Origin of the sequence: Mycobacterium sp. 852002-10029_SCH5224772, assembly GCF_001667315.1 — a bacterium.
In the GTDB taxonomy this organism is placed as follows: Bacteria; Actinomycetota; Actinomycetes; order Mycobacteriales; family Mycobacteriaceae; genus Mycobacterium.
Genome location: NZ_LZHT01000009.1, coordinates 113572 through 225075, shown reverse-complemented (window position 1 = coordinate 225075; position 111504 = coordinate 113572). Strand labels below are relative to the sequence as shown.

General features: G+C 66.7%; 115 protein-coding genes, 1 tRNA gene, 1 other RNA gene and 1 pseudogene (2 of these 118 cut by a window edge). 47 read left to right on the top strand and 71 right to left on the bottom strand.

The genetic code is table 11. The features are described 5' to 3' along the window. Positions 1-366 carry the 3' portion of a UdgX family uracil-DNA binding protein gene (locus A5775_RS02980; protein ID WP_067247170.1) on the top strand. 294 nt of this gene lie to the left of the window's left edge, so the window shows 366 of its 660 coding nt (coding positions 295-660); the start codon falls outside the window, past its left edge; its stop codon occupies positions 364-366. Positions 367-382: 16 nt separating this feature from the next. Here the strand turns inward: A5775_RS02980 and A5775_RS02975 are convergent, their stop codons facing one another. The 3 genes from A5775_RS02975 to A5775_RS02965 form a co-directional block, all read right to left on the bottom strand. Next, positions 383-2176 (bottom strand): thiamine pyrophosphate-requiring protein, encoded by a 1794-nt coding sequence (locus A5775_RS02975; RefSeq protein WP_067247168.1) that lies wholly within the window; start codon positions 2174-2176, stop codon positions 383-385. Positions 2177-2444: 268 nt separating this feature from the next. Then, positions 2445-3497, bottom strand: a complete 1053-nt coding sequence (locus A5775_RS02970) for a DNA topoisomerase IB (protein ID WP_067247165.1) — start codon at positions 3495-3497, stop codon at positions 2445-2447. 151 nt (positions 3498-3648) lie between these two features. After that, the gene (locus tag A5775_RS02965) at positions 3649-4047 is read right to left on the bottom strand and encodes a heme-binding protein (RefSeq protein ID WP_067247162.1); all 399 of its coding nucleotides are present in this window, start codon (positions 4045-4047) and stop codon (positions 3649-3651) included. Positions 4048-4265: 218 nt separating this feature from the next. Here A5775_RS02965 and A5775_RS26015 point away from each other — a divergent pair, with 218 nt between their 5' ends. Next, positions 4266-4391, top strand: a complete 126-nt coding sequence (locus A5775_RS26015; protein ID WP_255362094.1) for a hypothetical protein — start codon at positions 4266-4268, stop codon at positions 4389-4391. 8 nt (positions 4392-4399) lie between these two features. On the opposite strand, the gene A5775_RS02960 is transcribed toward A5775_RS26015, so the two are convergent. After that, complete coding sequence (locus A5775_RS02960) at positions 4400-5206, bottom strand: SDR family oxidoreductase (RefSeq protein WP_067247160.1); 807 nt, start codon at positions 5204-5206, stop codon at positions 4400-4402. 228 nt (positions 5207-5434) lie between these two features. On the opposite strand from A5775_RS02960, the gene A5775_RS02955 reads away from it, so the two are divergent. Further along, on the top strand, positions 5435-5671 hold the full coding sequence (locus A5775_RS02955; RefSeq protein ID WP_008259513.1) for a hypothetical protein: 237 nt from the start codon (positions 5435-5437) through the stop codon (positions 5669-5671). Positions 5672-5795: 124 nt separating this feature from the next. Here A5775_RS02955 and A5775_RS02950 read toward each other — a convergent pair whose 3' ends face one another. The 3 genes from A5775_RS02950 to A5775_RS02940 all read right to left on the bottom strand — a co-directional run bounded on the left by A5775_RS02950 (position 5796) and on the right by A5775_RS02940 (position 8380). After that, positions 5796-6560 carry an endonuclease/exonuclease/phosphatase family protein gene (locus A5775_RS02950; protein WP_067247157.1) on the bottom strand — a complete coding sequence of 255 codons (765 nt, stop codon included), beginning with the start codon at positions 6558-6560 and terminating at the stop codon, positions 5796-5798. Between the two features lie 84 nt (positions 6561-6644). Next, the gene (locus tag A5775_RS02945) at positions 6645-7430 is read right to left on the bottom strand and encodes a PIG-L deacetylase family protein (RefSeq protein WP_067247155.1); all 786 of its coding nucleotides are present in this window, start codon (positions 7428-7430) and stop codon (positions 6645-6647) included. Beyond that, positions 7427-8380 carry an acyl-CoA dehydrogenase family protein gene (locus tag A5775_RS02940; RefSeq protein WP_067247152.1) on the bottom strand — a complete coding sequence of 318 codons (954 nt, stop codon included), beginning with the start codon at positions 8378-8380 and terminating at the stop codon, positions 7427-7429. Before A5775_RS02940 ends, A5775_RS02945 begins: the two co-directional genes overlap by 4 nt. 179 nt (positions 8381-8559) lie before the next feature. Between A5775_RS02940 and A5775_RS02935 the strand changes: the two genes are divergently transcribed. Next, on the top strand, positions 8560-9138 hold the full coding sequence (locus tag A5775_RS02935) for a nucleotidyltransferase family protein (RefSeq protein ID WP_067247143.1): 579 nt from the start codon (positions 8560-8562) through the stop codon (positions 9136-9138). On the opposite strand, the gene A5775_RS02930 is transcribed toward A5775_RS02935, so the two are convergent. Next, positions 9132-9389 carry a hypothetical protein gene (locus A5775_RS02930; protein ID WP_008259505.1) on the bottom strand — a complete coding sequence of 86 codons (258 nt, stop codon included), beginning with the start codon at positions 9387-9389 and terminating at the stop codon, positions 9132-9134. The two genes, A5775_RS02935 and A5775_RS02930, sit on opposite strands and share 7 nt — an antisense overlap. 72 nt (positions 9390-9461) lie before the next feature. Further along, complete coding sequence (locus tag A5775_RS02925; protein ID WP_067247138.1) at positions 9462-11564, bottom strand: catalase; 2103 nt, start codon at positions 11562-11564, stop codon at positions 9462-9464. 294 nt (positions 11565-11858) lie between these two features. On the opposite strand from A5775_RS02925, the gene A5775_RS02920 reads away from it, so the two are divergent. The 3 genes from A5775_RS02920 to A5775_RS02910 all read left to right on the top strand — a co-directional run bounded on the left by A5775_RS02920 (position 11859) and on the right by A5775_RS02910 (position 15070). Beyond that, positions 11859-12617 carry an STAS domain-containing protein gene (locus A5775_RS02920; protein WP_067247136.1) on the top strand — a complete coding sequence of 253 codons (759 nt, stop codon included), beginning with the start codon at positions 11859-11861 and terminating at the stop codon, positions 12615-12617. A 173-nt stretch (positions 12618-12790) separates the two neighbouring features. After that, on the top strand, positions 12791-13969 hold the full coding sequence (locus A5775_RS02915) for a glycosyltransferase (RefSeq protein ID WP_067247134.1): 1179 nt from the start codon (positions 12791-12793) through the stop codon (positions 13967-13969). Between the two features lie 42 nt (positions 13970-14011). Beyond that, complete coding sequence (locus A5775_RS02910) at positions 14012-15070, top strand: AraC family transcriptional regulator (protein WP_067247132.1); 1059 nt, start codon at positions 14012-14014, stop codon at positions 15068-15070. Between the two features lie 11 nt (positions 15071-15081). Here the strand turns inward: A5775_RS02910 and A5775_RS02905 are convergent, their stop codons facing one another. Further along, complete coding sequence (locus tag A5775_RS02905) at positions 15082-16437, bottom strand: NAD(P)/FAD-dependent oxidoreductase (RefSeq protein WP_067247128.1); 1356 nt, start codon at positions 16435-16437, stop codon at positions 15082-15084. A 120-nt stretch (positions 16438-16557) separates the two neighbouring features. On the opposite strand from A5775_RS02905, the gene A5775_RS02900 reads away from it, so the two are divergent. After that, complete coding sequence (locus A5775_RS02900) at positions 16558-17523, top strand: alpha/beta fold hydrolase (protein WP_067247124.1); 966 nt, start codon at positions 16558-16560, stop codon at positions 17521-17523. On the opposite strand, the gene A5775_RS02895 is transcribed toward A5775_RS02900, so the two are convergent. The 3 genes from A5775_RS02895 to A5775_RS02885 are packed head-to-tail and all read right to left on the bottom strand — an operon-like array spanning position 17518 to position 21190. Then, positions 17518-18864: a flavin monoamine oxidase family protein gene (locus A5775_RS02895; RefSeq protein WP_067247120.1), complete on the bottom strand. Its 1347-nt coding sequence runs from the start codon at positions 18862-18864 to the stop codon at positions 17518-17520. The two genes, A5775_RS02900 and A5775_RS02895, sit on opposite strands and share 6 nt — an antisense overlap. A 59-nt stretch (positions 18865-18923) precedes the next feature. After that, on the bottom strand, positions 18924-20039 hold the full coding sequence (locus A5775_RS02890; protein ID WP_067247116.1) for a hypothetical protein: 1116 nt from the start codon (positions 20037-20039) through the stop codon (positions 18924-18926). Then, positions 20039-21190, bottom strand: coding sequence for a phosphotransferase family protein (locus A5775_RS02885; RefSeq protein ID WP_067247113.1), 1152 nt, complete (start codon positions 21188-21190; stop codon positions 20039-20041). Before A5775_RS02885 ends, A5775_RS02890 begins: the two co-directional genes overlap by 1 nt. A 59-nt stretch (positions 21191-21249) precedes the next feature. Between A5775_RS02885 and A5775_RS02880 the strand changes: the two genes are divergently transcribed. Next, positions 21250-21852, top strand: a complete 603-nt coding sequence (locus A5775_RS02880; RefSeq protein WP_067247110.1) for a TetR/AcrR family transcriptional regulator — start codon at positions 21250-21252, stop codon at positions 21850-21852. Then, positions 21849-22721, top strand: coding sequence for an SDR family NAD(P)-dependent oxidoreductase (locus tag A5775_RS02875; protein ID WP_067247107.1), 873 nt, complete (start codon positions 21849-21851; stop codon positions 22719-22721). Before A5775_RS02880 ends, A5775_RS02875 begins: the two co-directional genes overlap by 4 nt. A 49-nt stretch (positions 22722-22770) precedes the next feature. Here the strand turns inward: A5775_RS02875 and A5775_RS02870 are convergent, their stop codons facing one another. After that, positions 22771-24156: an HNH endonuclease signature motif containing protein gene (locus A5775_RS02870; protein ID WP_067247103.1), complete on the bottom strand. Its 1386-nt coding sequence runs from the start codon at positions 24154-24156 to the stop codon at positions 22771-22773. A gap of 187 nt (positions 24157-24343) precedes the next feature. Here A5775_RS02870 and A5775_RS02865 point away from each other — a divergent pair, with 187 nt between their 5' ends. The 5 genes from A5775_RS02865 to A5775_RS02845 all read left to right on the top strand — a co-directional run bounded on the left by A5775_RS02865 (position 24344) and on the right by A5775_RS02845 (position 28491). Then, complete coding sequence (locus A5775_RS02865) at positions 24344-25288, top strand: DUF4129 domain-containing protein (protein ID WP_067247096.1); 945 nt, start codon at positions 24344-24346, stop codon at positions 25286-25288. Then, positions 25285-25767 carry a hypothetical protein gene (locus A5775_RS02860; protein ID WP_067247094.1) on the top strand — a complete coding sequence of 161 codons (483 nt, stop codon included), beginning with the start codon at positions 25285-25287 and terminating at the stop codon, positions 25765-25767. Before A5775_RS02865 ends, A5775_RS02860 begins: the two co-directional genes overlap by 4 nt. Positions 25768-25786: 19 nt before the next feature. Further along, positions 25787-26764: a MoxR family ATPase gene (locus A5775_RS02855; RefSeq protein ID WP_067247091.1), complete on the top strand. Its 978-nt coding sequence runs from the start codon at positions 25787-25789 to the stop codon at positions 26762-26764. An 88-nt stretch (positions 26765-26852) separates the two neighbouring features. Next, positions 26853-28034, top strand: coding sequence for a DUF58 domain-containing protein (locus A5775_RS02850; RefSeq protein ID WP_369827764.1), 1182 nt, complete (start codon positions 26853-26855; stop codon positions 28032-28034). After that, the gene (locus A5775_RS02845) at positions 28027-28491 is read left to right on the top strand and encodes a hypothetical protein (protein WP_067247084.1); all 465 of its coding nucleotides are present in this window, start codon (positions 28027-28029) and stop codon (positions 28489-28491) included. Before A5775_RS02850 ends, A5775_RS02845 begins: the two co-directional genes overlap by 8 nt. 27 nt (positions 28492-28518) lie before the next feature. Here the strand turns inward: A5775_RS02845 and nuoN are convergent, their stop codons facing one another. The 27 genes from nuoN to A5775_RS02710 all read right to left on the bottom strand — a co-directional run bounded on the left by nuoN (position 28519) and on the right by A5775_RS02710 (position 55698). Beyond that, on the bottom strand, positions 28519-30108 hold the full coding sequence (gene nuoN / locus A5775_RS02840; protein ID WP_067247083.1) for an NADH-quinone oxidoreductase subunit NuoN: 1590 nt from the start codon (positions 30106-30108) through the stop codon (positions 28519-28521). Continuing rightward, on the bottom strand, positions 30105-31742 hold the full coding sequence (locus A5775_RS02835; RefSeq protein WP_067247257.1) for an NADH-quinone oxidoreductase subunit M: 1638 nt from the start codon (positions 31740-31742) through the stop codon (positions 30105-30107). Before A5775_RS02835 ends, nuoN begins: the two co-directional genes overlap by 4 nt. Positions 31743-31747: 5 nt before the next feature. After that, complete coding sequence (nuoL, locus tag A5775_RS02830) at positions 31748-33634, bottom strand: NADH-quinone oxidoreductase subunit L (protein ID WP_067247080.1); 1887 nt, start codon at positions 33632-33634, stop codon at positions 31748-31750. Between the two features lie 10 nt (positions 33635-33644). Beyond that, complete coding sequence (gene nuoK, locus A5775_RS02825) at positions 33645-33944, bottom strand: NADH-quinone oxidoreductase subunit NuoK (RefSeq protein ID WP_067247076.1); 300 nt, start codon at positions 33942-33944, stop codon at positions 33645-33647. Further along, entirely contained in the window at positions 33941-34717 is a 777-nt protein-coding gene (locus A5775_RS02820) for an NADH-quinone oxidoreductase subunit J (protein ID WP_156660549.1), read from the bottom strand. The genes nuoK and A5775_RS02820 overlap by 4 nt, the downstream gene beginning before the upstream one ends. Before the next feature lie 38 nt (positions 34718-34755). Further along, positions 34756-35301 carry an NADH-quinone oxidoreductase subunit NuoI gene (nuoI, locus tag A5775_RS02815; RefSeq protein WP_067247070.1) on the bottom strand — a complete coding sequence of 182 codons (546 nt, stop codon included), beginning with the start codon at positions 35299-35301 and terminating at the stop codon, positions 34756-34758. Further along, positions 35294-36565, bottom strand: coding sequence for an NADH-quinone oxidoreductase subunit NuoH (nuoH, locus tag A5775_RS02810; protein ID WP_067247261.1), 1272 nt, complete (start codon positions 36563-36565; stop codon positions 35294-35296). Before nuoH ends, nuoI begins: the two co-directional genes overlap by 8 nt. A gap of 5 nt (positions 36566-36570) precedes the next feature. Further along, on the bottom strand, positions 36571-39000 hold the full coding sequence (locus A5775_RS02805) for an NADH-quinone oxidoreductase subunit G (protein WP_067247067.1): 2430 nt from the start codon (positions 38998-39000) through the stop codon (positions 36571-36573). 60 nt (positions 39001-39060) lie between these two features. Further along, the gene (nuoF, locus tag A5775_RS02800; protein ID WP_067247065.1) at positions 39061-40401 is read right to left on the bottom strand and encodes an NADH-quinone oxidoreductase subunit NuoF; all 1341 of its coding nucleotides are present in this window, start codon (positions 40399-40401) and stop codon (positions 39061-39063) included. Further along, a complete protein-coding gene (gene nuoE / locus A5775_RS02795) occupies positions 40398-41156 on the bottom strand; it encodes an NADH-quinone oxidoreductase subunit NuoE (protein WP_067247062.1) in 759 nt (252 codons plus the stop codon). Before nuoE ends, nuoF begins: the two co-directional genes overlap by 4 nt. Next, the gene (gene nuoD / locus A5775_RS02790) at positions 41153-42478 is read right to left on the bottom strand and encodes an NADH dehydrogenase (quinone) subunit D (protein WP_067247059.1); all 1326 of its coding nucleotides are present in this window, start codon (positions 42476-42478) and stop codon (positions 41153-41155) included. Before nuoD ends, nuoE begins: the two co-directional genes overlap by 4 nt. Further along, positions 42478-43185, bottom strand: a complete 708-nt coding sequence (locus A5775_RS02785; protein WP_067247053.1) for an NADH-quinone oxidoreductase subunit C — start codon at positions 43183-43185, stop codon at positions 42478-42480. Before A5775_RS02785 ends, nuoD begins: the two co-directional genes overlap by 1 nt. Then, complete coding sequence (locus tag A5775_RS02780; protein ID WP_067247049.1) at positions 43182-43736, bottom strand: NADH-quinone oxidoreductase subunit B family protein; 555 nt, start codon at positions 43734-43736, stop codon at positions 43182-43184. Before A5775_RS02780 ends, A5775_RS02785 begins: the two co-directional genes overlap by 4 nt. An 8-nt stretch (positions 43737-43744) precedes the next feature. After that, positions 43745-44122 carry an NADH-quinone oxidoreductase subunit A gene (locus tag A5775_RS02775; protein WP_067247253.1) on the bottom strand — a complete coding sequence of 126 codons (378 nt, stop codon included), beginning with the start codon at positions 44120-44122 and terminating at the stop codon, positions 43745-43747. Positions 44123-44430: 308 nt separating this feature from the next. Beyond that, entirely contained in the window at positions 44431-44832 is a 402-nt protein-coding gene (locus A5775_RS02770) for a hypothetical protein (protein WP_156660548.1), read from the bottom strand. Between the two features lie 64 nt (positions 44833-44896). Further along, a complete protein-coding gene (locus A5775_RS02765) occupies positions 44897-45433 on the bottom strand; it encodes a YceI family protein (RefSeq protein ID WP_197512309.1) in 537 nt (178 codons plus the stop codon). Between the two features lie 32 nt (positions 45434-45465). Next, complete coding sequence (locus A5775_RS02760; protein WP_067247037.1) at positions 45466-45879, bottom strand: nuclear transport factor 2 family protein; 414 nt, start codon at positions 45877-45879, stop codon at positions 45466-45468. A gap of 11 nt (positions 45880-45890) precedes the next feature. Beyond that, positions 45891-46229 (bottom strand): DUF6285 domain-containing protein, encoded by a 339-nt coding sequence (locus A5775_RS02755; protein WP_067247035.1) that lies wholly within the window; start codon positions 46227-46229, stop codon positions 45891-45893. Continuing rightward, a complete protein-coding gene (locus A5775_RS02750; protein ID WP_067247029.1) occupies positions 46226-47221 on the bottom strand; it encodes a phosphotransferase family protein in 996 nt (331 codons plus the stop codon). Before A5775_RS02750 ends, A5775_RS02755 begins: the two co-directional genes overlap by 4 nt. Next, positions 47221-48459, bottom strand: a complete 1239-nt coding sequence (locus tag A5775_RS02745) for an acyl-CoA dehydrogenase family protein (protein WP_067247026.1) — start codon at positions 48457-48459, stop codon at positions 47221-47223. The genes A5775_RS02750 and A5775_RS02745 overlap by 1 nt, the downstream gene beginning before the upstream one ends. Before the next feature lie 9 nt (positions 48460-48468). After that, a complete protein-coding gene (locus A5775_RS02740) occupies positions 48469-49113 on the bottom strand; it encodes a TetR/AcrR family transcriptional regulator (protein ID WP_067247023.1) in 645 nt (214 codons plus the stop codon). Continuing rightward, positions 49113-50027 carry a hydroxymethylglutaryl-CoA lyase gene (locus A5775_RS02735; RefSeq protein WP_067247022.1) on the bottom strand — a complete coding sequence of 305 codons (915 nt, stop codon included), beginning with the start codon at positions 50025-50027 and terminating at the stop codon, positions 49113-49115. Before A5775_RS02735 ends, A5775_RS02740 begins: the two co-directional genes overlap by 1 nt. Continuing rightward, positions 50024-51229, bottom strand: coding sequence for a CaiB/BaiF CoA-transferase family protein (locus A5775_RS02730; RefSeq protein ID WP_067247017.1), 1206 nt, complete (start codon positions 51227-51229; stop codon positions 50024-50026). The genes A5775_RS02735 and A5775_RS02730 overlap by 4 nt, the downstream gene beginning before the upstream one ends. Continuing rightward, complete coding sequence (locus A5775_RS02725) at positions 51226-52422, bottom strand: alpha/beta fold hydrolase (protein WP_067247015.1); 1197 nt, start codon at positions 52420-52422, stop codon at positions 51226-51228. Before A5775_RS02725 ends, A5775_RS02730 begins: the two co-directional genes overlap by 4 nt. Before the next feature lie 53 nt (positions 52423-52475). Continuing rightward, positions 52476-53570, bottom strand: coding sequence for a homogentisate 1,2-dioxygenase (locus A5775_RS02720; protein WP_067247013.1), 1095 nt, complete (start codon positions 53568-53570; stop codon positions 52476-52478). A gap of 102 nt (positions 53571-53672) precedes the next feature. Beyond that, positions 53673-54644 carry an NADPH:quinone oxidoreductase family protein gene (locus A5775_RS02715; RefSeq protein ID WP_067247010.1) on the bottom strand — a complete coding sequence of 324 codons (972 nt, stop codon included), beginning with the start codon at positions 54642-54644 and terminating at the stop codon, positions 53673-53675. A 55-nt stretch (positions 54645-54699) separates the two neighbouring features. Next, complete coding sequence (locus tag A5775_RS02710; protein ID WP_067247007.1) at positions 54700-55698, bottom strand: acryloyl-CoA reductase; 999 nt, start codon at positions 55696-55698, stop codon at positions 54700-54702. Between the two features lie 22 nt (positions 55699-55720). Between A5775_RS02710 and A5775_RS02705 the strand changes: the two genes are divergently transcribed. Then, a complete protein-coding gene (locus tag A5775_RS02705; RefSeq protein WP_067247004.1) occupies positions 55721-56578 on the top strand; it encodes an oxidoreductase in 858 nt (285 codons plus the stop codon). Here the strand turns inward: A5775_RS02705 and A5775_RS02700 are convergent. The 3 genes from A5775_RS02700 to hisN form a co-directional block, all read right to left on the bottom strand. Continuing rightward, positions 56571-57776: an acyl-CoA dehydrogenase family protein gene (locus A5775_RS02700; RefSeq protein ID WP_067247001.1), complete on the bottom strand. Its 1206-nt coding sequence runs from the start codon at positions 57774-57776 to the stop codon at positions 56571-56573. The two genes, A5775_RS02705 and A5775_RS02700, sit on opposite strands and share 8 nt — an antisense overlap. 59 nt (positions 57777-57835) lie before the next feature. After that, complete coding sequence (locus A5775_RS02695) at positions 57836-59233, bottom strand: acyl-CoA dehydrogenase family protein (RefSeq protein WP_067246998.1); 1398 nt, start codon at positions 59231-59233, stop codon at positions 57836-57838. Between the two features lie 80 nt (positions 59234-59313). Beyond that, entirely contained in the window at positions 59314-60099 is a 786-nt protein-coding gene (hisN, locus tag A5775_RS02690; RefSeq protein ID WP_067246994.1) for a histidinol-phosphatase, read from the bottom strand. A 33-nt stretch (positions 60100-60132) separates the two neighbouring features. Here hisN and A5775_RS02685 point away from each other — a divergent pair, with 33 nt between their 5' ends. After that, positions 60133-60480 carry a hypothetical protein gene (locus A5775_RS02685; RefSeq protein WP_067246987.1) on the top strand — a complete coding sequence of 116 codons (348 nt, stop codon included), beginning with the start codon at positions 60133-60135 and terminating at the stop codon, positions 60478-60480. Positions 60481-60508: 28 nt separating this feature from the next. Here A5775_RS02685 and A5775_RS02680 read toward each other — a convergent pair whose 3' ends face one another. The 3 genes from A5775_RS02680 to A5775_RS02670 are packed head-to-tail and all read right to left on the bottom strand — an operon-like array spanning position 60509 to position 64274. Beyond that, complete coding sequence (locus A5775_RS02680) at positions 60509-61306, bottom strand: slipin family protein (protein ID WP_067246981.1); 798 nt, start codon at positions 61304-61306, stop codon at positions 60509-60511. Next, a complete protein-coding gene (locus A5775_RS02675) occupies positions 61303-61929 on the bottom strand; it encodes a hypothetical protein (RefSeq protein ID WP_067246972.1) in 627 nt (208 codons plus the stop codon). Before A5775_RS02675 ends, A5775_RS02680 begins: the two co-directional genes overlap by 4 nt. Before the next feature lie 2 nt (positions 61930-61931). Next, positions 61932-64274 carry a nitric-oxide reductase large subunit gene (locus tag A5775_RS02670; RefSeq protein ID WP_067246970.1) on the bottom strand — a complete coding sequence of 781 codons (2343 nt, stop codon included), beginning with the start codon at positions 64272-64274 and terminating at the stop codon, positions 61932-61934. 257 nt (positions 64275-64531) lie between these two features. Between A5775_RS02670 and A5775_RS02665 the strand changes: the two genes are divergently transcribed. Beyond that, the gene (locus tag A5775_RS02665) at positions 64532-65314 is read left to right on the top strand and encodes a universal stress protein (RefSeq protein ID WP_067246966.1); all 783 of its coding nucleotides are present in this window, start codon (positions 64532-64534) and stop codon (positions 65312-65314) included. Here A5775_RS02665 and A5775_RS02660 read toward each other — a convergent pair. Next, positions 65309-65725 carry a pyridoxamine 5'-phosphate oxidase family protein gene (locus A5775_RS02660; RefSeq protein ID WP_067246963.1) on the bottom strand — a complete coding sequence of 139 codons (417 nt, stop codon included), beginning with the start codon at positions 65723-65725 and terminating at the stop codon, positions 65309-65311. The genes A5775_RS02665 and A5775_RS02660 overlap by 6 nt on opposite strands. A 72-nt stretch (positions 65726-65797) precedes the next feature. Then, entirely contained in the window at positions 65798-67174 is a 1377-nt protein-coding gene (locus A5775_RS02655; protein ID WP_067246959.1) for an FAD-dependent oxidoreductase, read from the bottom strand. Positions 67175-67344: 170 nt separating this feature from the next. Between A5775_RS02655 and prfB the strand changes: the two genes are divergently transcribed. The 9 genes from prfB to ssrA all read left to right on the top strand — a co-directional run bounded on the left by prfB (position 67345) and on the right by ssrA (position 74234). Continuing rightward, the gene (gene prfB, locus A5775_RS02650; protein ID WP_067246956.1) at positions 67345-68457 is read left to right on the top strand and encodes a peptide chain release factor 2; all 1113 of its coding nucleotides are present in this window, start codon (positions 67345-67347) and stop codon (positions 68455-68457) included. After that, positions 68447-69433: a mechanosensitive ion channel family protein gene (locus A5775_RS02645; protein ID WP_067246952.1), complete on the top strand. Its 987-nt coding sequence runs from the start codon at positions 68447-68449 to the stop codon at positions 69431-69433. Before prfB ends, A5775_RS02645 begins: the two co-directional genes overlap by 11 nt. Continuing rightward, entirely contained in the window at positions 69430-69909 is a 480-nt protein-coding gene (locus tag A5775_RS02640; protein ID WP_067246949.1) for a hypothetical protein, read from the top strand. The genes A5775_RS02645 and A5775_RS02640 overlap by 4 nt, the downstream gene beginning before the upstream one ends. A gap of 43 nt (positions 69910-69952) precedes the next feature. Then, positions 69953-70642: a cell division ATP-binding protein FtsE gene (ftsE, locus tag A5775_RS02635; protein WP_067247250.1), complete on the top strand. Its 690-nt coding sequence runs from the start codon at positions 69953-69955 to the stop codon at positions 70640-70642. After that, entirely contained in the window at positions 70643-71536 is an 894-nt protein-coding gene (ftsX, locus tag A5775_RS02630; protein ID WP_067246946.1) for a permease-like cell division protein FtsX, read from the top strand. Between the two features lie 2 nt (positions 71537-71538). Further along, entirely contained in the window at positions 71539-72048 is a 510-nt protein-coding gene (smpB, locus tag A5775_RS02625; protein ID WP_067246944.1) for an SsrA-binding protein SmpB, read from the top strand. Continuing rightward, complete coding sequence (locus A5775_RS02620; protein WP_156660542.1) at positions 72045-72887, top strand: EamA family transporter; 843 nt, start codon at positions 72045-72047, stop codon at positions 72885-72887. The genes smpB and A5775_RS02620 overlap by 4 nt, the downstream gene beginning before the upstream one ends. Positions 72888-72933: 46 nt before the next feature. Beyond that, positions 72934-73779, top strand: coding sequence for a maleylpyruvate isomerase family mycothiol-dependent enzyme (locus A5775_RS02615; RefSeq protein ID WP_067246937.1), 846 nt, complete (start codon positions 72934-72936; stop codon positions 73777-73779). An 87-nt stretch (positions 73780-73866) separates the two neighbouring features. Further along, positions 73867-74234: a transfer-messenger RNA gene (gene ssrA, locus A5775_RS02610) on the top strand. A 48-nt stretch (positions 74235-74282) separates the two neighbouring features. Here the strand turns inward: ssrA and A5775_RS26010 are convergent. Then, the gene (locus A5775_RS26010; RefSeq protein WP_067246936.1) at positions 74283-74579 is read right to left on the bottom strand and encodes an alpha/beta hydrolase fold domain-containing protein; all 297 of its coding nucleotides are present in this window, start codon (positions 74577-74579) and stop codon (positions 74283-74285) included. Next, positions 74576-74878 (bottom strand): annotated as a pseudogene (locus tag A5775_RS26005) (alpha/beta hydrolase fold domain-containing protein); the annotation flags it as partial. The gene A5775_RS26010 and the pseudogene A5775_RS26005, both read right to left, overlap by 4 nt. A gap of 540 nt (positions 74879-75418) precedes the next feature. Here A5775_RS26005 and A5775_RS02600 point away from each other — a divergent pair. Further along, entirely contained in the window at positions 75419-75865 is a 447-nt protein-coding gene (locus tag A5775_RS02600) for a hypothetical protein (RefSeq protein WP_067246934.1), read from the top strand. Between the two features lie 10 nt (positions 75866-75875). Here A5775_RS02600 and A5775_RS25260 read toward each other — a convergent pair whose 3' ends face one another. The 5 genes from A5775_RS25260 to A5775_RS02580 form a co-directional block, all read right to left on the bottom strand. Beyond that, a complete protein-coding gene (locus A5775_RS25260) occupies positions 75876-76049 on the bottom strand; it encodes a hypothetical protein (RefSeq protein ID WP_156660540.1) in 174 nt (57 codons plus the stop codon). A gap of 56 nt (positions 76050-76105) precedes the next feature. Further along, entirely contained in the window at positions 76106-76666 is a 561-nt protein-coding gene (locus A5775_RS02595; RefSeq protein WP_231995101.1) for a sigma-70 family RNA polymerase sigma factor, read from the bottom strand. Positions 76667-77777: 1111 nt separating this feature from the next. Next, positions 77778-78236: a hypothetical protein gene (locus A5775_RS02590; protein WP_067246928.1), complete on the bottom strand. Its 459-nt coding sequence runs from the start codon at positions 78234-78236 to the stop codon at positions 77778-77780. 56 nt (positions 78237-78292) lie between these two features. Then, positions 78293-78754: a DUF1942 domain-containing protein gene (locus A5775_RS02585; RefSeq protein WP_067246925.1), complete on the bottom strand. Its 462-nt coding sequence runs from the start codon at positions 78752-78754 to the stop codon at positions 78293-78295. A 139-nt stretch (positions 78755-78893) separates the two neighbouring features. After that, positions 78894-79334, bottom strand: coding sequence for a nitroreductase family deazaflavin-dependent oxidoreductase (locus A5775_RS02580; RefSeq protein WP_067246922.1), 441 nt, complete (start codon positions 79332-79334; stop codon positions 78894-78896). A 154-nt stretch (positions 79335-79488) separates the two neighbouring features. Between A5775_RS02580 and A5775_RS02575 the strand changes: the two genes are divergently transcribed. Continuing rightward, positions 79489-82653, top strand: coding sequence for a serine/threonine-protein kinase (locus tag A5775_RS02575; RefSeq protein ID WP_067246919.1), 3165 nt, complete (start codon positions 79489-79491; stop codon positions 82651-82653). A gap of 7 nt (positions 82654-82660) precedes the next feature. Here A5775_RS02575 and A5775_RS02570 read toward each other — a convergent pair whose 3' ends face one another. Together A5775_RS02570 and A5775_RS02565 are read right to left on the bottom strand one after the other, a co-directional pair. Continuing rightward, complete coding sequence (locus A5775_RS02570; protein WP_067246917.1) at positions 82661-85216, bottom strand: ATP-binding cassette domain-containing protein; 2556 nt, start codon at positions 85214-85216, stop codon at positions 82661-82663. Between the two features lie 106 nt (positions 85217-85322). Further along, complete coding sequence (locus A5775_RS02565; RefSeq protein WP_067246914.1) at positions 85323-86243, bottom strand: LysR family transcriptional regulator; 921 nt, start codon at positions 86241-86243, stop codon at positions 85323-85325. Positions 86244-86339: 96 nt separating this feature from the next. Between A5775_RS02565 and A5775_RS02560 the strand changes: the two genes are divergently transcribed. Genes A5775_RS02560 through A5775_RS02545 form a run of 4 tightly spaced genes read left to right on the top strand, consistent with a single transcriptional unit; the run spans position 86340 to position 89631 of the window. Beyond that, positions 86340-87623 (top strand): SRPBCC family protein, encoded by a 1284-nt coding sequence (locus A5775_RS02560; protein WP_067246912.1) that lies wholly within the window; start codon positions 86340-86342, stop codon positions 87621-87623. Next, positions 87620-87943, top strand: a complete 324-nt coding sequence (locus A5775_RS02555) for a hypothetical protein (protein ID WP_067246909.1) — start codon at positions 87620-87622, stop codon at positions 87941-87943. The genes A5775_RS02560 and A5775_RS02555 overlap by 4 nt, the downstream gene beginning before the upstream one ends. 3 nt (positions 87944-87946) lie before the next feature. Beyond that, on the top strand, positions 87947-88777 hold the full coding sequence (locus A5775_RS02550) for a TauD/TfdA family dioxygenase (RefSeq protein WP_067246906.1): 831 nt from the start codon (positions 87947-87949) through the stop codon (positions 88775-88777). Beyond that, positions 88774-89631, top strand: coding sequence for a TIGR03619 family F420-dependent LLM class oxidoreductase (locus A5775_RS02545; protein WP_067246904.1), 858 nt, complete (start codon positions 88774-88776; stop codon positions 89629-89631). Before A5775_RS02550 ends, A5775_RS02545 begins: the two co-directional genes overlap by 4 nt. 113 nt (positions 89632-89744) lie before the next feature. Here the strand turns inward: A5775_RS02545 and A5775_RS02540 are convergent, their stop codons facing one another. The 3 genes from A5775_RS02540 to A5775_RS02530 all read right to left on the bottom strand — a co-directional run bounded on the left by A5775_RS02540 (position 89745) and on the right by A5775_RS02530 (position 92709). Then, entirely contained in the window at positions 89745-90251 is a 507-nt protein-coding gene (locus tag A5775_RS02540) for a DUF2505 domain-containing protein (protein ID WP_067246901.1), read from the bottom strand. Between the two features lie 55 nt (positions 90252-90306). Beyond that, positions 90307-91170 carry a phytanoyl-CoA dioxygenase family protein gene (locus A5775_RS02535; RefSeq protein WP_067246898.1) on the bottom strand — a complete coding sequence of 288 codons (864 nt, stop codon included), beginning with the start codon at positions 91168-91170 and terminating at the stop codon, positions 90307-90309. Between the two features lie 81 nt (positions 91171-91251). Further along, the gene (locus A5775_RS02530; protein ID WP_067246896.1) at positions 91252-92709 is read right to left on the bottom strand and encodes a phospholipase D-like domain-containing protein; all 1458 of its coding nucleotides are present in this window, start codon (positions 92707-92709) and stop codon (positions 91252-91254) included. Between the two features lie 117 nt (positions 92710-92826). On the opposite strand from A5775_RS02530, the gene A5775_RS02525 reads away from it, so the two are divergent. Further along, complete coding sequence (locus A5775_RS02525) at positions 92827-93168, top strand: DUF732 domain-containing protein (protein WP_197512308.1); 342 nt, start codon at positions 92827-92829, stop codon at positions 93166-93168. A gap of 4 nt (positions 93169-93172) precedes the next feature. On the opposite strand, the gene A5775_RS02520 is transcribed toward A5775_RS02525, so the two are convergent. After that, positions 93173-94177 (bottom strand): oxygenase MpaB family protein, encoded by a 1005-nt coding sequence (locus A5775_RS02520; protein WP_067246890.1) that lies wholly within the window; start codon positions 94175-94177, stop codon positions 93173-93175. 99 nt (positions 94178-94276) lie between these two features. Here A5775_RS02520 and A5775_RS02515 point away from each other — a divergent pair, with 99 nt between their 5' ends. Genes A5775_RS02515 through A5775_RS02500 form a run of 4 tightly spaced genes read left to right on the top strand, consistent with a single transcriptional unit; the run spans position 94277 to position 96491 of the window. After that, the gene (locus A5775_RS02515; RefSeq protein ID WP_067246887.1) at positions 94277-94873 is read left to right on the top strand and encodes a TetR/AcrR family transcriptional regulator; all 597 of its coding nucleotides are present in this window, start codon (positions 94277-94279) and stop codon (positions 94871-94873) included. A 14-nt stretch (positions 94874-94887) separates the two neighbouring features. Beyond that, positions 94888-95160: a hypothetical protein gene (locus A5775_RS02510; protein ID WP_067246883.1), complete on the top strand. Its 273-nt coding sequence runs from the start codon at positions 94888-94890 to the stop codon at positions 95158-95160. 58 nt (positions 95161-95218) lie between these two features. Continuing rightward, positions 95219-95614, top strand: coding sequence for a DUF4267 domain-containing protein (locus tag A5775_RS02505; protein WP_067246880.1), 396 nt, complete (start codon positions 95219-95221; stop codon positions 95612-95614). Between the two features lie 49 nt (positions 95615-95663). Then, positions 95664-96491: an LLM class F420-dependent oxidoreductase gene (locus tag A5775_RS02500; RefSeq protein WP_067246877.1), complete on the top strand. Its 828-nt coding sequence runs from the start codon at positions 95664-95666 to the stop codon at positions 96489-96491. A 2-nt stretch (positions 96492-96493) separates the two neighbouring features. On the opposite strand, the gene A5775_RS02495 is transcribed toward A5775_RS02500, so the two are convergent. From A5775_RS02495 to A5775_RS02485, 3 genes are all read right to left on the bottom strand, one after another. Then, the gene (locus A5775_RS02495; protein ID WP_067246874.1) at positions 96494-97957 is read right to left on the bottom strand and encodes a YdiU family protein; all 1464 of its coding nucleotides are present in this window, start codon (positions 97955-97957) and stop codon (positions 96494-96496) included. A 47-nt stretch (positions 97958-98004) separates the two neighbouring features. Continuing rightward, on the bottom strand, positions 98005-98571 hold the full coding sequence (locus A5775_RS02490; protein WP_067246871.1) for a hemerythrin domain-containing protein: 567 nt from the start codon (positions 98569-98571) through the stop codon (positions 98005-98007). A 240-nt stretch (positions 98572-98811) separates the two neighbouring features. Beyond that, positions 98812-99084, bottom strand: a complete 273-nt coding sequence (locus A5775_RS02485) for a WGxxGxxG family protein (RefSeq protein ID WP_067246868.1) — start codon at positions 99082-99084, stop codon at positions 98812-98814. A gap of 345 nt (positions 99085-99429) precedes the next feature. Between A5775_RS02485 and A5775_RS02480 the strand changes: the two genes are divergently transcribed. Further along, complete coding sequence (locus tag A5775_RS02480) at positions 99430-100392, top strand: hypothetical protein (protein WP_067246865.1); 963 nt, start codon at positions 99430-99432, stop codon at positions 100390-100392. Positions 100393-100557: 165 nt separating this feature from the next. Further along, on the top strand, positions 100558-101478 hold the full coding sequence (locus A5775_RS02475; protein ID WP_067247246.1) for a CoA ester lyase: 921 nt from the start codon (positions 100558-100560) through the stop codon (positions 101476-101478). 3 nt (positions 101479-101481) lie between these two features. Here A5775_RS02475 and A5775_RS02470 read toward each other — a convergent pair whose 3' ends face one another. Continuing rightward, positions 101482-102756 (bottom strand): HNH endonuclease signature motif containing protein, encoded by a 1275-nt coding sequence (locus tag A5775_RS02470; RefSeq protein WP_067246861.1) that lies wholly within the window; start codon positions 102754-102756, stop codon positions 101482-101484. 53 nt (positions 102757-102809) lie between these two features. Between A5775_RS02470 and A5775_RS02465 the strand changes: the two genes are divergently transcribed. Both A5775_RS02465 and A5775_RS02460 read left to right on the top strand, forming a co-directional pair. Then, on the top strand, positions 102810-103166 hold the full coding sequence (locus A5775_RS02465) for a DUF488 domain-containing protein (protein WP_067246858.1): 357 nt from the start codon (positions 102810-102812) through the stop codon (positions 103164-103166). A 39-nt stretch (positions 103167-103205) separates the two neighbouring features. Further along, the gene (locus A5775_RS02460) at positions 103206-103823 is read left to right on the top strand and encodes a GNAT family N-acetyltransferase (protein WP_067246853.1); all 618 of its coding nucleotides are present in this window, start codon (positions 103206-103208) and stop codon (positions 103821-103823) included. Here the strand turns inward: A5775_RS02460 and crcB (A5775_RS02455) are convergent, their stop codons facing one another. Then, on the bottom strand, positions 103824-104207 hold the full coding sequence (crcB, locus tag A5775_RS02455; RefSeq protein ID WP_067246850.1) for a fluoride efflux transporter CrcB: 384 nt from the start codon (positions 104205-104207) through the stop codon (positions 103824-103826). After that, on the bottom strand, positions 104204-104602 hold the full coding sequence (gene crcB, locus A5775_RS02450; RefSeq protein ID WP_067246847.1) for a fluoride efflux transporter CrcB: 399 nt from the start codon (positions 104600-104602) through the stop codon (positions 104204-104206). Before crcB (A5775_RS02450) ends, crcB (A5775_RS02455) begins: the two co-directional genes overlap by 4 nt. A gap of 102 nt (positions 104603-104704) precedes the next feature. Here crcB (A5775_RS02450) and pgm point away from each other — a divergent pair, with 102 nt between their 5' ends. The 3 genes from pgm to A5775_RS02435 all read left to right on the top strand — a co-directional run bounded on the left by pgm (position 104705) and on the right by A5775_RS02435 (position 107735). Next, the gene (gene pgm / locus A5775_RS02445) at positions 104705-106348 is read left to right on the top strand and encodes a phosphoglucomutase (alpha-D-glucose-1,6-bisphosphate-dependent) (protein ID WP_067246844.1); all 1644 of its coding nucleotides are present in this window, start codon (positions 104705-104707) and stop codon (positions 106346-106348) included. Positions 106349-106401: 53 nt separating this feature from the next. Beyond that, the gene (locus A5775_RS02440) at positions 106402-107622 is read left to right on the top strand and encodes an MFS transporter (protein ID WP_156660546.1); all 1221 of its coding nucleotides are present in this window, start codon (positions 106402-106404) and stop codon (positions 107620-107622) included. A 40-nt stretch (positions 107623-107662) separates the two neighbouring features. Continuing rightward, a tRNA-Ala gene (locus A5775_RS02435) sits at positions 107663-107735 on the top strand. Positions 107736-107775: 40 nt separating this feature from the next. On the opposite strand, the gene A5775_RS02430 is transcribed toward A5775_RS02435, so the two are convergent. Beyond that, positions 107776-107991, bottom strand: coding sequence for a hypothetical protein (locus tag A5775_RS02430; protein ID WP_067246837.1), 216 nt, complete (start codon positions 107989-107991; stop codon positions 107776-107778). A 153-nt stretch (positions 107992-108144) separates the two neighbouring features. Between A5775_RS02430 and A5775_RS02425 the strand changes: the two genes are divergently transcribed. Further along, entirely contained in the window at positions 108145-109242 is a 1098-nt protein-coding gene (locus A5775_RS02425; RefSeq protein WP_255362091.1) for a dihydrodipicolinate reductase, read from the top strand. Between the two features lie 183 nt (positions 109243-109425). Next, positions 109426-109620 (top strand): long chain fatty acid-CoA synthetase Faa4p, encoded by a 195-nt coding sequence (locus A5775_RS02420; RefSeq protein ID WP_067246834.1) that lies wholly within the window; start codon positions 109426-109428, stop codon positions 109618-109620. A gap of 57 nt (positions 109621-109677) precedes the next feature. Here A5775_RS02420 and A5775_RS02415 read toward each other — a convergent pair whose 3' ends face one another. Then, complete coding sequence (locus A5775_RS02415; RefSeq protein ID WP_369827762.1) at positions 109678-110124, bottom strand: DUF5994 family protein; 447 nt, start codon at positions 110122-110124, stop codon at positions 109678-109680. A 220-nt stretch (positions 110125-110344) separates the two neighbouring features. Further along, positions 110345-111504, bottom strand: partial view of a fatty acyl-AMP ligase gene (locus tag A5775_RS02410; protein ID WP_067246828.1) — the 3' portion only. The gene runs 475 nt beyond the window's last position; 1160 of the gene's 1635 nt are visible here — the last part of the coding sequence; its start codon lies beyond the right edge, outside the window — the gene reads right to left on this strand; its stop codon occupies positions 110345-110347.

Sequence of the window (111504 nt, the reverse complement as noted above, 5' to 3'; positions counted from 1 at the left end):
GTCAAGCATTTCAAGTTCACCCGCAAGGGCGGCAAGCGCCGCATCCACCAAAAACCGGGCCGTACCGAGGTCGTCGCGTGCCGGCCCTGGCTGATCGCCGAGATCGAGGCCGTGGCGCCCGAGGTCATCGTGTGCCTGGGGGCAACCGCCGCACAATCATTGCTGGGCAGCACCTTTCGGGTCTCCGTGCAGCGCGGCCGCGAGCTGACGCTCCCGTCGTCCGTCGACATCGCGATGACGCCCGGGCCGATCGTGGTGGCGACCGTCCATCCGTCGTCGGTGCTGCGTGACCGCAGCGACCGGCACGACGAGGTCTACCAGTCGTTCGTCGACGACCTGCGCAGCGCGCGTTCCGCGCTGGCGTGAAGCTGACCCGGCCGGGTCAGCTCTTCTTGTGCGGCATGAACTCCTGCGCTTTGGTTTTCAGGCCGACTTTGACGAAGCCCACCCGGTCCTCGTCACCGGCCAGCACCGCCGCGGTGGCCGACTTGAACTGCTCCCAGGTGGCATGCGGCGGGATCGGCGGCATGTCGGGATCGGTGAAGACGTCCAGCACGGTGGGACGGTCGGCCGACAAGGCGTTGCGCCACGCGTCGGACAATTCGTCGGGATCCTTGATGGCCATGGCGTTCAGGCCCAGGCTGGCCGCGAACGCGGCGAAGTCGACGTCGGGAAGGTTTTGGGACTCCGCGAATTTCGGCGCGCCGGCCATCGCACGCATTTCCCAGGTAACCTGGTTGAGGTCGTTGTTGTGCAGGATCGCGATGATCAGCCGGGGGTCTTGCCACTCGCTCCAGTAGCGCTTGATCGTGATCAGCTCGGCCATACCGTTCATCTGCATGGCGCCGTCACCGGCGAACACGATGACGGGCCGGTCCGGGTGGCCGAATTTCGCGCCGATGCCGTAGGGGACCCCGGGGCCCATCGTCGCCAGCGTGCCCGACAGCGAGCCGCGCATGTTGCCGCGGAAGCGCAGGTTGCGCGCGTACCAGTTGGCCGACGAGCCGGAATCGGCTGTGACGATGGCGTTGTCGGGCAACTGCGGGGAGAGCTCGGAGAACAGCCGCATCGGGTTGATCGGATCGGCGCTGACCATCGCCTCCTTGTCCATGGTCTCCCACCAGCGCGCCACGTTCTTCTCCACGCCTTCCCGCCACGACCGATCTTCCTTGCGGCGCAGGTGCGGAATCAGGGCCCGCAGTGCGGTCTTCGCGTCGGCGACCAGGTTGACCTCGTACGGGTAGCGCATCCCGATGAATCTGCCGTCGACGTCGATCTGCACCGCCCGGCACTGGTCGAACTGCGGCAGGAACTGCGTGTAGGGGAAGCTGGATCCCACCGTGAGCAGCGTGTCGCAGCCCATCATCAGCTCGTAGCTCGGCCGCGTCCCCAGCAGCCCGATAGAGCCTGTGACCCAAGGCAATTCGTCCGACAGGACGTCCTTGCCCAACAGCGCCTTGGCCGCCCCGGCGCCAAGGAGATCGGCGACCTCGGCCAGCTCTTCGTGGGCCCCACGCGCGCCGGTACCCACCAGCATGGCGACCTTCTTGCCGGCGTTGAGGACGTCGGCCGCACGCGCGACGGCGGCGTCCTCGGGCGCGATGGCCGGGTACTCGATGCCCAGGCTGGAGGGCACCATCTTGAACGCGTGCTCAGGCGGCGAATACGGGAGTTCCTGGACGTCGCTGGGGATGATCAGCGCCGTCGGCGCCCGCTGGGTCATCGCGATGCGGATCGCGCGGTCCAGGACGTTCGGCAATTGTTCGGGGACGGTGACCATTTGGACGTAGTCGCTGGCGACGTCCTTGAACAGGCTCAGCAGGTCGACCTCCTGCTGGTAGCTCCCGCCCATGGCGCTGCGGTTGGTTTGACCGACAATCGCCACCACCGGAACGTGGTCGAGTTTGGCGTCGTAGAGGCCGTTGAGCAGGTGGATGGCGCCGGGGCCCGACGTGGCCGCGCACACCCCCAGCCGACCCGTGAATTTCGCGTAGCCGACCGCCTCGAAGGCGCTCATCTCCTCATGACGCGACTGGATGAACTTGGGCTTGTTGTCCGCCCGGCCCCATGCGGCGAGGAGGCCGTTGATGCCGTCGCCCGGAAATGCGAACACATGCTCGACGCCCCACGCCCGCAACCGCTCCAGCAGGTAGTCGGAGACCTCTTGTTTGGACATGTTTTCCCTCCTGGGCAGATGATTTTCAGTGCTGGCGGGTGGGCGTGTGTGGCTGTTGGCTGAACCACCTGCGGCCATGGCGGCCCCGGACGTGCGGGCCGCGAGACCCCGCCCTCGGCTGGCAGGGCGTGACTACGGCAGGCTGCCGCGCATGGGCGGCTTGGGCACTTCCCACAGGTGCCGGGTTACCCCTAATCGCTGTCGTTATGCGCCGTCAGCGACCAGCCAGGTGACTCACAGCCAGTTATCAGCTGGGTGCGGCAACCGTTCACGCCGTCTTGCGGAGCGACGGGGCGTTGGCGCCAGCGCCCTTGGCCATGCGCCGGATGAGCATCCGGGTGGCCTTGTCCAGAATCTCCTGGGCCGCGTCGGGCTTACGGGCGCGTTCGGCGCGGCGTGCCGCGGCGGCGATGGTCATTCCCTGCTCGTAGCCGGCGACGACACGGGGATCGACGTAGGAGCCGCGCGCCACCGCCGGCGTATTGCCCAGCTCCTCGGCCACCTCTTTCATGACGGCGGCCTCGACGCGTTTGGCGATCCGCTGCGAGACGGCGGGGTCGGCGTCGGCGAAGGCCGCCGCGGCCAGCACGGTGCCATGCCATGTTCGTAGGTCCTTGACGGTGTAGTCGTCGCCGGTCAGTTCCTTGAATCGGGCGTTGAGGTCGTCGGCACGCACATCGAGCCAACCGGAAGCGTTGCGGCACACCAGTAATCGCTCGGTGCGGTTGGGCCGGCGCATCAGCGCGCGCACCGCGCGGACTACATCGTCGTCCTCGATCTCGACTGTGCGCCGCACGCCGCTCTTGGCCGGAAAGTCGAATTCGACGGCGTCGCGCCGGACCACCACATGTTCACACAACAGCGTGGACAGCCCGTAGGACTCGTGTTCGTCGGCGTATTGCTCGCCGCCGGCGCGGAAGTAGCCGCGATCGAGCAGCCGTAGCGCGAGCGCCAACACCCGTTTGCGCGTCAAGCCTTGGCGCGCCAGATCTTTGGCGATCTCGGCGCGGCACGCGGGGAGTCGCGTCGACAGCTCCAGCACGCGGTCGAACTTCTCCTCGGCGCGTTCCTGCTGCCAGGCGCAGTGGTAGAGATACTGGCGGCGGCCGGCGGCGTCGACGCCGACGGCCTGGATGTGGCCGTTGGGATACGGCGAGATCCACACCTTCTTCCACGCCGGCGGAATGACCAGATCCTTGATGCGCTGCAGGGTTTCGGGATCGGACAGCGTCTCGCCGTCCGGCCCGTAGTAGGCGAACCCCTTCCCGCGACGTTTGCGCGCGATTCCCGGTGTGCTCAGCACGCTGCGACGCAACCGCATCTTCGGCCCTCCAGTTCCGTTCGCTGACCGCACTGATATTCGCTCAGAAGTACCCGCCGGCAAAGCCGTTCACACGGTGCGTCACGACTCAACGCGGAAACGACCCGCCACGACCCAAAAAGGACCGTGGCGGGTCGTTTCTCGGGGTGGATCAGCCGGCCATGAACTCGTGGTAGGCCGACTCCAGGTTCGGCGGCAGGGCGGTGACGTTGCACTGCCGTTCGGTGTCGCCGATCGGTGCCAGGATGCCGCGCAGATCGAAGTACTCCTGCGGGTGGTCGGTGAAGTAGCTGCGCAGGCTCGATGCAGCCTCCGGCCGCGGCTGGCCGTAGGCGGCCGTCACCACCTGGTTGGCCCCTGGGTGCGCCGCCAGATACTGCTCGGCGGATCCTTGCGCCGAGGAGACGGTGGAGTGCACACCGGCGGGGCTGCAGTCGGGTGCTGCCGCAGCCGACGGAGCGCCGACGATACCCATGGCCATCCCCCCCAGCAGGCAGCCGGCGCTGATTCCGGCCACTCGACGGCGCGCGAAAATACTGCTGATTGTCATGATGTTTGTTGTCCTTCGAAACGAAATGGTTTTCTCTCGACTGAGGCTCCCGATCCTCGAAATCCAAAGTAGCGGAAGCGAACACTGGCGATGTTCGCTGACGACGAAAATTGAGGCACGCTCGGGCCGTGACGGCCTTTCTGAGCGGCCTTTGCTAAGCGAACGGTGAAACGGCGCGCACATTGTTAAGAGAACGCACCCGTTCTTAACAAATCGTGATGTCGATCGTGACGCAATCGTTATCCGCGGTGGGCCCGAAGTTGTCTGCACGGTTGACCATCAACGACTACGCCGCGTTCGACACCGTCGGGATGATCGTCGTCAGTTGCGCGTTGCCGCTGTGACCGGGCGGTCAACTCTGGCCGGATTGTTCGCCGTCTGTTGCGTGTTGCCCGTTGGTGCTGGGCGGCGCCAACGTCTGCAACCACGTGTCGACGTCGGGACCGACGACCACCGCGTGACCGGACGCCAACAGCGCGCCGTTGGCGAGCGCGGCGACGGCGGGTCGCACGGTCCGCACCGGTCGACTATCTCCTTGTTGGACAAGCAATTTCGCTGTCAACTCGGGGAGGCGGATGGGGTGTGGGCCGGTGATGGTGCGCGGCGTGTGCGACTGTCCCAGCGCCGCCTCGACGAGTACGTCGGCCACGGTGTCCGCGGCGATCGGCTGAATCAGCCAGTCCTCGACGACCACCTCCTCGCCGTCACAGCTCACCGCATCGCAATGGGTGGCGCATTCGTACCACTGCGTGGACTTCACGATCGTGGCCGGTACCGGGCCGTCGAGCAGGATGTTCTTCGCCGTCCGTTTGGCTTCGTAGTAGGGGATGCCGTCGAGTTCGGGGTCTTCGATGCCGGCAATCGTCGGTACTACCAGGCGCTGCACTTCCTGTGTGGCACACGCACCCACGATGTTGTGCGACGCGGTGACCAGAGATTGGCCGATGTCAGACGGCTCGGGCGGCACCGGATCGGACACGTCGATCGCGACGTCGACCCCCTTAAGGGCCTCGCACAGGTCCGGCCCACTGAACAGATCGATGCCCTGTTCCCGTGAGATCTCAACCACCGCGACGTCGCGCGACCGCAACCGGGCGACGACGCGGGATCCGGCCGTACCGGTCGCCCCTATCACGGCGATGGTGGTCACCGCCCTCACCCCCCTTCGCGCCGCCCGCTAGTACTACCCGGTAAACCCCCGTTCAAACCGATGGATCGGCGGCTGATGCGCCAAGCGTGGGAGCGACCGCCGTACGCGTGATCACCCGCACATTTCCGACGCTGTCCAGGCATGACGCGGGGCGGGGCGTTTGGTGGGGGCTGCGGTGGGAACGCCCTAGATGCCATCGAGCGCAAGCTCACTCACCACCGAGAGGGAGGTCGACCCATGGGGGACCAGAAGAGCGGGCCGCAGGAAGCGGTGCAGGGCGCCGTCGAGGGCGTGAAGGGCAAGGCCAAGGAGGTCGGGGGGGCCGTGCTCGGCCGCGATGACCTCGCCGACGAGGGCCGGGCTCAGCAAGACAAGGCCGACGCCCAACGCGACGCGGGCAAGAAGGAAGCCGAAGCCGAGTCGGCGCGAGCCGGCGCGGACGCGGCCGAAGAGCGCCAGAAGAAAAACCAGTAAGCCGCTCCTCGAGGGGTCCGGTCCGATCGTCGGGCCGGGCCCCTTTCGTGCGTGGGGTTCACCAGCCGCAGTGCGGTGGATGCGCGAGGCGGACCATCGGTCGCCAGCAGCTAAACCCGCGGACTCACACCCGCTGCAGGTCCACCGCGAGCGGGCGGTGATCGGAAATCGGCATGAGGCTGGCCTCGACCGCACCGCCGCGTAGGCGGGGATCGTCGGTCAAGATGTGGTCGAGCTGACGGTTGGGGTCATCGGCGGGAAACGTTTGAGCGGCGGCCAGCGCCCGCATGCCCGACCAGCGGCCAACGGTTTTCGGCGTCATGTTCAGGTCGCCGGTCAGCAGCCGGGGGCCCGGGAAGCCGCGCAGGTCGTGAATCACTCGCAGCAGCTGGCGGCGGTTCCAGCCCGGAACGAAAGACAGGTGCGTGTTGGCCACCGTCAGCCCGCCCATCGGGGTGCGCAACTGCGCGATGACCGCCGCGCGGGGTTCCTCGTCGACGATCATCACCCGGTTGGGGCCGGGCAGGTACATCGGAAACCGCATCGGAATGCGGGGTAATCGCAACACCTGCCAACTGGCCACCGGGTATCGGGACAGCAAGGCGATGCCGTAAGCGGCGGTCCCGGGTTGTTCGCGACCGGTGGCGGCCATCCAGGTCGCCCCCGGTGTTCCCGAAATCGCCGCCACGAACCGGTGCTCCACCGCACCCATGGCCTCAGCCGCCGCGGCGGTCAGGTCGGCGCGCTCGGAGCGCGGTTGATCACAGTCGACCTCCTGCAAGCTGAGCACGTCCGGGTCGAGGAGGCGCACGCAGTCGCGAAGGCGCTGAACGTCGACGCCATCCCCGACGGTGCGGCCGTGCAAGATGTTGAAAGTCGCCACGCGCATAGGTTTTCACCTACCCACTTTCCCCGTCGTGCACTCACCGCGGCATCCCCGCCGCGGGTCAGCGCGCGGGCGGCGGGGATGGTGTCACCGAAATACCACTTCCCCCATTGCGGAACCCACCGCGAGGATCCGCTGCAGCACGAATCGCGGCACTATGGCGGTGGCTGCGCCGCCGGTGGGCTCGAGTTGGCTTCGATAGCATTGCGCGGCAAGGCGTTTGCGACCCATTGCCCAGCCGGGCGAGGGCACCGAATAGGCCCGCTCCCATGGCACCGCCGGATCGGCGAGATGCGCCCAATGCCACATCCGCACCGGATATTCCAGCAACGTCGCGCCGGTACGGGTGCACGCGGTCGAGGCCGCACGTCCCACCGCTTCGTGATCGGGGTGGCCGTCGCCCCGCCACGTCGCGGCACACCAGGTCGCCGGGCCGTCACCCTCGAGGATCTCCACCAGCTTTTCGGCCAGCGTCTCTTCGTGATCGGTCAGTTCGCCGTCGGGAAAGCCCAGCGAGACCGGGCTGGGGATATGCAAAAAGCCGGCCGCCCTGCCTAATTCGTATCTGCGGATGGTTTCCATCCGGAGCCGGCCCGAGGCCGACACGCCGGGTTGAGCGGCGCCTCCGTCGCTGACCGAGACCACCTGAACGTCGACCCCCATCGCGGCCAGTTGGGTGGTCATCGCGCCCAGACCGAGGGTCTCGTCGTCGGGATGCGGGGAAACGACGATCAACCGTCGGCACTCCGTCAGATCCAAGACCGGCAGGGGCCTCTCCTCGAAAGCGGCCAGCCACAACGGCACCGGGGTACCGTTATGGGTCAGCGGCGTGGCCGCGATCCTGGCGCAGTTGCCTGCCGGCACCGTTTTCACGGCGCCCTCATCGCCTTCTTGCCCGCCAGCCGCCCGAGTTCGGCGAGGTCTCGTTCCGCATGGCTCTGCCGGATGTAGATGCTCAGGTCGGCGACCCGTTGCGCGTGCCGTCCATCCTGGCACAGCGGTCCCGGACCCAGGGCGCGGCCCGTGCGCGTAATCGCTTCGTCGACAGCGTGTTCCACGACCGTGCGGATGCGGCGGGCCATCAGTTGCGCGGTACCGGACCGGTCGAACGGATCGGCGTCGACCTGGATCGCCGCTTCGGCCAGGATCGCATCGCTGGCGGCCAGCGCGGCATCCACGGCGCCCAGGTGTGCCAGCGAGTACGCATCGGCCGATTGGCTTGCCGCGCAGCGATATAACGGGTCGGCGACCCTGCGCGCGCCGCCGAGCCAACACGCGGCGACACCGATTGCGCCATGCCAGAGCCCCGGCCGATTCAGATAGTCTCCGGGGTCGCCCACGGCGACGGCCTGGGCGTTGGTGAACAGGACCGGCCTGGTGTCGCTTCCGGCCATCCCCGCGTTCCACCAGGTGCTGGGCAGCGCCTTGACGGCGGGGTCGGTCACGGTCACCGCGAACAGGCCCAAAGACCCGTCCGCGAGTCGCGCGGTCACCAGCGCGTGCGTGCAGAACCCCGCGCCCGAGCACCACACCTTGGTGCCGTTCAGGGTGAACGCGCCGTCGGCGTCGGTGGCCGTCAGCGCCGCGTCCGGGGCTTCGGCGGCCCACACGCCCCACAGCTGACCCGGGTCGGGAGGCTTACCACCCAACTCGTGCAGTATCGCGACCGCATCGACATGGGACTCGGCGATCCTGGCCGCCACGATGTTGTCCTCGGCCAGCCGAGCCAGCCGTTGCCAGCGTTCGGCCGTGCGTCCCGACGCGGGAAGGGGCAACTCGAGCCGCCCGGACTCGAGCCAATGCTCGACCAGGCCCGCCGTCACGCCGGATCACCCGCCGGGGACGGTGCGTGGGCCGGAATCACGACGGCCGCAACGTCATATGAGCGTGGCACCGCGGTTGACATAACCGACGATTTCCCCGTAGAGCGCAAGTTAAACGACCTCACGACCGTCCGGCGGCAGGTTGCCCGCGCCGCCGGCGGGGTATCACCTAATGCACCATGGCTCCCCTCGACGCACATGCCGACGCGACCAACTGCGCCTCGCGGCTGCGAGAGGCGCTGAAGGGCGCCGCCTCGGCGCTCAAGGAACATGGGCCGCGTTTCGCCCTGGCGGGCAGCTACGCGTTATGGGCCTACGGCGCACCGGAACCCAGCCACGACGTGGACCTCGTGGTGGCCGAAGCCGATGTGGAGACCGCGGTGGCCACCCTCGCCAACGCCGGGTTCGTCATCGAACGACCCCCGGAGGATTGGCTGTTCAAGGCCCGCACCGGCGACACCCTCGTCGACATCCTGCACCGCATCAACGGCGTACCCGTCGACGCCGACACGCTGGACCAGGCCGAACAGCTCGAAGTCCTGGCGATCGGCATGCCCGTGCTGCCGCCCACCATGGTGCTTGTCCAGCAGCTGCGCTCTCTAGGGGAGCATCACTGCGACTTCGCCAAGTTGTTGCCGGCCGTGCGCGCGGTGCGCGAACGCCTGGACTGGCAGCACATCAAGGCACAAACCGCCGAAAACGATTACGCGGTCGCCTTCGTGGTGCTGGCCGACCGGCTCGGCCTGACGCGTCAGTGATTACGCAGCTTGGCCACCAGCTTGTCTTTCGTCAGGCTCGAATAGCCTGACATGCCAAGCTCTTTGGCGCGCTTCTTCAGTTCGGGAACGGTCCAGTCCTGATAGGACCCGGACTTGCCGCCCTTGCGGCCCACCGACGACTTGCCCCGGCCGGCCGCCGCATTCGAAATCCGCGCGGCCTTCTCCTTGGAGTCACCCTTCTTGCGCAGATCCTGATACAGCTTCTCGTTCTTGATAGACGAACGCGGCATGATCCATCCTCCTGTCCACGATGAGACGCCTTTTCAGTTATGCCCGCCCCGGCGGCAGGGAAAACACCGGCGCTAGGCCGGAACCGGGTCGGTGCGCCGCTGCCAGCACCGGTGTCGGGCGAGCGCGCCGGCGAATTCCTCGACGAAGCTGTCGGGCAGCTCGTCGGCGGCGGCCGTGGTGGTGATGACGGATTGGTCGTTGAGCACGTCGGTGTCCTCGGCGAGACGGTTGGTGATACCGGCGGTGCGCAGCAGGTCGAGGCCGGCGCCGTATGCGCCGATGGGCTTGAGATGCTTATAGGCCTCGGTCACGAAATGCACCGCATAACCGTCGTTGGACAGCGTCGCGATAGACCGCGGTCCGCACGCCACCACGACCGCGTCGTAGAGCACCGACGCCATGGTCGTGAAGGATCGGTCGACGGGAAGCTCACCGCCGGATCCGCCCTCCAGCGTCCCGCCGGCCACCGGGGCCAACACCTCGACGATGGCGCCGCGCTGTCCCATCAGCTCGATAAAACGTTGTGTTCCCACCACATCGACGCCATCGGCGGCCAGCACGGCGACCTTGCGCGATTCGATGGTGTCGCCTGCGTCGGTGACTTGTGACAGCGCCGGAGAGGCAGTCACCGTGTCGACTTGCTCCTCGGGCGGCGCGGGCAGGCCCAACTTCGCGGCCACCTGGGCGGCCAGCTCCGCGTCGACCCGCGCGAGCTGCGCCACCACGGCCGAACGGATCTCGGGCACTTCGACCTTGCCGAGCTCGAAGGCGAACGCGGCGACGATGTGTTCGGCTTCCACGCGCGTCATGCTCGTCCAGAACATCCGCGCCTGGCTGTAGTGATTCTCGAACGACTCGGCGCGCTTGCGCATCGTCTGCCCGTCCAGCCGCTGAGTGTAGTGCCGGAAGACGTTCTCGTCGGCCAGCGCGGGGCAGCCGCCGCCGATGCTGTTCTTGTGGTAGCTGGACCGGCCCTGCGGGATCGTGTGCTGTCCGTAGCCGTCGTGCTGGTTGGTCCGGACCTCGGCCACCGGGCGGTTGACGGGCAGCTGGGCGAAATTGGGGCCGCCCAGCCGGATCAGCTGGGTGTCCAGGTAAGAGAAGTTGCGGAACTGCAGCAGTGGATCATTGGTGAAGTCGATGCCCGGCACCACGTTCGCCGTGTGGAACGCGACCTGCTCGGTCTCGGCGAAGAAGTTGTCCGGGTTGCGGTTCAGCACCATCTTGCCCACCGGGCGAACCGGAACCTGTTCCTCGGGAATAATTTTCGTCGCGTCGAGAAGATCGAAATCGAAGTTGAACTCGTCCTCCTCGGCCACCAGCTGGACGCCGAGTTCCCACTCCGGGTATTGGCCCGACTCGATGGCCTCCCACAGGTCGCGACGGTTGTAGTCGGGGTCTTTGCCGGCGATCTTCTGGCATTCGTCCCAGATCAATGAGTGCACGCCGAGTCGCGGCTTCCAGTGAAATTTCACGAAAGTTCCCTCGCCGCGGTCGTTCACCAGCCGGAAAGTGTGCACGCCAAAGCCCTGCATCATGCGGTAGCTGCGCGGCAACGCCCGGTCCGACATCAGCCACATGATGGTGTGCAGGGTCTCGGGCTGCAGCGACACGAAATCCCACAGGGTGTCGTGAGCGGACTGCGCCTGCGGAATCTCGTTGTGCGGCTCGGGTTTCACCGCGTGCACGAAGTCGGGGAACTTGATACCGTCCTGGATGAAGAACACCGGGAAGTTGTTGCCGACCAGGTCGTAATTGCCTTGCTCGGTGTAGAACTTGGTGGCGAAGCCGCGCACGTCGCGCACGGTGTCGGCCGAACCCCGGGACCCGGCCACCGTGGAGAACCGCACGAACACCGGCGTTTGAACACCCGGCGTCGTCAGGAATTTCGCCGCGGTGTACTGGGCCAACGAGTCGTCGTACGGTTCGAAGTAGCCGTAGGCGCCGGCGCCGCGGGCATGAACCACGCGCTCCGGGATGCGCTCGTGGTCGAAATGGGTGATCTTCTCGCGGGCATGGAAATCCTCCAGCAGCGTCGGGCCCCGCTCACCGACGCTCAGCGAATCGTCGGTGTGGTCGACGCGCACACCCTGCTGAGTCGTCAGGTACCCGGTGTCCCGACGGAACCGTGCGGACTCCAGGTCGCGCTGCTTGGGATTCTGGTCGGTGGCCATGACCTGCCTCTCTAATGCATTTGCTGTGATGGGGACTGATTTGCTGTGATGGGCCGCTCAACGGTGTGGGGTACCACCGCCGAACCATGGTGAAACCGCCCGAATGCGGGCCTGTCGATCGCTTCGAGGGATAGCCGACCATCGATGGGGGTAATCGAAAGTGGTGATTGCGGTGGCGCACGAAGACGGCAGAAATCGGGCGGCCCGGGGGAGGGCCGACACACCCGGGCCCGGTGGGCTCCAGATACCCGGCAACAGGTTCTCGAGCGCCGGCCCGCCTCGGTGCGAAGCCCGATGAATGCCCATCTTCCGGCCATCCGGATTGAGATGGAAACCCGTCAGGACATACCCATCCTGACGATGGAGGGCGTGCTCGATGGTGCTACCTATCTCACGGTTCGCGACGCCGTGATCAAGGCCGCGATCGACGAGCCGCGTGCGGTGATTGTCGATATCGACCGTCTGCACGCCTCATCCGCTTCCGCCTGGACGGTGTTCAAAAGCGCCCGATGGCATGTCAGCGTGTGGCCGGACGTCCCGATCCAGTTGGTGTGCGCGCAACAGGCGGTGCGTCGGGCGATCGCTACGGCCGGCGTCACCCGCTATCTGCCGATGCATTCGACCCGAAAGCTCGCGCTGGACGCTGTGCGCGATCAATCGTTCACAGTGCGGCGGCGGGCGCGCACCGCGCTCCCGCGATCCAGCGGCAGCATCGACCTCGCACGCGGTGTGGTCACCGATCGGCTCACCACATGGGACATCCGCGAGGTGGTCGCGGCCGCGGCGACGGTGGCGACCGTCTTCGTGGAGAACGCTCTCGACCACACCGAGAGCGCGCCGGTGTTGATTGTCGAAAGCTATCGAGACATTGTCACCGTCGCGGTCGAGGACGGCAGTCCTCATCTGCCCGGCCGGCGCGAAGATGCCGATCGCGGCGCCGATATCGTCTCCGGACTGGCCATCGTCTCCGCGGTCACCCGGGCGTGGGGCGCGGCCCCGACGCGGTCGGGCAAAACCGTATGGGCATTGGTCGGTCGGGAAAATCGGCTCTGATCCCTCGCGGGGCGACGACGTGCCGCGCAAGCGCGTTCAGCCAGCAACCTAATCCACCGGACGAAATCCACGCCACGAAAAACGAAGGTGATCTTGTTCGTTTCGCGGACGCCCGCAGGTGGTATGCCAACCGATGTTGGGCGGATGGATGACGCGCGCGGAGGGAACTGCGGTTGAAGATCGCAATCGTGAGCGGCGACGACGTGGTCGGGGAGGACCCCGAGCAGTTGGGTGCCGCGCTGGCCACCCAGGGGCATGACGCGACTGTCTGCCTGCGGCAAAGCGGCCGACGGCATGCCAAGGCGCCCGCCGGCGGCTACCGCTGCGTGTCGGTTCCCGTTGGCCCGCGTGCGGCGGCCTCCGCCGTCGACGTGTTGCCCTATGTCGGCGACTGGGCGGCCAAACTCGAGCGCGTCTGGTCGAAGGAGCAGCCCGACGTGGTGCATGCGTACGGGTGGCTGGGCGGTTTGGCCGCCCAATTGGCCGCACGGCGCCGGCGTGTCCCGGTGGTGCAGACGTTCTTGGGCCTGGCCGCGACGTCGCGCACTCATGCGGTGGCGCCGGTGCACACGAGCGAACGCGAGCGCATCGAGCCGCTGTTGGCGCGCAGCGCCGCGTGGGCGACGGGCGAGAGCAGCGCGGAGGTCGACACGCTGGCTCAGCTGCGTCGCAGCCGGGCGCGGGTATCCGCCTTGACCTGCGGCGTGGACTCCGAACGTTACACCCCGACCGGTCCGGGAATCGCCCGCAGCGAGCTGCAACGCGTTCTGTGCGTGGCATCAAATCCGTTGCAGTACAACGGTTTCGATATCGCGATCAGTGCGCTGTACCGGGTCCCCGGCGCAGAGTTGGTCATCGCGGAGACCGAGGCGGCCGACACCGCACACGACGACGCGCGAGCCCAGCTGCAATATCTCGCCAAGGAATTCGGGGTCGCCGACCGCGTCCGTTTTGCCGGCACGATCGCCGGCAACGAATTGCCGATGTGGATCCGGTCCGCGGACGTGATGGTGTGTACGCCTCGCCAACCGCCGCGTCCCACGACGGCGTTACAGGCCATGGCCAGTGGCGTAGTGGTGGTCGCAGCGACGGTGGGCGCCCTGGCCGACGTCGTCCTCGACGACATCACCGGTGTCGTGCTACCACCGGAAAATCCCGTCGGCCTTGCGGCTGCGTTGAGAAGGCTTCTCGCTCAAAGTTTTCAGTGCGAAAGCATGGGCGCGGCCGGTCGCAGCCGCGCACAGTCACGCTTCGCGTGGCAGCGGATTGCGCTCGACGCCCTGAACATTTACCAAAGCGTGGGGGAGCCAGGCCGGGCGCCGACAGGTCTATCACCGACGGCGGCCCGGTGATGCAATGACGTGGGCTTCGACGATGTTTGATCTGAGCCGGCCATGACTACGGCAACGCGCGAAACCACCAGCAAGCGCTTTCGGGTTAGCAGTTCTGCCGTCGAGCCGGCTGAGCCGTCTCAGGCCGAACACTGCGCCGAGCGACTACACCCGGTCGCGGTGGAATACAAGCAGTTTCGCGGCATCGATGCGCAGGCGGCACGCCGGCTTTTCGCCGGCGCATACCGGCCGGGCTGGCGGCTCTCCGAGCTTACCGGCCACTGCGCGGTGTCGCACCGGCGCAGGGACACCGGGTCGATGACGGTGGACGAAGTGGCAATCCAGGGGCGCGTGACGCTCGAGATCCCGGCGGCCGACACCATCGTCGTCATACAGCCGCGCGCGGGATCGTTGAGCGTCGAGGGCGGCCACGCGGCGACCGCGGACTTCCCGATTCTGGTGGCGCACGGCATGTCGTGTGTACTGCACTGTAACGGTGCGCGTTTCGATGTCGTTGTCCTCGCGGCGGAGGTGCTGCACGCGGTCGCCGCCGAATGGCACACGACGCTGGCGCAACAGACCCAGTTCCTGAAGTGGCGTCCGCGGTCACGGGCCGCCGTGCGGGCCTGGCATCGAGCGCTTGACTATGTGCTGACGACGCTGGCCTCTGCCGACACCGCCCAGCAACCGATGATCGCCGCGGGCGTGGCCAACCTGCTCGCCGGCGCACTGCTCGAGTGCTATCCGTCCAACCTGACCGAGCAGGATCCGGCCGGCGACCTCCCGCTTCCCGAAACGCTCAAGGAGGCAGTGGCTTTCATTCACCGCCACACCACCGAGGACATCGGCATCAACGATGTCGCGGCCGCCGTGCACTTGACGCCTCGGGCGGTCCAGTACCTGTTCCGCCGCCAGCTCGACACCACACCGACTGAGTACATGCGTCGTGTCCGACTCCGCCTCGCTCATCAAGAGCTGATCGCCGCGACGACAGGTACCTCGACGGTCACCGAAATCGCCCAGCGGTGGGGATTCGCGCACACCGGGCGGTTCGCCGTGTTGTACCGCCAGACCTACGGGCAAAGCCCCCACGCCACGCTGCGGCAGCAGACCCTGGCGTGACGGTCGCGCCGTCAACCACGCAGCCGGTGCAGCAGTTGGTTCGCGGCATAGCGGCCACTGGCCACGGCGCCGGTTGCGGTGCCCGGATTGTCCACGCCGACGGCCTCGCCCGCCAGGTAGAGCCGGTCGCTGATCGGCTGCTGTAGCCGGCGCCGGTCGTCGGGCCCGGAGCCGGGCGGGTGAAACGAATAGGCGCCCAACGCATATGGATCGATGCTCCAGTTCGAGGTTCGGACGTCGGTCAGCGCCACATTGTCACCGAACAGGCGGCGGGCGATCGGCAGCGCGCCGGCCAGCAGATCCGTGGGCGGGCGCGACTCCACGAACCGGCCGCGGATGCCGCCGTTGAGGGCGACCGCGATCGGGCCCGCGTCGCTTCCCAGGGTGAACCATTGTGACCACAGGCCGTTTTCGGCGCCGAGGTGTTGGTAGAAGGCGTTGTCCACCTTCCAGGTTCGTTGATCGAAGCGGAAGAAGCTTTTGGACAGGACGCCGAATCCCAGCGCCTGGATCGCCTGGACGTGCCCGCCGGAAAGCGGTGGATCAAACGTGACCGCCCCGGATTTCAGCACGCCAAGGGGGACCGTGACGATCGCGGCCGATCCCCGGAACGGTCCGCGCTTGGTTCGCACGATGACGGCGTCGTCGCGTTCCACGATCGCGGTAACCGGCGTATCAAGTTCGATCGCGAGCCCGTCGGCGAGCAATCTCGGCAGGGCGTCATAGCCGTTCGTGATCACGTCCTGGTCGCCGCCGGCGTAGTCACTCTTGTCAAAGGTGGCCGCCGACAGCTGGTCCGCGTCGGCGCCGTACTCGTTCTCGACCTCGGTGGTGAGGTAGAAGGCCAGCCGGGCGCGATCGTAGGGGGAAAGCTTCGCGGCGGTGGCGGCGGCCCTGACGGCGTCGCCCAGGCTGCCGGCGCCGCGCTGACCGCGGGCCCGCTCCACGAATGTGCGCCAGGTGGCGCTGCTGTAATCCGCCGGCCCCAGTGCGGGATCGGCCACCAGCTCGGCCCACCCGTAATAATCGGTGGCGGCCAGCTGGGCCCCCGCGCGTCGGGCCAGCTCGGTGAGCGGGTTGTCCGTCGCACCGTGGATCCACGACGCGCCCAGCTCCAGCGGCACCCCCCAGCCGCGATCGGTGCACACCCTGCCACCGATCCGGTTGCGGGCCTCGATGACGCGCACCGGACGCCCGGCGTCGGCGAGGCTGCGCGCGGCGGACAATCCGGCCAGCCCGGCCCCGACGACCAGGACCGCGGGCCGCGCGCGCTCCGGCGCGCGCTCCGGCGCGCACGCGGTCGCCAGTCCGGCGCCGACCGCGCCGGTCGCCGCCGCGAGGAACGCCCGCCGCGACCACCGAGACACGGGGCTAAGCGTCTCATAAAAATGGTTTGCCGGATTTCCCAAAACCCCACCGAATACTGGGATAAAATCCTGTGATCCTTAGCTGCGGCGACGGGGCCGTGTTCGAGGGGGGAGCGTCGCATGAGTGCTCGACGAGCGACACGCGCAGGTGAACCGTTGCCCGAGCAGCTGCCGCCGAGTGAGACGGTGCCGGTCCGCGCGGCCGACGGCACCCGGCTGCACGCGGAGGTGTTCGGGCCTCCCGGCGGTTATCCGATCGTCCTGACGCACGGCATCACCTGCGCGATCCGCGCGTGGGCCTACCAGATCGCCGACCTGGCGTGCGACTACCGGGTGATCGCGTTCGATCATCGCGGGCACGGCCGGAGCGGCGTGCCGCGGTCCAAGGATTACAGCCTCAAACACCTTGCCTCCGACCTGGATTCGGTGCTGGATGCGACGCTGGCGCCGCATGAGCGGGCGGTGGTGGTCGGCCACTCGATGGGCGGCATCACCATCGCCGCGTGGTCCCAGCGCTACCGCCACAAGGTTCCCCGGCGCGCCGACGCCGTCGCGCTGATCAACACCACGACCGGTGACCTGATCCGCAACGTGCAACTGCTCGCGGTGCCGTACGGGTTGTGGCCGGCGCGCGTGCTCGCCGGGCGGGCCCTGATCGGCGCGTTCGGCGGGTTCCCCGTACCGGGTGCGGCCCGCATCCCGAGCCGTCATGTGGTCGCGATGCTGGCGACCGGACGCGACGCCGACCCGAGCATCGCCCGGCTCGTCTACGAGCTCTTCGAGAAGACGTCACCGGTGGGGCGGGCCGGATGCGCGCGGGCGTTGCTCGCGTCGGTGGGGTCCCGGTATCTCGACCTGAGCGGGCTGACGGTGCCGACGCTGGTCATCGGCAGCGAGCGCGACCGGCTGACGCCGATCAGCCAGGCCCGCAGGATCGCGCGTGACGCGCCCAATCTGATCGGGCTGGTGGAACTGCCCGGCGGGCACTGCTCAATGCTGGAGCACCCCCGCGAGGTGAGCCGCCAGCTGCGCGCACTGGCCGAAGCGGCGACCCACAACGCGGCGACCAGCCGGATCAGCTCATAGCAGCGCGGTGATCTCGGCGGCCGCGCGCTGGCCGGACCTGATGGCCCCATCGAGGAACCCGGTCCACTCGTCAGCGGTTTCGGTGCCGGCCCAGTGAATCGGCCCGACCGGTTCGCGCAGCCACCGCCCGAATCGCGTCCACGACCCCGGCGGCACCGCCGCGGTCGGACCGCCGGGCGCGAATTCCTCTGCGCCCCAACGGTGGTCGACATAGTCGAGGGGTTTGAGGGCGTCGTCGCCGAAAAGCGTTGCGAAGCAACGTAACACCTCGCGACGCCGCTGATCGCCGGGCAGCGAGTCGAACGCGCGGGCGTCGACGAAACCCATCAGGATGCCCGGGCCGTCCGGGTGCGGGCTGACGTCGAAAGTGATGAAAACGGGGCCCTGGTCCGACAGCGTCTGCCCAGAGAATCCGTTGGTGCGCCAAAACGGCGTGGAATAGGCCGCATACGCCTTGCTGAGCCGGCCCTGGGGCCAATGCCGGGCGAGTTGCCCGTACTCGGCGGGCAGCGGGGGAGTGAACTCGATGGCGGCGCGATGGGCGGGCGGGATTGCGACGATGACGAAGCCGGCCTCGGTTTCGCCGACGTCGGTCGTGACGGTGACGCCCGCACCGTGGCGTTCGATGCGCCGCACCGGTGCGCCCAGCACCACCCGCGTGTCCAGTTCGGCGGCCGCGGCCTCGGCGATCTGTTGCGTGCCACCGGGAAAGCGGTCCTGTTGGGCGCCGTCCTCGACGTCGAGCAGCCGGTCCAGGCCGCCGGCGGCGTGCGCGTAGCGGGCGGCGTGCAGCATCGACACGTCGTCGGGTTCACACCCCCAGGTCACGCGGGCCACGATCGCCAGCAGGTCGTGCGACGAGGCGGTCGCGCGCACCGAGCGCAGCCAGCCGCCGAGCGAAAGGTCGTCGAGTTCGCGCGCCCGGCGGGCATCCCACGGGGCCTCGAGCGGGATGCCGCGGGCGATCCTGTCGAATTGCCAGCGCAGCCGACCGATGTCGAGCAGGCCGGTGAGGGAAAGCTTGGGAATGGTGCCGCGATACGCGTGCGTCCAGCCCCGCCAGTGAATCAGGTTTTTGCCCTCGTGGTGCGTCGGAGTGGTTCCGACGTCGAGTTCGGCCGCCATCGCCAATACGGCGTCTTGGGTCGGCCCGACGAAGGTGCCGCCCAGATCGGCCGGCAATCCGGCGACGCTGCCCGTCAGCGAGCGCCCGCCGACCCGGTCGCGGCCCTCGAAGACCACCACGTCATGGCCCTGCTGGGTCAGCTCGCGCGCCGCGGCGAGTCCGGCAAAGCCTGCTCCGACGACGACGACGTCGACGATCCGCGGCGGCTTTGACACGCGCTCTAGTGAACAGCATTTCTGGGCTTTGCAGGGCAAAACTGTGAAGCCCGGACCGGTTACGGCGCGACCGTCAACCAGTCTTTGAATCCCGACGGGTCGTGGCGGCCCAGCGCGCCGTGCTCGTACAGGCCCCAGCCCTCCACCGGGGGTTTGTCGCCGTCGCGGCACACCGCCCGGCCCACATGGTCGATCACGCCGAAGCCCGCGCGCGCGACGATCGCCGGGTCGGTCATGTCGTAGGTCAGCCGTTCGGCGAATTTCTCGCCCTTCCACATGCCGTGTATCCAGTCGGAGTCGCCGCCGTAGCCGCCGCCGACGTGAATGGGGACCGGGAGCTTGGACTCCACGTCGAAGTGGACGTCGGTGCCGTCGGGGGAGGTGGCCTCGATCGTCGCCGCGGTGGGGATACGGGTGCCGGAGCGGTAGTGGATCTTGACCCGCGGCCAGCCCAGCTGCTCGACGCGGCCGTCGCGCCAGATCCGGGTGCAATCGTTGAGCGAGCGGAATCCGTTGGGCTCCTCCTGGATGATCAGCACGATCGCGAACTCGTCGAACGCCATCGGCACGTACAGCCACCACATGCCCTCGAAGGGCGGGTCGGCGGGCCGGCCCGCCGGCTCGGCCTCGCCGATCGGGCGAATGCCCCACGACCGGTCGCGGCTGCCCAGCCAGGTGTTGGGGTCGACGGTGATTTCCTCGCCGTCGATGACGATGTGCCCGCTCCAGCTGCCGAGCTGTGCGAAACGCTGGGCGTTCAGGGTGACCCGGTTGCCCGAACGCAGGATGTGCGGCTGTTCTTGGACGACGTCGAACAGCCCCTTCCAGGTGAGATCCGCTGCGATGCCCTCGGTTTCGTCGAGGACCAGCCGCAGATTGTGCAGCGGCTCGACGACCTCGATCCGGTAACCGTTGACGTGCTGGTTGAGCCGGTCCTGATCGATGGCGTCGGAAACATGGACGGCGGTCTGGGTATCCCCGCGCCGGATGAGCAGGAACGCGTCCTTGACCCCGAGGTTGGGGTAGTAGCCGATGCCGCTGATCACGAAGATGTTTCCGGTGCGATCGTGGGCGTTGAAGTAGGAGCGGTCGTAGAAGTTGCGGTCCGAGGAGCCCGGCCACGCGATCGGCTGGGGGATCTGATGTACCGGGAACTCGTCGAGCGGTCCGAGCATTACTGGTCCTCTCCGATAAGACCTTCGCCGATAAGATTTCGCATCAGCCCGGCGTGGTAGAACAACGATTCGACGTCGTCGGGCTTTTCGGTTTCGCCGAAGTGCACCCGCCGCGCGCCGGTGCGCATGAACACGCACGCCCACATCACGCCCGAGTACACGTAAAACCAGTGCAGGTCGCCGATTTCGACGCCGGTCAGGCGCGCATAGGTGGCGCGCACGTCGTCCTCGCGCATCACCTCCGGCAACCCCGGCAGCGCCGCCAGTCCGGCGAGTTCTTGAAAGACCATGTGCGCGAAGATCATCCACGCCACGTCGAGCTCACGCGGACCCAGCGTCACCATCTCCCAGTCCAGCACCGCCACCGGCGCGAAGTCTTGGTACAACACGTTGCCGACCCTTGCGTCGCCCCACAGCAGCACCGGTTCGGCGGCGGCCGCTTCAGCCGGCCAATTGGCTTCCAGCCAGTCGAAGGTGCGTTCCAGCAGCGGCGATCGCCCGATGTCGGGCACCGCGAAGTCATACCAGGATCGCACCCAGTTGAAGTGCTTGCGCAGCGCGGTGTCCCCGGTTTGTCCCTCGGTGAGGAAGCCAAATGTGCTCTGCGCGTCCGGAATTGAGTGCAACTGTGCCAGCACCCCGACGGTAGCGTCCTGCAGTGCGCGTTGCCGCCCGACGGGGGCGTCGGCGAACCAGTTGCCGCCGAACGTGTAGGGCATCACATCGGGCGGCACCACGCCGTCGACGTAGTCCATCACGAAGAAGGGTGTGCCAAGGACGTCACCGGTGTTTTCCAGCCAGCGCACCCGGGGGACCGGGACGTCGGTGAGTTCGCCGACCTTGCGGATGACGTCGAATTGGTGGTCGAGGCGGTAGGTCGGGAAGACCTGCACGTCCTCGGCGGTGGGCGCCACCCGCGTCACGAGCTTTTGCTCGATCGGCTGACCGTCCTGCTGCCAGCGGGTGCTCAAGATGATGGTCTCCGACGACATGCCCGTCGAGTCCACGCCGCTTTCCACGGTCACCTCGGGTTTTGCACCGTCGGGCAGTACGGTAGAAAGCCAGCGCGACATCACCGTCGGCAAGGTGGTGACGTCGCGGCTGGAGCGCTGCAACCGGTCGACGTTGTCGACTGCCGGTTCAGTGGCCACGGGGGTGCCTCCATTCGTTGAGACTTTTTCGCGGCAATTACGATACGGTAGGTAGCGTTATGAAAGCAGACCCGTCCGGGCTTGACAAGGCCCCCGGCGCCGGCCGCCCGCGCGATCCGCGTATCGATTCGGCCATCCTATCGGCGACCGCGGAACTGCTTGTCCAAACGGGCTATTCAAATATCAGCCTGGCCGCGGTCGCCGAGCGTGCCGGCACCACCAAATCGGCGCTGTACCGGCGGTGGTCGAGCAAGGCCGAACTGGTGCACGAGGCGGCCTTCCCGGTGGCCCCGACGGCGCTGGAGGCGCCGGCCGGGGACATCGCCGCCGATATGCGGATGATGATCGAGGCCACCCGCGACGTGTTCACCACCCCGGTGGTGCGGGCCGCGCTGCCCGGGCTGGTGGCCGACATGACGGCCGATCCCGCGCTGAATACGCGGGTGATGTCGCGATTCGCGGACTTGTTCACCGCCGTGCGGGTGCGGCTGCAAGAGGCGGTTGACCGCGGTGAGGCCCATCCCGATGTGGATCCGGACCGCTTGATCGAGTTGATTGGGGGAGCGACGATGCTGCGGATGCTGCTGCGCCCGGAAGAAGAACTCGACGACGCGTGGGTGGAGCAGACCACGGCCATCGTCGTGCACGGGGTGCGGCGATGACGGGCCGGCTGGCCGGGCGCGCCGCGATCGTCACCGGCGCCAGCCGCGGCCTGGGTCGCGCGATCGCGCTGGCGCTGGCGGCCGAGGGCGCCGCTGTGGCCGTGGGCGGGCGTACCGAAGAGGTCTGGGATGACCGGTTGCCGGGAACCATCGGCGAGACGGTCGCCGACATCGAGGCGGCGGGCGGACGCGCCGTCGCGGTGCGGGCCGATCTGACCGACCGCGACGAGATCGCCCGGTTGGTGGAATCCGCGCGAGAGGCCTTGGGCCCCATCGCGATTCTGGTCAACAACGCGGCCTTCACCGCGCACGGGCGCCCGCCGGCGCCCGGCGCCGAACCGCGCACCAAGTCCGCCAAACCGCCGGGCGGCGCCGCCAAGCCCGGCTGGCCGGGGTTTGTCAGCACGCCGTTGCACGCGTATCGCCGGCATTTCGACATCGCCGTGTTCGCGGCTTACGAGCTGATGCAGATGGTGTGCCCCGACATGATCGAGGCGGGCGGTGGATCGATCATCAACATCACCTCGGTCGCGTCGCGACTGCCGGGTGATGGCCCGTACGCCGACCGCAGCGGCGGTGTGCTGCCCGGGTACGGCGGCTCCAAGGCCGCGCTCGAGCATCTGACCCAATGCGCGGCATTCGATCTCACCGACCACAACATCGCGGTCAATGCGCTGTCGCCGTCCAAGCCGATCCTCACGCCCGGGCTTTCCTACTATGCCCGCAACTTCGACGACACCGCCTCGGCGGACGAATTCGCCTGCGCAGCAGTGGAATTGGCCCTCGTCGGCCCCGGCAAGGTCACCGGACGCACGATCGGTCACCTGCAGGTCCTCGACGGCAGCTTCCGGCCCTTCGCGCTGGAGTAGACCGGCAAGCTCACCGTGGCCGGACTGATGATGACGGCCGTGCGCACCGTCAATCGCCCACGGGCGGGTCAGGGTCGCCGCGCAGGAGCTCGTCGGGATGGTGTGCGTGATTGATGCCCGCCGGTCCGGTGCCGGCGGTCCAGGCGAGTCGCCCGTTGCCGGTGACCACAGTTCGCCACTCGCCGCGGCTCACCGCGCGGTGGTCGGATCCGCAGGCGAAAAACAGCTTGTCCGCGTCGGTCCGGCCTCCGTCCGCCCATTCGGGCGCATGGTGAACTTCGCAGTGATAACCGGGTTCGAGGCAGTTCGGCCGGGTACATCCGCGATCACGCGCATAGCAGACGATCCGCTGATCCGCGGTCGCGATACGTTTCTGGCGGCCCAGATACAACGGCGGGCCGGTGTGATCGTCGAACACGGCCAAATAGTGAATTACCTTGGCCGCCATGCGAAGCAGATCCGGCATCGGTAGTCGCGAACCGCCACCGGTCAGCGCCGGTGCGGGCATCGGAATCGACGAGTCGACCGCGGCGTGCGCGGCCTGGTCGATTTCGGCCAGCGTGGTGGTGACGATCACCGTGACGGGATGACCGCGGTGCACGCCGAGATCGCCGGAGCCGATGGCGGATTCGAGGCCGAGCTTGAGGGCGTCGTGGCAGCGCTGGGCGGGTGTGCGCTCATCGCGCGCCTCGGGATCGCAATCCCCGCCGTCGGGTTGATGGCGGCCGGGCCGTACGGCCGCTTCGATGGCTTCGAAGTAGGCGCGGGTCTCGGGATCGAGCAGACCGGACAGCCGCGACATCCCGTCCGGCCCCTGTGCGCCGAGGTGCAGCCCACGGCGGCGGGCCCGGTCGACGTCGCTGAACAGGCCGTCGGGATTGAGATAGTCGGCAATCCGCCGACCCAGTTTCGTGACGAGGGCGGCGTCCAGTTTGGCCGCGTGCTGCACCAGCCTGCGTTCGGAGTCTGCCGCATCGCTGGGGGAGACGCGGGAGGGCAACATGTCCACCGCGGCACACACGGCGCGGATGTGGTCCTCGCCGACCGTGCCCGCGGAGACCGCCGCCGCCAACGCGGGGAACTCGGGTTCCAGCGGTGGGCCGGTCAGGGAGCGTCGCGGACGGATACGGGCCGCGAGTTTGAAGCGGCGCGTGATTTCGTTGGGCGTGATACGAAGCCGCGTCCACAGCATGCCGCGCGCCGAGGGCAGCGAGGCGGGGCCATCCGGCGGGTCAGCGATTTCGCCGAAGATCCGGTACATCAACCCTCGGTTGGTGCGGTCCTGTGTCTCCAGGCGTTCGGCGACCTCGACACGGAAGGCGTTGCCGACCACATCCGACGGGGTCTGACGCAGCACGTCGTGGGCCGCGTCGATCGCGTCGAGCGCGGCGCCGATCTGCTCCTGCGCCTGTGTTGCGTTCGAGAAGGGACCCACGCCACCCACGGTATCGAAAGTATGTTCGATGCAGTTCGCGTTGAGCCCAATCTGTGGATGAACTGCCGACTGTGGATAAGTCGGGGCGCCAGTCCTGGCCCTAGGCCCGCCTGACGTGCAAGTATGAGCAAAGCCAGTGCCGCAACGGCGGCAGCCAACCGGTTTGAGTGGTGTGCCAATGCCTGGTATGGACAAGCCGACAGGGCGGGTCGTGGCCCTGATCGTTCTGCTACTCGTGGTCGCGGCCGCCCTGCGCGGGTATTTGCCGGCCCAGCATCCTGCGACTCGCAGCGAGTCGGGTGGCCGGGCGGCGACGGTGTTCGTCGTGACGATCCTGTCCGCGACGCTCGCGTTGGTGGCGATCGCGGTCGTCGCGCGATTGCGGGATCCACGTGCGCCCGCGCCCTCCGCCGGTGCACTCTCCGACATGCTGGGCACCGGTAGGGGCCGACCGAGCTGGCGCGTGTTGCTGATCGGGCTCGGGGTGATCGTCGCTTGGCTACTGATCGTGATGCTGCTGGCCCGCCTCCTGCTGCCGCACGGCGTCACGCCCGCCCCCGCACCGACCGAGACCGGGGCCCCGCCGCCGTCGCAAGCAGGCCAGCCGCCACCGCAGCAGCATCAGCACCGTCCGCGCGACGGCTCGCAGAACATGCTCGGCGTCCTGCTCGCCAGCGCGGCCGCGATGTTGTTGGTGGTCGTCGCCGGAACGGTCGCCACGGCGAGGCGGCGATGGCGTCCGGCGGCGCCCGGCATCGCCGACGAGCCGATCGAATCCCCGTCGGCCGCCGCGGGGTCGGAGTCACTGGCGCGGGCGGCGCAGCGCGGACTGGCCGCGATGGCGGACCTGCGCCGCGAACCGCGTGAGGCGATCATCGCCTGCTACGCCGCGATGGAACGCGAACTCGCGCAGGTGCCCGGCGCCGTCCCCCAGGACTTCGACACCCCGTCCGAGGTGCTGGCGCGTGCGGTCGAACACCATGCCCTGCATGGCGATAACGCCGCCCAATTGGTGAACCTGTTCACCGAGGCGCGGTTCAGCCCGCACGTGATGAACGAGGGCCACCGCGACGTGGCCGTGCGCGTGCTTCGATTGGTCCTCGACGAGCTGGGGATGCGGAGTGCCGCATGAAAAGGACTACGGCCCTGGGTGTTTGCCTCATCATCGGCATCGAACTGCTGGCGCTGGCGCAGCAGGACCACCACCTCGTGTTGGCGGCCTCCGGTATCGGGCTGGCCGTGGTGCTGCTCGGCCTGCGACGCGCCCTGGGGCGGGGGCCGGAGCCCGACGCACAGCCGGACGCCGATGATCTCGGGGATTCGTTGCGCCGCTGGCTTTCCACCACCGAGGCGACGATTCGCAGGTCGGAGGCCACCCGGGCCGACTGGGATCGGCATCTGCGCCCGATGCTGGCCCGCCGCTACGAAATCGCCACCGGCCAAAAGCAAGCCAAAGACCCCGAGGCATTTCACGCAACCGGTCGGATGCTCTTCGGTGTCGAACTGTGGGAGTGGGTGAATCCCAACAACGTCATCCGCGGCGGTGATCGCCACCCGGGGCCGGGCCGGGCGGCGCTGGAAGAGATCCTGCGAAAGTTGGAGCAGGTATGACAGGGGGCGAGATCCGGACATGACGCTGCCGGTGGCAACCACGACCGCACACTGCGAGGCCATTCTCGACGAAATAGAACGCGTGGTGGTGGGGAAACGCTCCGCGCTCAAGCTGATCCTCACCGCGGTTCTTGCGCGCGGCCACATCCTCATCGAGGATCTGCCGGGCCTCGGCAAGACGCTGATCGCGAGGTCCTTTGCGGCCGCGCTGGGCCTGCAATTCACCCGGGTGCAGTTCACGCCCGATCTGCTGCCGGCGGACCTGCTCGGGTCGACGATCTACGACATGCAGTCGGGCCGCTTCGCGTTCCGGCCCGGGCCCATCTTCACCAACCTGTTGCTCGCCGACGAGATCAATCGCACACCGCCGAAAACCCAGGCGGCTTTGCTGGAGGCGATGGCCGAAGGCCAGGTCAGCATCGACGGCGAAACACACCAACTATCAAGGCCTTTCGTCGTGCTGGCCACCGACAACCCGATCGAGTACGAAGGCACGTACCCGCTGCCGGAGGCGCAGCTCGATCGGTTCGCGATCCGGCTGGAACTGCGGTATCTCACCGAACGGGACGAAACCTCCATGTTGCGCCGCCGCCTCGAACGCGGTTCCGCCGAGCCGACGGTCAATCAGGTCGTGGACTCGCACGACCTGCTGGCGATGCGGGAGTCGGTCGAGCAGGTGACCGTGCACGAAGACGTCCTGCATTACGTGGTGTCGCTGGCGAACGCGACGCGACACCATCCGCAGGTCGCGGTCGGCGCCAGCCCCCGCGCCGAACTCGATCTGGTCCAGCTCGCCCGCGCCCGGGCGCTGCTGCTCGGCCGCGATTACGTGATTCCCGAGGACGTCAAGGCGCTGGCCACCGCGGCGGTCGCGCACCGCATCACCTTGCGACCGGAGATGTGGGTGCGAAAGATCCAGGGCGCCGACGTCATCGGCGAGCTGCTGCACCGGCTGCCGGTACCGCGCACCGGGACGGGCCCCGCGGAGGCCGGGTGAGTCCGGCGTGACGCGGAGCCATGGGGTCGAGTTCGGCTGGCGTGCATCGGAGCTGACGCGGGCGATCGCCACGTGCGCCGGGTTTGCGATGGCCGCCGCCGTGATCGGCGCCCGGTGGCAGCTGATCGCGTTCGCGGCGCCGCTGCTCGGCGTCCTGTGCTCGATCAGCTGGCAGCGTCCGGTGCCGGCGATCCGCGTGCACGGCGACCCCGACGCGCAGCGATGCTTCGAGGGCGAACAGGCGCGGCTGCGGGTGTGGATCACCGGCGAAGAACAAGGGTCGTCGGCCGTGCGGCTGACGGTCCCGGACGTCGCGGGGCTGGATCTCGAGATCCCCCATACTGATTCGGACCACGGGCAAACCGTGGCGGCGACCGCGCAACGCTGGGGGCGGTATCGGATCGCGGCGCGCGTCGACGTGATGGCCCGCGGCGGGCTGCTCACCGGCACGGCGCTCGTCGACGCCGCCGAGGTCATCGTGTTTCCGCTGACGCCACCGCAGCCGACGCCCATCCCGCAGACCGAGTTGCTCGACCGGCTGGGGTCCCACCTGACCCGGCACATCGGCCCCGGCGTGGAATACGCCGACATCCGTCCCTACGTGCCCGGAGACCAACTGCGCGCGGTGAATTGGCCGGTGAGCGCGCGTCGCGGTCAGCTACATGTCACGGAGCGGTTGACCGATCGTGCGGCCGACGTGATCGTGCTGATCGACGGGTACCGGCAGCCGGCGGGTCCGGCGACCGAGGCTACCGAACGAGTCGTTCGGGGAGCGGCACAGGTGGTGCAAACCGCGTTGCGGCACGGCGATCGGGCCGGGATCGTCGCGCTCGGCGGCAGCAGTCCGCGCTGGCTCGGTGCCGACATCGGGCAGCGCCAGTTCTACCGGGTGCTCGACACCGTGCTCGGCGCCGGCGACGGATTCGAACGCACCACGGGCACGTTGGCGCCGCGGGCGGCGGTCCCGGCCGGGGCGATCGTCATCGCGTTCTCCACGTTGCTCGACACCGAATTCGCGCTCGCCCTCATCGATCTGCGCAAACGGGGACATGTGGTGCTGGCCGTCGACATTCTCGACAGTTCGCCGTTCGAAGACGAGCAGGATCCCCTGGTCGATCGGATGTGGGCGCTGCAGCGCTCCGCGATGTATCGCGACATGGCCACCATCGGTGTGGACATCGTGTCGTGGCCCGGCGACAGCGGTCTCGAGCTGTCGATGGGCGTACTGCCCGATCGTCGCCGCCGGGTGCGTGGGAGGCTTCGTGGATAGCGGTGGCACAGGCGCACTGTCGCGGGTGGGGGCGCCCGCGTTCGCGACCGGGTTCGGTGTGCTCATGGTCGGGCTGGCCGCCGCAGGCTCGCCACGATCCGCCATCGTGGCGTGGGTGGCGGCCCTGATGGCGGTGGGGGCGGGCACCGCATTCCGCCCCGCCGCAACGGTTGCCGTGCTGTTGACGATCCCGACCGTCATGCTGTCCGATCCGCCGCTGGTGTTCGTCGCCCTCTCCGGGTTGTGCGCGGCCGGCTACCTGGTGTGCCGCCACGCGGTCGGCGGCGCCGCCCCGGTGGTGCTGGGTAGCTGGCCGACAGCCGTTGCCGCCGTGGGGTTTACGTTTGCCGGGTTGGTCGCGACGTCCTTTCCGTTGCAGCTGCCGTGGTTGCCGCTGGCGGCCCCGCTGGGGGCGCTGGTGATCTACCTGTTGGCGATCCGGCCGTTCCTGGGCTGACCGCCGCGCGGCCGCATGGTGCTCGGATCAGTGCAGCAGGTGTGCGGCCTGATCGGCCAGGTCGAGCAGTGGCTGCGGGAAGATACCCAGCACCACGGTGACCGCGGCGCAGATCGCAATCGCGACCTTGCTCAGGATGCCCGGAACCACCACGTGCGGGGTGTCCTCGGTTGCCGCGGTGAAGAACATCGACACGATCACCCGCACGTAGAAGTAGGCGGCGACCCCGCTGGCGACCACACCGACGATCACCAGAGGCACGGCACCCCCCTGGGCGGCGGCCTTGAACACGGCGAGTTTACTGACGAACCCACTGGTCAGGGGGATACCGGCGAAGGCCAACAGGAACATCGAAAACATCACACCCACAATGGGTGAGCGCTGTCCGAGCCCCGCCCAGTGCGACAGTGCGGCGTCCTCGACCCCGTCGCTGTCGCGGATCAGGCCCACGATGGCGAACGCCCCCACCGTGCTGAAGCTGTAGGCCAGCAGATAGAACAACGTGGAGGAAAGCCCGGTGTGGTTGTCGGCGATGACGCCGGTGAGGATGAATCCGACGTGAGCGACCGACGAGTAGGCCAGCATCCTTTTGACGTCGGTCTGGTTCACCGCGGTGATGGTGCCCACGACCATGGTCAGGATCGAAATGGTCCACAGCATCGGGCGCCACTGATCGTGCAGCGGCGGCAGCGCGACGTAGATCACCCGAAGTAGCGCACCGAAAGCCGCGACCTTGGTGGCCGCCGCCATGAACCCGGTGATGGGGGTGGGGGCGCCCTGATACACGTCGGGAATCCACGAGTGGAACGGAACGGCGCCGACCTTGAACAGCAGACCCACCGACAGCAGCGCGACACCGACCAGCGCCAGCGAGCTGTCGCCGCGCGCGGTCAGCGCATCCCGGACGCCGGTGAGCAGCAGCGTGCCCGTCGCGCCATACAGCAGCGCCACACCGTAGAGGAAGAACGCCGACGAAAACGCGCCCAGCAGAAAGTACTTCATGGCCGCTTCCTGCGACAGCAGGCGGCGATGGCGGGCCAGGCCGCACATCAGGTACAGCGGCAACGACAGCACTTCCAGGGCGACGAACATGGTCAGCAGGTCGTTGGACGCCGGGAAGACCATCATGCCGCCGACCGACAGCATCGCCAGTGGGAACAGCTCCGTCTGCGCGGCCCCGGCCCGCTCGGCGTCCCGCTCGGCGTCGCTGTCGGGCACCGAGGATGCCTGCGGGGTAAACGAGTCCAGGCCGCCCGAGCCGCCGGCGCCGGCCCCCACCGAAACCTTGCTTTCCGTTTTGGTTTGGGTGCGTTCGGCCATGAAGATGACCGCCATCACCGCGACCAGCAGCACGGTGCCTTGCAGGTAGAGCGTCGGACGGTCGATGGCCATGGCGCCCAGCACCGCGGCCCGCCCGGAGCTGGCGATCGAGCGGCTCACGGCGATGACGGCGACGAACGCCGCGATCAAACCGCCCAGGGCAAGCGTCACTTGGCCGCTGTAGCGCATCCGCCTGGGCAGGAACGCTTCCGCGAGGACACCCACTACGGCGATGCCGAACACGATGAGGGTCGGTGACAGCAGGAAGTACTGGATGCTGGGAGTGGGGAGGGTCATCGCGGTCCTTCAGCGGTCCGGGCTGCTTCGGCCGGCCTGGAATTTGCTACCGGCACAGTCGGTTTGGGATCGTGCTGGCCGATGGTGGTCATGGTGTTCTCGACGGCGGGATTGATGATGTCGAGCACGGGCTTGGGGTAGATCCCGAGCCCGAGCAGCAGCGCGATCAGCGGTGCGACGACGATCAGTTCGCGCGCCTTGAGGTCGCCGATCTTCTCGTTGCCGCTGGCGACCGGCCCCGTCATCACGCGCTGGTAGAGCCACAACATGTAGACGGAGGACAGCACCAGCGCGGTGACGCCGAACCCGGCGGCCAGCCAATACCGGTTGAAAGTTCCCAGCAGGACCAGGAATTCGCTGATGAACGGGGCCAGGCCGGGCAGTGACAGGGTGGCCATGGCCGAGACCAGGAAGGTGCCCGCCAAGATGGGTGCCACCTTCTGTACGCCGCCGTAGTCGGCGATTGCCCGGCTGCCGTGCCGCGATATCAGGAACCCGGCGATCAGGAACACCGCCGCCGTGGACAGCCCGTGGTTGAGCATGTAGAGCGTCGACCCGCTCTGGCCCTGGCTGGTCATCACGAAGATGCCCAGGATGATGAACCCGAAGTGCGAGATCGAGGTGTAGGCGATCAGGCGCATGATGTCGGTCTGGCCGATGGCGACGACCGCCCCGTAGACCACCCCGATGACCGCCAGCACGACGATCGCCGGACGGAAATACGTTGAGGCGTCGGGGAACAGCTGCAGGCAGTAGCGCAACATGCCGAAGGTGCCGACCTTGTCCATCACCGCCATCATCAGCACCGCGGTCGCAGGGGTGGCCTCGACCGCGGCGTCGGGAAGCCAGCGGTGGAACGGCCACAGCGGGGCCTTGATCGCGAACGCGAACATGAAGCCCAAAAACAGCGCCTTGAACACTGCGGAGTCCGCGCCGTAGCGGCCGGAGGCGACGCCGGCGACGATCTCACGGAAGTCGAACGTGCCCGGCCCGTGCTGCGCGGTCACCACGTACACCCCGATCACCGCGGCCAGCATGATCAGCCCGCCGAACAGGTTGTACAGCAAGAACTTCACGGCCGCGCGCGACCTGCCGGACCCCCCGCCGAAGCCGCCGATCAGGAAGTACATCGGAATGAGCATGGCTTCGAAGAACACGTAGAACAGCAGCACGTCCAGCGCGATCACCGAGATCAGCACCATCGACTCGATGGCCAGCGTCAGGGCGATGTAGGCGTGCACACTGCGTGACGACTGCAAGCCCGGCGAAGCCGGGTGCAGCAGGTCGTCACCATCGCCGCGGGTGCGCTCGCCACCGTCGTTCCAGCCGGCCACCTGCAGCACCGGGATCAGCACCGCGGTCAGCAGCACCAGCACCACCGCGATGCCGTCCACACCCAGGGTGTACCCGGCCCCGAAAGCCGGGATCCATTCGTGCTTTTCGACGAATTGGTAAGTGTCGCCCCCGGTCTTGAACCCGAGGGTGACGACAACCGCGACCGCCAGGGTCAGGACGCCGAAGACCAGGCCGGTCCACTTGGCGAGCTGTCGCAGCCCGGGCGGCATCAGGATGATCAGCACCGCGCCTGCCAGTGGGAGAAGCCACAGCACGCTGAGCCACGGAACCGAATTCAGCGAGTTCACCACAGTTTCACCGCCAGGATCAGCGCGACCACCAGCACCGCGCCCGTCAGCATCGACAATGCGTAGTTGCGGGCGAAGCCGGTTTGCAGCCCCCGCAGCCGATTTGACGCGCGGCTCACCAGCGCCGCCAGCGCGTTGACCGAGCCGTCGACGCCCGCGTTGTCGACTTCGACAAGCGCGTGGGTCAGTTGCGCACCAGGGCGCATGAACACCTCCTCGTTGAAGGCATCGCCGTAGAAGTCCTTGCGTACGGCCGTCGTCAGGGGCGAGACCGACAGCGGAGCCACCCGGGGGATGGGGGCGGTGGCGTAAAGCCGGTAGGCCACCGCGATCCCGATGACGACGACTCCCAGGGCCAGGGCGGTGCTGACCCAGGCCGGCAACGCGTGGGTCACTTCCTCGTGTTTCCCGACGACCGGTTCGAGCCAGCGTGCGAAGGTGCCACCGACCGCCAGCAAGCCACCGGAGAACACCGAGCCGACGGCCAGCAGGATCATGGGCCACGTCATCAGGCCGGGCGCCTCGTGCGGGTGGGCGCCCGGGGCCCAGCGCTTCTTACCGAAGAAGGTCATCAGCATCACGCGCGTCATGTAGAAGGCGGTGACGCCGGCTCCCAGCAGCGCCGCCCCGCCCAGCACGTAACCGCGGATGCCCCCGGCGGCCATCGCCGCCTCGATGATGGCGTCCTTGGAGAAGTAACCCGCGAACGGCGGGACGCCGATGATCGCCAGGTATCCCAGGCCGAACGTGGCGAACGTGATCGGCAACGCCGCGCGCAGGCCGCCGTAGCGGCGCATGTCCTGCTCTTCGTCCATCGCGTGAATCACGGCGCCGGATCCCAGGAACAACCCGGCCTTGAAGAAACCATGGGTGAGCAGATGCATGATCGCGAAGGCGTAGCCGGCCGGACCCAGGCCGGCGGCCAGCACCATGTAGCCGATCTGGCTCATCGTCGATGCCGCCAGCGCCCGCTTGATGTCGTCCTTGGCGCAGCCGATGAAGGCTCCGAGCAGCAACGTGACCGCCCCCACGATGACCACGGCCAGTTGCGCGTCGGGCGACAGGTTGTACAGCGGGTTGGATCGCACGATCAGATACACCCCGGCCGTCACCATGGTGGCGGCGTGGATCAACGCGGACACCGGGGTGGGGCCCTCCATGGCGTCGCCCAGCCAGGCCTGCAGGGGCACCTGTGCGGACTTCGCGCAGGCGCCCAGCAGCAACAGCAACCCCATGGCGGTCAGCGCGCCCCGATTCGCCCCGGGTGCGCCGGCGAACACGCCCGCATAGGACAGCGTGCCGAAAGTGCTGAACATCAAGAACATTGCCAGCGCCAACCCGGCGTCACCGACCCGGTTCATCACGAAAGCCTTCTTGGCGGCCGTTGCTGCCGTCGGCTTGTGGTACCAGAACCCGATCAGCAGGTAAGACGCCAGGCCCACGCCTTCCCAGCCGAGGTAGAGCACCACGAAGTTGTCGGCGACCACGAGCAGCATCATCGCGGCGAGGAACAGGTTGAGATAGCCGAAAAACCTTCGGCGGCCCGGGTCTTCGGCCATGTAGGCCACCGAATAGATGTGGATCAGGGCCCCGACCCCAGAGATCAGCAGCGCGAAACACACCGACAACTGGTCGATCTGCATCCCCACGTCGACCTGGAGTTGGCCGACCGGGATCCAGCTGAACACCCTCTGGTGGATGACGCGGTCGTCGGCGGCGCGGCCGAGCAACTCGCTCAGCAGGCCCAGGCCCAGGCCGAATGCGGCCAGGGCGGTGGCGCAGCCCAGCCAATGCCCCCACCGGTCGGTGCGCCGCCCGCCGAACAGCAGGATCGTGGCACCCGCCAACGGCAGCGCGACCAGCAGCCAGGTGTAGTGAGTCATGTGGGCGTCTTCAGCCTTTGAGTAGATTCGCGTCGTCGACGGACGCCGATTTGCGGGCACGGAAAATGGTCATGATGATGGCCAGGCCGATGACCACTTCACAGGCGGCCACCACCATCGTGAAGAACGCGATCATCTGCCCGTCCAGGTGGCCGTGCATCCGCGCGAACGTGACGAACGCGAGGTTGACGGCGTTGAGCATCAGCTCGACGCACATGAACATCACGATGGCGTTGCGGCGCAACAACACACCGGCGGCCCCGATGGTGAACAGCAGCGCCGAAAGATACAGGTAATTACCGGGATTCACGATGCACCGCCTTTGATCGCCTCGGGGGACGGGGTCTTCTCGCCGTCGGCGCCGCGGCTCTGCAGCGTCGGCGACACCGACAGCTTCGAGTACGAGCCGTCCGGCAGCAGCGCGGCGACGTCGACGGCGTTGTGGCGGGCGTAGACACCGGGGCCGGGCAGCGGGGTGGCGTACCCGCCGGGCTGGAATCGTTCCTGGGAGAGCTCGCGTTGCGTCTTGCGGCGCTCGAAACGCTCGCGGTGCGCCAGCACCATGGCCCCGACCGCCGCGGTGATCAGCAGGGCGCTGGTGAGCTCGAACGCCCACAGGTAGCGCGAAAAGATCAGCGCCGCCAGCCCTTCCACATTGCCGGCGGCGTTCGCGGTGGTCAGCCCGGCGAAACCGCCGGTGGCCACGTTGCCGATGGTGGCGATGAGCAGGATGCCGAACCCGACACCGGCGGCCACCGCGGCGACCCGCTGACCCCGCAGCGTCTCTCGCAGCGATTCCGCGGAGTCCACGCCGATGAGCATCAGCACGAACAGGAACAGCATCATCACCGCGCCGGTGTAGACCACGACCTGGACGACGCCCAAAAACAACGCGTCCTGGATCATGTAGAACACCGCCAGGATGATCATCGTCATCGCCAGGAACATCGCCGAGTACACGGCGTTGACCGCCACGACCACCCCGAGCGCACCGATCACGGCCAGCGCGCCCAGCACCCAGAACGTCACCGCTTCGCCCGTGGAGGTTCGAACGATGGTGTCGTGGGCGAAACTGGAGGCCACATTGGAGGCCGAAGCGAAGGCGTGGCCTGCGAAACCAGTCACCGGGAGTCTCCGGTCTGCCGGGTTTCTCGCAACCCGTCCGCGGTCACGTTCCCCTGGTAGTAGTCCTTGTCGGTGGCGCCGGCGGCCCTGGGGTGCGGCGGCGCGAGCATGTCTTGCAGCAGCGGGGCCAGCAGCTGGTCCTTCTCGTAGATCAGGTCGGCGCGGTTGTCGTCGGCCATCTCGTAGTCGTTGGTCATCGTCAGCGCCCGGGTCGGGCAGGCCTCGATGCACAGGCCGCAGCCGATGCAGCGCAGATAGTTGATCTGATACACCCGGCCATAGCGCTCCCCGGGTGAATACCTGAGTTCCTCGGTGTTGTCGGCACCCTCGACGTAGATCGCGTCGGCCGGGCATGCCCAGGCACACAGTTCGCACCCGATGCATTTCTCCAGGCCGTCCGGGTAACGGTTCAGCTGATGGCGGCCGTGATAGCGCGGCATGATCGGGCCCGGCTTTTCCGGATACCCCTCAGTGACGCGCTTTTTGAACATCGATCCGAACGTCACGCCGAATCCGGCCACGGCATCCAAGAATTTAGCCACGTGCTTTCTCCTTGCTCGCCGCCTCCAGGGACTTCTGTTCCTTCGCCGGCAGCGGCGGTGTCGGGAATACCGGTGTGGAGCGTGGTAGGGCCGGGAGTTTTTTCGCCTCGCGCCGCAGCTGGCGCTCGAGCGCGCGAATGCCTGGCGCGCTGAACGGTTTTCGCAGCGACAACAGCAGCGCCGTCGCGAACACGATGCTGCAGACCACCAGTATCGGGGTCCAATGCGCGTACCCCTGGTTACGCAGCGTGCGGATCACCGCCGCGATCAGCACCCAGACCAGCGACGCCGGAATCAACAGCTTCCAACCCAGCCCCATGAACTGGTCGTAGCGCAGCCGGGGCAACGAGGCCCGCAGCCAGAAGTAGATGAACAAGAAGGTCCACATCTTGGCGGTGAACCAGAGCACCGGCCACCAACCGGTGTTGGCGCCCGCCCACATGTTCAGCGGGAACGGTGCGTGCCAGCCACCGAAGAACAAGACGGTGGCGAGCGAGGACACCGTCATCATGTTGACGTACTCGGCGAGCATGAACATCGCGAACTTCAGCGACGAATACTCGGTGTGGAATCCCGCGACCAGCTCGCCCTCGGCCTCGGGCAGATCGAATGGCGCCCGGTTGGTTTCGCCGACCATCGAGATCAGATAGATCACGAACGACGGCAGCAACAGGAACACGTACCAGAGCCGGTCCTGCGCGGCGACGATCTGTGACGTCGACATGGAGCCTGCGTAGAGGAACACCGCCGCGAACGACAGCCCCATCGCCACCTCGTAGGAGATGACCTGCGCGGTGGAGCGCACCCCGCCCAGCAGCGGGTAGGTGGATCCGGATGCCCAACCGCCCAGGACGATTCCGTACACCCCGATGGCCGACAACCCCAGAATGAACAGCACGGCGACCGGGAGGTCGGTCAGCTGCAGCGGTGTGCGGTGGCCGAACACCGACACCACGGGGCCGAACGGGATGAAAGCGAAGGCGGTGAACGCCGGGATGGTGGAGATGACCGGCGCCGCGAAATAGACGAACTTGTCGACGCCGCCCGGGGTGATGGTTTCCTTGAGCGCCAACTTGATTCCGTCGGCCAGGCTCTGCAGGACGCCCCAGGGCCCGACCCGGTTGGGGCCGGGCCGCCGCTGCATCCAGCCGAGGATCTTGCGTTCGAGGAGGATCGCGACCAGCACGTTGAGCATGAGGAACACGAAGATCGCCAGCGCCTTGCCGAGCACCAGCCACCAGGTGTCGTGCCCGAATGCGGTCAAGCCGGTCATTCGCCCACCCCGATTTCCACTGTGCTGCCCAGCGTTACGCCGAGTTGGCGGTGCACCGCCGAGGCGGATGAGTTCAGCGGGAGCCACACGACCCTGTCGGGCATGTCGGTGACGGCCAGCGGCAGGCTGATGGATCCGCGTGACGTGCTGACCGTGACCGCCTCGCCGTCGGCGGCCCCGATTTCGGCGGCCGTGTCGGCGGACAGGCGCGCCACGGATTTGCGCGCGGTCCCCGCCAGATGTGGCTCACCATCTTGCATTCGGCCGTTGTCCAGCAACATCCGCCAGCCGGCCAGCACCGCTTGTCCTTTTTCGGGCCCGTTGCCGGGGTTGGGCGGCTCCGGGGCCGCGACGTCCGGGTTGGCGGCACGCTTGCCATCCCAGTGCCGTAGTGCGGCCATTTCTTCGCGGGCTGTGTCGACGGTGGACATCCCCAGATAAACGCCCATCTCGTCGGCCAGCGCGTCGAGCACCTGGTGGTCGGATAGGCCGGCTTGCTGGGCACTGCCGTGCAACGCGGCCTCGAACGGCCGAAAGCGGCCTTCCCAGTTGACGAACACGCCGGCCTTCTGTGTCGTCGACACGACCGGGAACACCACGTCGGCCCGTTCGGTGACGGCGCTGTGCCGCATCTCCAGGCTGACGACGAAGCCGGCGCCGTCCAGGGCCGCCAGCACCGCTTCCGGATCGGCGAAGTCGTCGGGCTCGACTCCGCCCACCAGGAGTGCGTCCAGCGTGCCGTCGGTGGCGGCGGTCAGGATGCCGTCGACGTCACGCCCACTGCCGGAAGGCAATTCGGACACGTTCCATGCCTTGGCCACCTGAGCCCGGGCGGTCTCGTCGTCCACCGGTCGGCCACCGGGCAGCAAGTTGGGCAGCGCACCGGCCTCCAGCGCGCCCCGCTCACCGGCCCGCCGAGGCACCCAGGCCAGGCGAGCGCCGGTGGTATCGGCGAGCCGGGCCGCGGCGGACAACCCCCCCGGCACCGTGGCCAGACGCTCGCCGACCATGATGACCGCGCCCGGGGTGGACAGCAGGTCGCCCACCTCGCCGGTGGCCAACCCGTCCAGCGCGGACGCTTCGGCGCCGGGAACCGTCTTGATCAGCCGGCCGGACATCTTGTCCAGCGCCCGGGTCGCGAACGGCGCCACGGCGTAGACGGGCAATCCGTGCTTGCGGGCCGCCTTGCGCAGCCGCAGGAACACGATGGGCGACTCGTCCTCGGGCTCGAACCCGACCAGCACGACCACGGGGGCGGATTCCAGGTCGGCGTAGCTGACGCTAATCGGTCTGCCGGCGATACGGGCCGCCAAAAAGTCGGCCTCCTCGGCCGAACTAGGGCGGGCTCGAAAGTCGATGTCGTTGCTGTCCAAGACGATTCGTGCAAACTTGGAATAGGCGTAGGCGTCCTCCAAGGTCGCCCGGCCGCCGACCAGCGCCCCCGCGCGCCCGCGCGCGGCTTCCAGGCCCCGCGTCGCGACGGCGATCGCGTGTGGCCACGAGGCCGGTTGCAGCGAGCCGTCGGCATCGCGGACCAGCGGACTGGTGATCACGTCGGGCCGGGTGGCGTAATTGAACGCCCAGCGGCCCTTGTCGCAGTTCCACTCCTCGTTGACTTCCGGGTCGTCGCCGGCCAGCCGGCGCATCACCTTGCCGCGGCGGTGGTCGGTGCGCTGCGCGCACCCGGAGGCGCAGTGTTCACAGACGCTCGGGCTCGAGACCAGGTCGAAGGGACGCGCCCGGAACCGGTAGGCGGTACCGGTCAGCGCGCCCACCGGGCAGATCTGCACCGTGTTGCCCGAAAAGTAGGAGTTGAACGGTTCGTTGGCATAGATTCCGATCTGCTGCTGCGCACCGCGCTCCTGCACGTCGATGAAATTGTCGCCGGCTATCTGTTCCGAGAACCGGGTGCAGCGCACGCACGAGATGCACCGCTCTCGATCCAGCAGCACCTGCGACGAGATGTTGATCGGCTTGGCGAATTGCCGCTTGTTGTCGTGGAATCGGCTCTCGGGCCGGCCGTTGGACATCGCCTGGTTCTGCAGCGGGCACTCGCCGCCCTTGTCGCACATCGGGCAGTCCAGCGGATGGTTGATCAAGAGCAGTTCCATCACCATGTGCTGCGCCTTGTCGGCAACCTCCGACGTCAGTTGGGTGCGCACCACCATGTCGTCGGTGGCCACGACGGTGCACGACGTCATCGGCTTGCGTTGGCCTTCGACCTCGACCAGGCACTGTCGGCACGCGCCCACCGGGTCCAACAACGGGTGTTCGCAGAACCGCGGGATCTGGATGCCCATCAATTCGGCGGCCCGGATCACCAGAGTTCCCTTGGGAACGCTGATTTCGACATCGTCGATGGTCAGCGTGACCATGTCCGGAGGACGCACCTCGTCGTCGGTTTCGGTTTTGGCCGAACTAGTCATGAGCGCCGCTCCTCCTCATCGCTTCGCTCTGCATCGTCGCCGTCGCGGGTCATGAGCGCGTCAAGCCTTTCCATTCGCGGTCAGCATCGAGTCACGGGGATCGAACGGGCAGCCACCGCCTTCGACGTGGGCGATGTACTCGTCCCGGAAGTACCGGATCGACGACTGCACCGGCATCGCCGCGCCATCGCCCAACGCGCAGAACGACTTCCCGAACAGGACGTCGGCGATGTCGAGGAGAGTGTCCAGATCCTCTTGAGTGCCCCGGCCGGTTTCCAGCCGCTCGTAGATCGGGACCAGCCAGTAAGTGCCCTCCCGGCACGGCGTGCATTTGCCACACGACTCGTGTTTGTAGAACTCCGACCAGCGCCGGGCCGCGCGCACCACGCACGTCGTCTCGTCGAAAATCTGCAGCGCCTTGGTACCCAGCATGGAACCGGCCCCGCCGACGCCCTCGTAGTCCAGCGGCACGTCGAGGTGCTCCTCGGTGAGGATCGGTGTCGACGATCCACCCGGTGTCCAGAACTTGAGCCGATGCCCGGCCCGCACCCCGCCGGCGTATTCGAGCAACTCGCGCAACGTGATTCCCAACGGGGCCTCGTACTGGCCGGGCCGGGCGACGTGCCCGGACAGCGAATACAGCGTGAAGCCGGGCGACTTCTCGCTACCCATCGACCGGAACCAGTCGGGGCCGCGCAGCACGATCGGCGGCACGCTGGCGATCGATTCGACGTTGTTGATCACGGTGGGGCAGCCGTACAGCCCGGCCACCGCGGGGAACGGCGGGCGCAGCCGTGGCTGGCCGCGGCGGCCTTCCAGCGAATCCAGCAGGGCGGTTTCCTCGCCGCAGATGTAGGCGCCGGCGCCGGCGTGCACCACCAGATCCAGATCGAAGCCGGAGCCGTTGATGTCGCGGCCCAGGTAGCCGGCGGCGTAGGCCTCGGCCACCGCGTTGTGCAGGCGGCGCAGCACCGGCAGCACCTCGCCGCGCACATAGATGAACGCAAGGTGGGCGCGGATCGCGTACGCGGCGATGATGATGCCCTCGACGAGCGTGTGCGGTGTCGCCAGCATCAGCGGAATGTCTTTGCACGTACCGGGTTCCGACTCGTCGGCGTTGACCACCAGGTAGTGCGGTTTGGCGGCCGCGCCGGTGTCGCCCTGCGGGATGAACGACCACTTGGTGCCGGTGGAGAAGCCGGCGCCACCGCGCCCGCGCAGCCCGGAATCCTTCACCATTCCGATCACCGCGTCGGGCTCCATCGCCAGCGCCTTTTTCATCGCTTCGTACCCGCTGTGTCGGCGGTAGGTCTCCAGCGTCCAGGACTCCGGGTCGTCCCAGAAACGGCTGAGTACCGGAGTGAGCGGCGTGGCGCCCGCCGTCTCGGAAGTGGTTGTCATTGCTGGCCTTCCGGCGCGCCGGGCGCCTCCATGCCGTGTTCCTTGGCGACCTTCAGACCGGCCAGCGTGGCGGCGCCGGCGCCACCTTGTCCCTGGTCGGGGCGCTCGTCGGGCATGCCGGCCAGGATGCGCGACGTCTCCCGGAAAGCGCACAGGGGGGCACCGCGGGTGGGCGGCCGAGGCTCACCGGAACGCAGCGAGTCGACGAGTTCGCGTGCCGAGTCCGGCGTCTGGTTGTCGAAGAACTCCCAGTTCACCATCACGACCGGTGCGTAGTCGCAGGCGGCGTTGCATTCGATGTGTTGCAGGGTGACCGATCCGTCGGCGGTCGTCTCGTCGTTGCCGATGTCCAAGTGTTCTTGCAGGGCGTCGAAGATGGCGTCGCCACCCATGACGGCACACAACGTGTTGGTGCAGACGCCAACCAGGTAATCGCCGGTGGGGCCGCGGCGATACATCGTGTAGAAGCTCGCCACCGCCGACACCTCGGCCCCGGTGAGCCCCAGCTGCTCACCGCAGAACTCCAAGCCCGCCGGTGTCAGGTAGGAATCCTGCGCTTGCACCAGGTGCAGCAACGACAACAGCGCCGAGCGCTTGTCGGGGTAGCGCCCCACGATCTCCCTGGCGTCGGCCTCCAGTCGGGTCTGGACCTCGGGCGGATACGACGTGGGCGCGCCCTCGACGACGAACGCGTTGGGCTCATCGGGCGGCGGGCCGAGCCGGAGGAATACCGGCTGTCCCTGCGGGCCCGTCACCGGTCCACCCCGCCCATGACGGGGTCGATGCTGGCGACCGAGGTGATCAGGTCGGCGACCATCCCGCCTTCGCACATCGCGGCGACCGACTGCAGGTTGGTGAATGAGGGGTCTCGGAAATGCACCCGGTAGGGCCGGGTGCCGCCGTCGCTGACCATGTGCACGCCCAGTTCCCCGCGCGGCGACTCGACGGCCGTGTACACCTGGCCGGGCGGAACCCTGATGCCCTCGGTGACCAGTTTGAAGTGGTGGATCAGGGCCTCCATCGAGCCGCCCATGATCTTGGCGATGTGCTCCGGCGAGTTGCCGAGGCCGTCGGGGCCCACCTTCAAGTCGGCGGGCCAGGCGATCTTGCCGTCCTCAACCATGATCGGGCCCGGCTTGAGCTTGTCCAGACACTGCTCGACGATCTTGATCGACTCCCACATCTCGTTGATGCGAATCATGTAGCGCCCGTAAGCATCACACGTGTCTTCGGTGATTACGTCGAATTCGTAGTTTTCGTATCCGCAGTACGGTTCGCTCTTGCGCAGATCGTGGGGCAAGCCGGTGGCGCGCAGTATCGGCCCGGTGATGCCCAGCGCCATGCACCCGGTCAGATCCAGGTAGCCGACGTTTTGGGTGCGGGCCTTCCAGATGGCGTTCTCGTCGAGCAGACCGCTCATTTCGCGCAGGACTTCGCGCAGCGGGTCCAGGGCCGCCGCGACCTCGGTCTCCGCGTTGGGCGGTAAGTCCTGCGCCACGCCGCCGGGCCGGATGTAGTTGCTGTTCATCCGCAAACCGCTGATCAATTCGAACAGGTTCAGGACGATCTCGCGGCCCCGGAAACCGACGAACATCGGCGTCATGGCGCCCAGCTCCATGCCGCCGGTGGCCAGGGCGACCAGATGCGACGAGATCCGGTTGAGCTCCATCATCATCACCCGGATGACGTCGACCCGTTCCGGAATCTGATCGGTGATACCGAGCAGCTTCTCCACACCCAGGCAGTAGGCGGTCTCGTTGAAAAACGGTGCGAGGTAATCCATCCGGGTCACAAACGTGACGCCTTGGGTCCAGTAACGGTATTCGAGGTTCTTTTCGATGCCGGTGTGCAGATACCCGATTCCGCAGCGGGCGTCGGTGACCGTCTCGCCCTCGATCTCCAGGATCAGCCGCAGCACGCCGTGCGTGGACGGGTGCTGGGGCCCCATGTTGACGACGATGCGCTCGCCGGGATCGGCACTGCGGGCGGCTTCGACGACCTTGTCCCAGTCCTGGCCGCCGGCGACCACGAGTGTCTCGCCGGCGCCGTCGTGCGTCGATTCGGTGGTGGTGCTCATCAGTTGTACGCTCTCCGCTCGTCGGGCGGGGGTATTTGTGCGCCTTTGTATTCGACGGGGATCCCGCCGAGGGGGTAATCCTTGCGCTGCGGATGTCCGTGCCAGTCGTCGGGCATTTCGATGCGGGTCAGCGAGGGGTGCCCGTCGAAGATGATGCCGAAGAAGTCGTAGGTCTCACGCTCGTGCCAGTCGGTGGTCGGATAGATGCCAAACAGCGACGGGATGTGCGGATCACCGTCGGGCGCAGCCACTTCCAGCCGAACGCGGCGGTTGTGCGTGATCGACTGCAACGGATAAACCGCGTGCAATTCGCGACCCGCCTCGTTCGGGTAGTGCACCCCGCTGACACCCAGGCACATTTCGAAGCGCAGTGGTGGTTCGTCGCGCAGACGCTGGGCGACCTGCGGCAGCGCCTCACGGCGGACATACAGGGTGAGCTCGTCGCGGTCCACGACCACTTTTTCTACCGCGTCCATGAAATCGACGCCGCCCTTTTTCAGGGCCTCGGCCAGGCCGTCGACCAACTCGTCGAAATACCCGCCGTAGGGCCGCGGGCTACTGCCCGGAAGCACCACTTCGCGCACCAGCCGCCCGTAACCGGACGTGTCGCCCGAGCCCTCGACGCCGAACATGCCGCGGCGCACGTCGATGACTTCGTCGTCGGCGCGGCCGATTGCTTGTTTGGGGTCCTGGTCTGGCGAGCTCATCGCAGCAGTCCGCGCATCTCGATCGTGGGCCGGGCCGACAGCGCCGCCTGTTCGGTTTCGGCGATGGCTTCTTCCCGGTTGACGCCCAGCGGCATCTCCTGAATCTTCTCGTGCAGCTTCAGGATTGCGTGCAGCAGCATCTCCGGCCGCGGCGGGCATCCGGGCAGATAGATGTCCACCGGAACCACGTGATCCACACCCTGAACGATCGCGTAGTTGTTGAACATTCCGCCCGACGACGCGCACACGCCCATGGCCAACACCCATTTCGGCTCGGCCATCTGGTCGTAGATCTGCCGCAGCACCGGCGCCATCTTCTGGCTGACCCGCCCGGCGACGATCATCAGATCGGCCTGCCGGGGGGTGGCCGAGAAGCGCTCCATGCCGAACCGCGCGATGTCGAATCTTGGCCCGGCGGTTGCCATCATCTCGATGGCGCAGCAGGCCAACCCGAACGTCGCGGGCCACAGCGAGTTCTTGCGGACGTAGCCCGCCACCTTCTCGACCGTGGACAGCAGAATCCCGCCGGGGAGCTGTTCCTCAAGACCCACGTCTTACCTCAATCCCACGTCAGGCCGCCGCGGCGCCACACATAGGCGTAGGCCACGAAAACCGTGAGCACGAACACCACCATTTCGACCAGAGCGAACGTGCCCAGCGCGTCATAGCTGACCGCCCACGGATACAGGAACACGATTTCGATGTCGAAGACGATAAAAAGCATTGCGGTCAGGTAGTACTTCACCGGAAACCGCTGTCCTGCCGTGGCGTGCGGGCCGCTCACCGGTGTCTCGGTGGGTTCGATTCCGCACTCGTAGGCCGCCATCTTCGACTTGTTGAAACGTGACGGGCCGGCCAGGCTGGCGATCGCCACCGAGCCCACGGCAAAGGCGGCGGCGATCGCGCCGAGCACCAGGATGGGTATGTAGACGTTCAATTCGCTCCATGATCCGTACGAGCCGCCCGCAGCGGCCAGGCGGTAACCGGGCTGTTGTGACGAACTGGGCCGCAAGCCCGTCACAGTGATCTTCAACATAGCGTCGCGGCGTGCGGTGCGCTTGCCCGGGGTGGGCGTTTTGCAGTATTGGGCGGCCGCACGGGTGCTGTGCTGCGCGAACTCACGAGGTGACGCGTGCGGGACGCGCGCGGGGGGTCAACGGCGCGGGTGGACACCGACGTCGTCAGGACCGCCGGAGGCGGTGGTCGGGAGGCAATAGCCGCGGCGAGGACGCGGCTTCGCGTGGGTCAGCGAACCGGAGTTCGCAGCAAATTGAGGACCGTGCGCCCCAGCAGGATGGGGTCGATGGGATGCGGCACCGCGCCCTCGGCGCGCGACCAGGACGCCAGCCACGCATCGTCGGGCCGCCCGGTGAGCACCACCAGCGGCGGGCAGGTCTCGAGTTCGTCTTTGAGCTGTTTCGCGATTCCCATGCCGCCCGTCGGGGTGGCCTCGCCGTCCAGGATGGCCAAGTCGATGCCGCCCTCGTCCATCGTCCGCACCACCATCGGGCCGGTCGCCACCTCGACGTAGCTCAGCTCGGGCAGATCGGGGTGCAGCTGCTTGCCCAGCGCCCGCATCACCCGTTCGCGGGTGTGGGCGTTGTTGCTGTAGACGAGGATCCGCAGGGCAACGCTGGACTGGGGGATCGAGTCGGACACGGTGCAGATGCTACTGGGGTCGCCGTGGGTTTATCGGGGCGCCCGCAGAATCTCATTGCGATTCCCGCACGAAGATGGCTTCCGCCGCCGCGGTCGCCGTCGAGCTGATCATGCCGAGCTGGTTCCAACCCAGGTCGAAACGGGCTCGATCGAGCGTGGTTTCGCCGGCGATCCGGATCGAGCCGTCGTCGAGCTCGGAGATCGTGACGGGCAGCGGCAGCTCCGCGGTGATGCCCTTGACGGTGAAGTTGGCCCGGACGTCGGCGGCCCTGCCCGTCGTCGGATGCACCGCGGTGACGACCACGCTGATCTCGCCGAAGCGCTCGACGTCGAAGAAGTCCGCCGACCGCAGGTGTTTGTCGCGACGGCCGATCCCGGTGTCCAGCGAGGCGGCCCGGATGTCGACGCGCCCGAAAACCGCTCCCTTGCCGGTCAGTTGGCCATCGCCGGTGAAGTCGGTGAAGCGGCCTTTGACGTTCACCAGCCCCCACATGTTGCGGACCTTGAACGTGATGGCCGAGCGATCCGGCACCAGGTTCCACACGCCGGCCATGTCGGGATCGTGAAGCAGTGTCTCCAATGTCGTCATCGTCACCCCCATGTGTCGTGGCGAATCTAGCCTCAATCCAGCAACGGCGCGATCCCTGCGGGATCGAAATATTCCTCGATACGCTCGATCCGGCCGTCGGTGCCCACCCTGATCACGATGCAGACCCGCAGCGAGATCGATTGCCCGGCATGCCCGGTGGCGTGCAAGACGTGCTGCTGGACGAAGCCCTGAGCCGACCCGTCATCGAAGAGCTGTCGGTCCAGAATTTCATAGCGACGCTGGGTGGTCGCGCCGATGAACCACTCGATGACCCGCATCGCGCGGGCCTTGTCGTCCGTTGTGTAGGGGCCGCGGCGCGAGCCGACGCGCCACACCGCGATGTCGTCGCTCCACATCGCGTCGACCGCCGCGACATCGCTGTGTTCGATCGCCGTGAACAGGCGGTTGGCCGCGTCGACGACCGTCTCTGCGCGGGAAGCGGGCATGGCATCGGCTCCTATTCGCTGTCGTATCCGGGGTGGGCGACGGCCAGCCGGCGCCGTACCAGGGTCCGCAGGCAGGCGGTGACCTCGGCCGCCCGCCCGTCCAGCTCGCCGGCGCGGATCGCGGCGGCCAGCTGTTCCTCGTCGGCGACGCCCAGGCCGGCCAGCGCCGCGCGGGATTCGGCCTCGCTTTCGTCGAGCAGTTCGCGCTCGACGATGCGCAACGCGTTGGCGGCCACCCGGGCGTGAAAGTTGACCTGCCCGTCCGTCGCGGCCCGCACGTCGGTTTCGAGAAATTCGGCCACGGCGGCCACCAGTTCGGCTGCCAGGGGGCGGCCGTACGCGCCGATCACGGGGCCGACTCCTCGAGCAGGTTGAGCAGGTCCCACTCGGTCTCGCAGACGCGGCGCCCGATGGTGGCCAGCTCGACCGAGCGATTCTGACCGCTCAGATGCCGTTCCGCCTGGAAGCGGCAGATGACGCCCCAGCGCAGCGTGGCCAGCACCAGCCACCAGTGGAACGCCACGCGGTCGACGGTAGTCGCGCTGGCCTGCTCGTAGGCCCGCAGAAAGCTCTCGATGCTGCCGAGGCCGCCGGCGCCGAGGCTGGCCGGCGCCCCGAATCGCCAGGCCCGGATGCAGAACCACGCCAGGTCTTCGTACGCCTGGCCGACGTGCACGAGTTCCCAGTCCAGCACCGCGGCCAGGCTCGATCCGTCGATGATGAGATTGCCCATCCGAAAGTCGCCGTGCACCAACACCGCCGGCGACGGTTCGGGACGGTTTGCGGCCAGCCACCGAAAGCCCCATTCGAAGGTGGCGGTGGTGTCACCCATGTCGTCGAGTCGCTGGCGCCATTCGTCGAGTTGGTCCTCGCGGGTAAGCCCGGGGTCGTGGGGGTCGGCGCGGTGGATGGCGGCTATCGCCCGCGCGCACTGCTCTAGCAATTGGGCGCGGCTCGCGTTTCCGTCGGCGCCGTCGAGCTGGCGCTGGATGCGCCGCACGATGGTCTCGCCCTTGATCTCTTCGCAGATCAGAAACGGATTGCCCAGTGTGGCAGGCGAATCGTCGGCGATCAGAACGTGGGGGACCGGCGCGCCGGCGGCCGCGGCGGCGGCCTGTGACCGGGCCTCGAGTTCCATGCCGGCATGCACCTCGTCGGGCGGCCCGGTGCGCAGGATCAGCGCGCGGCGTTGCCCGCCGGTGACGGCCTCGAACGCCCAGGTGGTTCTGCTGGCGCCGCCGGTCAGCGCGCGCAGGTTCTCGACCGCCGTGCCGGCGCCGAGGGCCGCCGTGAGCAGCCCGGCGAGTCTGGCGGCCAGGTCGGCCGACTCGTCGCCGTCCATCACTTGTGGCCGAATTTGAACAGCCGCTGCGCCACCCGGCGAATCTGGATCTCTTCGGCGCCCTCGGTGATCCGGTAACGACGGTGGTGTCGGTAGATGTGCTCGAACGGCTCGTGCCGGCTGTAGCCGAGGCCGCCGAAGATCTGCATGGCGCGGTCGGCGGCGTCGCAGACCAGCCGGTTGGCGCGGTAATTCGCCATCGACACTTTGTCGGAAACCTCCATGTGGTGGTCACGGTCCAAATGCCAGGCGGCGTAGGCGACCAGCAGGCGCACCATCTGCGCCTCGGTCTGCAATTCGGCCAGCGGCCATTGCACGGCCTGGTTTACCGACAGAGGCTTGCCGAAAACCGTTCTGCCGCTGGCATATTCGGCGGCACGGTCGATGCAGAACTGCGCGGCGCCCAGGCTGCTGGCCGCCTGCCGAATCCTGTTCTCGTGCAGGAAGGTTTGCGCCACCTCGAGGCCGCGATCCACCTCGCCGAGCACCGCGTCGGCGGGAACCCGGACGTCGGTCAACTCGACCTCGCCGTGGTCGGTGGGCATGTTGAACGTCCACCAGTAGTAGGGAACGTTGAATCCGGGGGTATCGGTCGGCACCAGAAACGCGGTGATGCCGACGGCAGCCCCGGGCTCGCCGGAGGTGCGCGCGAAGACCAGATCGTGGGTGGCGCGGTGCACGCCGGTGTTGAATCTCTTGGAGCCGTTGATCACCCAGCTGTCACCGTCGCGTTCGGCGTGTGTTTCCAGCCAGGTGGCATCCGAGCCGTGCTTCGGCTCGGTCAGCCCGAACGCCATCGACCGCTCCCCGGTGATCAGCGCCTCCGACCACACCCGGCGTTGCTCGTCGGTGCCGAAGCGCTCCATCATGATCACCTGCGGGAAGTTCCCGACGATCGACGACTCGTTCTGCAGGTCATTGTGCAGGCCGAGTCCCTTGTGCGCCAGGTGCTCCCGGATGACGGCCATGTCGACGTTGCTACCGTCGCGGCCGCCCAGGGAGGCCGGCAGGCCGTAGCGCAGCCAGCCCGCCTTGTCGGCGCGCCTGCGCATCTCGGCGAGCAGGTCTTCCCACTCGCGGGTCGGGATGCCGTCGTTGTCCCAATCGGTGCGCGCATGCTCGCGACGCTGGTCGAAATACTGGATGTTCTCGCGTTCCAGCGGTTTGATCTCGGCCTCGATGAACTCGTCCATCTCGGCGAGCACACCCGGAAGGTGCTCGGGCAGAGTGAAATCCACGCTTTCCTCCTAAGATCCCGTAAGGCTGCCGTACAGGGTTTTCTTCCAGATCGTCGACAAGGTCGCGATGGCGTCCTCGTCGCTGATGTCCACACCCAACCCGGTGGGGCCGGATGGGCCGACAAACACGGTGGTGAAGTTCTCGAAGAGCAACGCGATGGCGGCCGCGGTGTGCTGGGGAACCAGCTCGGCGCCATAACCCTGCTCCTGTGCGCGGCGTACCGACGCCGCCACGAGATTTATGCCGAAGCGCCGGAATTCGTTCTGCACGGCGGCGAAGCGCTGCTGGGTGGCGGCCAGCTGGGCCACCGCGATCATGATGCCGATGTTCTGCTTGAACATGTTCCAGTAGCCGGTGACCACCGAGGTGAAGAAGACGTCGTCGTCGGGGGAATCCGGCAGGTGAACGCTCAACCCCGACGGTGTCACCACCTCATGCAGGAATGATTCCGCCAGCGCGGCCAGCAGGTCTTCCTTATCGGCGAAGTACCGGTAGAACACCGCCGGCGATTTTCCCGCGGCCGACGTGATGTCGGCCAACGTGGTGCCGTGAAAGCCCCGTTCGGCGAACAGCTTACGGGCGGCCTGCTCGATGGCCTGCCTGGTTTGGCGGCCTTTGGCGGTCAGCTCGCGCGTTGCCTCCGGGGCGGACATCAGTTCCCCTGCACTTGATGTCTCCGTCGGTCGCCGGCACGCAATAGGGAACTCGGCAGATCGTGGCCTACCAACGACTTCGCCACGCCGGCCGCGCCGATGGCGGCCTGTAGGTCGACGTCCACGCCGAAGCCGCTGTCGCGCAGCAGGTACACCAGATCCTCGGTGGCGATGTTGCCCGTGGCGCCTGGCGCGAACGGGCACCCGCCCAGCCCGCCGACCGACGCGTCCAGCCGGGTCACTCCGGAGGTGACCGCGGCGTAGGCGCTGGCCAGGCCGGAGCCGCGGGTGTTGTGGAAGTGACCGCCCAGCGGCATATCACCGATCACCGGACGCAGTTGTGCGATCAGCGAACTCACCCGGCCCGGGGTGGTGGTGCCGATCGTGTCCGCGATCGACAGGCGGTCGGCGCCGCGGTCGCGTGCGGCCGCGGCGATGTCGAGCACCCGCTGCGGTGGCGTGGGGCCTTCGAACGGCGAGTCCCATGCGGTGGCGATGACGACCTCGACGGAGACGTTGCTGTCATGGGCGATGGCGACGATCTCGTCGATCTGGCCGGTGGCCTCGGCGCTGGTGCGCCCGACGTTGGCCTCGCTGAAGGTGTCGTCGGCGGCCACCACGTACTCGATGGAGCGCAGCCCCGCGGCGACGGCCCGCTTGGCCCCATTGGGGCTGGCGACCAGAGCGGAGAATTCGATGTCGGGATAGTCGTGCAGATGGGCGGCGAGCTCGGCGGCGTCGGCCATCGACGGCACCTTGGTGGGGGAGACGAACGCCGTGGCCTCCACCTCGCGAACCCCGGTGGCCGCCACCGCCGCCAGTAGTTCGAGCTTGGCCGACAACGGGATTGGCGACTCGATCTGCAGGCCATCGCGCAGGGCCACTTCGCGAATCTCCACGTGCTGGGTGGTCACAGCACCTCCTCGGCGCGCAGCTTCTCGAGCTCCTCGGCGGTCTTGCCCAGCAACCCGACGTAAATGTCGTCGTTGTGTTCGCCCGGCCGCGCGGGGCCGGCGCTGCGCAGCCGGCCGGGTGTTTCCGACAGCACCGGCACGATGCCGGGCCCGAGGACGTTGCGCTGCAGCCGTTCGTCGTAGTGCTCGACCAGCATGTCGCGGGCCCGCAGCTGTGGATCGTTGACGACCTCGGCGACGGTGTTGATCGGTCCCGCGATCACCCCTGCGGCGGAAAGGGTTTCGATGATCTCGCCTGGTTGGCGTTCGGCGGCCCAGCAGCCGATGATGTTGTCGAGTTCGTCCTGGTTGCGGCCGCGCGCGACGTGCGTGGCGAACCGGTCGTCGGTGGCCAGTTCCGGGCGCCCCATGGCCTTGCACAGCCGGGCGAAGACGGTGTCCTGGTTCGCGGCGATCACCACCCACGAGCCGTCGGCGCTGCGGTAGATGTTGGACGGGGCGATGCCCTCGAGCCGGGTGCCGGACGGTCCGCGCACCACACCGCCGACGTCGTAGTCCGCAATGGTGGATTCCTGGACGGCCAAACAGGATTCGGTGAGGGCGACGTCGACCACCTGGCCACGCCCGGTGACGCTGCGGCGGTACAACGCGGCCAGCGCGCCCTGGGCGCCGAACATGCCGGCCAGGCTGTCACCGAGGGAGAGCGCCAGCCGGGGCGGCGGGCCGCCCGGGAAACCGTTGAGGTGTCGCAGTCCGCTGGCCGCTTCGGCGACCGAGGCATAGCCTGCCTTGGACGCGTCGGGCCCGGTCTGTCCGTAACCGGACACGCGAACCAGGATGATGCCCGGATTCCGTTCACTGAGCACGTCGTAGCCCAGGTTCCATTTCTCCAGGGTGCCCGGGCGGAAGTTCTCCACCACGATGTCGGATTTCTCGACGAGGTCACAGAACAGTTCGCGGCCCTGGGGGTGGCGCAGGTCGAGGGTAATGGCCCTTTTGTTGCGCGCGTGCACGGTCCAGAAGACGTGCTGCCCATCGACTTCGGCCTGTCCCCAGGTGCGCAGCGGGTCGGGGGCCTTGGGCAGTTCCACCTTGATGACGTCGGCGCCCATGTCGCCCAGCAGCCGGCCGGCGAAGGGGCCGGCGATCAGCGTGCCGAGTTCGAGGACCCGGATACCATCCAGCGGGCCAGCGGGCGTCATGCAGTCCCCGCGAAGTCGTGCCTCACCAGCCAGTCGGTGGCGATGGTGACGGCCGCCCGCAGCGCGTCGCGCTGGTCGGGGCCCGCGTAATAGTGCGTGGCGCCAGGGATTTCGTGCATCTCCTTGTCGGGATGTCCGATCGCTTGGAAGAGCCGCCGGGTGTGGCTGGGCGTGCAGGCGTCGTCGGCCAGGTTACCGATCACCAGCGCGGGGATCGCGATGTCGGGTCCGCAGGACACCGCGTCGCCGCGGGCGTCGTCATAGCTCCACTGCGACAGCCAGCCGCGCAGCGTGGAGAACCGGGCCAACCCGACGGGGCTCATGTTCACCACTTGAGGATCCCCCAGGTAGCACGTGCCCGGGGCGCGTTCGTTCGGATCGACGGCGGGATCCAGCCAGCGCGGGTCGGCCATGGTGCCGTGCACGACGAACCCGAACTCGTCATCGGGGCGCCCCGACGCTTTCAACTCGGCCAACTTGTCCTTGACCCACGCGGTGATACGGCGGTTGCGGTCGATCTGCGCCTGCCGGTACCGGACCAGGAATTCCTGGCTGTAGGGCGGCTGGTTCGGGTTGTCGGGGTTGTACAGGTCAAGCTCGGGATCGCGCTTGGTGGGGTCGGATTCGTCGAGGATCGACGCGTCCAGCCATTCGGTCAGCGTGCCGTGCCGGCTGATGTGCGCGGCCAGCAGCATGATGCCGTCGGCGGCGGGCAGATCGAGTTTGGTCAGGTCGGGGCCGTCGCCCGTCGGGCTGGACGTGATCGTCGGATTCTGGGCCTGCTGCTGGTAGAACACCGACAGCGAACCGCCGCCACTCCATCCGGCGAGCACCACCTTGGAGTAGCCCAACCGCTTCTTCGCGTCTTTGATGCACTCGCCGAGATCCTCGACCACCTTCTCCATGAGCAGCGCCGAGTCGGTGCCGCGGAAGCGGCTGTTGCAGTAGATGACGTGGTGACCGGCGCGGGCCAGGGCGCCCGTCATGGGCAGGTAGGCGCCGCCGCCGATCGGGTGCATGAACACCAGCACGGTGTCTGACGGGTTGTCCTTGGGCTTGAGTAGGTAGCTTTCCAGTACGGTGATCTCGGCCAGGCCGCCGTAGACGTCCCTGACACCGGAATTGTTCTGAAAGGCAACGAGATAGGGGATGCGGTCGTACTCGTGCTTTTTGGGCTGCACCGCTTGCGTCATCAGCGCCGCTCCTCCTCATCACTTCGTTCTGCATCGTCGCTGGAGCGGGTCATTCAGTGTTGTCCGAGGTCGTGGGCCAGCACCTCGGCCGACGGGGTCAGCCGCCGGCGGGTGTCGATCGCGATTACCTGCCAGTCGACGCGGGAGTAGTCGTCGAATTTGCGGCGCGCCCGTTCGCGGGCCTTCTCCGGCGCGCCGTGGTGAACCCCTTGCGGCGCATGCGAAATCAATCCGGGTGGCATCGGGATGCCGTAGAGGGAGCCGCCGTGGAAGAAGGCGATCTCGTCGTAGTCGACGTTGCGGTGGTACCACGGCGTGCGCTCGGTGCCCGGGATGCCCTCGGCGGGCTTGGGCAGGAAGTTCATCACGTAGACGCCGGTGGCTTGCATGAACAGGTGCACGGTCGGCGGCAGGTGGACGCTGTCGGAGGTGACCACGTTGTAGTCGGCGATGTTGAAGGTGAACGCGAAGTTGTCACCGCGCCAGCCCTCGACGTCGAGCGGATTGTGTTGGTAGAACAGCGTTGTCGGGCCGCCCTCATGGATGAGCCGGACCTCGTACTCGCCGCCGGACTCTTCGTCGTCGGCGGGGGCCGGCTCTGGGATGACGACCTGCGACGGGTCGAAGGGGAAGTGGCGGCCCAGGGGGCCGGGCGGCGGTATCCGAAACTCGTCGGTGGCCTCGATCATCAGCATCGTCGTCGCGCTATCGGGCAGTTGGCGCCATGTGCACGACTTCGGGATGTACAGCCAGTCGCCCTCCCGATAGGGCAGCGGCCCGAACTCGGTCTCGGCCACACCGCTGCCCTGGTGGACGAAGCACAGCAGATCACCGTCGACATGACGGGCATAGAACGGCATCGGCTCATGGCGCCGGCTCAACGAAATTCGGCAGTCGTCGTTGCTGAACATCAGCAGGGGCCCGCCGGTGGCGTCCGTGGCGTCACTGGGCTTGAGCTCGCTGGACAGCACGTCGAGGGGCCGCAGCGGGCCGACCGACCGGTAGGCGGTGGGATCGTTGCGCCGGTAGAGGTTGGCGGTGCGGCCGGTGAATCCGCCGCGGCCCAGCTCGTCGTCCTTGAGCCCGTCGAGGTCGGCATGCAGGCGGCGCGGAGTTCGGCCTTTCCGCAGGTGCACAAAGGATTCCATGGACGGCTCCTCCGATGGGGACCAGCTCGGCGGTTCACAAAACTGAAAGTGACATTACTTTTTGTTTTTCGCCCACGCAAGCCGGGTCCGGCGAGGCCGCGCCTAGCCCCGGACGCGCAGCACGACCTTGCCCTTGGCGGTGCGGTTCTCCAGCGAGGCGACCGCGGCCGCGGCTTCCCCCAGCGGGTAGGTCGCCGGCTCGGGCGGGGCCAGCTCCCCGGAGGTGAGCAGTCGCTCGAGCCCGGCCCACTGCTCGGCCAGCGCACCCGGATGCGTCCCCGCCCACGCGCCCCAACCCACCCCGACGACGTCAATGTTGTTGAGCAGCAATCGATTTACCTTGACAGTGGGAATTTCGCCGCCGGTGAACCCGACGACCAGAAGTCGTCCGCCGGGGGCGAGCGAACGCAGCGAATCGGTGAACCGGTCGCCGCCGACCGGGTCGACGACGATGTCGACGCCACGGCCATGGGTCAACTCCTTGACCGCGTCCTTGAACCCGTCGGCCAGCACCACGTCCGTCGCGCCCGCGGCGGTGGCGATATCGGCCTTGTCCTGCGTGCTGACGACGGCGATGGTGCGCGAGGCCCCCAGCGCGGGCGCCAGCCGCAGCGCCGAGGTCCCGATACCGCCGGCCGCGCCGTGGACCAGCACGGTCTCGCCGCGCTGCAGCCGGCCGCGCACGGTCAGCGAGAAGTACACCGTCAGGTCATTGAAGAGCAGGCCGGCGCCGGCCTCGAAGCTCACGTTGTCGGGCAGCTTGAACACCCGGTCCGGGGCCAGCACCGCGACCTCGGCCATGCCGCCGGACAGCATCGTGAGGCCGACGACCCGGTCGCCGGGACTCACGTGCGCGCCCTCGGGCGCCGAGCGGACCACGCCGGCGATCTCGGCCCCGAGCACGAACGGCAACTCCGGGCGGTACTGGTACAGCCCGCGGGTGAGCAGGGCGTCCGGGAAGGCCACCCCGGCGGCGTGCACGTCGACGACGACCCCGTCGCCCGTCGGTTCGTCGATGTCGGCCAACTCGACCGCGTCTGGACCATCGAGCCGAGTCACCCGTACCGCGCGCATCCCACCTCCGTCGTCATTGCCCTCGGATCAAGCGCTCGACCAGCCTACTGCCGGCTCAAAAGCCGCCCGCGACCCGCACTACGGCCCGGCCGGAGAACGTGCCGGCGCGCACCTGGTCGATCACCCCGACGACGTCCTTCACGTCGACGTCGCTGACCACCGAGTCCAGGTGACGCGGCCGCAACGAGTCACCCAGCCGGGCCCACAGCGCGCGCCGCGGCCCGATCGGCATCAGCACCGAGTCCATTCCCAGCAGCGCCACGCCGCGCAGGATGAACGGCAGCACCGTGGTGTGCAGGGCCGGACCGCCGGTGAGGCCGCTGGCCGCCACCGCACCGCCGTAGTCGATGGTGCTGAGCACGTCGGCGAGGGTCGCCCCGCCCACGCAGTCCACCGCGCCCGCCCAGCGCGCCTTGCCGAGCGGCCGCGGCTTGGCGTCGGGATCGGCGGGCAGGCGGCCGGTAACCTCCGCGGCGCCAAGGGCTTTCAGCCGCTCGGCGGCGTCGGCTTTGCCGGTCGAGGCGACCACCCGGTACCCGGCGGCGGCCAGCAGGTCCACGCTGACCGAGCCGACGCCGCCGGTGGCCCCGGTGACCACGATGGCGCCGGCGTCGGGCGCAATGCCCCAGTCGATCAGCGCCTGCACGCTCATCGCCGCGGTGAAGCCCGCGGTTCCGATCGCCGCGCCCTCATGGGGGCTCAATGCGCCGAGCGCCACCACCTGGTCGGCCGGCAACCGTGCGTATTCGGCGTAGCCGCCGTGGTGGCCCGTGCCGATCGCATAGCCGTGGGCCAGCACCGCGTCGCCGACGGCGAAGTCGGGGGAGGCGGACGCCACGACCTCGCCGGTCAGATCGATGCCCGGCACCACCGGATAGTCGCGCACCACGCCGCCGCCGGGAGTCATGGCCAGGGCGTCCTTGTAGTTGACGCTCGAATACTGGACCCGAATCGTCACGTCCCCGGGCGGCAGGTCGTCGGGACGAAGTGTCTCGACCGACGGGATGATCCGGTCACCATCGCGGCGCGCGACGAGCGCGTGAAACGTGTCCATGCTTCGACGCTAACCTCACCGTATGGATTCCTTTCCACTCGGTGGGTTTTCGGTCAACCGCGTCGGCTTCGGCGCCATGCAGTTGCCCGGTCCCAATGCGTTCGGCCCGCCGCGCGACCGCGACGAGGCGCTGGCCGTGCTGCGGCGCGCGGTCGAACTCGGCGTCGACCACATCGACACCGCCCAGTTCTATGGGCCTGACGTCGCCAACGAGTTGATCCGCGAGGCGCTGCACCCCTACCCGCAGAACCTGGCGCTGGTCAGCAAGGTCGGTGGGCGCCGCGACGACGACGGGGCCTGGCTGCCGGCCGGCGATCCGGCCGAACTGCGCCGCGACATCGAGACGAACCTGCGCACTCTCGCCGTCGAGCGGCTCGCCGTGGTGAACCTGCGGGTGTTCGACGGCGGGACTCCCGACCAGCTGTTCGACGACCAGCTCTCGGCGATGATCGAGGCCCGCGACGCCGGGCTGATCGGCGGAATCGGGTTGAGCAACGTCAGCTGCGAGCAGCTGGCGCATGCGTGCAAGCGCACCGAAATCGCCTGTGTGCAAAACGCATTCAATCTCATTCACCGAGATTCGGCCGCGGTGCTCGCCGAGTGCACGACGCGGGGGATTGCGTTTGTCCCCTTCTTTCCGCTGGGGGCGGCGTTCATGCGGCCCAACCCGGTGCTCGGCCATGAGCTGATCCAAGGGATCGCGCAGCGACTCGGCCGCACCCCGGCCCAGGTCGCGCTGGCCTGGACGCTCGGCGTGGCGCCCAACGTGCTGCTGATCCCTGGCACCTCGTCGCTGCGGCACCTCGAGGAGAACGTCGACGTCGCGTCGATCGAGCTGGACGACGAAGCCCGCGAGCGGCTGAACGCGCTCGCTACCTGAGCTCGGCCGAGGACAGGCCCAGCAGTCGGCGCGCGACCACCAGCTGCTGGATCTGCTGGGTGCCCTCGAAGATGTCCAGGATCTTCGAGTCGCGCGCCCACTTCTCCAACAGTGACTGTTCGGAATAGCCTGCGGTGCCCGCCAATTCGACGGACTTGAGCGTCACGTCGGTCGCCATCCGGCCGGCCTTGGCCTTGCTCATCGACGCTTCTTTGGAATTGGGGATCTTGTTGTCGGCCTGCCACGCCGCCCGCAAGGACAGCAGGTAGGCGGCCTCCCAGTCGGCTTCCATCCGCAAGAACTCCGCCGCCGCCGCGCTCTGGGCGTGCGCGGGTTGGTCGTAGGAGATCGCGACGCCGGCCTCGGTGAGGATCTTGCGGATCTCCTCCAGCGCGGCGCGGCCGACACCGACGGCCATGGCGGCGACGATGGGCCGGGTGTTGTCAAACGTCTCCATGACGCCGGAAAAGCCCTTGCCCACTTCGATTTCGGGGTTGCCGAGCAGGTTCTCCTTCGGAATGCGCGCGTTGTCGAACCGGATGGCCGCGGTGTCGGAACCCTTGATGCCCAGCTTGTGCTCGAGCCGTTCGACCGTGACCCCGGGGTGCTCGCGCGGCACGACGAACGACTTGATCGCCGGGCGGCCCTGCGACTTGTCCAGCGTCGCCCACACCACGATGTGGGTGGCGCGGGACCCGGCGGTCACGAAGATCTTCTCGCCGTTGATCACGTACTCGTCGCCGTCGAGGGTGGCCGTCGTCGCGACGGCCGCCGAGTCCGAGCCGAAGCCGGGTTCGGTGATCGCCATCGCCGCCCACACCTTGCCCAGGCGTTGCAGCTGCTCCTCGTTGGCGACCGCGGAGATGGCCGCGTTCCCCAGCCCCTGGTAGGGGACGGACAGCATCATCGCGAGGTCACCCCAGCTGGCTTCCAGCGTCTGCAGCAGGGCGGCCATGTTGGCGCCGTTGTGGTTCTTGTCCCGCTCTTCGTCCTCGCCGCCGAGCGCGTTCGCTCCGGCGAATTCGATCGACTCCGAGGCCCCTTCGAAGAGGCTGAACAGCGTGTCGAGCTCGACCGGGTACGCGTGCTCCTTGAGGTCGTACTTGCGGGCGATCGGCCGCATCAACTCAGCGGCACCCTGATGCGTCTTGGTCGTGACCGCTTGCATCTTGCGGGGCAGTTCCAGATTGATTGCCATGATTGAACTTTCAGCTCGGATTAGACAACGACTTAGATGACTTAGATGACTTAGATGACTTAGATGACGACGACGCCCTCGGCGACACCGACGGCCCGCAGGTCGCGGTACCACCGCTCGACCGGGTGCTCTTTGGTGTAGCCGTGGCCGCCGAGCAGCTGAACGCCGTCCAGGCCGATCTGCATGCCCTTGTCGGCGCCGAGCCGCTTGGCCAGCGCCGCTTCGCGGATGAACGGCAGTCCCTGTTCGGCGCGCGCCGCGCCGCGCCAGGTGATCAGCCGCAGCCCGTCCAATTCGATGGCGATGTTGGCGCACATGAAGGCCACCGCCTGGCGATGGGCGATCGGCTCGCCGAAGGCCTCGCGTTCCTTCACGTAGGGGACGACGTAGTCGAGCACGGCGTGCGACGTGCCCACCGTCAGCGCCGCCCAGCCCAGCCGGGACAGCGCGATCGCCTCGGAGTAATCCGCGTCGGTGGCTCCGTCCTCACCGAGTCGCGCGCCCAGCGGCACCGACACCCCGGAGAGTTCGACGTGGCCCAGGGCCGCCGCGCGGATCCCCATGCTGGGATCGGCTTTCACGGTGAGGCCTTTGGCCGACGACTCGACGATGAACAACGCGGGCTTGCCGTCCAGCTGGGCGCCGATGATGAAAAGCTCGGCGTCGGCGGCGGCCGGCACCAACGACTTCACCCCGTCAAGGCGGTACCCGCTGGGGGTGCGCACCGCGGTCGTCTTCAGGCGGGTGGGGTCGAAGAGCGGTTGCGGTTCGGCGATGGCCACGCAGGCTTGCGGCACGTTCTCGCCGGCGAACTCCGGCAGGTAGGTGGCCTGCTGGTCGGCGCTGCCCCAATGGGTCAGTGCGGAGGCGACGCCACCCGGGGCCAGCAGCGGCAACGCCAAGCCCATGTCGCCGTAGGCCAGCGCCTCGGCGACCAGCACGTTGGTCACGCTGGACCGGTGCGCGGCGATGCCGTCGAAATCCTCGGGGATGTTGATCGCCGTGATGCCCAGCTCGGCGGCCTTGGCGATCAGGTCGCGCGGGTAGGTCGCCGCTTCGTCGGCGTCGTGCGCCGCGGGCCGCAGCACTTCTTCGGCGAATTCGTCGAGAGTCTCGACGATCATTTTCTGCTCGTCGTCGGGCGTCAGGTCGAAATAGTCCTTGCCGCTGGACTTGAGCCGGGTCGGCCCGCTCCGCAGGTTCTGGACCCGCTTGAACTGACGAGAAGTCGTCGCGGCCGTAGAGAAGACCGTCTTCGTGCCGTAGCGCAGGGCGCGGTTGAGCGGGTCGCGCAGCCGGTACCTGTCCAGGAATTCCTGCCCGACCAGCGGGGTGATGAGCGCGATGGCGATGTCGACGCCGGTGCGTTTGTGCGGTTGCAGCCCGACCGCGGACTTGTGGTCGCGCCGTTTGACGCGGGAGCGGGAGGTGGTTTGTGGGGAACCGGAATCGGTCATTGGTCAGCGGCCTCAGGTTGTCGGGCAAGCGGATAGCCCCGATCTTACTCCGGAGTAAGATCGGAGAGAACACTTGTTAACTAATTCACAGCGAGACTGTCGAGCACCTGCCGCTGCAGCAGGCCGTTGGTGGCTACGGCGCTGCTGCGGTGCGGTCCCGCGGTGCCGTCCAGCGCCGTCAGCGCCCCGCCCGCTTCGCGCACCAAGATGTCCAGCGCGGCGAGATCCCATACCGACACTTCCGGTTCGGCGGCGATGTCGACCGCCCCTTCGGCCACCAGGCAATAGGACAGGAAGTCACCGAACGCCCGCACCCGCCACACCGCATCGGTCAGCGCGATGAAGCGGTCCCGCACGCCGAGCTGCGCCCACCCGGACAAGCTGGAGAACGACAGGCTGGCCGAATTCAGTTGCGCCACCGAGGAAACCGATATGCGACGCGCAGGCGCACCGTTGACCGCGACGAACGCGCCTTGGCCGTGCGCGGCCCACCACCGGCGCTGCAACGCCGGGGCGCTCACGGCGCCGACGACGGGGACGCCGTCGCGCAACAACGCGATCAAACTGGCCCATACCGGCACCCCGCGGACGAAGTTCTTGGTGCCGTCGATCGGGTCGATGATCCACTGGCGCCCGGTGAACGCGGTGTCACCGCCGAACTCTTCGCCGACGATGCTGTCGTCCGGTCGTTCGCGCGCGAGCACTTCCCGCAGCTCGGTTTCGACGGCGCGGTCGGCGTCGGTCACCGGCGTCAGGTCCGGTTTGGTGTCGACGCGCAGGTCCAGCGCACCGAATCGGGAGGACGTCAACGAATCTGCGCGGTCCGCCAGCATCAGCGCCAGCGCCAGATCGTCGGTGCGACTCATGACGCAGTCTTATCACGGCCCTACCATGGCGGGGTGTGGGAATTCGGACTGCTGCTCCTGCTGGTCGCCGTGCTCGCGGTATTTCTCGTTCAGCGGTTCGTTCCGCGCGGCCCCCGCGGTGAGGTGCTCAGCGGCACACTGCTGGTGACCGGGGTCAGCCCGCGACCCGACGCCACCGGCGAGCAATTCGTCACCATCGCCGGGGTGATCAACGGCCCCTCGGTCAACGAACATGCGGTGTATCAGCGCATGGCCGTCGACGTGAATCAATGGCCGACCATCGGTCAACTGTTTCCGGTGCTGTATTCGCCGAAGAATCCGGACAATTGGAGACTCGCTCCGCCGGCGCCGCCTGAGCCGCAAGAGCCACTGGCCGGCTAGGCGCACCAGCGGCCACCGCCGGTACCGGTCACCGGCGGCGGTTGAACTTGTCGACGACACCCCGCAGCATCTCCGGATTCCGCAGGAACGGCGTGATGATGTCGACCGGCAACGGGAAGACGACGGTCGAGTTCTGATCCGCGCCCAGCTCCAACAGCGTCTGCAGGTAGCGCAACTGGAGGGAGGCCGGGCTCTTCGACAGGGTCTCGGCGGCCTGGCGCAGCTCCTCCGAGGCCTGCAGCTCCCCGCGCGCGTTGATGACCTTGGCCCGGCGCTCGCGTTCGGCTTCGGCCTCGCGGGCCATCGCCCGCTGCATCGACTCGGGGATCTCGACGTCTTTGATCTCCACGACGCGGACCTGGACACCCCAGGGCTCGGTCTGCTTCTCGATGATCGTGCGCAGGTCGCTGTTGAGGTCCTCGCGGTGTGCCAGCAGCGTGTCCAGGTCCGCCCGGCCCAGCAGCGATCGCAGTGTCGTCTGGGCGATCTGCGAGGTGGCCACCGCGTAATTTTCCACCGCCAGAATCGCTTTCAAGGGATCGGTGACCTGGAACATCACGACGGCGTTGACGCGGGCCGGCACGTTGTCGCGGGTGATCACCTCCTGCGGCGGAATGGTCAGAGTGACCAGGCGTTCGTCCACACGAATCATCTTGTCCAGCAGCGGAATAAGAATCTTCAACCCGGGCCCGTACAACGGGCGCACATGCCCCATCCGGAACACGACTCCGCGTTCGTACTCGCGTAGCACCGCCAGCGACCACGTCGCGAGCACCGCGAGCACGACGATCCCGGCGGCGACGAGGCCGATCACAAGGGCGGTCATGTCGTGTTGTTCTCCTTGGGCTTCCAGCCGCCCCAGCGCGTGGAATACCGGTCGATCGCCGCGGCCGCCTGGTCCTCGATCGCGGTGCGGTGCGGCAGATGCTCGGGGGCGTTGGAGGGAGTGTTCCACAAGTGGCGGACGAGTGGCAGTCCGAGCAGGCCGACGACCAGCACGGTCGCCGTCAAGACCAGCGCGTCCGCGGCCGAGTGGTTGGCGATCAATGTGGCCAGCGGCAAGACGATCCCCAATGCGGCCACGCAGCAGGCGATCCCGCGGTGAAACCGGCCGGCGTCCGAATGCGGCCACGGGTCGACCTCGCGGCTTATCTCGCGACCGTGCTCGGACGTGGTGCAGTCGGATTTCACGGGGCAGCTGTTGCACACCACTGGCAATCCGCGATACCGCATGACCCGATGTTTCGGATCGAATGACGTCGGCCACAGCCAATGGTCCTGCGGGCAAATCCACGCGTCATGGTCGGGCCGGTAGGTGAATTGTCCTGTGCGCCAGCGTGCCGCGTGGGCCGAGGCCCGCCGCGCCATGACGTCGAAGCTCCAGCCCACGGCCAGCAGGACCAGGGAATACCCGGCAATCAGCCACACGGAGGTCGCCGGCGCGGTCACCGTCAATCCTTCACCGGCACCGCGGCGCCGGCCTCCGGCTCGGTCGAGAGGGTGTACAGCGGATTTTCGGGCAATTCCTGAACCGTCGTTCCCGATCGGAAGTTGCGCAGCGCGATCCAGGCGATCCAGACGAAGGGCAGCACACCACCGACGATCAGGATGATGTCACCCGGCATCCGGAGCCATTCGAGCACCGCGTTGCCCGGCTTGGTGATGTAGCCCAGCGACCGCGCCTCGAAATAGCCGTCATTGACTGAGTGGTAGAGCTGGAGCACGCCCAGTGGCAGCAGGGTGGCGAACACCATCCACGCCAGCCCGATATTCAAGCACCAGAAGGAGATCCGCGCCAGTTTCTCGGGCCACTTGTCGGCCGGGATCACGTAGCGGAACGCGAACATGGCCAGGCCGACGGCGAGCATGCCGTAGACGCCCATCATTGCCGCATGCGCGTGGTTGGCAGTCAGCGCGGTACCGATCTGGTAGTAGGAGACGATGGGCAGGTTGATCAGGAACCCAAAGATGCCTGCCCCCAAGAAGTTCCAGAAGCCCACCGCGACCAGGAACATGACCGCCCAGCGGTGCGGGAACGGGTTGGCGTCGCCGGATTGCTGGCGCGCACCGAGCTGCAAGAACGCCCAGGCCTCGACCGTCAGGAATGTCAGCGGAATGACCTCGGCGGCCGAGAAGAACGCGCCCAGCGCCATGTGTTCCACCGGCGTGCCGGAGAAATACAGGTGGTGCATGGTGCCGATGACACCGCCGGCGGAGTACAGGATGACGTCCAAGTAGATGACGCCCAGCGCGATCCGTTCGCGCACCACGCCCAGCAGCACGAACATGTAGGCCACCATCACCGTGGTGAACAGCTCGAGGAAGTCCTCCACCCACAGGTGCACGACCCAGAACCGCCAGAAGTCCGCGACGGTGTAGTGGGTGTCGCTGCCGGCCAGCAGGCCCACGGCGTAGAAGGCCGGGATGGCCAGCCCGGAGAAGAAGAACATCCAGGGCATGTTCATCTTCGACTCGCCCTTGAGCCTGCCGCGGATGCCGCGCCAGATGATGGCGATCCACACGAACATGCCGATGATCAGCAGGATCTGCCACAGCCGCGGCAGGTCGAGGTACTCCCACTGCTGGGAGAACAGCCCGCCGGCCGGGATCACGCCGTAGATGGACAGCGCCTCAGAGATCAGCGAGCCGAACACCACCACGGCGACCGCCCCGAGCAACACGTAGGCCAGCAGCGCTTGACGCTTGGGTTCGCGACGGGAGATGAACGGCACCAAGAAGATGCCCCCGGCCAAAAAGGCCGCCGCGGTCCAGAACAGCGACAGCTGCAGATGCCAGGTGCGGGCCAGGTTGTACGGCAAGATCCGGGCCAGATCGATGCCGAAGAACGTCGACAGATCGGCCCGGTAGTGCTCGGCCGCCGCGCCCAGCAGCGTCTGGGCCAGGAACAGCACCGACACGATTGCGAAGAACCAGATGCAGGCGCGCTGCGCGGGCGTCAGGCTCACCTCGCCGGGCTGGCGGAAGGACAGGGTGGATGTCTCGGCGCTGTGCCAGCCCACTTTCTGGCTCCAGCGGCCGTAGACCGCGAACATGACGCCGATGCCGCCCAGCAACGCGATCAGCGACAGTGCCGACCAGACGATCACGGATGCGGTGGGGCCGTTGTCGACACGCGACTCCGCGGGCCAGTTGTTGGTGTAGGTGTACCGGTGACCGGGGCGCTCGGCCGCCGCGGCCCACGCCGTCCAGGCGAAGAACCCCGTCAGGTCACGGACTTCCGCCTTGTCGGTGATCAGGTGCGGCAACAGGCCGTATTTCGTCGAGTTCTCCCCGAAGTAGGCGGCGTACCGGCCCTTGATGTGCTCGAACGCCGCGGCCTGCCGATCGGTGAACACCAGCGTCTTCGTGGCCGGGTTGTAGCGGTTGGTGCGAAACTCGGTGACCACCCGATCACGCGGGTCGGTGACGCCCTGGGCCCGCAGTTGGTCGGCGACATCCTGCGTGGCCGCGCGCAGGTATTCGGCGGTGTAGTCGGGCCCCAGATAGGCGCCGTGGCCCAGCACTGAGCCGTATTCCATCAGTCCGCGCGCCTGGTAAAGCTCCTGACCTCGGGTGATGTCGTCGCCCGTGAACAGCAGCTGACCGGATTCGCTGACGACCTTGTCCGGCATCGGCATCGACGCCGAATACGTGCGGTAGGCCAGGATGCCCATCACCAGGAAACCGAAGATCATGACGAGGGCGACGCCCTGGACCCAGCCCTTTCCCACCAGGGGCTGTGACGATGACTGTTGAGCGGATGGCTGTTGGGCGGAGGTCGGTTGAGCGGTCATGCGCGAGGTCTCCCGTCTAGGTGATGGCTGTGGTGCCGCTGTCTCGCATGTCGAACAAACCTGGCTTTCGTCCGCACCCAGTATTCGGTTGCTGGCGTCGCGATGGCAACAGTAAATTTCCCATGCTGCGGGGCCAATAGGGCCTAATGGCACCAATTTCGGGACCAATGCCTCTGGGGGAGAACGCTTTACCGGCAATAGCCTAAGAGTGAATGACGTAGCGAAGACTCGTTTACCGCTCAACGGAGGGAATCGCGATGAGCAACGTGTATCCAGCTCCGGCAATTGTCGTAGGAGTCGACGGATCCCGGGCGGCGACCCTTGCGGCGGTCTGGGCGGTCGACGAGGCGGCCAGCCGCGATATCCCGCTGCGGTTGGTGTACGTCATCGATCCGCGCGATGCCGCCGGCGTGCGCACCGGCGACACCCGCCTCGCCGTCGCGCGCGCCGCACTGGCCGACGCCCACCACGCCGTCGATGCCGTCGGCGAACAGGTCAAGGTGGAGGCCGACATCCTCTGGGGCAAAACGGTTTTCAAGCTGATCGAGGAATCGAGGTCGGCGGTGATGATCTGCGTCGGGCAGATCGGGCTCAACCACGCCTGTCGCGGCGGGCCCTCGGTTGCGTCCTCATTGGTCCGCACGGCGCTGTGTCCGGTTGCCGTGATCCAACAGTCGGCGCCGGCGGGGCAGGTCAGTAGCGTTGTCGTCGAAGTGGACAACGGCACGGTGTTGCGGCACGCGTTCGAGGAAGCGAGACTGCGCCGAGCCACACTGCGGGCGCTGTCCATCTCGACGAGCACCCGCGGCGGTGCGCCCGGAAACCCAACGGCACATGCGCAATTGGATCGTCGACTGGCACGGTGGATGCGGTTGTATCCCGACGTGAACGCCGAGCAGGCCGTCGTGGGCGGCACCGTGGACCGTTACCTGCGCGCCCAGCACGAAGCGGGCCGGCTGTTGGTCACCGACTCCTACCGCGCCGAGCATCTGTGCGACGCGGGGCACTCCGTGCTCGCGATCCGCTGCGGCAACCTATAACTGGGGCTCCGGGCCGAACCGGAAATGACGGCCGGTGACTTCGGTCGGGGTGATCCGCACATAGTGCGGTTTGAGCGTGGCTGTCCACGGCAACAACTGCGCGCGTTCGGCCTGGTGAATGTCCGCGTCGGTCTTCAGCAGCCGCGCGCGACCGCGGACGATCACGCTCCAGCCCTCGACGAGGTTGTGGTCGTCCACCTCGAAGACCACCGCGTGATTCGCCACGGCCGAGAACAGTTTGGTGCCCTCGGCCGTCCGGAACAGCACGGTGCGGTCTTGGACGACGAAGTTGACCGGGAAGATCTCGGGCTCCCCGGCGAAGTTGGTGACCAGCCGGCCGAGCGTGACACTGCCCAGCAGATTCCAGTTCTCGTCTTCCGCAAGCACGCTCACCGGCTGGTCGCTGTCCACGACCTCAACGCTACGGAGAATCGGTGACGTTGAGTAGAGCCGTTCGTCCCTCGCCCCGACTAAAACCGGCGATCAGCCGTGACTGACCCGAAGCAACTTCGCCAAACTCGGCAGCTTGACGCGGGGGCGCCCGTGCGGCTCCCCGGCCGCCCGCTCATGGGCGTCGATGATCTCCCAGTGCGCCGAGGTGACCAGTTTGGGCTGGCGCGACGCCAGCCAGTCGGCCAACCGGTCGGCGTGGTCGTCCGGGAAATCCGCCAGGCCGCCACGATCGGCACGGGCGGCGGAGGTCAGGTCGGCGAGCAGCGTGTCCACGGTGTCCTGGGAGTCCTTTTTGTTGGTGCCGATGACGCCGGTCGGCCCGCGCTTGATCCACCCGACCACGTATTCGTTGCGGCTGCCGTCGATCCGTCCCCCGCTGTTGGGGATCGTCGCGGTCTTCTCGTCGAACGGCAGCCCCGGGGTGGGCACGCCGCGGTAACCGACCGAGCGCACCACCAGCTGCACCGGCAGCTCCTCGCGCTCACCGGTGTCGTTCGCGTAGACCCGCCCGTTGGCGTCGGTGGTCAGCTCGTTGCGGCCGAGCACAATCCGTTCCACCCGGCCCTCGCCTTTGATCTCGATCGGCGAGGTCATGAAGCGCAGCACGATCCGGCGATGGCCCGGCCGCGGGGAGCGCTGCGCGTAATTGCGCAGCACGTTGATGTTCTGCTTGGCCGTCTTGCCGGCCGCGGCCGCATCCTCGTCGCTCACGCCCTCCAGTTGGGCCGGATCGACGATCACGTCGACGTTTTCCAGATCGCCCAGCTCGCGCAGCTCGAGCGTGGTGAAGGCGGTCTGCAGCGGCCCGCGCCGACCGATGACCACCACCTCGTCGACGCCGCACGGGCGCAACGACTCCAGGGCGTGGTCGGCGATGTCGGTCTGGCCCAGCACGTCGCGGTCCATGACCAGAATGCGCGCGACGTCCAGGGCGACGTTGCCGTTGCCGACGACCACCGCCCGCGCACCCGACAAGTCGGGCGTGGACTCCTCGAAGTTCGGATGCGCGTTGTACCAGCCCACGAAATCGACTGCCGCGATGCTGCCATCCAGCTCCTCGCCGGGAATGTTCAGCGCGCGATCGGACTGCGCCCCGACGGCATAGACGACGGCGTCGTAGCGCTCGGCGAGCTCACTGGCCTGCACGTGTTCGCCGACCGCGACGTTGCCGAAGAAACGGAAGCGTGGATCTTGGGCCGTGTTCTCGAATTGCTTACTGATCGACTTGATCTTCGGGTGATCGGGCGCGACGCCGGAGCGCACCAGCCCCCACGGGGTGGGGAGCATCTCCAGCATGTCGACGGCGATGTCGATCTCCTCGGACCCGTCGGCCGCCTTCAGCAAGGAGGACGCGGCGAAGAACCCCGACGGTCCGGAACCGACGATTGCAACGTGGTATGGGCGCATTCTCGACCTTCTATTCGGGCCCGCTCGTCGCCGGGGGCTCCCAAAACAGGCCGGCGCGCAACGCGGGGCGCACATGATCGTGCCTCGACTCTAAACGCATGACCCCTGGTCGTGACCTCAGCACTCGCCGGGGCTGAGCAGCTTGGAGGCCCCCGGTAACGTTGTCGGCTGTGGAACCTGACCGTCAAGCCGACATCGCCGCCCTTGACTCCACCCTGACCACGGTGGAGCGGGTTCTCGATGTGGACGGTCTGCGCACCCGCATCGAGAAGCTCGAACACGACGCGTCCGATCCCCAGTTGTGGGACGACCAGGCCCGCGCCCAGCGGGTGACCAGTGAGTTGTCTCACGCTCAGGGGGAGCTGCGCCGGATCGAGGACCTGCGGGGGCGGCTGGACGATCTGCCGGTGCTCTACGAGCTGGCCGCCGAGGAGGGCGAAGGCGCCGCGGACGCGCTGGTCGAGGCCGACGCCGAGCTGAAGGCGCTGCAGGCAGAGATCGAGGCCACCGAGGTGCGCACCCTGCTCTCGGGCGAGTACGACGAACGCGAGGCGCTGGTCACGATCCGTTCCGGCGCCGGTGGGGTGGACGCGGCCGACTGGGCCGAGATGCTGATGCGGATGTATATCCGGTGGGCCGAGCAGCACAAGTATCCCGTTGAGCTGTTCGACACCTCGTACGCCGAAGAGGCCGGCATCAAGAGCGCCACGTTCGCCGTGCACGCACCGTTCGCCTACGGCACGCTGTCGGTGGAGCAGGGCACGCATCGCCTGGTGCGAATCAGCCCGTTCGACAACCAAAGCCGACGTCAGACGTCCTTCGCCGAAGTCGAGGTGCTGCCGGTGGTGGAGACCACCGATCACATCGACATTCCGGAAGGCGATGTGCGCGTTGACGTTTACCGCTCGAGTGGCCCGGGCGGCCAATCCGTGAACACCACCGACTCGGCGGTACGTTTAACCCACGTCCCAACGGGTATCGTCGTGACTTGCCAGAACGAAAAATCGCAACTGCAGAACAAGATCTCGGCAATGCGAGTGCTTCAGGCAAAGTTGTTGGAGCGCAAGCGATCCGAAGAACGCGCGGAGCTAGACGCGTTAAAAGGCGAAGGTGGCAGTTCGTGGGGCAACCAGATGCGCTCCTACGTGCTGCAGCCCTATCAGATGGTCAAGGATCTGCGGACCGAGTACGAGGTCGGCAATCCCGCGGCCGTCCTGGATGGAGACATCGACGGGTTCCTGGAAGCGGGAATCCGTTGGCGCAACCGAAAAGATGACGAATAACACAAGCGTTCTCGCCACCTCGATGACGTCCCGCTGGCACGACTTCTGGCGGGGCGAGTTCGGTGAGTGGATCATCACCAGGGGTCTTCGGGTAGTCATGGTGCTGATCGCCGCGATGCTGGCGGCGCGATTCGTCAACTGGGTGGCACTGCAGGTGACCCGGCAGCTCAACATGGGCTTCACCGACAGCGACGCGCTGGTGCGCTCGGAAGCGTCCAAGCACCGCCAGGCCGTGGCGTCGGTGATCTCCTGGGTATCCGTCGTCATCATCGGCATCTGGGTGATGCTGCAGATCGCCGACATCCTGCGGTTCTCGGTGGGAGGACTGGTCGCGCCGGCCACGGTGGTCGGGGCGGCACTCGGTTTCGGGGCGCAGCAGTTGGTGAAAGACCTGTTGTCCGGCTTCTTCATCCTGATGGAGAGGCAATACGGCTTCGGGGACCTGGTCACCCTCACCGTCGTTTCCGCAACGGAAGCCAGCGGCACGGTCGAGAACGTGACGTTGCGGGTGACCCGACTGCGCTCACCGGATGGCGAGGTACTGACCATTCCCAACGGGCAGATCGTCAAGGTGGTCAACCTGTCCAAAGACTGGGCACGCGCGGTGGTGGATATCCCGGTGTCGACCAGCGCCGACCTCAACCGGGTGAACGAGGTGTTGCATCAGGAATGCGACCACGCGAGGGACAACCCCGTGCTGGGGGCGTTGCTGTTGGATGCACCCACGGTGATGGGCGTCGAAAGCATCGCCGTCGACACCGTCACCCTGCGTCTGGTGGCCCGCACCCTGCCCGGCAAGCAGTTCGAGGTCGGCCGGCAGCTGCGCGTTCTGGTCATTCGTGCGCTGGCGCGCGTCGGAATCGTGACGGCGGCGGACGCGCGGGTGGGGCTCGTCGAGGACCCGGCCGTCCCGGCGGCCCAGGCCGCCGAACAGCAAACCGACGATGACGTCCAAGGTGCGGGGCAGAAGCGTTGAAATTCACCCTGAACATCCTCGAGAAGCGTGGCGACGACAAGGATGCCGAACATCGCTGGCCCAATTACGTCTTCCGCGGGCGGATGCGCACGTCGACCTTCGTGCTGATCATCGCGTTCTTCGTGGTGTGGTGGGTCTACGACACCTACCGCCCGGAAGCGGCGCCCACGCCTCCGGCCCAACAGATGGTGCCGCCGGGGTTCGTGCCCGACCCCAACTACACGTGGGTGCCGCGCAGCCGGGTGCAGCAGCCGCCGGCCACCGTCACCTATACGCCGACCCCGACGACCACGCCGCCGCCGCCACCACCCCCGGTGACCACGACCACCACCACACCGCCGTTCCAGCTACCCCAGCTGCCGTGCGTACTCCCGGAGCCGTTCTGCCCGCCCAAGACAACCTCGCCCACCCCGGCGCCCGAGCAACCGCAGCCGGGTCCCGGCCCGACGCCTACTTCCACGCCCCCGGCCCGTTGACTTCGCCTGCCAGCGAAAATCACCGCTACACTGGCGTGCCGTGATGATCACCCTGGACCACGTCAGCAAGAAATACAAAGCGTCGGCGCGCCCGGCGCTGGAGGACGTCAACGTCAAGATCGACAAGGGTGAATTCGTCTTCCTGATCGGCCCGTCGGGTTCGGGCAAGTCGACCTTCATGCGGCTGCTGCTTGGCGCGGAGGCCCCGTCGGCCGGCGACGTCCGGGTGTCGAAGTTCCACGTCAACAAGCTGCGCGGGCGGCACATCCCGCGGCTGCGCCAGGTCATCGGCTGCGTTTTCCAGGACTTTCGCCTGCTGCAGCAAAAGACCGTCTACGAGAACGTCGCGTTCGCCCTGGAAGTGATCGGCAAACGAACCGACGCGATCAATCGGGTGGTGCCCGACGTGCTGGAAACCGTCGGCCTGTCCGGCAAGGCCAATCGGCTGCCCCACGAGTTGTCCGGTGGTGAACAGCAGCGGGTGGCGATCGCCCGCGCGTTCGTCAACCGGCCGCTGGTGCTGTTGGCCGACGAGCCGACGGGCAACCTCGACCCAGATACCAGTAAGGACATCATGGATTTGTTGGAGCGGATCAACCGCACGGGCACGACGGTGCTGATGGCGACGCACGACCATCACATCGTCGACTCGATGCGCCAGCGCGTCGTGGAGTTGTCGTTGGGCAGGCTGGTTCGCGACGAGCAGCGCGGCATCTACGGGATGGATCGCTAAGTGCGCTTTGGCTTCCTGCTCAACGAGGTCCTGACCGGACTCCGCCGCAACGTCACGATGACGGCCGCGATGATCCTGACCACCGCCATCTCGATCGGGCTCTTCGGTGGCGGTCTGCTGGTGGTCCGGCTGGCCGACAATTCCCGGGAGATCTATCTCGACCGCGTCGAGACGCAGGTCTTCCTCACCGACGACATCTCCGCCAACGACGCGACGTGTTCGACCGCGCCGTGTAAGGCGCTGCGCGACAAGGTCGATGCGCGACAAGACGTCAAGTCGGTGCGGTTCGTCAACCGGCAAGACGCCTACAACGACGCCATCAAGAAGTTCCCGGAATTCAAGGACGTGGCGGGGAAGGACTCGTTTCCCGCGTCGTTCATCGTCAAACTGAACAACCCCGAACAGCACGCGGAATTCGATGCCGCGATGCAGGGCCAGCCCGGGGTGCGCAGCATCCTCAACGAAAAAGATCTCATCGACCGGCTGTTCGCGGTGCTGGACGGCTTGCGCGACGCCGCGTTCGCCGTCGCGCTGGTGCAGGCCGTCGGGGCGATCCTGTTGATTGCCAACATGGTGCAGGTCGCGGCCTACACGAGACGCACCGAGATCGGGATCATGCGGCTGGTGGGTGCCAGCCGCTGGTACACCCAGCTGCCCTTCCTGGTGGAGGCGATGCTGGCCGCGTCCATCGGTGTCGCCATCGCGGTCCTCGGTCTGATGCTGGTGCGGGCGTTGTTCCTGGACAACGCGCTGAGCCAGTTCTACCAAGCTCACCTGATCGCCAAGGTCGACTACGCCGACATTCTCTATATCGCGCCGTGGCTGTTCCTGCTCGGCGTGTCGATGGCGGCCCTGACGGCGTACGCGACCTTGCGCCTCTACATCCGGCGGTAGCTGTGGCCAAGGGATCCGGCCGGGCCAAGGCGGCGGGCGGCAAAGGTGGCGGCAAACAGATTGTGGCCACCAATCGCAAAGCGCGACATAACTATTCGATCCTCGAATCGTTCGAGGCGGGAGTGGCGTTGCAGGGCACCGAGGTTAAGAGCCTGCGCGAAGGGCAAGCCTCGTTAGCTGACGCTTTCGCAACGATCGACGACGGCGAAGTTTGGTTGCGTAACTTGTACATCGCGGAGTATCAGCACGGTAGCTGGACCAATCACGATCCGCGGCGCAACCGAAAGTTGTTGTTACATCGGCAACAAATCGACAGGCTGGTCGGCAAGATTCGAGATGGTAACCTCGCCTTGATGCCGCTGTCTCTGTATTTCTCCGAGGGCAAGGTCAAGGTCGAACTTGCCCTTGCGCGCGGCAAAAGGGCTTACGACAAACGCCAGGACCTGGCCCAGCGCGATGCACAGCGCGAAGTGGTCCGGGAATTGGGGCGCCGGGCAAAGGGCATGACCTGATCGGGGCCGCTTACGCCCAGCTGTCGGCCGTTACGTACGGTGTCAGCGATTTTGTGGGCGGCGTCGCAGCTCGGCGGGTGGCCGCGCTGCGCGTCATGCTGGTCGCCTATCCGATCGAGACAGTCTTACTGGGTGTGATGGCCCTCTTCGTCGGTGGCCCTATTCATTTCGGCGCCGTGTTGTGGGGCACCCTGTACGGAATCGGCATGGCGTTCGGGATGTGGGCGTTCTTCGCGGCGCTGGGTTCGGGTCCGATTTCGGTCGTCTCACCGTTGGCCGCCGTGCTCAACGCCGCCGTGCCCGTGGCGGTCGGTATGGCGCTGGGGGAGCGGCCGGGACAAGCGGCCCTGGTGGGCGTCGTGCTGGCGCTGGCAGCGGTGATGCTGGTCAGCCGCGAGGCTCCCGTCGAGGGCACCCCGTATCGGTTCACCCCAAAGGTGGCCTGGCTCACAGTCGTTGCGGGTTCGGCGATGGGGCTGAACCTGGTGTTTCTGCATCAGGCACCGCACGTCTGCAAGCTGTGGCCCCTGGTATTCGCCCGGGTGGCGGCCAGCCTGGTGATCTTCGTCATGGCCGCAGGCAGCCAGAATCTGAAGATGCCGCGCGGAAACCCGCTGAAGTTGGCGGTGGCCGTCGCCGTCCTGGACATCTTCGCCAACATCACCATGCTGGTGGCGCTGCACACCTGGCTGCTGTCGTTGGCCAGCATCCTGATCTCGCTGTATCCGGCCGCGACGGTCGTGCTGGCGGTGGTCGTGCTGCGCGAGCGGGTGACCCGCTGGCAGGGGATCGGCATGGTGCTCGCCATGGGATCCGTGGCGATGATCGCGTCCGCCTGATGCGGCATTCTGTCGGCCGGCAGCCGACCGGCTTACGATCCTGACCATGGCCGATCGCCCCGTCACCAAGCTCGACAAGTCCGCCGTCCTCTCCGGTCTCTTCGCGGTGTGGGACGACATCGACGCGCTGCTGGCCGAATTGTCCGAAGCACAATGGCGGGCCGCGAGTCCGCTGCCGGGCTGGGACGTCAAAGCCGTGGTGTCACACATGATCGGCACCGAGTCCTTCCTCGCGGGCATCGCCGCACCCCAGCCCGATATCGACGTCTCGGCGCTCGAGCACGTGCGCAACGACATCGGGGCGATGAACGAGTGCTGGGTTCGCCATCTGGGCGCGCACGCCGACGCCGACGTGCTGGAAAGCTTCCGGGCGATCACAGAGGATCGGCGTGCCGCCCTGACGGGCCTGTCCGACGAGGAGTGGGACGCGGTCACGGCGACCCCCACGGGCCCGGACACCTACGGCCGTTTCATGCGGATCCGGGTGTTCGACTGCTGGATGCACGAGCAAGACATCCGCGTGGCGTTGGGGCGGCCGCCCTCCGACGACGAGCTCGCCGGTCCGGCGGCAGCGCTTGCTGTCGACGAGATCGCGGCCACGATGGGCTACGTCGTGGGCAGGCTGGCCAAGGCCCCCGAGGGTTCGCGCGTCCAGTTCGAGCTGACCGGCCCGCTGGCCCGCACCGTCCGGGTGAGCGTCGACGGGCGCGCCGCGGTGGTCGACGACTTCGCGGGACACGAGCCGACAGCGACGATCCGGCTGGACGGGCTGCAGTTCACCAGGCTCGCCGGCGGCCGCCCGATGTGCCCCGCGCGCTCCCAGGCCGTCGAAGTCGGCGGCAACAACCAGGTGGCCGGCCAGATCGTCGAGCACCTCAACTTTGTGATCTGATCGCGGCCGGCGGGGAAGATAATTCCGTTGCCGCTGGTTGATAGGCGGGTACCATTGATATTCCTGCCGAAAGTCGGCGGGGTGCGAGGGGCTGAAAGGTTTCGACTTCGCGCATCGAATCAAGGGAAGCGTGCCGGTGCAGGCAACCGACCACCGTGAGCGTCGTTGCAAACAGATAAGCGCCGATTCACATCAGCGCGACTACGCTCTCGCTGCCTAAGCGACAGCTAGTCCGTCAGACCGGGAACTCCCTCGACCCGGAGCCTGGCGTCAGCTAGAGGGATCCACCGATGAGTCCGGTCGCGGGACTTATCGGGACACCAACAGCGACTGGGATCGTCATCCTGGCTGGTTCGCGTGACCGGGAGATCCGAGTAGAGGCATAGCGAACTGCGCACGGAGAAGCCTTGAGGGAATGCCGTAGGACCCGGGTTCGATTCCCGGCAGCTCCACTGAGAAATGACTGGTCAGAGCTTTAAGATCTGGCCAGCTTTCTTTTTTCATCAACATCCGCCGGTTAAGCTGCGCCCATGGCATGGCTTCGACCGGTTCAACGGCAAGCTGTCGTCGACCTCGTTTGAGGAGCTACGCCCGATGCCGATCTGCATCGCAATCTGGCGTTCAAGGTTGTCGGCATCGACCGCAAGCAGATCGTCTACGGCCGAGTGCATGACGATCGGAGGTAGTGACGCGAGGTCGCCGCGGAGGGGAGAGATGCGGGGATCGGCCGCGTCACATGTCCCCGCATAGAACTCGCACCATTCCGTGATGAGCGACGGGATGATGATCGGATCCTTCACAGGTGACCGTGCTGCGGTTTGGTCGACGACGAGATCCAGCACGGACAGATCGACCCCAGCGCGGCGGGCGCTGACAGCGATGTTTCCCGAATCCGCTGGGCCAGCGCGAGTGTTAGCCCGCCGCCGGCCGAGTCGCCGGCCACCGCGATCGTCACAAATTGCTCCGAAAGCGCTCGGTAGGCATCAAATGCGTCGTCCAGAGCGGCGGGGAACGGATGCTCTGGTGCAAGACGGTAATCGGCGACGACGACCTGAATGGCGCCCGCAGCGGCGAGGGCGCCCGTGAAGCCTCGGTAGCCCCGTGCGTTGCCCGACGCCTATCCGCCGCCGTGCAGGAAGAGAGCAACGCGGCATCGGGCCGCGCATTCGGCGGCACGACTCGTTCGACCGGGACTCCGGCAGCAAGCGGCGTCTGATTGATTTGATTGCCGGCGGCAGACTCGACGGCGCGGATCGGCAGCTCGAATTCCCCACCGCGCGTTCGCAACTCAGCTGCGGAGCCCTCATCTCCTGAGCGCCCAGCCTCGATTGATGTCGCCGAAGCTGCGCTGCTTACAGCGTGATCGACAACGGGCATCAGCAGTTGGCACCGCGCCAGAAGTCACCCGGGTGAAACAACGCTGGGGTGATGACGGCTCACCCTGCCGGGCAGCAGACTGATGTCTGTTCCACATCGATATACGTGTGGCGCCGGGTGTTATCGCCTGGGCCACAACTCATCTTGCCTGGGCAAAGGCGGAACTGCCCAGCAGAAGTCGCCGAGAACGATCAGCAGAAGGGTCCAGCTTCACCAAAATGTTCGCGTGTGACGCGGAGACGCGTTCTGACAAGGAGGAACTGTGATCGGCTACATCGCTGGCGTTATTGGCGGCATTGTCGGCGGACTCGCCATAGCCGCGCTAGGCATGGCCTACGGCGCGGCGAGTGGGCGGGGTCTGTGGGGGCTGCCGAACAGTATCGGCGGGATCATTCTGGGCCCGGGTCGCGCAAACACCAGGTCGTTTGGGGTGGCCACCCTGGTTGGCGCAGCCCTGCACATCGTGCTCTCGGCTGTGTTTGGCATCGTCATAGTCTTTGTGGCGCAAAATTTCACGCATGCGTACCTCGCAACTGGTTTGGTGGCCGGCGCAGCGCTCTGGCTCATCAACTATGTTGGCATCGGTGCGATTCATCCGGGTGCACGTGAGGTCGCGAAGCTGAACCCTGTGCCGATCGCGTTCGGGCTACACCTACTATTTGGGTTGATTGCCAGCGGGGTCGCCTTCTTAATCCAGTCCGGCTCGTAATGTATTGCAGCTAGGCCTCTTCCAATGCTTCGCCAAGTGATTGAAGAACCTTGTTGTGCTGTGCGTTGACGAGTGTGTGCCCGACCACCAACGCAGCGACGACGGGCCATTCCAGGATCCCAAATACGGCCATTGCACCGACGCCGGCATAGAACACCAGATGTTCCGGTGCCGGTAACGTCACACCCCAGGGCGACGACGGGGAACCCTTACATGTGCCCTGAACTCTCGCGTTTTCCATCAGGACTTGTCGATCGTCCTGGCCGCATGCACGACTGGCGAGTCGAATAGGCGATCGCGCAATTGTTTTCGTCCGCGGTTGAGCCTCGAACTCACCGTTCCTTGCCGGGTGTCCGTCATGGTGGCGATCTCCTTGTAGGAGTATCCCGCAATATCGGCGAAATACACGGCGATGCGAAACTGCTCGGGCAAGTCCATCATTGCCGTCTTGAGGTAGGAGTCGGGCAGCATTTCGAGCGCCTGCTCTTCGGCCGACCGTAGCCCCCCAGGTGTACGTGAGGCACTGGCCATTAACTGTTGGTCGGTGATCTCGCCAGTCGAATGTTGTACGGGACGGCGCTTTTGTCTCCGATAGTTGTTGATGTAGGTGTTCGTCATGATCCGTCGCAGCCACGCTTTGAGGTTCGTTCCCGGCTCGAATGCCCGGAGACCGACATATGCGTTCAGCAATGTTTCTTGCAAAAGATCCTCCGCATCCGCTCGACTGGAGGTCATCCGAAGCGCTTGCCGATAGAGAGGCTCAAGAAGCGGGGAGACGGCGCTTTCGAACTGCTCGCTCAAACGGCAGTCTGACACCTTTGCGCATTCCGCGCGCACGCGAGCCACGCTATCTTCCTGCCATCGCGAAAAGCATTGGCACGCCTGATCGTCTGGAGGCATCGGCGCCGGTCATCGCATCGTCTTCTTTCTGCCCCTGTACATGCGCGGGCAATTGCACCCTGAAAAACCCCGGGCCGAGCTCGCGGTCCCCGGCCGAGAAACCGGTGAAGGCGTGAGGGGCGCGGATTTGTTCGTTCTGGGGCAAGGATCCACCGCCGCGGGGTGAGTGGTCATCACCCGCCGAGGCAATTCATCCGGGTGAACGCCCGCGCCGCCCACTACATCAAGTTGGCCGCCGGCGCTGTGGCTGCGCTTCGCTCTGTTCGGATATCACCCGGGTGAATGACGGAGTCGGGCGACGACAGTTCACCCCGCCGCGCCCCATGATCATGACGTCTACGGCTGCGCAGCTGTGTGCTGTTATCTCCGCCGAGTATGGCGTCGCGATTCTGCGGCCAGCCGAGACGCCGACGTAGTACTCGCCGCGACGCTTTGTGCGTAACTTCGCGCCGACGTGTACACCCCCGTATTCACCCCCGGGCCCGACTCGGCGTGCACGGGAGGTGCCGGTGGAAGCGAACCGGCCCCGCCTGTCGCGCTTAGGTGCGTCGCTTGGCCATCAGGCACTCCCATTGCGGCAGGCGCCGAGGCCGCTAACCAGAGCGTGTTCCCCGGCACGACACTTGCTCAGCCCAGCACCTTGCATCGATGCTTTCCTAGTCCGGATTCTAGCTGAGATGTGCGCCAAAGCTGTTGATCTGCAACCTATGTCGCAGGCCACTGTAGATTGCAGTCCGCATCGCATGCCGCAAGGCAATGCGTGGAAGGCAACGCATTTGTTGTTCTGTGTCGAGACCGCCTGGGCACATTTTGGGCACACTTGGTGTCCAAAGAGGTCAGCTCCGGTGAATCAAGGTGAATGTCATTTCGCAGCTCAGGGCATGCCCGCGCTCTGGCGCCACAACCGTCAAACGGGTTCGATTCCCGGCAGCTCGACAACTGAGATCGATTAGTTAGCAGGCCAGAGCGATTATTCGTCCTGGCCTGCTTCCTTTGTGGGCACGAGGTTCGGCTAGTCGTCCGCAGGTTGATTCCTGCGGGCATCCCAAATCCTTTGTGTCTGCTCATCGATCGAGCGGTGGTGGATTTCCTGAAAGTTCCGTCCACCGCGGCCGAATGTGGCGATGACAGCGGACGGTACATCCTGTTCCGGCACCGGTACCGACAGCCACTCGCATGGTCTTACGTGCACCAAATCCACTGCCGCGGCCATTTCGTCGGCGTCATAGAAGTACGGCCCGCAGATGCGGCCCAACCAGAACCACCCGTCGGTGCCGCGGGTCCACACAAACGAGCCGTCGTCGAGCTCGGCAAATCGGGCGATCCGACGTACAAGCCGCTCCTGCTCGCCCGACCGACTCACGTATTGCCCGAAACCGCACAGGCCGAGCCGTCGAGCGCGATCGATGGCAGCTTGTGGCTCGACGGCATCGTTGCGGGAGCGCATCGGCGCGCGGTGGACGGCAACCATGAGAGACATCGTGCCCTGATTACCGCCGGCGACCGGTCCAGGCGTGTGCGCCTCCGTTAGCTCTTCCAGACGACCTTGTCGACGCCGGCGGCATCCCGGTAGACAACGCTGTCCGGTGCGGTGCCCCCGCGAACGTCGAAGTAGAGCCGCCCGGTCGCCTGGGCGCCCGGCGCGATCGGCTGGTTAGGAAGGCCGTCCACTTCGTGCCCTTTCATCACGGCATAGGTCGAGCTGTTGACGGCCCGCGCGTTGAAGTCGGCAATGACCGGGGTCGCGTTGCCGCGTACGCCCGTGGCCGTGACATCGGAGTACCAGATGCCATCGTTGTGACCGCTGGGCTGCAGGTTGTTCACGGTGTAGTTGATGGCTTCTGCGCCGTTTGCGCTGGCAATCTCTGCCGATTGGCCAAACGCAACGGTTTGGGCGTCGGCCAGTGCCGGCGACGCCATCAGGATTCCTGCCGTCGCGATGCCGGCGGCAGCTGCCGTCGCTTTCAGGGCGACCGTGGAGAGCATCATGCCCAACTCCTTCCCTAGGTTGCTGGTCAACAAGCGGTAGCCGCTTGATTGGCCATTGCTGGGGCGTATCCCGACTCGCCGGTTTCAAACCTGCCGACGCCTTCGTGGTCTTGAGGTGTGGGTGCAATGCACCGCCGTTCTAACCTTTCGGGCTCAGGACCACGACCGGAATGGGTCGCGACGTCCGCTTCTGATATTCGACGTAGCGGTTTTGGTTGTTCTCGTTGACGATCTGCCATAGCCGCGGGTAGTCGGGGTCGTCGGAGAGCACCGGTCGTGCGGTGACGGCGAAACGCCTTGGGCCGACGTTGATCTCCACGTCGGGGTTGGCTTTCAGGTTGTGGTACCAGCCGGGGGCCTGGGGCGCACCGCCCTTGGAGGCGACGACCAGGTAGTTGTCACCGTCGCGGGCGTAGGTCAGCGACGACGTGCGGTGCTTGCCGGTCTTCGCGCCGACGGTATGCAGTAGCAGGCTCGGTATCCACAAGGCGCGGTGACCGATCCAGCCGTTTGTCTTCCGATACACCGTGGGGTGCACCCGCAGCAGCTGCGGGAGCACCCTTTCCTCCACGAAACTCATAGCTGCCAGTCTCGCTCCGTAGCGTCGGTGTCGCCAGTGCCTCTTTATCGGCCCGGGGCTTCGCCACGATCCTCGCCGGAACCGTTTAGCTGTGCGTTCATGTTCGCTACGCTTAACTCGATTCATCAGTTGCCTGGGAAGTTGAGGCCACGAAATGGCTGAAAGACCCACGGTTCGCCCCCGGGCGCCGGGACCGAGCGACATCGTCGCGGAGTTGGCTGCCGCCGGATTCGACGACGCCCGCCAGATCGCTCGAGGCGCCGCCGGGGTGGTGTATCGCTGTCACGAAGCCGCGCTCGGGCGAAACGTCGCCATCAAGGTGCTGCCGACATTTGTCGACGACGAGAGTCGCGAGCGATTCCTGCGTGAGGGCTACGCCATGGGCGGGCTCTCGGGCCATCCGAACATCGTCAACATTCTGCGCGTCGGCGTGACCGCGGGGGGCCGGCCATACATCGTGATGTCGTACTGCGCCGCCGGTTCCCTGGGCCTGCGGGTGCAGCGTGAGGGGCCGATCGCCTGGCCCGAAGCCATGCGAATCGGTGTGAAATTGGCCGGGGCGCTCGAAACCGCCCACCTGACCGGCACTTTGCACCGCGATATCAAGCCCGCGAATGTTCTGGTCAACGATTACGGCGAACCCCAACTCACTGATTTCGGGACGGCGCACGTCGCTGGGGGGTATGAAACGGCGGCCGGGTTGTTTTCTGGCACAGTCGATTTCCTCGCGCCTGAGGTGATGACCGGCGATCCGGCGACGGTCGAAACCGACGTTTACTCTCTCGGCGCCACGCTGTACGCGCTGGTTGCCGGCAACGCCGCATACGAGCGCCGTAGTGGTGAAGACCTCCTTGCGCAATACACGCGGATCAAAAGCACGCGAATCCCGGACTTGCGGCCCCGTGGGATTCCGGACGCGGTGTGTTCGGCGATCGAGAAAGCAATGGCGTTCGACCAGGCCGAACGGCCGGCCTCGGCGGCGGAGTTCGGTCGCGCGCTGCAGGAGAGCCTGCGCCGCAACGGGTTGAAGCCCGACTCGATGGCGATTACCGCCGCCGGTGCAGGTTCGGGGCGTGCTGTGCGGCCGGTGCCGAGGCCGCCGAGGATTGCGAAACCGGGCCCACGGATCGCCGACCCGGAAAGCGCCACCTCGCTGATGAATCCGCTGAGCGATCGCAACACGGTGACGCCACCGCTTCCGCCGTCACGGCCCGCCGGCCGGCAACAGGCGGGTCGAGCACCCGCCGTCGCGCGCGGCCCACACGGCGCGGATTCGAGGCGACCGGTTCCGGCTGCCCCCAACACGTCTGAGCCGACCCAGGCGATCCCCGAACCGACGAGCGTCACCGACGCGATCGCGCCGACGACTTCTACCGGGCGAGGTCCGGGCACGCCGCGCGGGCTGGCGACCGGGGCGGTGGCGTGGCTGAAACCGCCAAAAACGAAGCGCAGCCGCGTCATGGTCGCGTTGATCGCCGTGGGGATCGTGGTGGCTGTGTTGGTGCTGGGCGGCGGTGTCTATGTGTTGCTGAAGCAGGGCAAGCGCCACCCCCAGGCCGCCGCGAGCCAGCCGGGCCTGGCCTCGGTGAAGTGGCAGCCGATCACGAACGCGCGCATTGCGCGCGACGCCGCGGCAACCACTCAGGCCGACGGCACGATCTGGATTTTCGGCGGAATCGGAAGCGACCACGCCGTCGTCGCCAATCACGAGGGCTATGACCCCGTCATCGACAGCTGGAAGAGCGGCGACGATCTCCCGGTTCCTGTCCAACATGCCATGGCCGTGACGTGGCAGGGAAACCCGATTGTGCTCGGCGGCTGGCGCGCTGCGGGCCCGCAAACCGTTGCCAGCGACCAGGTGTGGCGTGTGGTCAACAGTCACTGGGTGGAGTTGCCGCATCTGTTGCAGCCACGCGCGGCGGCGGCCGCGGCGGTGGTGGGCGACCACATCATCGTCACGGGCGGTGTCGGTGCGAACGGCGCGCTGCTGAACTCCACCGAGATCTTCGACGGCAACACCTGGACCCTCGCCGCCCCCATCCCGACCCCGCGGCAGACGTTGGCCGCGGCGTCGGACGGAAAGCTGGTGTACGCGGTCGGCGGAACCAACGGCAGCTCCGACCTGGCGACGGTCGAGGCGTACGACGCAGCTGCGAAAACCTGGACGAAATTGCCCGACCTTCCCCAACCACGCAGTGACCTCGGGGTGGCGATCGCCGACCGGCGCCTGGTCGCCGCCGGGGGTCAGTCAGCGGGGCAAGTCCTCAAGAGCGTGGCGGTGCTCGATCTGTCGACGAAGACGTGGGCGGGCTTGCCGGACATGGGGTCTGCGCGCCACGGCATGGCGGTCGACGCGGTGGGGAAATCGGTCTACGCGATCGGCGGATCGACGGCCGTCGGCGACGGCCAGGTGACCTCAACCGCGGAAGCGTTGCAGCTACCGGCGCGGGTGACTCAGCCGGCCGCGCAGTGGCGTGCCCTGCCGGACGCGCCGACACCCAGGCTGATGACGGCCTGGGCCGTGCTGGGCGACAAGATCTGGATCATGGGCGGCCTGCGCGATGGAGTCGCGCTGCAGACGGTCGAGAGCTATGACCCGCGCACCGGCGCGTGGCAAACAGAACCTCCGTTGCCCGTCCCGCTGCACCACGCCGCGGCGGCCACGTATCGCGGCGAGGTGGTGGTGCTCGGGGGCGCCAGCGGCGATCTGGCGGAGGCTTCCACCAAGGTGTTGGCGTTGCGTGGCGGCAATTGGGTGGAGTTGGCCGGCCTCACCCACGCCCGGGCGGCGGCGGCGGCCGCGGTCGTCGGTGACAAACTCGTCATCGCCGGCGGACAGAACGCCAAGCAGCTCGTCCCGCAGACCGAGGTTTTCGACGGCAGCTCGTGGCGCGATGCCGACAACATGCCCACCCCGCGCGAACACCTGGCTGCCGCCTCCGACGGCACCTACATGTACACGGTCGGCGGCAGGTTCCTGTCCTCTGACAAGAACTCCGCGGCGTTCGAACGGTTCGACCCGCAAGCGGGGACCTGGAACACGTTGGTGGACATGCCAACCCCGCGGGGAAGCTACGGTGCCACGTTCATCGATGGCCGAATCGTGGCGGTCGGCGGCGAGGAACCAACGCGAGTGTTGGGAGTGGCCGAAATGTACGACATCGCCGATGGGAAGTGGGCCACGCTGCCCCCGCTGCCCACCCCGCGTCACGCCGAGGCGGTCGCGACGGTCGGCCACACCGTGTACTGCATCGGTGGCGCCAACCGGCCCACCCATGAAGGACCCGTTGCGACGGTGGAGGCCCTGGATTTCGTGTAGCGGCGGATCAATGGCGCCTGAGCCGGCTGCGCCACCCCACGACGCCGGCGTACACGGCCGTCAACAGCACCAGCATGCCCACGTCGAACAGCCAGGTCCCGGCCGTGTGTTTGAAGTGGCGGTCTTTCGGGGCGAGCGGGCCGGGCTCGATCGTCCACAAGTCGACCGTCGAGGCCTGCGCCGCGTACCCCCAGCGCGAGGGCACCAACCAGGACATCTGGTCGAGACCGATCCGGTTGGTGACCGGGACCATCCCACCGCAGAGGACCAGCTGCAACATGAGGGACACCACCAGTAGCGGCATGATCTGCTCGTTCGACCGCGCCAGGGAGGACAGGACCAGGCCGACCGTCGCCGCGGCCACGCACATGGCGGCGGTGGCGACGTACAGCTCGAGCGTGGCGCTGCCGAGGAGTAGCGCCGGCCGGGTCGGCGCTCCTTTCCCCAGGATGGTGATGGTGGTCGCGATCGTCGACTGGACGATGGCGAACACGAAGAAGACGGCCATCTTCGCGAGCAGATAGGCCTTGGTCGACAGGCCGACCGCCTGTTCGCGGCGGAAGATGGGGCGCTCGCCGATGAGGTCGCGGATGGTCAGGGCGGTGCCCATGAAGACGGCGGCCATGGTGAGCAACATCAGTACCGATCCCGGTTCGTCGGACCCGTCGCCGTTCGGATCGGCTACGCGGAATCCGGTCGAGCCGGGAACGGTGAGCGCCAGTGCGCCCATCACAAACGGCAGCAGCGCCAGGAAGATGAAGTAGGCGCGGTCGGCGACGATCAGCCGGATCTGGCGGCGGGCGATCGTCGAGAATTGGCGCCAGGTGCTGGAGCGCGCCGGGGCACCCAGGTCGGCCGGTTTGTCGGCGTCGGCTACCGGGGGCGGTGGTTTGGCCTGGGCCAGAAAACGACGGTTGGCCTCCTCGGGGTCCGCGCCCACCATCCCGAAGATCTTGGCCCAGTTGGTGGTTCCCATGGTCGCCTCGATCTCGTCGGGCGGGCCGCAGTACGCGGTCTTGCCACCCGGGGCCATCAGCAGCACCTGGTCGCAGAGATCGAGATAGCTCAGCGAGTGCGTGACCACCAGCACGACGCGACCGGCGTCGGCCAGCTGCCGTAGCATCGTCATGACCTGCAGGTCCAGCGCGGGATCCAGGCCCGAGGTGGGTTCGTCGAGGATCAGCAGCGACGGCCCGGTGAGCAGCTCGAGGGCCACCGAGGCGCGTTTGCGCTGCCCGCCGGACAGCTTGTCGACGCGGGTGTCGGCGTGCTTGCTCAACCCGAGTTCCTCGATGACCTGCGCGACGACCTGCGCGCGGTCGGACTTGCTGGTGTCGCTCGGCAGCCGCAGCTCGGCCGCGTAGCTCAGCGCCTGGGTCACCGTGAGCTGGCGATGCACGACGTCGTCTTGGGGCACCATCCCGATCCGGCTGCGCAGCGAGGCGAACTGGGCGTGGATGTCGTGGCCCTCGAAGGTGATCGAGCCGGAGCTGGGACAGGTGGCTCCAGCGATCAGCCGGGACAACGTGCTCTTGCCCGCTCCCGACCCGCCGATGAGCGCGGTCAGCGTTCCGGGCCTGGCGGTCAACGAGACCTTGTGGATCAGCCGCTTGTTGTCGACTTGAAAGTCGACCTCCCGCACCTCCAGCCCGCCGGTGCGGGTAGCCGCTTCGGCGCGGCGGAGCAGGATCTCACCGTTGAAGACCAGGTCGACGTTGCCGATCGTGACCACGTCACCCTCGGTCAGCGGCGCCGACAGGATTCGGGTGCCGTTGACGAAAGTCCCGTTGATGCTTTGCGCGTCATGGACCTCCATGCCGGTCGGGCTCGAAACCAAGTAGGCGTGATGGCGCGAGGCCAAGACGTCCGGGATGACGATGTCGCTGTCTTCTGCGCGACCGATGACGGCGGCCCCCGCGGGCGGGGCCCCCAGCTTCGATCGTGACCGCTGCACGGCGCGCCGCAGGTCGGTGCTGTCGAACCCGGAGGCTCCGAGGGTTTCTGCCCCGATCTCGGTGAGCGGCTGCCGCGGCGGCGGCTGCGGCGGGCTGACCGGATGCGGTGTCGGGTAGGGAGCGCGGCGCGGCCCGCCGGCCGGCGGGTAGCGCGGCGGGGCGGGTTGCGATCGCGCGATGCGGGGCGACGAGATGCCGGGCCGCCGTGACGGTTCCGGACGAGGTGGCCTCGGGCCGCCGGGCGGCGCGATCACCGGGACCGCCTCCACGGTGGGCGGTAGCTGGCCGACCGTCCCTTCGTGCCGACCGATCCCGAAGCTCAGGCGTGGCCCGTCCGGCCCCGCGAGGTTGATGGTCTGGCCATCATGGATGTCGAGCCCCCGTACCCGGTGACCATTGGCGAAAATCCCGGAGGGCGCCCCGTTGTCGATCGCTATCCACGTGGACCCATCGAAGCGCAGCAACAGGTGGGCGCGGGCGATCAGCGGATGGGCAACGCGCATGTCGGCACGGAGGTCACTTCCGACCACCACATCGTGGCCCGGCGCGAAAACACGCCGTGACCAGTCCGATTGAACCGTCAGCACGGGGGGTGCGGGCCTACTCATCACATAAGTATTGGACCCACCGCCAGCAAACGTTCATTTTTTCGCTTTATCTGTGAAATTAGTCGGTTTCGCCGCCCGGTTGATCCGAGGCGGGCGGGTCAGAACCTCAGCTTCGCGCCGTGTTCTCGGTGATGATGTCGCACGCCGTCTCATAGAACGCGCTGATCAACGTGGAGAACGAAAGCTGGAAGGGATGGATCATGTACACATCCAACTGCTCGAGGTGCCAGTCCGGCAGCACCGGCACGATGCTGCCCTCCCGCAATTCGGTCGTGACGATGATCTGGCTTGGCATCGCCCCGATACCGAGTCCGTGCAGGATGTATTGCTTGCACACCTGAAAGTTGTTGGCGCGTGCACGAATCATCGGCGAGAGCTCATGGCGCCGCTTGTTCTTTGCGACGGTGAGCTTGCGCGGCCCCTCACTGACCCCGCAGTCGATGAACGGCACGGTGTCCAACTGTGTCGGAGCGGTGATGGGCTCGGGTAGTTGGTGCAGGAAGTCGGGCGATGCGCAGAGGAAGAGTTCGAGGCTGAAGACCTTGCGCGCGATCAGCGTGGAGTCTTGCAGCGGCCCGGTACCGAAAACCACGTCGAATCCGTCGTGAACGGGATGAACGACGTTGTCCACCAACCGGATGTCCAGCCGTGAGTGCGGGTACTGCTGCAAAAATTTGGCGCCGACGCGCGACGCGTAGTCGATGCCGACAAAGACCGGGATGGCGACGCGCAACTCGCCCTGTGGCTCTAGCTTGCTGCCCTCCACCAGCGCCCGTACCCCGTTGGCCTCGGCCAGGATGTTCACGCCGTGGCTGTAGATCTTCTCGCCCAGATCCGTGACGGTGAGCTGGTGCGTATTCTTGCGCAGCAGCTTGATGCCCAGGTCCGATTCGAGCTTGCTGAGCTTGCGGCTGACGGTTGACTTGGGCATGCCCAGCAGCGCCGCCGCCTTCGACAGGCTGCGGCACTCGACCACTTTGCCGAACACCAGCAAGGCGTCGAGGTCGAACGGCAGGTTTTGTTCCATGTGGTGTTCCAGAATTGCAACAGGGTGTTGCAATTGAAGGCCTATTTGCGTATTTGGTCAAGTGCTACCTTCGGCCGAGAGGCGGAGGAGGGCCCGATGAGTCAGGACGTCCTGGTGACGAAGCCGTCAAGCGGGCATTGGACCGATGCCTATCCCGAATTGGGCCGCGGCCCAGTGTCACTCGAGGACTGCGTCTCAACGGAGTTCTATGAGAAGGAACGCGAGCACGTCTTCAAGAAAACCTGGCTCTACGTCGGACGGGTTGAGCGGGTGCCGAAGTCGGGAAGCTACTTCACCCGCGAGCTGAGGTTCCTCGACACGTCGATCATCATCGTTCGGGGCAAGGACAACGTTATCCGCGCCTTCCACAACATCTGTCCGCACCGCGGCAACAAGATGCTGTGGGAGGACGATCCGTTCCAGGAGGTGCAGGGTCGCGCCCCTGTGCTGTACTGCCGGTTCCACGGCTGGCGCTACAAGCTGGACGGCTCACTGCACGCGGCCACGCGCAAGGATCTGCTACTCGACTTCGACGCCGATGCCTGCCGGGTGCCGGCGATTCAATGCGAGGTGTGGGAAGGCTTCATCTTCATCAACCTCAACCCGGACAACACCGAGCCGCTGCGGTCCTACCTCGGCGAGCTCGCCCACGGTATCGAAGGATATCCGTTCGCCGGGCCACACCAGGTGTATCGGTTCAAAGTCGAATTGCAGTGCAACTGGAAGATTTTCGTCGATGGGTTCGCGGAGAGTTACCACGGCCCGTATCTGCACGCATCCTCGTTCGGCGCCCTCACCGCGGAGGCCCGAGATGCGTTCGACCAGCCGAACCCGTTTACCGACGCGCTGGCCTACCAGCTCAAAGGCCCACACCGGATGTTTTCGTTCGCCGGAGAGCCGTCGCAGAAGACGCCGTACTCCAAACCCATTGAATGCGTGATGGAAGCCAGCGCGGCGGGCCCGTGGAACAAGCGCGCCGATCGCGGGTCGATGCCGGCCGGGCTCAATCCCACTCGTTCGGAGAAGTACGGTTTCGACTCGTACCAGTTCTTTCCGAACTTCGTGGTCATCTTCGGTTCATCCGGGTTCAGCACCCACACACATTGGCCGACGGGCCCGCACTCGCACATCTTTGAAGCCGAGATGTTTTATCAGCCACCCACGACGCACAAAGAGCGGCTGGGACAAGAGCTGACCGTGACTTTCCTCAACGACATCATCCTGGAAGACGCCAGCCCGTCGGAAGGGTTACAGGCGATGCTGAACAGCGGTGCGCTCACGCATTTCACGATGAATGACGAGGAGATCCTGTTACGCCATCTGCACAAGGTGGTGGGTGACTACGTGGAGGCGGGCGAGAGGGCGAAGGCGGGCCGATGAACGCTCTTTTGCCGCAAGAGTTCTCGGCCCTCGAGCATTTGGTGCCCGAGTGGGCCATCGAGGATGGGCACGAGCGCTACGTGAAGCGTGTGAACAGCTCCATGGCCGAGATACAGGCGTTCTACGATGCGGCATTTCCTCACGCCGAGGAGGCGGTCGCCTATATCGACAAGTTCGACTATTCCGAGCCGCTGCCCGAGGACGTCGCGAACCTGCGCAACCTGCTGTATTCGTTGATCACCGTCTCGTTGGCGGTGGAGCTGTGGCGGCAGCCGCGGGTAAAGCATTCGGCCAACACCATTCTCACGAGGCTGAGCTGACACATGGGACTCTCCACGACACGACTCGAGGTCATCGACTGCACACCGTTGATCGGCAGCGAGATAAGGACCGATCTGGACACCCTCCTCAGCGGTCGCGAGGCGGAGACGATCCGCGAAACGCTCGAGCAGCGTGGGGTGGTCTTCTTTCGTGGACTGCAGATCAGCGACGAGCAGCAGGTCGCGATCGCGAAAACCCTTGGCAGCATTGTGCAGAACGAGGGAGAGGGCGGGATCTACAAGATTTCGCTTGACACCAACGTGAATCAGCGGGCCGAGTACTTGAAAGGCTCGCTGTTCTGGCATTTCGACGGCTCGCTGCAGCCCTATCCGAATCTGGCCACCCTGTTGCGGGCGATGAAGCTGTCCGACTCCGGTGGTCAGACCGAGTTCTGCAACACCTACGCGGCCTACGAGGACTTGCCGACGGCCGACAAGGAGGCGATCGCCGGTCTTCGCGTGGTTCATAGTGCGGAGCGTTCGCAGTACTACGTGCGGCCCGAGATGAGCTACGAGGAGATCGCGTTCTGGCAGAAATCCCCCACGAAGTCCTGCCCGATGGTGTGGACGCACCAATCCGGGCGCAAATCGTTACTACTCGGTGCGACGGCGGATTATGTGATCGATCTTCCGGTGGAGGAAAGCCGCGCATTGCTTGCGCGTCTTCGAGACTGGGCGACTCAACCGCGCTACGTCTACCGCCATGAGTGGCAACTGGGCGACCTGCTCATGTGGGACAACACCGGGACCATGCACCGGGCGCTGCCATACGCCGCCGACAGCGGTCGCCTCATGCACCGCACGGTCCTTGCGGGTGAAGAGCCGCTGGATTGAAACTCGGCATCGCGACACCCGTCGTCACGAACGTCGCCGGCGCCGCGTTGACGTGGGAGAAGACTGCCACGATCGACGACATCGGTCGCGTCGCCGAGGCGGCGGACAGGCTCGGCTATCACCATCTCACCTGCAGCGAGCACATCGGCATACCGTCGGCGGAGGCCGCGCGGCGCGGCTCCCGGTACTGGGACCCGCTGGCCACACTCGGGTACGTGTCCGCGCGCACCAGCCAGATCCGTCTCGTCACGATGACCCTGGTGCTCGGCTATCACCACCCACTCGCGATCGTAAAGCGTTATGGCACATTGGATCATGTCAGCGGCGGTCGGGTGATTCTGGGCGTCGGCGTCGGAAGCCTCAAGGAGGAATTCGACCTGCTGGGCGCGCCGTTCGACGACCGCGGTGATCGTGCCGATGACGCCCTGAAGGCGTTGCGGGCGGCATTGCCCAGCAATGAGCCGGTCTACGAGGGCGAGTACTACTCCTTCGGCGGGCTCACCATCGATCCCTGTGCGCTGCAACCGCATATGCCGATCTGGGTCGGCGGGCGCACCAAGCGGTCGTTGCGCCGTGCGCTCACTCTCGCCGACGGCTGGTGTCCGTACTACGTGTCCATCGCCACCGCCGCCGAGTGGTTGCGGGCGCGAGAGCTGCCGGACGGCTTCGAGGTCGTCTTGCCCGCCGATCAACCGCTGGACCCGGCGGGGGAGCCGGGGATGACCGAGGACACGCTGCACACCATCGCCGCCGCGGGAACCACCACATTGTCGGCCAGGTTCATCCACCATTCGCTCGAGCATTACCTCGAGCAGATTCACGCGCTGGCCGAGATGCACGGCAAAACGTTCTGACCGGCAACGGCGGAACGGCCGCGCCGCAGGTGGAGGGCGCTTAATCTCCTGTCATGGACCGCGGCTTGGACGATCCCTGTCGCCGTGGCTGATGCCGGACGGTGGAGCGAGCTTTACGTGTTTTCGGCGATCCACGTGGTGGTGAAGCGCAGCATTTCGGGGATGCCCCCTGCCAAGCCGGCTCCGATGGATTTCTCGAGTTTGCCGCCCACCAACGGGATTTTGACGTTCACCTGAAAGACGGCGCGCAGTTGCGAGCCGCTGCCGTTCATCGGCGCGAGCCACGTTTCCGCGTGGCCTGATCCCAATCCGCCCGACGCCGAGACGCTGACCTGCCCGCGTACCTGGCGCTCAGCGTCCGGTCGCCACGTCTCGGTCTGCACGATCTTCACCTCGCCGGTAACGAATTTGGCGACCAGCCCGGGCAGGAGCTGACGGCCCAAGCGCTGGGTCGTGCGCACTATCACCGTGCCGTCGGCGTCGGCGTCGAGTGAATCCAACGTGGTGTCGGCGGCCCCGGCGGCGATGCGCGCCAGCCAATAGTCCTCGCGGCCGAACGCGGCATGAATTTGCTCGACACTGGCGGGCGACTCGGTCAAGACGTCGAATGAGCGCGACATATCGGATCATTCTTGCAGACGCCGGATCTCAAGTGGCGGTGAAGCTGTCTTCGACCTACGACTCAGGCCCAGATCCCAACAGCCGCAACGGATGCAAGCCGTCAACATTGCCGACGAACGGCGGGTGGATGCTGTAGCCGAGCATGCGGCGAATGTCATCGGAGACCTTGCGCGCGATGTCGCGTGACACCGACAACGTATAGGCCTCCATCGGCCGTAGCCAGGGTTCACAGTATTGGGCGGTGATGGCCAGGCGCTCGCGGGTGGTGTTGTTGGCGCCTCCGCCATGCCACAGGGTCCCGACGAACAAGACGCACGAACCGGCGGGCATCACGACGGGCAACGCCTGGTCGTCGGAGCCCGGCCGGCGCTTGCCCCAGCGGTGGCTGCCCGGGTAGAGGACCGTGGCGCCGTTGTCGGCGGCGAAGTCGTCGATCGCCCAGATCGTGGCGGCCGCCAGCGGCGCCCGGGGACGCGGGATCGGATAGAAGCCGTCGTCATGGTGAGCCAGTTGCGCGGCCTCGCCGGGCTGAATGTTGATGGCCTGCAACGCCGAAAGCAGGTAATTGGGCATCAACAGCCGATCCAGCACCGCCAGCACCCGAGGATGATCGACAAGCCGATCACACACCCGTGTCCTACTGAGCACGCTGTAGATCCGCTGGGTACGCCGGCCCTCGAACGAGTTGCGTCCGGTATGCCCGAGCTGCGGTCGCACGACCTCACGGATCTGCGCGCATTCCTCGGCGCTGAGCAGATGCTCCCAAATGACATAGCCGTCGCGGTCGAGCGCCGCCATGTCGGCCTCGACGAGCGCGTTGTCGACCGAACTTCCGCCGGTAGGCGTCCGCTTGTACCGCTGCGCCAGATCGCCCCGAAGGTCTTCCAGCGTGGTGATGGATTCGTCGTCGATGCTCATTGGTGCTCGTCCTTAGTCCACTGGCACTTCTGCCCACACTAGGCCGAGTCCGACGCGACTCACACCCAAATCGCCGGCGGGTTAGCCCCGCAGGCCGGTGATGAAGCGTTGCACGCTTCGGCTCAGCGACCGTGGCACGTGGTCGGGATCCATCAGCTCGTTCTCGGCCAGCGGGCCCGCCTCATTGGCCACAGTGCTCTCGGTGAAGGGCTGCAAGGTCTTGCCGTCGCCCCGCAGTGCCTCGATGGCCTTACGCACCGATCGGTGTTCGGCGATCGCTTCTTCGAGTTCTTCACGCGACACGCCGAGGTGCTCGGCCATCAAACCGTTTCGCACCGCGGCGATTTCGCGACGTATGTCCTCGTGCTCGGAAAGGTCCGGCCGCGCCTCGATGGCCACATCGCATTCGCTGTCGAACCCCATCGAGCGGTTGTTGAAATTCGACGATCCGATCCGCAGCAGCCGATCGTCGACCACCAGCACCTTCGAATGGATGTAGATCGGCGCGCCGCGGTCGGTCACCGGCCAGTAGATGCCCAACCGGTCATGCCCGTCGGCCTCCCACAGCTGTTGAAGCAGGCGGTGGCGTGCGCTGTCCATCGTTCCCCGCTCCAGCGGGTTGTTGCCCTTACGGGCAAGCACGATGACGATCTCCGGGCCGTCGCCTTCCCGCAGCCGCGCGGCCAGCGCCTCCGCAATGGTGCGCGACGCCAGGTATTGGTTCTCCACATAGATGGTGTCGCGGGCCGCCGCTATGGCGGCTAGGTTGAGCGCCTCCACCTCGCGGACCTCGGGCCGATCGTCCAGTTCGGGCAGGGTGAGCGCGATCCCGACATCGACGTTGCGCAGGCTCGGTTTCAGCTTGCTCGGCCAGGCGCTGTGCCGCGCCTGCGCCGGCGCCAACGATTCCTTCGTCGCGGTCTGCCACCGCGCCAACGCCTGCTCGCCAAGGGCCCGCGCCGCCGCACCGTCAACCGCGGCTCCGACGTCGTGCCGCGGCCCATAGCTGCGGGTCCCCGTACGGCGCTGACGGCTGACATGCTCATGGGCGCGGTTGTCCCATCGGTCGAGGGTGAGGTCGATGCCGCCGCAGAATGCCACCGCGTCGTCGACGACCACGATTTTCTGATGATGCACCGAGCCGAGCGGGTGGACGCCGTCGATGGCGAAATGCATGCGCTTACTGCTGATCTGGTTCACCAGCGATACCGGGGCAAGCCCGAACCAGAGGCCATCGAACGCCGGGAGCAGGCGCAAATTGGACTTCAGTAGGTAGATATCCAGACCCGGCCGTTTCCACAGCATCCAATAGAGGAAGGCGCCCAGCTGGTTTGGACCGGGCAATGTCTTGTTGCCGCGCTCGAATGTCACCCTGGAGTCGAAGTCCCAGCCGATCAGCATGATTCGGTGGCGGGCGCGCAGCATCGCCGCCTTGACGTGTTTGAAGTAGTCGGCCGCATCGATGATGGGGGCGAACTTTTCGGCTCGCGCGGTGCGCCAGCACGTCTGGCCGACAGTCAGCAGTCGATCGTCGTGCACGCTGGGGCTTTCAACGATGTTGGCGGGTCAGCGCGGACATAGCCACTGTGTACCACAACCACGCCGCAGGCCGGGGCTGCCGGTGCCCGGACCACCGCTGTATACGAAGATGGAGCAGTGCGCATCCTTGGAGTGCTTGTGGGCGTCGTCGCCGTGATCGGTGTGGCCACGCCTGCACATGCCGATCCGGCCGGCAGTTCGGGATCCGATGCGAGCTTCCTGGCCGCCCTCAGCAAGGCCGGCATCACCTATCAGAGCCCGGCCACCGCCGTCGGGGTGGGCAAAAGGGCATGCGAACTGATGGACCAGGGCCACGCCCAGGTCGACGTCATCCACAACGTGTCGTCGAGCAATCCAGGTTTCACGGTGGACGGCGCCGCCCAGTTCACCATGATCGCGGCGAGTGCTTACTGCCCCCAGCACCTGGGGCAGCCGGTCACCACGCCCGGCGCCGGCTAGGCGGCTACACCGACTGGAAGCTGAACTCCACCTCGGAGCGGGTGCGAACCTGGTCGGTGCCCAGCACGTAGGTCGGCACGGTGTGGGGAACCGTGGTGCCTCCCTTGACCCTGGCCTGGGCCTGCCGGAACTCCGGTGGCGTGCCCGACGCGGCGTTGATCCCGTTGATGATTGACCACACCGCGGTGCGACGGGCGGTGCGTTCGATGATGTTGCAATCACGGTGCTGGAGGAGTTGCTTGGCCCATTTCGGCATGGTGTCGCGAATGGCCCAGTCGACGGCGGCCTGCGGCATGGCGAGGTTGGGGCCGGTACCCATCGCTTTCCCGTGGGTGACAGCCAGTTTCGGCAAGTACGATTCCAGGCATTCGAGCGTCTCGGCCTTGGTGGTCGGTAGGTCGGTGCCGCCCAGAGCGTGTCCTACCCGGACGAACTCGCCGTAGTACCGGTCGAGTTTCTTGCCGCGCAACGGCATTGGGTGATACAGCTCGTGCGCGGTGGCCAACCCCCAGACGACCGTCGCGTAGTTCCACCGCAGCCACTCGGGATCGTCGGCGTCGTAGCGGGCTCCGTCGGGGCGCGTGCCCTTGATGGTGTGGTGCATCGCGCGCACCGATGTCGCGAGGCGCTCGGCGGTTTCCGTCGATCCGTACGCGGTGCCGATGAAGAACGCCACTGAGTGGCCCAGGCGCGTTGCGGCGCCCTCAGGGTCGATCTGCGGTACTTGCGATATGGGGTTTCCGTTGCTGTCGCGCTTGATCAGTCGCGAATGGTGCATGCCCATCCAGTAGATCGATGGGTCGAGGGACTCCATGAACGCGGCGCAATACAAGCCGAAGATCAACGCGGGCAGATGTGAATGCACGCGCCACACGGCGCTGTCGGGACCGAACCAGCCCGGATCGCCGACCGGCGCGGCGAACTCCATGCCGCGGAAGAAGTGCCGCCGCATGGTGTCGTCCAGCCGTTTGTTGATCATCTGCCCGACTATCTGGTGTGGCAGGAACACAAATCACTCCCTTTTTGATTTCTGGTCACGACTGTAACCAGAATATGTTTTGGTTACAGGTGTGACAAGACCCGCTGTCCGTCGACCTACGCTGTAGGGATGTCGAGTCCCACCCGGTGGGCCGGTATCCCGCTCAAGGACCGCCGCGCCGAGCGTCGTGCGCTGCTGGTCGAGGCCGCGTATCGCCTGTTCGGCAGCGCCGGCGAGGCGGCCGTCTCGGTGCGCTCGGTGTGCCGGGAATGCGGGTTGAACACCCGGTATTTCTACGAGAGCTTCGGCGATACCGATGATCTGCTCGGCGCGGTCTACGACCGGGTGAGCGAGCAGCTCGGCGAAGTGATCGAGGCCGCCATCGAGCAGGCGGGGGAATCACTGCGGGCCCGGACCCGGGCCGGCATCGCGGCGGTGCTGGGCTTCTCCTCGGCCGATCCGCGCCGCGGCCGGGTGCTGTTCACCGATGCGCGCACCAACCCGGTGCTGGCCGCCCGGCGCCGCGCCACTCAGGACATGTTGCGCCAGGGCGTCCTCACCGAGGGCTGGCGCCTTCATCCGGGTTCCGATCCGGTCGCCGCCGAGGTTGCCGCGGCTATGTACACCGGTGCGATGGCCGAGCTAGCCCAGGAGTGGCTCGCCGGTCATTTGGGCAGTGATCTCGACGCCGTCGTCGATTACGCTCTGAAGCTGGTGCTGCGGTAGCTGGGAGTGCGGTTATGGGCCGGGTCGAACATGCGATGGATCCGGTTCGACGCGTCCTGGGCCACCAGGTCAGCGTTGGCGCGCTGATCGAACTGGCGGTGTGGCTGGCGATTCCATATCTCTGTATTGGGTTCGCGTGGACTGCTTTTCACCCCGAGCAGACCCAGCGGATTCAGGCGCGGATAGAAGCCGTGTCACCCACCGGTGCTGACGTCACGGCCTTCGGGCTGGCCACCGTGTTGTGGCCGGCCGCGCTGCAGATCGCCGACGCGTGCCCTGCGCCATGATCGACTTCCGGATCGAATGCGTGCGCGAGAGGGCGGTTTGCTCCTAGGCTGACAGACCATGTCAATCGACCGGTTCGGCCTTATTACGGGCACCATCCGACTTGCCTCTGGAGTTTCGTTCCTCGTTGATCCGCTACGCGCGAATAAGTTGTGGGGCGACCCCGAAGAGCCGACGCCGACGGCGCGGCTGTTGTTGCGGTCGATGGGTTATCGCGACGCGTTGATCGGAGCGCTGCTCACGGCCGCGGCGCTGCGCGGCAAAAACACCCGCGGCTGGTTCCTCGCCTCCGCCGGCGCCGACGTTTCCGACCTGGTCGGCGGGATGAGCGTGCACAGCGAGTTGAAGCCCTCGCAACAAATGATCGGCCTGGGCGGCGCCGTCGTCGGCATCGGCGTCGGCATCTGGGGTGCGGTACGTCCGGCCAAGCGGACGGACGAAGAACCAGCGGCTTGAGCCGACCGAGGCGCTGACAGCCGAGCGGCGATGCTGTTGACTGGGCGGCATGGGTTTCGGTGTGCTGACATTTGTTACCGACGACGGCATTGGCCCGGTGGACCTGGGACAGGCGCTCGAGCAACGCGGTTTTGAATCACTCTTCCTTGCCGAGCACTCACACATCCCGGTCGGCGAGAAGACGCCGTATCCGATGGGTGGTCCCATTCCGCCGAAGTACTACCGCACGCTGGATCCGTTTGTTGCGCTGACGGCGGCGGCGGTCGCCACTGAGCGGCTCGTGCTGGGCACCGGGATCGCGCTGGTGCCCCAGCGCGATCCGATACATACGGCCAAAGAAGTGGCGTCGCTGGATCTGGTGTCGCAGGGGCGGTTTCGCTTCGGCGTGGGTGTGGGCTGGCTGCGTGAAGAGATCGCGAACCACGGGGTGGATCCCGCGGTGCGAGGTCGCGTGGTCGACGAGCGACTCGACGCGATGATCGAAATCTGGACGCACGAAAAGGCGGAATTCCACGGGAAATTCGTGGACTTCGACCCGATCTACAGTTGGCCGAAGCCAGTGCAGCAGCCGTATCCGCCGCTCTATCTCGGTGGGGGGCCGGCCGGCTTCAAACGCATCGCGCGGCTCAATGCCGGTTGGCTCTCGATGACCCCTTCCGCGAAGGCCTTGGCCGGGCAGCTCGACAAGCTCCGGGCTGTCGCCGACCACGACGTCCCGGTGATCAACTTCCACGGCGGCGAAGCCACGGCGGCAGAGTTCGAGGGCTATCGCGAGTTGGGCCTGGAGCACGTGCTGGTGGACCTGCCCACCGAACCTCGCGACCAGACGCTCCGCCGTCTCGATGAGCTACAGGCCGAGTTGGCCAAGCTAGCGTAACCTCAAGTGCCGCAGAAGGTTTGGTACTTGCCGAAGTCCTCGGGGGCGGGGCTGGCGTAGCGCTCCAAACCGGGTCGTTCCGCATACGGTTCGGTCACCGCCGCGAGGAGCTGCTCCAGGGGGCCGAGCTCGCCGTCCGTCGCCGCCGTGAGGGCCTCTTCGACCAGATGGTTCCGCGGAATGTAGATCGGGTTGGTGCGATCCATCGCGATGCCGTCAGGACCCAGGGCCAGCCACGTCGCCAGCCACGCGTCAAAGCCGGCAAGGTCCATGAACAGTCCGCGGACGGGTTCGGCATCGCCCCGCGCCGCCTGGCCGAGCTGGCGGAAGAACGAGGTGTAATCGACGTGGTTCTGCTTGAGCAGAAGGAGGAGTTCCTCGATCAATGCGGTGGCGAATTCGGCGTCGACCTCGGCGGATAGGCCAAGTTTGGCGCGCATTCCGGAGGCCCACACCGCGTCGTAGCGGGCTTGGAACACCCCGAACGACTGCTCGGCGAGTGCGATGGCCTCCTCGGTGTTGTCCGACAGCAACGGAAGGAGCGTCTCGGCGAAGCGGGCGAGGTTCCATCCGGCGATGGCCGGCTGGTTGCCGTAGGCGTAGCGCCCCCAGAAATCGATCGAGCTGAAGACCGTGTCGGGGTCATAAGCCTCCATGAAGGCGCACGGTCCGTAGTCGATCGTTTCGCCAGAGATCGTTGTGTTGTCGGTGTTCATCACGCCATGAATGAATCCGACCAGCATCCACTGTGCAATCAGCGCGGCCTGGACGGCCACCACCGCTTCGAACAATGCGAGATACGGGCGCTCGGCGTCGGCCGCGCCGGGATGGTGGCGGGCGATCGCATGGTCGGCGAGGCGGCGCAGCAGGTCCTTGTTGCCGGTAGCCGCCGCGTATTGGAAGCTGCCCACCCGCAGGTGGCTGCTGGCCACCCGGGTGAGCACGGCCCCCGGCAGTGTGGTTTCGCGATGGACCGGGCGACCGGTGCCGACCACGGCCAGCGATCGTGTCGTCGGCACGCCCAAGGCTTGCATCGCCTCGCTGACGACGTATTCACGCAGCATCGGCCCCACCGCCGCCAGGCCATCCCCGCCGCGGGCGAAGGGCGTGGCACCAGAACCTTTCAGGTGGATATCGCGCAGCCGCCCGTCGTCGTCGACGAGCTCGCCGAGCAGCAGCGCACGCCCGTCGCCCAATCGGGGGACGAAGCCGCCGAACTGATGCCCCGCGTAGGCCTGGGCGACGGGGGCGGCCCCGCTGGGTACCAGGTTGCCCGCCAGGAAGCGCAGCCCGTCGCCGCCGCGCAGCCAGCTCGTGTCCAGGCCGAGTTGCGAAGCGAGCTGCTCATTGAGCACGAGGAGCTCTAACTCGGGAAACGTCTCGGCTTGCCAGCGGACCCCCATTTCCGGCAGTTCGCGGAAAAACCGATCTTGCAGGGCAACGGTGGTGTCCGGCGCGACGCTCATTTGATCGAGCCTACGGAAAATCGCGCGGCGTCGATCGCGTCGTGGTACTACCCGAGAGCTTTCCCGAGGAGGTCGCGGGCGCGGTCGAGCATGGAGGCGAACGGGCCGAGGGCGAAATTCAGCTTTGCCGATTCCACACCGGGGTGGGGGTGCGTCGGCGCGATGGCCTCGGCGGCGCGTACCGCCGCACCCATCCGCTTGAGATCGTCGGAGTCAAGCCGCTTCTGAAGAACCGGGAATTCCTGCGACTCCTCCTGCTTGGCGTGCTCAAGCACGGCTTCGCGCAACTTGGTGAGTTCGTCGATGAACTGTTGCGAGGTGACATCGAGCTGCTCGATCTGTGAGAGCAGCTCCTTTGCCTCATGCTCTTCTGTCAGGCGGGCGTCGACGACCGCGTCGCCGGCACCGGTCTCCTTACGTGCGCGCGGATGCACCACCATCTCCTCGGCGGTTTCGTGGACCGCCAGCAATTGGCGCAGCGCTGCGAAGGGCTCTTCACGCGCTTTCGGATCGGTAGCGTGCAGCACCTGGTCAAACATGTCCTCGATGAGGTTGTGCTGTGCTTTCAGGAAAGCAACGACCTCGTCGGGCGACTGGATAATCATCTCGGCCATCGCCGATACCTCCAGTGGATTTGGGAATTGTCAAACGCACGTTGGGCTGTGTGCGGCTTGGCGAGGTATACCCGCTGCGTACGCGGCCAAACGTCGCCTCCACGGTGCGGCACGCTGTCCATGGCCCGCACCGAGACGAGATCCTTTGGGGGGCAATGTGTTCCGGTAAGAGGGCGGACAACCCGGTCGGATCCCCGTCAGGCACGCAGCCTTGACGGGGATCCGGGGGTCAGCGAATGGTTAGACGCCGCGGTCGCGAGGGGTGGCCGGCCCGACGCCGGTGCCAGTCACAGCGTCCTTGCGCCGCATCAATCCGGCGAGTCCGCCCAAGCCGAGGAGGCCAACGAGTCCCCACAGCCCGCTATTGTCACTGTGCTGGTCATTGTTGTTGTCCGCCAACGTTGTTGTGGTGGACGACGGCGCCGGAGCGCTCGGACCCGCGGCATTGGCGACACCCGCACCACCGAACAACAGCGCGCCGGTGGCCGAAACGATTGCAATGGTCCTTCGCATATTTTCTCCTCAGGGTTTTTCCCGATCGAGTCCAGATGGCCGACCGAGATTCAATGGGGGACCAGGATGCTCTAGTCTCCGCAGGAAGCTGCGCGCGACCGACGGCCGCAGCGTGCGAGGGGTGAACTACCCCGCATCAGCCACGGCGAAACCTCGACGCTCGGGAGCATTTCGTTTGCTGGCCCGTCAGCAATTCGCCGGTCCGCTATGGGTCCCCTGCACAAGAGGGAGATGTGTCACACGTCAGGCTGCCGATGTTGAAGCCTGGCCGGCGAGTGGGTAATCGCAACGTTAAGGCGCTCTCGCGCCCCCGAATCCACAGCAAAATAACGCAGGAGGAAATACATGACTTCGTCGGACAAATCTACGGTGCTGGCGCAGCTGCGCGTGCTTCACCAGTTGACCAACACCGAAATCCAGGTTGCCGAAACCCGCATCGCGCAGGCGCGCACGGAGGCGGTGCAACGCGAGCTGACGCAAAATGCATCCAACGCGCGTGATCGGTCGCAGGCCTTGACTAAAGCAATCCGGGAAATGGGTGGTGTCCCAGATGTTCTCGGTCGATTCCTGGGCCGTGCCGCTGCGGCGGTGAAGGCACTAACCGAGCAGGCCCAACCTTTCGACGAGGCGCTATTGGGCGATTTGGCGCTGGAGGATCAGCTGCTGGATCGCGCCCGCTACCTCAAAGCTTTGGCCGTCGCCGCCGAGCTTCCGGAGATTGAGAGCCTTGCGTCACGGCTGATCACCGCCCACTCGGCGACCGTCGACTGGCTGACAACCGTGCTTGCCGAAGAGGCTCTTGGCGGCCCGGCTGCGTTGCGTCGCACGCCACTACAGGCGGCGACCGGTACCGCCGTGAGATTGGCGAATCTGCCGGTCGAATGGTCGACGCGGGGAATCGACCGGGCGGCGCATGCGCTGCGCACCGCCCGACCGGCGTTCAACGACCTGATTGGTCGGGGCGCTCATGCCGGTGACGTGGCGGCGAAAGCGCTGACCGCGTCGCGCAACGCCGCGCTTGACGCGGCCGAGAAGGTCACTCGCAACGAGGGGGCCCGGCAGACCGCGAATGCGCTGCATTCGGCACGCGCCGCCGTGGGTGTGCTCAACGCCGACGAGCTGCCCATCGCCGACTACGACGAGCTCAACGTCAGTGACGCAGCGACCGCGGTCAAAGATCTCGCTAATCCAAGCGATGTACGGGCGATCATCGCCTACGAAGAGGCGAACAAGAATCGTCAGCGAGTTGTCTCGGCCGCTCAAGCGCGTGTCGCGGCGATCGCGCAGGAGGTTGTCGGGATCAACTAGCCGGGCATCGAGTATTGGCGGCACGGCCGCCCGGGCGAGTCCTCACTCTCTGCGGGCGGCCGTGTCGTCGTTGGTCGGGTTACCCGGCCGATGTTATGGGACATCGCTACGGTTAAGGGGCACACGCGCACCATCGACAACCACGAGAAGACGACAGATCAGCTGATGTACGAACAGGTCAACAGCAGCGCCGCCGAGTCCGAGGACATCGGCTCTCGCATCGACCCGGTACTGGCCCGAAGTTGGCTGCTGGTCAACGGCACGCATGCCGACCGGTTCCAGTCCGCGGTGGACTCCCGCGCGGACATCGTCGTTTTCGACATCGAGGACGCGGTCGCGCCCAAAGACAAGCACACCGCGCGCGACAACGTGGTGAGTTGGCTGGCCACCGGCAACGTCGACTGGGTCCGCATCAACGGCTTCGGCACCCCATGGTGGGCGGACGATCTGGCCGCCCTGGCGACCACGCCGGTGGGCGGGGTGATGCTGGCGATGGTCGAATCGGTCGACCACGTTACCGAGACCGCGAAACGGCTGCCCGATGTGCCGATCGTGGCCTTGGTCGAAACGGCACGCGGTTTGGAGCGCATCACCGAGATCGCCGCGACCAAGGGGACCTTCCGGCTGGCCTTCGGCATCGGGGACTTCCGCCGCGACACCGGTTTCGGGGACGACCCGGCGACCCTGGCCTACACACGATCTCGCTTCACCATCGCCTCCAAGGCCGCCGACCTGCCCAGCGCGATCGACGGGCCGACCATCGGGTCCAATCCGCTGAAATTAATCGAGGCCACGGCGGTCTCCACCCAGTTCGGTATGACCGGCAAGATCTGCCTGACGCCCGACCAGTGCGCCGTGGTCAATGAGGGGCTGTCGCCGTCCCAGGACGAAATATCTTGGGCAAAAGAGTTTTTCGTCGAGTTCGAACGCGACGGGGGAGAGATCCGCAACGGCTCCGACCTGCCCCGCATCGCGCGGGCCACCAAGATCCTCGAGCTGGCTCGCGCGTACGGCATCGAGGCCTTGGACATCGACGAGGAAGAACGCGATCACTCGCCCGCTCCGTCGGACACCTATCACTACTGAGTGCTAGGCCGCATGCCGCACGAGCGCGACACCGACGCGGACTTCGAGCTTGCTCATCGTGATCGTGGGGGCGCGCGGCGGGGCCGTCGACCGGTAGGTTGCGCCGGTCGGCGTCGTGAAAACCGCTGTGTGAGTGTGGGATTCGTCGACGCTGGTGCGTACCCTCCACCGCGCGTTTTCCTTGACGTAGTTGCAGTGCTCGCACAGCCCCAGACCGTTGTCCGCGGTGGTCGGGCCACCGTCGGCCCACGGCTGCGCGTGGTCGCGGTGCCTGACCGGCGCGTCGCAATAGGGGGTGCGGCAGCGTTGATCGCGTAGCCCGATGAAGGCGGCCAGACCCTGCGGGAAAAGTCGTGCTCGTGACTCCATGGCCACCCGCGCCCCGGCTTCGGGATGCTTGTACAGCCTGCGCAGGGTCGCTCGCGAACGTCGATCGGAGGCGGCGCTGCCGATCATGTTGCGGGCCACCGTCGCCGGAATGGGACCGTAACCGGAGATGTCGGCCGGCGCATTGTCATTGCCCAGCAGCGTTTCGTCGGACAGCACCAGGTTGACCGCGACCGGGGTAGGGACGGTTGCGCAACGGCCGGTGACCCTTTCCACCAGGGTGTCCGCCATCACCTGTCCGCGCGGGCGCCCGTCGCCGCGGGTGTCTGCTTCGCGGCGCAGTGCCGCATACACCGAAACCCCATGAGCCACCGGCAATAACGCGGTCACATAGGTCATCGTGTCGGGTGCGGGCCGAATGGTGACCGTGCGGTCATCCTCGGCCTTGGCGGCCCGTTCGACGACGGCATGTGGATCGAGTCGGTAGGCGATCGCCTTGGCGCGAGCGGCCACTCGCGCATCGCCCATGCCGCTCAGGCTCGCCGGGTCGGCACACATTTCCGCGTCCAGGGTGCGGCGGTCCTCGACGTCCAGGCAGGCGCTCTCGCGCACGATCAGCGTCGCCCGCCACTCTGACAGGGCGCCGCATTCCAGGGCCGCCAGTGTGTGCGGCATCTCGTGCACCAGGGCTTTGGCAAAGCCCAGATGCCGGCCGCCCCGCGCAGGCGCATCCCGACGCGCCAGGGCGACCTCGCTGGCCACGCCGCGTCCGCGCCGCGCGGCTGGCACCCCGGTGGCGGCTTCGGTGGCTCGCCGCGCCGTGTCCAGGGCGGCCGCCGCACGAGCCTGGCCCGCGGCGGCCGCGGACTTGATCGCCTCCAACTCGGCGATGCGCTCTATCAGCGACGATTCGTCGGCTGTCGGTTCGACGGCGGCCAATGATTCGAACATACATTCGATATTAATCGAGTCCACTGACAAGCGCCACTCGCTACCCTGGACATGTGAGCGCCCAAAGGGGAATCCAGGTGGCGCGGGTCTATGACGAGGTTGGCCCCGGCGAGGGTCAGCGCGTGCTGGTCGATCGAGTCTGGCCACGCGGAGTACGCAAAGACGACCCGCGGGTCGGTATCTGGCGCAAGGACGTCGCACCTTCGAAGGACCTCCGCGAGTGGTATCAACACAAGCCCGAACGATTCGACGAATTCGCTTCGCGCTACAAGGCGGAACTGCGCGACAACGCCGCACTGGGGGAGCTGCGCAAGCTCGCCAAGCGGGGTCCGGTCACATTAGTCACCGCAACTCGCGCTGTGGACATCAGCCAGGCGGCCGTCCTGGCGAAGCTCCTTCAAGCCGACTGAACCCCGTTCGGCCAGCAGCGTCGTAGTCTCGGATGAGAAATGAGCGACGCCCAGCCCATCCTCCCGCGGGAACTGACCGACCTTCCCGGGGAAATCCGCAGCGTCGCGCCGCCGCCCATCCCGGACCTGCCCGAACCGTACGGTCTGCGTCTTGTCGAGCCGGACGCCGACGCCGAGATGATCGCCGAGTGGATGAGTCGCCCGCACCTGGTCGAGGCCTGGGAGTCCAACTGGCCGGTGACGCGGTGGCATCGCTACCTGCGGGCGCAACTGGAGGGCGGCTTCTCTCGTCCGTTCCTCGCGATGCACGACGCGGTGGACCGCGCGTATATCGAATTGTACAGGGCAGCAAAGGATTCCATCGCCACCCGCTACGACCACGATCCGCACGATCTGGGCTTGCACGTCGCGGTCGCCGATTTGGACTACATCCAGCGGGGACACGTCGGTTTCCTGCTGCCGCATCTGGTGGGCAGCATCTTCACCCTCGACCCGCATTGTCGCCGAATCATGTTCGATCCCGATCACCGTAATGCGTTGGCGCGCAAGTTCTGTGAGCGTGGCGGCTGCACATTCCTCGGCGAGCACGACATGGCAAATCGGCGCATGGCGCTGTATGTACTGCCCCGCACCCCCGACGACGTTCCGCGTGCTTGATCAGATCAGCTCGGCGATGCGCTGTCCGATGAACACCGCTGCCTCGCCCAACATGACGCTGACGGCGATGTTGGCGAACGCGGCGCGCAGCTGGCGCTCCTCGCCGAGTCGCTGTGTTTCCAGCATCCAGGTCGAAAACGTGGTGTAGGCGCCGACGAAGGCCGTGCCGGCCAGCAGGGCCGCATCCCTGTTCAGCGCCAGGCCCCCGAGAAAGCCGAGAAGCGCTGCGCCGCTGACGTTCACGACGAGGGTGCCGAACGGAAACGCCCGGGAAACGCGGTGCGCCACCGCACGGTCGATGACAAAGCGCAGCACCGATCCGATGCCGCCGATGAGCGCGACGCCCACCCAGACCAGAGCGGTCGTCGCCGCGGTGGCGGTCATTGGCGCACCCGTACCCGGCGCACCAATTTGGTGGCCAGGTGCGCCGCCAGCAGGCCGAGCACGACGCTGATGAGGGTGTAGCCGGCGGCCAACCCCCAATGTCCGTGCTCGATCATCCGCACGGTCTCGAGCTGCATCGTGGAGAAAGTGGTTAAGCCGCCGCACAATCCGGTGCCGAGCAGCGGGCGCCGATAGCTCGACGTCGGCAATCGCTCCAGCAGCCGGGTGGTGAAATACCCCACCATGAAGGCCCCGACGATGTTGACCGTGAACGTCGGCCACGGCCAGCGGTCCGGGTCGGTACCGGCCAGGGTGCTCACGGCGGCACGGGCCAGCGAGCCCAGCGCCCCACCGGCAAACACCGCGGCCAATTCGCGATAGTCCCGTTGCGCCACTGGCGTCGATTCCCTTCGTTTGCCGGTGCGCTACGCAGCGTATGGCGAAAGTCCCGACCGGTGCAGGCCGGGGGGACTTCGACACGGGCAGAATTGGGAACCATGGTGGCCAACCCTCGCGCCGGTCAGCCGGCCCAGCCCGAAGACCTTGTCGATCTGCCCCACCTGGTGACGGCCTATTACTCGATTCAGCCCGATCCCGGCGATGTCGCCCAGCAGGTGGCATTCGGCACGTCGGGACATCGGGGGTCGGCGCTCAATGGGGCGTTCAACGAGGCTCACATCCTGGCGATCACCCAGGCCATCGTCGAGTACCGCGCCGCTCACGGCACAACGGGCCCGTTGTTCATCGGCCGGGACACGCACGGCCTTTCCGAGCCGGCCTGGGTCTCGGCGCTGGAGGTGCTGGCCGCCAACGATGTCGTGGCCATGATCGACTCCCGTGACCGGTATACGCCGACCCCGGCGGTCAGCCACGCCATCCTCACCTACAACCGCGATCACACCGACGCGCCGGCCGACGGAATCGTCGTGACACCGTCGCACAACCCGCCTTCGGACGGCGGCTTCAAATACAACCCGCCCAACGGCGGCCCCGCCGACACCGACGCGACCAACGCAATCGCCAAGCGCGCCAACGAAATCCTGCTCGATGGGGCGCGCGTCAAGCGCATTCCGCTGGCCCGCGCGCTGCAGACCGCGCAGCGCCACGATTACCTCGGCAACTATGTCGACGACCTGCCCAACGTGGTCGACATCGACGCCGTCCGCGCGGCCGGGGTGCGGATCGGCGCCGACCCGCTGGGCGGGGCGAGCGTGGACTACTGGGACGAGATCGCCACACGGCATCGCCTGGATCTGACCGTGATCAATCCGCTGGTCGATGCGACCTGGCGGTTCATGACACTCGACCACGATGGCAAGATCCGGATGGACTGCAGCTCACCGGACGCGATGGCGGGGCTCATCCGCACGATTTCCGACAACCCCGACCGCTACCAGATCGCGACCGGCAACGACGCCGACTCCGACCGCCACGGCATCGTCACCCCCGACGCGGGCCTGCTCAACCCGAACCACTACCTGGCGGTGGCCATCGAGTATCTCTACACGCAGCGGCCGTCGTGGCCGGGCGGCATCGCCGTCGGCAAGACCGCGGTCAGTTCGTCGATGATCGATCGGGTGGTCGCCGGCATCGGCCGCAAGCTGATCGAAGTGCCGGTCGGCTTCAAGTGGTTCGTCGACGGCCTGCTCGAGGGCACCATCGGCTTCGGTGGCGAGGAGTCGGCCGGGGCGTCGTTCCTGCGGCGCGACGGCTCGGTGTGGACCACCGACAAGGACGGCATCATCCTGGCCTTGCTGGCCTCGGAGATGCTGGCCGTCACGGGGTCGAGCCCCTCCCAGCGCTATCAACACCTGACCGACGCGTACGGCACGCCGTGCTACGCGCGGGTCGACGCGCCCGCCGACCGCGACCAAAAGGCCCGGCTGGCCAAGCTGTCCGCTGAGCAGGTGACCGCGACGGAAGTGGCGGGGGAGCCGATTACCGCCAAGCTGACCGCGGCGCCGGGCAATGGCGCGGCATTGGGTGGATTGAAGGTGACAACGGCCAACGCGTGGTTTGCCGCGCGACCGTCGGGAACCGAGGACGTGTACAAAATTTATGCGGAATCTTTCAACGGACCCGAGCATTTAGCGGAGGTGCAAGAAACTGCGCGCGAGGTAGTTAATAAAGTCATTGGGTGACCCTTTCCCCCCGCCTTGCCCGTCCGGGGGGACGCGCGCTGCGTTCGACCCGTCTGCCGCGCGAAGTTTGGATCCTCAGCTGGGCAAATATCATGGTCGCGCTCGGTTACGGGGTCATTTCACCGGCGCTCCCGTCTTTCGCCCGCAGTTTCGGAGTCAGCATCAAGGCGGTGACTTTCTTGGTCACCGTCTTTTCGTTGAGCCGGCTGTGTTTTGCACCGATAAGCGGGCAACTGGTGCAGCGGCTGGGAGAGCGGCGGATCTACATCAGCGGCATGCTGATCGTTGCTGTCTCCACCGCGGCGTGTGCGTTTTCCCACGCTTACTGGCAATTGCTGGTTTTCCGCGTCATCAGCGGCATCGGATCGACGATGTTTTATGTGTCGGCACTGGGCCTGATGATCCATATCAGCCCGCCCGATGCGCGCGGACGGGTCGCGGGCCTGTTCACCACGTCGTTCATGGTGGGCGCAGTCGCCGGCCCGGCCGTCGGCGCCCTGGCGGCCGGTTGGGGGCTCACCGCACCATTCATCGTGTACGGCGTCGCGCTGCTCGGTGTGTCGGTGGTCCTGTTCTACGGCTTGCGGAATTCGGCCCTGGCCGCCCCGGGGCCGCCGACGCGATCGACGGTGACGATGCGAGAGGCGCTGCGCTTCCGTGCCTATTGGTCGTCGCTGGGAGCCAACTTCGCGACCGGCTGGTCGGCGTTCGGACTTCGCGTCGCCCTGGTCCCGCTGTTCATCACTGACGTCATGGGCCGCGGCGTCGGCATCATCGGCATTGCGCTCGCCGCGTTCGCAGGAGGCAACGCGCTGGCCATGATCCCCAGTGGCTACCTGTCCGACCGGATGGGACGCCGGACGTTGATGATCGTGGGCCTGGCGCTGTCCGGTGTGGCGACCATCTTCTTGGGCGCCGCGTCGTCGTTGACGACGTTTCTGGCCGTGGCGGTCGCGGTCGGTGCGGTAACGGGCATCTATATGTCGCCGATGCAGGCCGCGGTCGCCGACATCCTGGGCAGCGAGGCGCGCGCGGGCAGTCCGGTGGCGGCAGTCCAGATGATGTCCGACCTGGGCGCGATCATCGGCTCAATGACGCTCGGGTGGGTCGCCGAGCGGCTGAACTACGGTTGGGGTTTCACCATCAGCGGAGTCGTCCTACTGATCGCCGCGGTCGGCTGGGTGGTGGCGCCGGAAACCCGCACGGTGCCCGAGCCTGAGCCCGATCCGTTGCCGTCTCCGCACACGTTGAACCTGCCTGAACAGCAACTTTGAAGGACGGTTACCGGTGGTGTAGCTTCGATGAGCACGACTTGGGGCTATGGCGCAGCTGGTAGCGCACCACACTGGCAGTGTGGGGGTCAGGGGTTCGAGTCCCCTTAGCTCCACCCAAGATAAGGGCGTATCGCGCCCGCCGCCGTCGCGGATCTAACAGAAGGCGGCGGTCAAGAAACTCCCGCCGGCCACGAGCGCAATGACGAGCGCGGCGGTCTCGTGCCCCGTGGTCGCGGCCGCCACGACGCCGACGATCGCGCAGATAAATGTTGTGACAGCCAGAAACGCCATGAACAGCCGGTGCGAATTGACGGCTGCGCCAGAACGAGGCGTGACCATGGCTTTGTTCGTACGATCCACGCCCACCATGAAATCTCCTAGGTTGTGACGCCCGCAACATATCACAGCCAAATGTGGCCTGCATCACACGACGCGGGAGCCGGGCGATTCGGAACCTGGCCGGCGACGCTTCGTTACCATCGCCTAGTCGAAAAGACATCGAAGCATCGTGAAGAGGCCGCGTTGACCTATCCATCGCCCATCGAAGTCATCGTGTGGGGCACCGGCGCGGTCGGCCGCGAGATGATCACGACGATCATCGATCACCGGCCGGACCTCCAAATAGTCGGTGCCCGAGTGTATTCCGACAACAAGGACGGAGCCGACGTCGGCGCACTGGTGGGCCGCAACCCCATCGGTGTGAGCGCCTCCGCCGATGTCGCCAAGATCCTGGCGACGCAGGCGGATTGCGTCCTCTACGCACCGCGGCGCACCAGCATCGACGACGTGTGCGCGCTTTTAGCCAGCGGGAAAGACGTTGCCACCACGGCATTCTTGTTTCACCCCCGACGGATCGCACCATCTGACGCCGAGCGCATACTCGACGCCTGCCGGAGCGGTGACTCCACCGTGCACGGCAGCGGCCTGAACCCCGGCAACCTTTCCGGTGTGCTGCCGCTGGCGTTGTCGGGGATGAGCCGCACCATCGACAAGATCACGGTGCAAGAGCGCGCCGACTGGTCGGTCTATGAGAGCACCTCGATCACGTTCGACGGCATGGCGTTTGGGCAACCGATGGAAGAGATCAATCCGTCGACCAATGAGTTCCTGGCGTTCAACAGCACGCTGTTCACCGAACAGGTGTGGTTTCTCGCCGACGCATTGAACGCCGGCATCGACGAGGTCACCGCCACGGTGGAGGCGGTGCCCGCGACGGCCGATCACCAGATCTTCGATCACGTGTTGCGCGCGGGAACCACGGCGGGACAACGATGGAGATGGTCGGGACGGCGCGGCGGTGACGTCCTCGTCGAGATCGAAACGCTGTGGACGGTCGGCGGAGAGTATCCCGACCATTGGCCCACCCCCGAACACGGCTGGACATTGACCATCGAGGGCGACCCGTCGATGCGCGCCCACTTCTTCTGCCTGGCCAGCTTCGGCCGCGCGGCAAGCATCGAGGAGCACGTACGTTCGGCGAGCGTGGCGACCGCCATGCAGGTTCTCAACGCGGTGCCGGTGGTCTGCGCCGCACCTGCGGGGGTCGCGACCATGGCGGACCTGCCCCTGATCCGCAGCCACACCGGCTTCGGCAACGGGTCGACGGTTGTTCCGCGTTGATCGGCGACGCTGTCATCTGCCGGCGATCCGCCGATTAGGTTTTCGTCTCGAGGCGCATTAATCTAGCCCGCGGTTCGATTGCGACTCAGGAAAGCAGCCATGCCTGTTCAGCCCACTTTGCTGCGCCGACAAGCGTTGCGCAGTACCCGTCGACGGCGGGTCGCGCCCCGCGTGAAGTGTCCGATGGTCGGTCAGTGCTTCGACATCGAAGTCACTCGCGACGCGGACGGATGGACGATCGACGTCCCCGAGATCGGCAGGGGCACGCGCACGAGCAGTCGAGCCGCCGTGGAACTGGCCGCGCGAGAATGCATCGCAACGTGGACCGGCATCCCGATCGGTTATGTCGCCGTTTTTGTCGTCAGCGAAAACGGTTAGCGGCCAATTTCCTCGGAAACTACGCGCCCCTTGCGTCGCCGCAGAAGCCGGTTCGCGTCAGTGGCAGTCGGCGGCGCGTTGTTGCCGGGCGGACTGCAGGATCGAGCCCGCGGTGAGAAACGCAGGTTTGTCGCGGTCCGCGGGATCGACGGGCAGACCGGCCGCGCGCCGCATCACCATCAACGCGAGAGCGCTGTATGTCCCGTAGGGGACGATCAACAGGTTCACCTGTGCCTCGCTGCCGATGAACGTCATCACATGCTGGCGCTTGTGTTCCCATCCGTGCCAGTTGAAGTCGGGCGGCCGCTGTAGCGGCGGCCAGTTGACGTTGACCGAGGAGATGCCGCCGAGCAGGGGTGTCAGTGCTGTGACGACGCCGGGCAATTCGTTGGTGATGCGGTCTGCGCGTGGCCACCACGCTCCGTCGATGTCGCCCCCTAGCTGGCGCGCTACGGAGAGCCGGACGGGGACGGCTGTGCGTCGGCTCGCCCGCATATACGTCATCGCCGGGCGATTCGGGTCGGGACCAACACCACCGTTAGCGCTGTGCGATACACGGATTGTTCCTTCAGATCGGCATCGCTCGTCCGCGGTCGCGTGGCGAGTGGAGGAATCACATTGCCATGGGTATCCTCTGCGCCCAGTGCGGCGGAATACCGCTGACAACGAAACGGCTCACCTTCGACGCTACCCCACCAGCGGCGTTTGCCCGCTATGAAAGCGGTCAGGTGACCAGGGACAGCGCATAACCGCGACGCAGCTTGCCCGACGGGGTCTTGGGAATCGCCCCGGGGGCCAGCACCACCACATTGCGTGGCCGCGCTGCGACTTCGGCGACGACTTCGTGGGCAACCTCATGCTTGATGCGCCGCACCTGCGCGGGGTCATCGACGTTGTTCGACTCCACCGCAACGGCGAACGATTCCCGCGAACGGCCGGCGTCGAGACGCACGGCCGCCACACATCCCGCGCGCACTCCGGCGACCCGTCCGGCAGCGCGTTCGACGTCACTGGGGTAGATGTTGCGTCCGGCCATGATGATGACGTCTTTGGCCCGGCCGCAGACCACCACGTCGCCCCGCTCGGTGAGGTAACCCAGATCGCCGGTGTTCAGCCAGCCCTGATCGTCTTGGGCGGCGACAAAACCGGCCGTCGTGACATATCCGGATGTGACCGGATCCCCCCGCAACTCGATGACTCCCACACCTCGGGTCGGCTGGAGGGCCCCGTCCTCATCGACGACGCGGGCCTGCATACCGTTGAGCAACGGCCCCAGCGATGCAAGTCGGCGGGTGCGGCCCGTGGTGGCGGGAACCGCGCGGCGCAGCAGCGCCAGCATGTCGCCGTCCACCTCATCGACGACCAGTCCGCGGCCGCACTCCGAAAACGACACTGCCACAGTTGTTTCGGCCATTCCGTAGGCGGGCAAGATCGCTTCGGGACGCAGCCCGAACGGCGCCCCGGCCGCACATAATTCCTCCACATCGGCCGGTTCGACCTGTTCGGAGCCCGATAACGCCCACCGCAACGACGACAGATCGAAATCGCCGGGCTTCGCATGCCGGCGTAACCGCTTGGCCAGCAACGCGTAGGCAAAATTCGGTGCGGCCGTCATGGTCGCCCGGTATTTATCGATCAACTTGGGCCACAACAAAATATCGGACAAGAAGTCGAGTGGGGTGATCTTGACCAACTCGGCACCGAATAGCATTGGCACCGTTAAAAATCCGGTCATGCCCATGTCGTGGAACAGCGGCAGCCAGCTCACGATCACATCGGTATCCAGGTCGTAGCGGGCGCCGACGAACATCGCCTCGGCGTTGGCGATCAGGTTGGCATGGGTGATCGTCACCGCTTTCGGACAATCCGTCGAGCCCGAGGTCA

What these genes read in the sequence shown, in the direction of transcription:
- A5775_RS02975 (WP_067247168.1), bottom strand. Translation starts at nt 2,176, where the DNA reads ATGTCCAAACAAGAGGTCTCCGACTACCTGCTGGAGCGGTTGCGGGCG.
- A5775_RS02970 (WP_067247165.1), bottom strand. Translation starts at nt 3,497, where the DNA reads ATGCGGTTGCGTCGCAGCGTGCTGAGCACACCGGGAATCGCGCGCAAA.
- A5775_RS02965 (WP_067247162.1), bottom strand. Translation starts at nt 4,047, where the DNA reads ATGACAATCAGCAGTATTTTCGCGCGCCGTCGAGTGGCCGGAATCAGC.
- A5775_RS26015 (WP_255362094.1), top strand. Translation starts at nt 4,266, where the DNA reads ATGTCGATCGTGACGCAATCGTTATCCGCGGTGGGCCCGAAGTTGTCT.
- A5775_RS02955 (WP_008259513.1), top strand. Translation starts at nt 5,435, where the DNA reads ATGGGGGACCAGAAGAGCGGGCCGCAGGAAGCGGTGCAGGGCGCCGTC.
- A5775_RS02950 (WP_067247157.1), bottom strand. Translation starts at nt 6,560, where the DNA reads ATGCGCGTGGCGACTTTCAACATCTTGCACGGCCGCACCGTCGGGGAT.
- A5775_RS02935 (WP_067247143.1), top strand. Translation starts at nt 8,560, where the DNA reads ATGGCTCCCCTCGACGCACATGCCGACGCGACCAACTGCGCCTCGCGG.
- A5775_RS02930 (WP_008259505.1), bottom strand. Translation starts at nt 9,389, where the DNA reads ATGCCGCGTTCGTCTATCAAGAACGAGAAGCTGTATCAGGATCTGCGC.
- A5775_RS02925 (WP_067247138.1), bottom strand. Translation starts at nt 11,564, where the DNA reads ATGGCCACCGACCAGAATCCCAAGCAGCGCGACCTGGAGTCCGCACGG.
- A5775_RS02920 (WP_067247136.1), top strand. Translation starts at nt 11,859, where the DNA reads ATGAATGCCCATCTTCCGGCCATCCGGATTGAGATGGAAACCCGTCAG.
- A5775_RS02910 (WP_067247132.1), top strand. Translation starts at nt 14,012, where the DNA reads ATGACTACGGCAACGCGCGAAACCACCAGCAAGCGCTTTCGGGTTAGC.
- A5775_RS02900 (WP_067247124.1), top strand. Translation starts at nt 16,558, where the DNA reads ATGAGTGCTCGACGAGCGACACGCGCAGGTGAACCGTTGCCCGAGCAG.
- A5775_RS02890 (WP_067247116.1), bottom strand. Translation starts at nt 20,039, where the DNA reads ATGCTCGGACCGCTCGACGAGTTCCCGGTACATCAGATCCCCCAGCCG.
- A5775_RS02880 (WP_067247110.1), top strand. Translation starts at nt 21,250, where the DNA reads ATGAAAGCAGACCCGTCCGGGCTTGACAAGGCCCCCGGCGCCGGCCGC.
- A5775_RS02875 (WP_067247107.1), top strand. Translation starts at nt 21,849, where the DNA reads ATGACGGGCCGGCTGGCCGGGCGCGCCGCGATCGTCACCGGCGCCAGC.
- A5775_RS02865 (WP_067247096.1), top strand. Translation starts at nt 24,344, where the DNA reads ATGGACAAGCCGACAGGGCGGGTCGTGGCCCTGATCGTTCTGCTACTC.
- A5775_RS02860 (WP_067247094.1), top strand. Translation starts at nt 25,285, where the DNA reads ATGAAAAGGACTACGGCCCTGGGTGTTTGCCTCATCATCGGCATCGAA.
- A5775_RS02855 (WP_067247091.1), top strand. Translation starts at nt 25,787, where the DNA reads ATGACGCTGCCGGTGGCAACCACGACCGCACACTGCGAGGCCATTCTC.
- A5775_RS02850 (WP_369827764.1), top strand. Translation starts at nt 26,853, where the DNA reads ATGGCCGCCGCCGTGATCGGCGCCCGGTGGCAGCTGATCGCGTTCGCG.
- nuoN (WP_067247083.1), bottom strand. Translation starts at nt 30,108, where the DNA reads ATGACCCTCCCCACTCCCAGCATCCAGTACTTCCTGCTGTCACCGACC.
- nuoL (WP_067247080.1), bottom strand. Translation starts at nt 33,634, where the DNA reads ATGACTCACTACACCTGGCTGCTGGTCGCGCTGCCGTTGGCGGGTGCC.
- A5775_RS02805 (WP_067247067.1), bottom strand. Translation starts at nt 39,000, where the DNA reads ATGACTAGTTCGGCCAAAACCGAAACCGACGACGAGGTGCGTCCTCCG.
- nuoF (WP_067247065.1), bottom strand. Translation starts at nt 40,401, where the DNA reads ATGACAACCACTTCCGAGACGGCGGGCGCCACGCCGCTCACTCCGGTA.
- nuoD (WP_067247059.1), bottom strand. Translation starts at nt 42,478, where the DNA reads ATGAGCACCACCACCGAATCGACGCACGACGGCGCCGGCGAGACACTC.
- A5775_RS02785 (WP_067247053.1), bottom strand. Translation starts at nt 43,185, where the DNA reads ATGAGCTCGCCAGACCAGGACCCCAAACAAGCAATCGGCCGCGCCGAC.
- A5775_RS02765 (WP_197512309.1), bottom strand. Translation starts at nt 45,433, where the DNA reads ATGACGACATTGGAGACACTGCTTCACGATCCCGACATGGCCGGCGTG.
- A5775_RS02760 (WP_067247037.1), bottom strand. Translation starts at nt 45,879, where the DNA reads ATGCCCGCTTCCCGCGCAGAGACGGTCGTCGACGCGGCCAACCGCCTG.
- A5775_RS02750 (WP_067247029.1), bottom strand. Translation starts at nt 47,221, where the DNA reads ATGGACGGCGACGAGTCGGCCGACCTGGCCGCCAGACTCGCCGGGCTG.
- A5775_RS02740 (WP_067247023.1), bottom strand. Translation starts at nt 49,113, where the DNA reads ATGTCCGCCCCGGAGGCAACGCGCGAGCTGACCGCCAAAGGCCGCCAA.
- A5775_RS02730 (WP_067247017.1), bottom strand. Translation starts at nt 51,229, where the DNA reads ATGACGCCCGCTGGCCCGCTGGATGGTATCCGGGTCCTCGAACTCGGC.
- A5775_RS02725 (WP_067247015.1), bottom strand. Translation starts at nt 52,422, where the DNA reads ATGACGCAAGCGGTGCAGCCCAAAAAGCACGAGTACGACCGCATCCCC.
- A5775_RS02720 (WP_067247013.1), bottom strand. Translation starts at nt 53,570, where the DNA reads ATGGAATCCTTTGTGCACCTGCGGAAAGGCCGAACTCCGCGCCGCCTG.
- A5775_RS02715 (WP_067247010.1), bottom strand. Translation starts at nt 54,644, where the DNA reads ATGCGCGCGGTACGGGTGACTCGGCTCGATGGTCCAGACGCGGTCGAG.
- A5775_RS02710 (WP_067247007.1), bottom strand. Translation starts at nt 55,698, where the DNA reads ATGGACACGTTTCACGCGCTCGTCGCGCGCCGCGATGGTGACCGGATC.
- A5775_RS02705 (WP_067247004.1), top strand. Translation starts at nt 55,721, where the DNA reads ATGGATTCCTTTCCACTCGGTGGGTTTTCGGTCAACCGCGTCGGCTTC.
- A5775_RS02700 (WP_067247001.1), bottom strand. Translation starts at nt 57,776, where the DNA reads ATGGCAATCAATCTGGAACTGCCCCGCAAGATGCAAGCGGTCACGACC.
- A5775_RS02695 (WP_067246998.1), bottom strand. Translation starts at nt 59,233, where the DNA reads ATGACCGATTCCGGTTCCCCACAAACCACCTCCCGCTCCCGCGTCAAA.
- hisN (WP_067246994.1), bottom strand. Translation starts at nt 60,099, where the DNA reads ATGAGTCGCACCGACGATCTGGCGCTGGCGCTGATGCTGGCGGACCGC.
- A5775_RS02680 (WP_067246981.1), bottom strand. Translation starts at nt 61,306, where the DNA reads ATGACCGCCCTTGTGATCGGCCTCGTCGCCGCCGGGATCGTCGTGCTC.
- A5775_RS02670 (WP_067246970.1), bottom strand. Translation starts at nt 64,274, where the DNA reads ATGACCGCTCAACCGACCTCCGCCCAACAGCCATCCGCTCAACAGTCA.
- A5775_RS02665 (WP_067246966.1), top strand. Translation starts at nt 64,532, where the DNA reads ATGAGCAACGTGTATCCAGCTCCGGCAATTGTCGTAGGAGTCGACGGA.
- A5775_RS02655 (WP_067246959.1), bottom strand. Translation starts at nt 67,174, where the DNA reads ATGCGCCCATACCACGTTGCAATCGTCGGTTCCGGACCGTCGGGGTTC.
- A5775_RS02645 (WP_067246952.1), top strand. Translation starts at nt 68,447, where the DNA reads ATGACGAATAACACAAGCGTTCTCGCCACCTCGATGACGTCCCGCTGG.
- ftsE (WP_067247250.1), top strand. Translation starts at nt 69,953, where the DNA reads ATGATCACCCTGGACCACGTCAGCAAGAAATACAAAGCGTCGGCGCGC.
- A5775_RS02615 (WP_067246937.1), top strand. Translation starts at nt 72,934, where the DNA reads ATGGCCGATCGCCCCGTCACCAAGCTCGACAAGTCCGCCGTCCTCTCC.
- A5775_RS02590 (WP_067246928.1), bottom strand. Translation starts at nt 78,236, where the DNA reads ATGGTTGCCGTCCACCGCGCGCCGATGCGCTCCCGCAACGATGCCGTC.
- A5775_RS02585 (WP_067246925.1), bottom strand. Translation starts at nt 78,754, where the DNA reads ATGATGCTCTCCACGGTCGCCCTGAAAGCGACGGCAGCTGCCGCCGGC.
- A5775_RS02580 (WP_067246922.1), bottom strand. Translation starts at nt 79,334, where the DNA reads ATGAGTTTCGTGGAGGAAAGGGTGCTCCCGCAGCTGCTGCGGGTGCAC.
- A5775_RS02575 (WP_067246919.1), top strand. Translation starts at nt 79,489, where the DNA reads ATGGCTGAAAGACCCACGGTTCGCCCCCGGGCGCCGGGACCGAGCGAC.
- A5775_RS02570 (WP_067246917.1), bottom strand. Translation starts at nt 85,216, where the DNA reads ATGAGTAGGCCCGCACCCCCCGTGCTGACGGTTCAATCGGACTGGTCA.
- A5775_RS02565 (WP_067246914.1), bottom strand. Translation starts at nt 86,243, where the DNA reads ATGGAACAAAACCTGCCGTTCGACCTCGACGCCTTGCTGGTGTTCGGC.
- A5775_RS02560 (WP_067246912.1), top strand. Translation starts at nt 86,340, where the DNA reads ATGAGTCAGGACGTCCTGGTGACGAAGCCGTCAAGCGGGCATTGGACC.
- A5775_RS02555 (WP_067246909.1), top strand. Translation starts at nt 87,620, where the DNA reads ATGAACGCTCTTTTGCCGCAAGAGTTCTCGGCCCTCGAGCATTTGGTG.
- A5775_RS02550 (WP_067246906.1), top strand. Translation starts at nt 87,947, where the DNA reads ATGGGACTCTCCACGACACGACTCGAGGTCATCGACTGCACACCGTTG.
- A5775_RS02540 (WP_067246901.1), bottom strand. Translation starts at nt 90,251, where the DNA reads ATGTCGCGCTCATTCGACGTCTTGACCGAGTCGCCCGCCAGTGTCGAG.
- A5775_RS02535 (WP_067246898.1), bottom strand. Translation starts at nt 91,170, where the DNA reads ATGAGCATCGACGACGAATCCATCACCACGCTGGAAGACCTTCGGGGC.
- A5775_RS02515 (WP_067246887.1), top strand. Translation starts at nt 94,277, where the DNA reads ATGTCGAGTCCCACCCGGTGGGCCGGTATCCCGCTCAAGGACCGCCGC.
- A5775_RS02510 (WP_067246883.1), top strand. Translation starts at nt 94,888, where the DNA reads ATGGGCCGGGTCGAACATGCGATGGATCCGGTTCGACGCGTCCTGGGC.
- A5775_RS02505 (WP_067246880.1), top strand. Translation starts at nt 95,219, where the DNA reads ATGTCAATCGACCGGTTCGGCCTTATTACGGGCACCATCCGACTTGCC.
- A5775_RS02500 (WP_067246877.1), top strand. Translation starts at nt 95,664, where the DNA reads ATGGGTTTCGGTGTGCTGACATTTGTTACCGACGACGGCATTGGCCCG.
- A5775_RS02495 (WP_067246874.1), bottom strand. Translation starts at nt 97,957, where the DNA reads ATGAGCGTCGCGCCGGACACCACCGTTGCCCTGCAAGATCGGTTTTTC.
- A5775_RS02490 (WP_067246871.1), bottom strand. Translation starts at nt 98,571, where the DNA reads ATGGCCGAGATGATTATCCAGTCGCCCGACGAGGTCGTTGCTTTCCTG.
- A5775_RS02485 (WP_067246868.1), bottom strand. Translation starts at nt 99,084, where the DNA reads ATGCGAAGGACCATTGCAATCGTTTCGGCCACCGGCGCGCTGTTGTTC.
- A5775_RS02480 (WP_067246865.1), top strand. Translation starts at nt 99,430, where the DNA reads ATGACTTCGTCGGACAAATCTACGGTGCTGGCGCAGCTGCGCGTGCTT.
- A5775_RS02475 (WP_067247246.1), top strand. Translation starts at nt 100,558, where the DNA reads ATGTACGAACAGGTCAACAGCAGCGCCGCCGAGTCCGAGGACATCGGC.
- A5775_RS02470 (WP_067246861.1), bottom strand. Translation starts at nt 102,756, where the DNA reads ATGTTCGAATCATTGGCCGCCGTCGAACCGACAGCCGACGAATCGTCG.
- A5775_RS02460 (WP_067246853.1), top strand. Translation starts at nt 103,206, where the DNA reads ATGAGCGACGCCCAGCCCATCCTCCCGCGGGAACTGACCGACCTTCCC.
- crcB (WP_067246850.1), bottom strand. Translation starts at nt 104,207, where the DNA reads ATGACCGCCACCGCGGCGACGACCGCTCTGGTCTGGGTGGGCGTCGCG.
- pgm (WP_067246844.1), top strand. Translation starts at nt 104,705, where the DNA reads ATGGTGGCCAACCCTCGCGCCGGTCAGCCGGCCCAGCCCGAAGACCTT.
- A5775_RS02430 (WP_067246837.1), bottom strand. Translation starts at nt 107,991, where the DNA reads ATGGTGGGCGTGGATCGTACGAACAAAGCCATGGTCACGCCTCGTTCT.
- A5775_RS02420 (WP_067246834.1), top strand. Translation starts at nt 109,426, where the DNA reads ATGGTCGGTCAGTGCTTCGACATCGAAGTCACTCGCGACGCGGACGGA.
- A5775_RS02415 (WP_369827762.1), bottom strand. Translation starts at nt 110,124, where the DNA reads ATGACGTATATGCGGGCGAGCCGACGCACAGCCGTCCCCGTCCGGCTC.